Origin of the sequence: Bifidobacterium sp. M0353, assembly GCF_016100645.1 — a bacterium.
Classification (GTDB): domain Bacteria; phylum Actinomycetota; class Actinomycetes; order Actinomycetales; family Bifidobacteriaceae; genus Bombiscardovia; species Bombiscardovia choladohabitans.
Map to the genome: position 1 here is coordinate 345094 of NZ_JACFSB010000002.1, position 115343 is coordinate 460436.

The window sequence follows — 115343 nt, forward strand, 5'->3', positions numbered from 1 at the left end:
TCGCGGACCAGGCGGCTTAGCCCCTTGCCCTCGGAGCCCAGGACCACCACCAGCGGGTCGGTCTCGAAGCCTGTCTCGCCTACTGTGGTGGTGCCTGCGCCGTCCAGGCCGACCGCGTAGTAGCCGCGCTCCTTGAGCCCTTGGATGGCCTTGGTCAGATTGACCACACGGGCCACGGGCAGGTGGGCGGCGGCTCCGGCGGACACCTTCCAGGCTGCAGCTGTGACCGAGGCGCTGCGCCGCTCGGGCAGAACCACCCCCGAGGCCCCGAAGGCCGCTGCTGAACGGATCACGGCCCCGAGGTTCTGGGGGTCGGTGACCCCGTCCAGGGCGATGAACAGGGGGCGGGCGGCGACCTTGGTGGCCTGGTCGGCCCCATCCAGGGCGGCTGCGTGTTTTTCGGCCCTGTCGACCAGGCTCTGCAGGGAGGCGTACTGGTAGGGCTGCACCTTGAGGACCACGCCCTGATGATTGCTGGACCGGGCGATGCGGTTCATTTCCAGACGGTCGGCCTCCAGCAGGTTGAGCCCCTCCTGCCCGGCCAGCCGCACGATCTCCCTGGTCCTGTCGTCGTGTTCCATCCGGGCGGCCAGATAGAGCTGGCTGGCCGGGACTCCTACACGCAGGGCTTCCAGGACGGCGTTGCGGCCGATGACCAGTTCGTCGGAGTCGGAGGCGAATCGGTCGGCCCTGCGGCGGGCTGCCAGACGTGGGTCGGCCGCCTGCCTGCGCTGGGCCGCCTGCCGGGCCTTGTAGGCCTTGTGATAGACGCGATCCTCGGCCTTGGGGGTGGGTCCCCGGCCGCGCAGTTTGTTGCGGTGCTTGCCGCCCGAACCCTTGGTCGGGCCTTTCTTGTTAGCCATGTCTTCAGTGTAAAGGCAGGCGGGAACCGGTCAGACATCCGTCGGTCCTGTAACCAGGCCGTGCGAGTCAGCCCAGGGCGGCTACTTGGTCAGGATTCGGGAACTCCATCCATTCGACCGGGGACTGCCCGCTCGATGCCGGGGTGACGGCGATGTGGGCCATGGATGACCGGCCCGAGGCGCCATGCCAGTGTCTGACCCCTGCCGGGCAGAAGACCACGTCGCCGGGTTCCAGCTTGCGGGGCTGATGTCCCTCCTCCTGCTCCCACCCCTGCCCGGCGGTGACAATCAGGAGCTGGCCATGCGGGTGGGTGTGCCAACGGTTGACACACCCGGGTGCGAAGGTCACATTGCTGGCTGGGCATTCCGCGTCCGGATCGGTCAGGCGGTGCAGCCAGACATGGCCGGTGAAGTTGGGCCCGTCGGCCGAATCCCCCAAGGGGTAGGGCCCTGAATCCGGCTCAGTCCCGGCTTTGGATGGGGTTGCAGCGGTGTCCCGGCCCTCGCCGTAGACCTCCTTGGCCAGGTCGAAAGCCGACCATGCTTTGGGCCAGCCCGCATAGAAGGCCAGGTGGGTGATCAGCGCCACCATTTCAGTGCGGGTGACGCCATTGCCCTTGGCCATGGCCATATGGCTCTTCAACTGGGGGAAGAGCCCCATGCTCATCAGGCCTGCGCAGGTGATCATGCTGCGGTCCCGAGCCGAAAGCTCATCTTCGCGGGACCAGACCTGGCCGAAGAGCACATCATCGTTCAGGTGGGCGAATTGCGGTGCGAACCGACCGAGCCTGTCGTGGCCCGCCGTCTGTTTGATTGCCATGGGTTGGTCTCCTTGCCGTCATCTTGGCCGGGTCATTCCGGCAGGTTCAGCTATACCCCTTCGAGTGCGCTTGAAGTCAAGGTGCCCAGACTGTCCCGGATGATCAGCGAGGTAGGCAGGGCCAGGGCTCCGCGGTCCTCGGTAACAGGCGGGATGCCGGCTTTGCGTAGCTGAGCAATCAGGGCGGCTTGTTGGCGGGACTGCCCGGTCTCGGGCTTCCGACCCAGCAGAATATCCGCCGCGGCATGTCCTATGGCTCTGCGGGGGATGCGAATCGTAGCTACGGCCGGCTTGACGACAGGGGCGACCATGGTGTTGTCAAATCCGAGGACACCGACCCTATCAGGCACGGTGATTCCTTTGGATTGCAGTCCCAGAATGACTCCAGCGGCGATCAGGTCATTGTAAGCGACCACAGCATCGGGAGGTTGCCGCTCCAGAACGGCGGCAGCATGCCTACCGCCTTGGACAGTAGGATCCACCGGACCCATTCGTCGGCATTCCAGTCTCGTGACGCGGCTGAGTGCTTGCAGGCTCTCCCAGCGGGATCGGTCGGACCAGGCCCCCACCCGGCTGGCTATGTAGACTATAGACCGTCGTCCCTGCCGCCGTAGCAGTTCCAGGGCTTGGGCCAGGCCGGTGGAGGCGTCGGGCAGGACGGAGGGAAGGCCCTCCATGGGGCGGTTGAGAACCACAAGAGGCAGGTGTCGTCCCAGACGCCGGGCCGTCGGTGCTCGGACCTGATCAGTGGCCAGAATGATGCCGTGGGTACGGCCGACCAGTTGTTCCAGCAGGTCTTCCGTACGCCCCAGCTCGGCTCCGGCCTCGATGATGCCGACTGCACCTTGCTCAGGAAGTGCTTCCTGAGCGCCGGCAAGGATCTGGGAGGAGATGCCGTTGGAGGTGTCCTGGACCAGAAAGGTTATCATGACCGGCCCGGTCGCATCCCTGCTGGGAGGATGGTCGGGCAGGGGGTATCCCATGGATCGGGCCAGGGAGCGGATATGGTCGGCGGTCTGCGAGTTCAGCCGACCGGGATTGTTGAGCGCGCGGGAGACCGTGGACGGGGACACTCCGGCCCTTGCGGCCACGTCGATCATGCGCACGCGTCGGTGCCCTTTCCGCCCCTGTGTGGGCTCCGGGGATCTCCTGGACAAGCCTGATGCTCCGTTCCTTGCCTGATATGGCTGCACTGGCATTGTATACGGCCTGCCTGCAGGTCGGCGCTGATGCGTCCGAAGACCTCCTCGGTCAGCGGATAGCAGCGGATGAGCAGGACAGAGATGGTGAACATGGCAGCCGGCACCAGGCCTACAGCCAGCCTCATGTTGGCGCCCAGGGCCGGATCCTGGGCGACATTCATGCCCGGCCTGTAACCCAGGAAAGACAGGATGGCTGGCCCCGCCCATCCATTGATGGCTGCTCCGACCTGGCGGGTGATGCTGAGGGCGGCCATGGAGGCTCCGGCGGTGTTCCCATTGCCGGTTCGCCACTGCTCGTACTGGACCGAATCCGCCTGCATGGCCCAGATGCAGGGGGTGATGACCTGCACTCCGATGCCGTTCAAGGCTATGCAGGCGACGGCAGGCCAGGCGGATCGGACCAGGATGAAAGCCAGCGAGGATCCGATGACCATCAGCCCGCCCAAGGTCCAGGTGCCCCGCTTGCCCAGACGCTGCACCAGCCAGGGCGAGCAGGGGGCTACGACCACCCCGGCAAGGACGCCCACCAGCGTCAGGGCGAAGGTGATTCGTCCGGTCAGCCCGGGGTTGCCGACGGTCAGGACCTCCTTGGCGACGATCGGGGCCAGCGAGGCCACCGGGTTGGTCATGAACAGGGTGGCCAGACAGACCACCAGCAGGGGTCGATTGTCGGCCAGGAGCCGCAGATCCTCTTTCAGTGAGGTAGGAGGGGCTGCCGGAGGCAGGTAGCGCTCCCTGGTGGTCCGGGCCATGATCAGATAGCCCAGGGAGCCCAGCAGACAGCAGGCGGCGACCACCGGAAGAAAGAGTCGGGAGGGGTCCATGTCGTTGACCCGCGGAGCCAGGGTAAAGGTCAGGACGACTCCTGCCGCCGCTCCGCCGAAAGTACGGGAGGCCGCCAGGCGCTGACGGTCGTCGGGGTCCCGGGTCATGGCTCCCAGCAGGGCCCCATAGGGCACGCCCCCCAAGGCTCCAAGGAGCTGATAAAGCAGATAGGTGGCGATGGCCCAGCCGATGCGCACCGGCATAGGGGCGCCCGCCGGAATGGTGTACATCAGGGTGATGGAAATCATCATCGGCAGGCCGAAGACGACCACCAGCCGCCGCAGACCGCCCTCCCGGTCTTTGGCGCGTCCGTCGGTGATTCTTCCGGCGACCAGGTAGACCAGGGCCTGGAAGAGGTGGGCCCCCAGGAAGATGTCGGCCACCAGCATGGGGTCCATACCCAAGTAGAGGTAATAGGTGGTCAGGAAGAGGTTGGTCATCTGCCAGCCGACGTTGTTGGCGGCGTCGCCAAGGCCGTAGCCCAGAATGGCGGACCTGGGCAGGGACTCAGCGCTCATGGTCGCCCTCGGAGATGAGGCAGGGCAGGGAGGCTGGGGATTCCGGTCCGGCTCCTGCCGCGTTGATGGCGCTGACGCTGACCGTGTATTTGCCGGGCTCCAGATCGTTGAGGGCCAGGGTGGTCTGTTTCGGAGCCAACCGCAGTCTTGTGCTCTGTCCGCGGCCCATTTCGTGCACGGTGACCAGATAGGCCTGCAGAGGGATGCCCCCATCGTTCGGGGGTGACCAGGATGCCTGCATGGTTTTGTCGGAAGAGGTCAGCCTGGGCTTGCCCGGACGTCCGGGTGTATGCCCCAGGATTAGGGGATCGTCTTGGAATGAGGGGAGCGAGACCCGGCCATCCTCGGTGGTCAAGGCTGCCATGACCCGATAGATGCTTGGCGGAACCTGCCGGAAACTGTGGGTCTGCCTGTCGGCGGGCAGCCAGACGGTCGGCATGGGGTCATGTTCGTCGGCCGGTTTCAAGGTCAGTTCGCACCCTGAAAACCCCTGAGGGGCCTGGTCAATAGTCAGATGGACGGTCATGGTTGCCAGATCGATGCTGACCTGGGGGCTGCCGGGCCGGGGCAGCGTTGGATCAGTCCTTCCGGCTTCGGGAGGGCCCATGTGCAGCTCAAGCGGGTCTGCAGGTTCGCCGATGCCCGTGGAGTTGCACTCCTGCAGGATCATCCGCCAGGAGCCGAAGGGGATTCCGTCCAGGTCGGCCCATCCTTGAGACCGGTCCAGGTAGAAGGTCATGGACCTGCCTTTTCGGTCACGCAGAAGGACCTGGGCGGTGCGCGACGCGTCGGCCTGGTGTCGGATTGGTCCGTGCTGCCAATCCAGTCGCAGACAATGTCCGTGAGGCTGGGCGTCGATGCTCTTGGGAGCTGCAGGTATGGCTGGCAGATGATGGCGAGAGAAGGCCATGATCTGGCTCAGCTGCAGGGCGTACCGTCCTCCCTGATAAGGGTTGGCGCGCAGCCGGGTTGCCTCGATTCTGATGAACCTGATATTGCTCATTGGGGCGAAGTCGAAGGCCTGTGGCCGACCGTCCACCGGCAGCGGATAGCTGTGGCGACTGCAGACCCGAGTCCAGCTGCGGCCGTCTGACGAGAGGCTGATGGAGAAGTCCAGCGGAAAGCCCTGACCCTGGTTGGGGTCGGTCGATCTGTTGCCGGCTGCGTACTCCACCACGCCGAAGGAATCGGTGCCTGACCGCTGGCTGGACTGGTCCGCGCCTCCGGACGGATCGCGGCCCCTGGGCGCCAGAACCACCTGGGACAGGGTGGCCGCCTGCCGCATCTCCAGAAGAACCCACTCCGGGTGGTTCCGGTTGCCGACGGAGCTGGACCAGCCGAATCGGTCGTAAGCGGCTCCGAGACGGCCGTCGATCAAAGCGGCCCTGGTCCATCCCGGCAGATCAGCCTGGGAGGAGACCTGAACCCGGGCTCCTGCGGCAAGATCGGCCCGGGCCTGTCGGGGAGGCCGCCGCCCGGCGGTGAAGGTGACCGTCACCGTGGTGGTCTCCTGCAGTTCCCCTCGGAAGCGCACGCGGGCCCGGTAGCGATGCCCGGGTTCCAAGCCAGAAGGATTGACGGTGTAGTAGATATCTTGCTCGTGGCGCAGGTTCCCGTTCATGTTTTCCAAGCTGAAGGCGCCCTCGGCATCCTCCAGGACCTGGGCGCTCCAGCGCTCGCTCATTGCGCCGCCCTCCTGACGCAGATGGATGCAGTGCTTGACTTCCCGTGATATCCATTCCACCCGGCCCAGGTCGATCCGGGGGCGTGCTGTCCCCAGCCGAGGCGGAGCAGCATGCTCGATCCACCCCAGAAAATTCTCCTCCCGGAAGACCTGTCGCCCCTGCTTGCGCACGCACAGGACCAGAAGGAGTCGGGCCCCCCGGCTGGCCTGATCTCTGGGCACGGTGATGGTCACGGGCACGGTCCGCCAGGAGGCGTATGGGACCTGCACCCGTCGGTGACCCCGCTCGACAACTATCCGTCTGCCCCCTGGGCCACGCTGCCAGGCCACTTGCCAGACCAGCTCAAGGTCGGTTCCCCGACGCTCCTCGTCATTGTGGACGATGATGGTGCGTCGGCTGGTCATTGCGTGCGGGTAGATCCTGCGGGGCCGGCCCAGGCGAGATTCACGGTCGAATTCCTTGTCGTAGGCGGCGACATCCGCGAAGGAGGCGGCTATATATCCAAAGGCCGGCCCCTCCTGCCAGGGTTCATCCTCTCCGCGCCAGGGATCGAACTGGGGGCGCAGCAGCCTTTTAGGGTTAAGCCCCCTGCGGATTCTGCGCCGGTCCGGTTCCAGGCAGGCCTCGATGTTGTCGTAGATGAAGGTGGATATGCAGAAGGGCTTCCAGTCGACCACTCGCGTGGTTCGTATGCCCCTGGTCACCCGTCCGACCTCCCGGCCGAAGTCCGCCCGGGAGATGGTGTCCGGATCGCCGTTGAGCCGGCCGTGGTAGATGTCGGCAATCCGTCCCTGCCCGTCGTAGCGGGGGATTCCTGCGGTGGAGACCGAGAATTCCTCACCGGCGGCCAAGGGCAGGGGCGAATCGATGTCGTATAGGGCATAGATGTCTGGGGTCGAGGTCATACCCGAGGGGTACCCGCCGTAATAGTGGCGGGAATCCTCGTCGGTAATGGGGGCATTGAAGCCGTCATTGACCACTGGCCGGGTGCCATCCTGCTCATGCACGGCCGCCTGCAGGGCTGGGATGAGCAGGTCGCCGTCCCTGGGGTTCCATGCCTCGTTGGTGGTGGACCAGAGGACGATGCTGGGGTGGTTCCGGTAGGCCCGCACCCACCGCTGCGTCCACTCGACATAGTGGCCGATGGCTTCGGGCCCGTAGCTCATGTGGAAGGGCGGATTCAACTGAACATTGGCTGGAGAGCCCGGATTCCAGAAGGCCGTCTCCTCCTCAAGGAGCATGCCGGTCTCGTCGGCGTGGTCGGCCAGGGCTTGCGAGGGGACTGAGCGGATGTGGTTGCGCAGGATGTTGAAGTTGGCATGTCGATAGGCATCCACCCAGGCCTTGGTCATGTCCCGGCCGGATTGGTTGTCGTCGAGGATCAGTCCATAGGCATCGCCGACCTCGTTGATCAGGTCGCGGCTGCCCTGGTTGAGCAGGCAGAGGGAATCGCCGCGCAGCCGGATGGGGATGCCGTTGAGCAGGTACCGGTCTCCCTGACGCTGGAATTGCCGGAAGCCGAATCGTTCCTGGGAACGGTCGACCGCATGGCCATCGACGTCGAGAACAGCCTGCATGACATACAGGAAGGGATCGGTCCTGGACCAGTAGTGGGCGTCCGGCCAGGCGATCTGCAGACGGACGACCTTGGAGGAGTGGGGATTAAGAGAGCAGGACACCGGGTTGAAGGTAAAGACGGTCCGGCCCCTGCGCATTGAAGGTTTCCACGGGCGTACCTTGGCCCTGAACCGCAGATCGCATGGGCGCTCGCTGGTGTTGATCAGCGTTGCATTGAGCTCCAGCCGGTCGTTGGAGGGATCGGCGTCGCCGCCCAGATCGGGGATGATCTGCAGATCTTCGATGCGGATCTTGGGCCTGCTGTTGAGCCAGACGTCGCCGCCCAGCCCCAGCCGCCCAACGAGGTTCTCAGTGCCGAAGGGGAAGAGCAGCCGACCGGGGCCCTCTGTAGAAGTCAGGGCATCGGCGGGGAGGGATTTGACGCTCCAGATTTCGATCCTTATCTGGTTGCGTCCGGCATGAACCGCCCTGGTGACATCCAGATCATAAGGGAGCAGCGTCATCAGATAACCCTTGGTGGATGACGGCCCCACTGGGATAGCGTTGATCGACACCTTGCCCAGGGTGGCAAGGGCATCCAGGTGCAGGATCATGTCCTCGTTCGGGTCGAGGGCGCCTAGGAAGAATTCCTTGAGGTAGACGCCATGGTGGAGGTCCCGGCTCCAGGAGTCCGGATAACCGGTGGTCTCCGGCAGGCTGTCCCACCAGGTGGGCACCATGACGGGGTATCCCCGGTCTGCGTCGTCGGGGTGGAAGTCCCAGATGCCGTTGAGATTGAGTTTCACGCCGCCTCGCCTCGCTGCCTGCTGCTGTGTCGGTTCCCGACCGGCCGTCATGGCCTCTCAACAGGCAGGGTACATCGTATTGAGGCGTTGCCATTTATTGCCAAGCCGGACCCGGGTACCGGGGATGACCAAGGCTTGTTTCAGGCCTGAGCATTACGGGCTGGTCGGCGAATGTGCAGGCACAAGCATGCAGATGCTGGGCCTTATGGGCCAGGCCTGGATCTGATCAGTCTGAGACGTCGGCCTTGTAGAAGTTGACGTAGGAGCGGGAAGGAGTTGGTCCGCGCTGGCCCTGGTAATGGGAGCCGTTGTGCTTGGCGCCGTAAGGGTACTGGGCGGGCGAGGAGAGCTGGAAGAAGCACATCTGACCGATCTTCATGCCAGGCCAGAGTTTGACCGGCAGGGTGCTCACGTTGGACAGCTCCAGGGTGATGTGCCCTTCAAAGCCGGGGTCGACGAACCCGGCGGTGGAGTGGGTCAGAATGCCCAAGCGTCCCAGGGAGCTCTTGCCCTCCAGCCGGGCGGCCAGGGTGGAGTCCAGCTTGACGTACTCCCAGGTGGATCCCAGCACGAACTCGCCGGGGTGCAGGATCCAGGGCTCGTCCTTGGGCACCTCGAACTGCTCGGTCAGTGCACCCTGGTCTTCTGCAGGATCCACGTAGGTGTACTGATGGTTGTTGAAGACCCGGAAGTAGCGGTCCAGGCGCACGTCCACGCTGGAGGGCTGAACCATGGCGGGCGTCCACGGGTCCAGATTCAGGTGCCCTGCCTCGTGGGCATCCAGGATGTCATGGTCGCTGAGCAGCATGCCTAGGTATCTCCTTTGGGTTTATTGGTCGAGGGTCTCTCCTCGGGCGGGAAACCATCCGAAATCCAGTCTAACCGGCCCTATGCCCGCTTGTTGGTCTGGCAGGATTCACAGAGAATTTTCAGATAACACTATCGTCACCATCAGGTAGCAGTTCTTTACTATAAATGTCGGCACAAAAACCGAACGGGCGGTTGACCTCCGTCCGACAACTGATTTCCCTTTCTTCTCTCTCGCCCGGCGGTGTGCACGCACCGCCGGGTTCTCTTCATTCTGGGGTATGTATCAGTGCGTTGACGTTTCACGTGAAACCACATGGCCGATGGCTCGATTGAGTTCGTTCAGGTCTGTTACGGGATGGTCAGGCGGTTGCAAACACATGAGCGTTTGCAAATCCATGAGTAGTCTGATGCTTGTCTGTGCCGGTCATCTGTTTTCGGACTTCTGGCTTCCTTGGATTTAAGACTCATGGTCGGCTGATACCGAAGACAGGATCAAAAGTTCCACGCAGCCGCATTCTCGCATTCCCCTTCTCTGGCATCTGTATAAGTTGTGTTTTATAGGCAAAGTGTTGAAAGCAGGCACAGAAGATATGGAAGAACCCCCGTCAGTTATGGCTATGACGGGGGTTCTCCACCAGGGGGAGGGGCGGCGATCTTCTTGCCTTCGGCGGCTGAGGGAAGAGGGGGACTATCACATTGCCGAAAGCAGTCCGAACTCCGCTCCCTCCCCGGTTCGAGCGGCCGGGTGCCGGTGCCGGGCCCGACTCATTCCCGAGGCCAGGAAGAGTGGACCAAGCAGTGCGGCTATCCGACCAAGTATGTGTGGGTCACACCAGCCTCACTCCTGGGGAGCCTTGGCTGACATGGCCTTGTGGAAGATGGCCACGATGATCAGGGCCAGCAGGGAGGCCAGCGCCATGACCCAGAACATGTTGGCCACCTGGGCCTGGATGCCGGTCTTGACGCCCGCCAGAGCAAGCGACCCGAATCGGGGATTGGCCATGAGCCCGCTGTAGACAGCCATGCCGATGGAGGCCGAGGTGTTCATCATCAGATCCCCGATGCCGATGCCGCGTCCGTTCTGGTCCACCGGCAGAGTGGCCGAGAAGGAGTCGTAGAGGGGCGTGTAGGACATGGTGATGCCGGCGATGAAGACCGAGGCCAGCGCGGTCAGGACCCAGAAGCCCGAGGTGAGCATCAGGGCCGAACCGGCGGCTCCGGCGATCATGAGCAGGGCGGACAGGATCAGCATGGGCAGGCGTCCCATGGCGTTCATGATGACTCCGGACAGGCAGCCCACCAGGGTGGCCACGATGTAGACGATGGTCAGGCAGAGGGAGACCTGGCTCAGGGAGATCCCGTAGATTCGGTCGCCGATCACGTTGTAGATGGGCACGCAGGCGAAGTTGAAGAAGTAGAAGACGAAGAGGGCCAGCAGGACAGCCATGTAGGCGCCGTTGGTCACGAACCCGCGGCTCAGGAAGGGGTTGGCGCCCTTCCAGACGTAGCCGGCGAAGATCAGGATCAGAACGGCCAGCACCCCAAGCATCCAGGTGGCCGGGAAGGAGAAGTAGACGGCCACGAATCCGGCGATCAGCGCGAACAGGGCGATGCCGAAGGCGTCAATGCGCTCGCCCTTGATGCCGGTGTCGGGCGTGTACTTGAGCACCGGGGGGATCAGCAGGATGGAGACCAGCGGCACCAGGAAGAGGTAGCGCCAGTCGATGGAGGTGATCAGACCGCCGGCGAAGATGCCCACAGCCGAGGATGCGTAGTAGACGGCGTTGAAGATGCCCAGGTAGAAGGCGCGCTCCTCGTCGCTCAGGTACTTCATGGCCATGACCAGGAAGACCGAGCCCGCCACCTGGCCGCCCGCGGTCTGGATCATGCGGGCCAGGACCACAGCCCAGAAGTTCGATGCGCCGAAGAAGCCCAGAAGGCTGCCGATAATCAGGGCGCCCACGCCGAACAGGGTCATCTTCCTTGGGGAGATGTAGTCGCAGAGGGTTCCGTAGAGCATGCAGACCACGCCCAGGACGATGCCGGGCAGGGTGCTGATCAGCGAGGCGTTGGCGGACATCCCCAGGGAGTCGCCCACGTTCTGGAAGACCAGGTTGAAGGCCTGGATCATCAGGGTGCCCAGCAGGAAGATGGCCAGCAGGGCCGGCAGGGCCCGCTTGGTGCTGCGGCGGTTCTCGTCCACGGTCGCTTCGGTAGCCGTTGTGGTGATTGATTCGCTCATGACTGCCGTCCTTCTATTGTTCGCTCTCGGTCTTGCGCACCAGGGTCAGGAGCCTGTCCATGAAGCGCCGGGTGAATCGCTCGGTGTCGACCGACAGGGCCACCTTGGTGTTCTTGACCGTGTCCAGAAGCCTGTTGGGGTCGCCGATGGTACGGGCCCGCTGCGGTCCCTCGGTCTCGACCATCAGGTTGGTGGCGAAGGTGGTGACCAGGCTGGGGTCGATGGCCACGGCGGCGGCCAGGGGGTCGTGCAGGTTGCAGCCGCCCAGGTAGGCCCCGCTCTCCTTTTCGCTGATGTCGATGTAGTAGTCGGTCATGTCCGCCAGGAAGCGTCCGGCGCTGGTGCCTGTGGCGCGCAGGGCTTCGGTGTCCTCGCGGCTCATCAGGGCCTGGGTGGTTACGTCCAGGCCGACCATGGTGATGTCTGCGGTGGTGGCGAAGACCCGGTTGGCAGCCTCGGGATCCTGGTTGATGTTGGCTTCCGCGAAGGGTCCCACGTTGCCCGGCTGGGTCAGGGTGCCGCCCATCATGACGATGCTGATGCGGTCGACGATGTCGGGGGCCTTTTCCAGGGCGGCGGCGATGGTGGTCAGGGCGCCGGTGGGCACCACGACCAGCTCGCCCTTGGGATAACGGCGGACCGCGTCGATGATGAAGTCCACAGAGCTCTGCTGGCTGGCCTGCCGGTCGGTCTGTGCGGGGATTTCGATGTTGCCGGTGCCGTTGGCCCCATGGAAGATCTCGGAGTCCGGCGGAACGCTGAAGGAGTCGGCCGTGCTGGGGTGATCGATCCCCTTGAAGACCGGAATGTCCTCCCTGCCATACATGGCCAGCAGCCGCAGATCGTTGTCGACGCCTTGGTCGAGCACAACGTTGCCGTAGGTGCCGGTGATTCCGATCAGTTCGGCGTCCGGGGAGCCCAGAACGTAGGACAGGGCCAGCGTGTCGTCGATGCCAGTGTCCAGATCCAGGATGATCTTGCGGACGGTTCCCTTGCTTGCTGACACGTTGGTCTCCTTCCCAGAAGGATGGGCGGCCCCAACCTTCTGCTTACCTATATCGTGCCTTCCCTAGGCTGATTCGTTACTGCCGTGAAACAAACAACCTGTTTGATGTAACGTTTCATCAAACTGTACGGAGCTAAACTACCTGTGGCTTGGAGGCTTGTCAAAACGCGTCGTGGGGTGTTCGCCATAAGGGCAGAGACCTGCAAATCCATCGGTGATGTCCGCAGCTGCGGGTGGTCGGCCGCTTTTCCTCGCAACCGACGATAATGAGGGTATGACTTTAGCGACTCCTGAACGGTATGTGGCGATGCTCGATGCGGCCAGACGGGGGTCCTACGCCTTTCCCGCCATCAATGTGACCAGCACCCAGACCCTGAACGCGGCTCTGCAGGGGCTGGACGAGGCCCAGTCCGACGGGATTATCCAGGTCTCCGTGGGAGGTGCCGCCTACCTGTCCGGACAGCGCCTGGCCGACCGGGTGGCTGGTTCCATCGCCTTTGCCAAGTTCGCCCACGAGGTGATCGCCTGCTATCCGAGCATCACCGTGGCCCTGCATACGGACCACTGCGCCCCGCAATACCTGGACGGGTGGGTGCGTCCCCTGCTGGCCTACGAGAAGGATCAGGTGGCCCACGGTCAGGATCCACTCTTCCAGTCGCATATGTGGGACGGTTCCGGTCTGCCCCTGCGGGAAAATCTGGCTACGGCGGCGGAGCTGCTGGAGTTGTCCCGGGCTGCCCACACCGTTCTCGAAATCGAGGTAGGCGTTGTCGGCGGCGAGGAGGACGGTCACTCGGCTGCTATCGATAAGCGGCTCTATTCCTCGCCCGAGGACGGCCCCAGGGTGGTTGATGCCCTGGGTCTGGGCGAGCGCGGCCGCTACATGGTGGCCTTCACCTTCGGCAACGTGCACGGATCCTACAAGCCCGGTGTGGTCAAGTTGAGGCCCGACCTGCTGGGGCAGATCCAGGACAGGACCGCCAGAGCCATATCTAATGGGGAGGTCGGCGGCATCCCCGCCCCGGACGCCCCTGCCGACAAGCCCTTCCTCCTGGTCTTCCACGGGGGCTCCGGCTCGCAGCCGGAGGAGATCGCCTCGGCCGTCGCTCATGGCGTGGTCAAGATGAATGTGGACACCGACACCCAGTACGCATTCACCAGGGCCGTGGCCGGGCACATGTTCGCCAACTACGACAAGGTCCTCAAGGTGGACGGGGAGGTCGGCGAAAAGAGTGAATACGACCCCCGTTCCTGGGGGCGTCAGGCCGAGGATGGGATGGCGGCGCGCGTCGTCCAGGCTTGCCAGCAGCTGGGCAGTGCGGGACGGGCCATGAGATGACTGGAAATCCCCCGTCCGAATAGGGTCCTGCGGGCGGGGGAGCCGCGATCGGCTGTTGAGCCTGTCCAGGCCTTCTGATGCCTGGGTCGGTGCCTGGGTCGGTTCGCCTTCCGCTCCATACGTAGGGTTAGGCTCGTCTATGGATGGTCTGCCGTTGTTTCCTTGGATGGCGACCAGTGGATAAGGAGCATCGTATGCCTGGAATCGTGATCGTCGGGGCCCAGTGGGGCGACGAGGGCAAGGGCAAGGCAACGGATCTGATCGGCGAGCACATGGACTACGTCGCCAGGTTCAACGGGGGCAACAATGCCGGCCATACCGTGGTTGTGGGTGACCAGGAGTACGCCCTCCACCTTCTGCCCTCGGGGATTATTCACCCGGCCATCACCCCGGTCATCGGCAACGGCGTCGTGGTCGACCCGGCTGCCCTCTTCGAGGAGATCGATGGGCTCCAGTCCCGCGGCGTGGATTGCAGCCGGTTGAGGATCAGCGAGTCCGCGCACATCATCGCCCCCTACCATCGGACGCTGGACAAGGTGACCGAGCGTTTCCTGGGCAAGCATAAGATCGGCACGACCGGCCGCGGGATCGGTCCGGCCTATGCCGACAAGATCAACCGCGTAGGTATTCGCGTGCACGACCTGTTCAATGTCGACCACCTGCGCGACAAGGTGGAGGCCAGCCTGCACCAGAAGAACCAGATGCTGGTCAAGCTCTACAACCGCAGGGCCATCGAGGTGGAGGCTACCGTTGAAGAGCTGGCGGGATACGCCGAGCGGCTCAAGCCCTACGTGGCCAATACCTCACTGATGCTCAACCAAGCCCTGGAACGGGGCAAGAACGTGCTTTTCGAGGGCGGACAGGCCACCATGCTGGACGTGGACCACGGCACCTACCCCTTCGTCACCTCATCCAACTGCACGGCCGGGGGTGCCTGCACCGGCACCGGCGTGGGACCGACCAAGATAGACCGGGTGGTCGGTGTGGCCAAGGCCTATGTGACCCGCGTTGGCGAAGGGCCCTTCCCCACCGAGCTGGACAACGAGCAGGGCGAATGGCTGCGCCGTCAGGGCCACGAGTACGGGGTGACCACCGGCCGCTCCCGCCGCTGCGGCTGGTTCGACGCGCTGGTCAGCCGCTATGCGGTGCAGATCAACGGCCTGACCGACATCGTGCTGACCAAGCTGGATGTTCTCTCCGGTCTGGAGACCATCCCGGTCTGCGTGGGCTACGACATCACCCGGTCCGATGGCTCCCGTGTCAGGGTGGATCAGATGCCCGTGGACCAGGCCGAGTTCCAATCCGCCCAGCCGGTATACGAGGAGCTGCCGGGCTGGCGCGAGGACATCTCCGGCGCCAAGAGCTTCGAGGAGTTCCCGACCAAGGCCAAGGACTACATCCACCGCCTGGAGGACCTGTCCGGCTGCCGCATTTCGGCTGTGGGCTCGGGCCCGGGCCGTGACCAGATTGTGCAGATCCACTCCCTGATCGGCTGAGGAATCTCCATGGGTCTGCCCTGCCTGGCCGCCTTCCCCGGGGCGGTCGGTACGGGAATCATCATCTCCACGGACGAGCCTCTGGGAGAACGGCTTCACGGCGCCATCGCCGATCTGATCGAGGGTTACGAGCGTGCCCTGTCACGGTTCAGGCAGGATGCCATACCTGCGCAAATGGCCCGGGCTACTCATGGGGGCAGGTTCGTCTTTCCCGACTATTGTCAGGGGCTCTTTGATCTGTATGACAGGCTGTATTGCGCCACCGAAGGGGCCCTGGACCCCATGGTGGGCGAGGACCTGACTCGTCTGGGCTACGGCAGGCAGCCCACTTTCCGGCTGCAGGCCGACGCCGCCGGGCATCTGGGACGGATTCATGGGCGACCGACCTGGGGTGATGACCTCAGACGTCAGGGTGCTGTCCTTATGACTGCCGGACCGGTCAGCCTTGATTTCGGGGCGGTCGGCAAGGGCTATCTGGTGGATCTGATTGCCGACCTGCTCGAGCCTCGGTTCGAAGAGTATCTGATCGATGCCGGTGGCGACATGCGTATGCGGACCTCTCACCCGGTCTCCATCGCCATGGAGGATCCCGCTGACCTGTCTGCAGGCGTGGGCCGGGTCGGGCTGTCCCATGGGTCCCTGTGCGCCTCGGCGCCCAGTCGCCGCCATTGGGCCGACCGGTCCGAGGAGGCTGCGGCGGCCGGACTGACAGCCCTTCATCACATCCTGGATGCCATCAACGGCCGTCCGGTCGACCGCGTGCTGGCCTCCTGGGTAGTGACTGACGAGAAGAACAACGAACACCCCACGGGTCTGGCCGACGGTCTGGCCACCGCCCTCTTCCTGACGCCGCCGGATGCGCTGGCCACCCGGTTCTCCTTCTCCTGCGCACTGATGTATGCCGACCGCCAGGCCGTGATCTCCGACGAATTCCCAGGTCGGTTCTTCAGTGACTCCAATATCCATCCGTCCACATAGTGGACCTGTCTCGTTGGACAAGCCGGTGCCAGGCCTATGGTCGGCACCAATGCGGATGTGCAGAGAACGCATCCGATTCGTGAATGATGAAGGGAGGTTCGCCGTGATGACCAGCTTGACAGACACCCGCCGATTCGGCACCGTGTCCGCACGAATTATTAGCCCGTCCTCACCGGCGGACTGACTCGACAATCTTCATTGTTCGACCCCGTCGGAAGGCGGGGCTGGACGCATAGGCTTCATCGCATCAGACCCTGCCGACAGCGGGGTTTTTCTATAAGGAGATGAGATGAAGTGACGGCAAACGACGTCAGTGTTGCTTCCCCGGCCTCGGCAGCCTCCGCGTCCGGCAGCACCCGTGTGACCCGCAGCTCGGTCCGCACAGTCATCGGGGCCTCCATGGTCGGCACGGCCATCGAGTTCTACGATTTCTACGCTTACGGGACGGCTTCGGCCAACTATTTCCCCAAGCTCTTCTTCCCCAAGACCGATCCGACCGTGGCCCTGTTGGCATCCCTGCTGACCTTCGCCATCGCTTTCATCGCGCGGCCCTTGGGATCCTTGATCTTCGGACACTTCGGGGACCGTCAGGGACGCAAGACCACACTGGTGGTTTCCCTGCTGACCATGGGCTGCTCCACGGTCCTGATCGGCGTCCTGCCCACCTATGCCACCTGGGGGCTCTGGGCCGTTGTGGTCCTCTGCCTGTGCCGGTTCGTACAAGGAATAGGTCTGGGCGGCGAGTGGTCCGGCGCGGCCCTGGTGGCCACCGAGAACGCCCCGGAAGGCAAGAGGGCCCTCTACGGCTCCTTCCCTGAGCTGGGCGCTCCCATCGGCTTCTTCCTGGCCAACGGCACCTACTTCCTGCTGGAGATGTTCTGCACTCCCGAGCAGATGCTGAGCTGGGGATGGCGTGTGCCCTTCCTGCTCTCCGCCATTCTGGTGGTCGTGGGGCTGGCTGTGCGCGTCTCCATGCAGGAGACCCCCATCTTCCAGATGGCCCTGGATCAGCAGAAGGTCGTCAAGACCCCGCTGTTGGAGGTCTTCCGCAAGAGCTGGCGCCAGGTGCTTCAGGCCACCTTCCTGGTCGCGGTCACCTACACCCTCTTCTACACCCTGGCCACCTGGTCACTGGCTTACGGCACCAAGCCCAAGTCCCAGGGCGGCGGCGGACTGGGCTTCACCAACCAGGAGTACCTGCTCATGCTTATGGTCTCCATCCTGGTCTTCGCCCTCTTCATCGTGCTGGCCTGCGTCTATGCGGACCGCATCGGCCGTCGCCGGGTGCTGATCGGCAGCTCCGTTATGCTGGTGGTCTTCAGCCTGGTCTTCCCCTACCTGCTCATGGCCCACCACAACACCTTCCAGGTCATGGTCTTCCTCTGCGTCGGATTCGCCCTGATGGGCATCGCCTTCGGGCCCATCGGCGCCTTCCTGCCGGAGCTCTTCGATGCCAACGTGCGCTACTCGGGTTCCGGCATCGGCTACAACTTGGCGGCCATCGTGGGCGCGGCCTTCGTGCCTACCATCGCCACCTGGCTCTCCTCCCACTGGGGAGTGCGCTCGGTCGGGCTCTACCTGGCCGTCATGGCGGTCTGCTGCCTGGTGGCAGTGCTGACCTGCCACGAAACCAAGGATGTGGACTTCACCAAGTAAGCCCTGGATACATCCCGCCGGCCGGTTCCTCGAATCGCGTCGGTGTCCGAACAACGAATTGCGGACAGTCCATCCGGCCATATCACGAGTATGGTTGGAGGCATACCGTATCCACAGGGTACGGATCGGGGTCAAGGACAAAATCCGTCGCCCCGGTCGAAAGAGCATCGTCCGCCTGGAACAACAACAGGAATTCACAGTATTTTGCGTTCCCCGGCCTGGAAGAGCCGGTCCGGTTGGACCGCACATAAAGGAGTGTAGATAATGGCAGCACAGATCTGGTATGAGAAGGATGGGGACCTTTCGGTTCTGGATGGCAAGAAGGTGGCCATCATCGGCTACGGTTCCCAGGGACATGCTCATGCACTGAACCTGCGTGATTCCGGTGTGGACGTTGTGGTCGGCCTGCGCGCCAACTCCAAGTCGGTGCCCTTCGCCAAGGAGCAGGGCCTGGAGGTCAAGACCGTGCCCGAGGCCACCAAGGAGGCCGACATCGTCATGATTCTGGCCCCCGACCAGTACCAGCGCAACATCTGGCGGGACGACATCGAGCCCAACATCAAGGAGGGTGCGGCTGTCGCCTTCGCCCACGGGTTCAACATCCATTACGGCTACATCAAGCCCAGTGCCGACCATCCGGTCTTCATGGTGGCCCCCAAGGGCCCGGGCCATATCGTCCGTCGTGAGTATGTGGCTGGCCGTGGCGTGCCCGTGGTCGTGGCCGTGGAGCAGGATCCACGCGGCGACGCCTGGGACATCACCCTGGCCTATGCCAAGGCTCTGGGCGCTCTGCGCGCCGGCGCCATCAAGACCACCTTCAAGGAAGAGACCGAGACCGACCTCTTCGGCGAGCAGGATGTGCTCATGGGCGGCGTCAACCACCTGGTCGAGGCTGGCTTCGAGGTGCTGACCGAGGCTGGCTACCAGCCGGAGATCGCCTACTTCGAGGTCTGCCACGAGCTCAAGATGCTGGTCGACCTGATGAACGAGGGCGGCCTGAACAAGGCTCGCTGGTCCTGCTCCGACACCGCTCAGTACGGTGATTTCACCTCCACCGTGGTTGACGAGTCCACCAAGGACAGGATGCGTCACCAGCTGCAGCGCATTCAGGACGGCTCCTTTGCCAAGGAGTTCATTGACGACCAGGATGCCGGCGCCCCCAAGTTCAAGGAGCTCCAGGAGAAGTACTCCCACGAGAAGATCGAGGAGGTCGGCCCCAAGCTGCGCGCCATGTTCTCTTGGAACAAGGACGTCAAGGATGCCGACGAGGCCCAGTCCTTCACCGGCAAGATTGCCCGTTCCCAGGTGCAGTGACCTCTAGGGTCTGTCGGGAGGACCCTGCATAGTCAGACTGACCATTCAGCAAATGGCCGTTCCCTCATCCGGATGCAATGCCGATGAGGGAACGGCCATTTTGTTATCGTGACCTGACATCCACGTTTCAATCATGCTGTCAGAATGTTTCACTGAACGGATCTGTCATGTGGATGTGTGAAATTTTCAAATGCCGGAGGGCATATATGGCAGTGCACCCATTCAGATGATCAATTCCATTTGGGTGGGGGCACTTCTTGTTATAGAGGACTGGGTTATAGAGGACTGGCCCTTCTGCAAGGGTGTCCGCTGTACCTGCTGCCTCATTGGGCGGATTCGGCGCCGGACACGTCCATGTCCTTGAGGCGCACGATCTTGGTGTGGTTGACGAACTTGAAGCCCAGGTAGAGGACCAGGACCAGCACCACGCTGAAGTAGGTCATGGCCATGTGTGGCCAGTTCAGGCTGAGCAAGGAGGGGATGTCCTGTCCGGCGATGACGATGACGCAGAGCACCATGGCCAGGACCGGGCCGAACGGATAGAGCTTGGAATGGTACTTGAGTTCGCTCAGGTCGTGCCCCTGGAGTTTGAAGGCCCTCCGGAAGCGGAAGTGGCTCAGGGCGATGCCGATCCAGGCGATGAACCCGGTCAGTCCGGTGGCGGTCACCAGCCACATGTAGAAGGACTGGCCGAAGATGCTGGAGGCGAAGGTGGCCAGGGACATGCAGACCGTGGCCACCAGGGCCGCCAGGGGGATGCCCCTCTTGGTGGTCCTGGCGAAGATGGCCGGGGCATAGTGGTCCTTGGCCAATCCGTAGAGCATGCGGCTGGAGGCGTAGGCCCCGGTGTTGACGGCCGAGAGGATGGATGTCAGCACCACCGCATTCATGACGCTGGCTGCCGAGGCCAGGCCGGCCCGCTGGAATACCAGGGTGAAGGGCGACATGGCGATGTTCCCGTCAGAGGCTCCCAGGAGGTTGGGGCTGGTGTAGGGGATCAGGGCGGCGATGACGAAGATGGAGAGCACATAGAAGAGCAGGATCCGCCAGAAGACGTCGTTGATGGCCTTGGGGACCGCCTTGCCGGGGTTTTCGGACTCGCCGGCGGTCACGCCCACCACCTCGGTGCCTTGGAAGGAGTAGCCGGCGATCAGAAAGACGCTCATGATGGCCGGGAAACCTCCCACGAAGGGGGCGTCCTTGTAGGTGAAGTTCTTCAGGCCGACCGCCGGCTGGAACATGATTCCGCAGATCATGGCCATGCCGATGACCAGGAAGACGATGATGGTGGCCACCTTGATCAGGGAGAGCCAGAACTCGGTCTCTCCGAATGCGGAGACCGTCAGGGCGTTGATCAGGAAGACGATGACCAGGACCAGCAGGCTCCAGATCCATCCTGGGGTATGGGGCAGCCAGTACTGGATCAGCAGTGCGGCGGTGGAGATGTCCACGGCACCCGAGATGGTCCAGTTCAGCCAGTAGTCCCAGCCCATGGCGAATCCCAGGGCCGGATCCACGTAGCGGGCGCTGTAGGCGGCGAAGGATCCCGACACCGGTAGGTGGGTGGCCAGCTCGCCCAGACTGGTCATCAGAAAGTAGACCATGACGCCCATGGCTATGTAGGCCAGAAGTCCGCCGCCGGGGCCGGCTGTGGAAATGGTGGAGCCGGAGGTCATGAACAGGCCCGTGCCGATGCAGCCGCCCAGGGCGATCATGGAGATGTGGCGGGTCTTGAGGTTGCGCTTGACGCTGCCGTAGCCATGATGCTCTTGCCCGGCCCGGTCGGATTGATTGGTGTTCGACGCTGCATTGCTGGTGTTCCGCGTCATGATCCTCCTCCTTTTGGCTGGGCGACGCACCGGGGAGTCCGGGGTCGTACTGAAATTGCGATTCCTGATATGCCGGCTGGATGCCGGAACAGATTCATATGGCCGGGTCCTTGAGCCGGTCCTCGAACGCTTAGGGAGTCTATGCCATTGGTGTGGCTTTCCAGCTCCCATGGTCATAATGTGTCATGCTAGTTGACAAATCTTTCATAGCGATTCCGGATCCCCGCTCAAATCCATCTCATTCAGGGGAACGATACGGGTATGGTAGCGGATTTTGTAGCCCAGATAGAGCGCAAGTACCAGGGGCACGCTGATGTAGGTGACGCCGATCTCCTGCCAGTTCCAGTTGACGAAGGCCTCGAAGTTCTGCCCGCCGATGACGATGACGCATAGGACCAGAGCCAGGATGGGCCCCAGGGGGAAGAGCTTGGCATGGTAGCGCAGCTCCTCAACCCGGTGGCCCTGGACCACCCAGGCGCGGCGGAAGCGATAGTGGCTGAGGGCGATGCCGATCCAGACGATGAATCCGGTCAGCCCCGAGGCGGCCACCAGCCACATGTAGATGCGCTGGCCGAAGATGCTGGCGGCGAAGGTGGCCAGGGAGACCACCAGAGTGGCGACCAGCGAGGCCATGGGGATGCCGTGACGGGTGGTGTGTCCGAAGAAGGCCGGGGCGTAATGGTCCTTGGCAAGGGCGTAGAGCATCCGGGTTGAGGCGTATACCCCCGAGTTGGCGGACGAGAGGACCGAGGTCAGGATGATGGCGTTCATGACGCTGGCTGCCGAGGCCAGGCCCGCCCGTTGGAATACCAGGGTGAAGGGCGACATGGCTATGTCCCCCTGGGCGGAGCTGAGCAGGTTGGGGCTGGTGTAGGGGATCAGCGCGGCGATGACGAAGATGGACAGAATATAGAAGAGCAGGATCCGCCAGAAGACGTCGTTGATGGCCTTGGGAACGGCCTTGCCCGGGTTTTCGGACTCGCCGGCCGTGACGCCGATCAGCTCGGTGCCCTGGAAGGAGAAGCCTGCTATCAGAAAGACGTTGAGAATGGCGGGGAATCCGCCCACAAATGGGGCATCCTTGTAGGTGAAGTTGCCCAGGCCCACGGCCGGGCGGAACATGATTCCGCAGATCATGGCCAGACCGATGACCAGGAAGACGATCACCGTCACCACCTTGATCAGGGAGAGCCAGAACTCGGTCTCGCCAAAGGTGGACACGGTCAGGGCATTGATGAGGAAGATGACCACCAGGACCAGCAGGCTCCAGACCCAGCCTGGGGTGTGGGGCAGCCAGTACTGGATCAGCAGGGCTGCGGTGGAGATGTCCACAGCCACGGTGATGGCCCAGTTCAGCCAGTAGTTCCAACCCATGGCAAATCCCAGGGCCGGATCCACATAGCGGGCGTTGTAGGCGGCAAAGGAGCCGGAGGTGGGCAGGTGGGTGGCCAGCTCGCCCAGGCTGGTCATCAGGAAATAGACCATGAGGCCCATGGCCGCGTAGGCCACCAACGCGCCTCCCGGTCCGGCCTTGGCGATGGTGGAGCCGGAGGTCATGAACAGTCCGGTGCCGATGCAGCCGCCCAGGGCGATCATGGTGACGTGGCGGGTCTTGAGGTTGCGTTGGACCCGGTCGGTGGATGCGGAGGGAATGGCTTTTCCGCCCTGCCTGGTCGCCATGACTGCTCTTCTCCTCGAACTGACCTGAGAGCCCTATGACGATGGTTCCGGCCAGTTCCGCTCAGGCGGAATCCAGACGCATTGCCTGTCCGTACACTGCACATAGCGCTCCGCAACATCGGGTTGCGACAGTCCCGGACCTGTTCGACCCGGGCCCAACGGGACGGATGGGCGGATCCGCGCCGTTTCGGCCGGACCTCCTTTCGCCGGGAATGGACGACACCGCACTGTCTGCTCCCGGTTACTGATAGGTTCGGCGACCTCTTCAGTGGTTTTGCAATTACGGGCCAGCATAGAGGGATTCTCAGACAAGGCTCAAACCGCTCACTTGTCCTCGATGACCGATAGGCAAATCCGCAATGTCTCTGGCTGCGCTGGGCGGTCCTGGTTGCGCCGCTTGACTGCCTTAGGATAAGTATGAATTCGTTAGGAAAGAAGGCAACCACTGATGAAGGTCGACGACATCAAGGTAATCGGCAATATCGGAGCGGGAACCATGGGGCATGCCACGGCGCTCCAGTTTGCCATGCGAGGGTATCCGGTCCGGCTGGTGGACTCCAGCCGCCAGGCCCTGGACCGTGGGAGGGGATTGATCGAGCATGATCTGGATACCTTTATCGGTGCCGGGCTGATTCCCCAGGATCAGAGGGAGAGCGTGCTGGATCGGATTCAGGAGGACACTGATTACGGCATTCTGGCTGATGCCGACTTTGTCATCGAATCCGTCTTGGAAGACATGAATGTCAAGCACCAGGTTTGGCAGCAGGTGGAGACCATAGTTGGCGAACAGACCATTCTGGCTACCAATACCTCGGGACTAGGGCCCACTGAGATCGCCTCGGTGCTGCAACATCCCCAGCGGTTCCTGGTGGCCCACTTCTGGAATCCCGCCCAGCTCATGCCCCTGGTCGAGGTGGTGCCTGCTGCGGGCACCGACCAGGGCGTGGTGGACACCACGGTCGAGCTCATGAACCGCATCGGCAAGCATGCCGTGGCGCTGTCCACGGAATCGCTCGGATTCGTGGGCAATCGCATCCAGGCGGCTGTTATTCGGGAGTGCCTGAATATCGTGGAACAGGGCATCGCCACTCCGCAGGCCGTCGACGAGATCGTAACCTACAGCCTTGGGCGGCGGTGGAGCATCCTTGGACCCATCGCCAGTGCTGACCTGGGAGGATTGGATGTCTTCGACAATATCTCCAAGTACCTCTACGACGATTTGGACAACCGTCCCGGTGAGGACCCGATCTTGAAGGCCAAGGTTCAAGCGGGAGAGCTAGGCGCCAAGAGCGGCCAGGGGTTCTATTCCTGGCAGGGGGCCGAGAGCCAGGCCATGATCGCCGACCGCGACCGGCGGCTGCTGGAGGCGCTGGTCGCGGACCGCAAGAAGGAGGAGGGCCGCTGAGTTCTCCCGCTTGTATCGCTACTGCGCTCGCCGCTGGGTCAGTTGGTAGGCCACCAGGAGGACGATCAGCCAGATGGGCCCGGCGATGACGGCCACCCGATAGCTGGACGAGAAGCACATGAGCACCACGATCATGGCCAGGAAGGCCAGGACCGCCCAAGGGGTCACCCGGGCAAAGGGCAGCTTGAAGTGCAGGGCGTTCAGAGCGTTTTCGCCGGTCTTGCCCGCCAGGTCGCCGGGTCCCTCGCCGCGAGCAACGGCTCGCCGGAAGAGCATCTCGGTCACCATGATCATGGACCAGTTGATGATTGCCGAGATTGTGGCGATGCTCATCAGATAGTTGAAGGCGAACTGCGGCCAGAGGAAGACCACGACCACGGCCAGGGCGATGATGCAGGCCGAGGTCAGCACTCCTGCGTAGGGCACCCCTCCCTTGGACAGCTTCCCCAGATACTTGGGGGCATTGCCCTGCCGGGCCAGGGAGAAGAGCATGCGGGAGTTGGAGTAGAGGGCCGAGTTGTAGACGCTCATGACTGCGGTCAGGCAGACGAAGTTGAGGATGCCTGCGGCCGCGTGGACTCCAACCGAGTCGAAGATCTGGACGAAGGGGCTGACGACCATACCCTGAGCATTGGGCTTGCCGATGGCGTTCCAGGGAACCACGGCCATGATCACCCCAAGTGTCAGGATGTAGAAGACCAGGATCCTCCAGATGATGGCGTTGGTGGCCTTGGGGATGGTCCGACGGGGATCGGAGGCCTCCCCGGCGGTGATGCCGATGAGTTCCGTGCCGCCGAAGCTGAACATGACCACCGCTAGCGACATAAGCAGACCGGTCCACTGGCCATTGGCCCCGTGACGCATGAGTCCGTTGGGCAGGAACCCGCCGCCCACGGTGAACCAGTTGGCGAAGGAGGCCCGCAGTCCGTTGGCCGTGGGCAGGGCCATGACCACGACGGCCAAGCCGCCGATGATCATGGCGACGATGGCTGCGATCTTGATGATGGCGAACCAGAACTCGAACTCGCCGAACTTGCTGACTCCCATCAGATTGGCTGCCGTAATGACCACCAGGAAGAAGGCCGCGGAGACCCAGGCGGGGATTGCCGGGAACCAGAAGTTGACGAAGGTGCCCACCACGGACAGTTCGACCATGGATACCAGCACATAGTTCATCCAGTAGTTCCACCCCGAAACGAACCCTGCCCGCTTGGACCAGTAGCGGGTGGCGTAGTAGCTGAAAGCGCCGGACTTGGGGTCTTCCACGCTCATTTCGCTCATGGCCCTGACGATCATGAAGATGGCCAGACCGCCTATCAGATAGGCGATGATGATGGCCGGCCCAGCCAATGAGATGGATTCCCCGGACCCGTAGAAGAGTCCCGTTCCGATGGCGCCGCCCAGCGAGATGAGCTGGATATGCCTGTTCTTCAGGGTCTTGCGCAGGTTCTTGCCCTGCGACTCCTTGGGTTGATCCATGGGGATGTCATTCCTTAGGTGGTGGTAGTGGCCAGCTGAATGTTGCCGGCCGACAGGGCCAACACTATAGGAGCCGACCCGAGCCGGATGACCATGCCTTTACATTGTGGAATAAAGGCGTCCGCCATGTGAGACGGTAAATTCACCGAATGATGACCGCCGGGCCCTACCATGGGCGTCGGTGCCTGCCGTCCGCTCCCGGTTATCGACACCTTTGTGGTATTGCTGACCTACCGGCCTCGATGGGCATCCCTTCCTGGGCGGCGATGATTAATGGGTTGTGAAGACAAGGAGGTGCAGTCGCATGAACCGTATGGGCAATGGCCCTTTGGCGCAGCAGAATCAAGGTGACGGCACCTCGGCAGGCGACGGCATGGAACGCGGTCTGAGCAATCGTCATGTGCAGTTCATCGCCATCGGCGGCACCATCGGCACCGGGCTTTTCCTGGGGTCGGGCAAGTCCATTGCCCTGACCGGACCCTCCATCATCCTGGTCTACATCGGCGTCGGCGTGATCATGTACCTGCTCATGCGGGCCATTGGCGAGCTCATGTATCGCAGCCCCGTCCAGCACACCTTCATCGCTTTCATCAGCCGCTACCTGGGCCAGGGGTGGGGGTCTTTCGCCGGTTGGTCCTACTGGATCGTGCTCATCCTGATCGGCATGTCCGAGCTGACCGCCGTGGGCACCTACTTCGTCACCTTCTTCGGCACCTTCGGCATCGATCTGAGCGCCTGGCGGGGTCTGATCGAGCTCTGCTTCCTGACGGCCATGGTGTGCATCAACCTGATTGCCGTGAGGGTCTTCGGGGAGACCGAGTTCTGGTTCTCCATGATCAAGATCACCCTGATCCTGGCCATGATCGTCACGGCTGTGGTCATGGTCATCACGGGCTTCCACTATCCGGCCGTCCGTATGCCCGGACAGGATCGGATCAGCCCGGCCGGGCATGCCGGTCTGGACAACATCACCACCGGTCTGAGTCTGGCGCCCAACGGGTGGATGGCCTTCTTCATGAGCTTCCAGATGGTCTTCTTCGCCTACGAGATGATCGAATTCGTAGGGGTGACCGTCTCCGAGACCCAGAATCCCCGCAAGGTCCTGCCCAAGGCCATCAACCAGATCATCCTGAGGGTGCTGATCTTCTACGTGGGCGCCCTGGTCGCCATCATGCTGATCGTGCCCTGGCGCTCCTTCCGGCCCAACGCCGACGGCAGCTTCACCTCGCCCTTCGTCATGGTCTTCCGTTACGCCGGGGTGGATTGGGCGGCTGCGCTGGTCTTCTTCGTGGTCATCACGGCAGCCAGCTCCTCGCTGAACTCCCTGCTCTACTCCGCTGGCCGCAACCTCTTCCAACTGGCCGCCGCCGGCCACTCTCCGGTGATGCGCAGCCTGCATACGATTTCGCGCCGCGGCAAGGTGCCCGCCCGGGCCATCGTCCTGTCCGGGGTGCTGATCCTCCTATCTCCGGTGTTGCATCTGCTGCCCGGGTTCGAGGACACCTTCGTCCTGTTCACCTCCTGCTCCAGCGCGGTCATCATCTTCATCTACATCCTGACCCTGCTTGCCCACCGCCGCTACCGGACCAGCAAGGACTTCATGCCCGATGGGTTCATCATGCCGGCCTACCGGGTGACAGGGGCCGTTGCCATCGCCTTCTTCGTCCTGATCTACCTCTCGCTCTTCCTGGCTCCTGACACCCGCTATCCAGCCATACTGGGATTGGTCTGGCTGCTGGTATTCGGCGGCATCTGCCTGTGGAAGCATAAGGGTGAGCCGTTGGCGGTCGACTGACCATCTGCGGGCGCGGGCGCATTATATGGCTTCAAAACGGTATAAACAAGTCTGTTTTTCCGCTTGTGCCTGAGCTAGATTGATTTTCGGTAATTGTCAAATCGGCCTTCGTTTCTCGCAGGTTCGATTACGAGGGACTGACGAAGGAGATCATCGCCCATGGTTGCACAGGTCGGCAGGACACGAGTGGCCAGGACCGCTGGCTCCCTGCTCTCATGCCTGCTGTTGGCCCTGATGTTCCTGGTCCTGCAGACCCCGCAGTCGGCCATGGCGGCGAGCGGAGCCACGGATTATGACAGCTGGACCCAGGTGGCTGGTTCCGTATCCCATCAGCTGGATCGAGGGTGTGAGGATTATGCCCGGGGGGATCGCGCCGGGGCGGCCTCGGAATTCATGGGGGCCTACAACGTGGGTTACGTGGGCTCCGGATTCGTTTCGGTGGTGGGGTCGACCCTGGGGCAGGACAGGCGCAACGCCCTGGACGGGCAGTTCCAGGCCCTGCAGAATCAGGCCTACGCCCCGGATGCCGGGCAGGCCCTGACCCAGGGCAGCGAAAAGCTCAAGGCCGATCTGTCCGCTGCGGCCACCCAGCTGGATGCCACCCAGGGGCTGGCCAATCCCCGCGCCTACGCCAAGGATCAGCGGGAGCAGATCAAGGCGGACCGTCGAAGGCTGGACGCGGCCAAGAAGCATCGGAACAACGGCAAGGGCGACCGGACCTGGACCCAGGTGGCCCACGAGATGACGCCCATCCTGGATCAGGCGCTCGCTCAGGCATCCAAGGGACAGGGCCAGGCGGGATCCGATCTGGTCAACAAGGCCTATTACCAGTATTACGAAAAGCTGGGCTTCGAGAAGAACGTCATGAACGCCATCAGCGGCAACAGGGTCTCGCAGGTCGAGTACCAGTTCAAGGAGACCCGGATGGCCATGGTGGCGGGCAAGCCGGCCAAGACCCTGGTGAACGATCTGAAGAGCATGCTGGTCGAGGACGCAGCCACTCTGGATGGGGGCGCCGCGGACCAGGTCAACGGATGGACGACCTTCCTGACCTCCGCCTTCGGCCAGGCCTTTGTGGTCCTGCTGAGGGAGGGACTGGAGGCCATCCTGGTGGTGGCGGCCATCATCGCCTACCTGGTCAAGTCTGGCCATAAGGACAAGGTTCGGCACATCTACTGGGGCATTGCGGCAGGTCTGGTGGCCAGCGGGCTGGTGGCCCTGCTCTTCACCCTGCTCTTCAACGGGAACGGCCCCCAGCAGGAGATCCTGGAGGGCGTGGTGGCCCTGGTGGCCATGCTCATGCTGCTCTACACCAGCAACTGGATGCTGTCCAAGTCCTCTGTGGAATCCTGGAACCACTACATTCAAAGCCGGACGGTGGCTGCCATCTCAAATGGCGGCGTGATCTCCCTGGCCCTGCTCTCCTTCCTGGCGGTCTTCCGGGAGGGTGCTGAGACGGTCATGTTCTACCAGGCCATCTTCGCCATGGCCCCTGGTGGCAGACGGGAGATCTGGACCGGTTTTGCGGCTGCCGCCGTGGTCCTAATCATCGTTTTCGTGCTCATCCGCTTCACCTCGGTCAAGATTCCCATCCGGCCCTTCTTCATCATCACCAGCCTGCTCATGGCGGTCATGGTGGTCATCTTCGCCGGGGGCGGCGTCCATGCCCTGATCGAGGGCGACCTGGTGCCGGCCACCTACCTGCCCGGTGTGCCCACCAGCGACTGGATCGGGCTGTATCCCTACACGCAGACCATCGGCGCCCAGATTCTGGCGGCCCTGGTCGTGGTCGTGCTGGCAATTGTGTCGACCCACCGCCTGCACAAGCAGGAGCGGTCACGGTCGAATCAGGACTCCGGCGGGTCGCCGTCGGCAACCGTCCATCGGACGGAAACCGAGCAGGCCGCCGAAGGGGCTGTGCCCTCTGAGGTCACGGCATCCATGCAAACACCAAAGAGCGAAGGACAATCATGAAGAAGAGACAATTGACCGCCCTGGTCGCGCTGGTGCTCTCAGGCACCCTGGCCCTGGCGGGGTGCGGCTCCGGCGGGTCAGGCACCCGTGAGGCCCAAGCGCCTGAGGCTTCCGACTCCTCCCAGTCCTCGGCGGGCAAGGGAGCCGGGTTCGAGGAGATCCCCATCCCGCCCGACGATCAGCAGAAGGGCCCCCTGAACATCGGCACAGTCTTCTTCCAGCCCATCGACATGGAGCCCGCATCCATGGGGTTGAAGGCGGCGGATGCCAGCCTGCACCTGGAGGCCGATATCCACGCCCTGCCCAACAACAACCTGGGCTATGCCAAGGGTGAGTTCGTTCCGGATCTGACCGTCAACTACACCATCGAGAACAAGGATGACCCCAATGACAAGCAGTCCGGCACCTTCATGCAGATGAACGCCTCGGATGGTCCGCATTACGGAGCCAACATCAAGATGGAGAAGGCCGGATCCTACAAGCTGACCTATTCCATCGACTCTCCCGAGAAGAAGGGTTGGATGCTGCACGTCGACCCGGAGACCGGCGTGAAGGGGCACTTCTGGACCGAGCCCATCGTGGTCAGCTGGGACTGGGACTACACGCCCCACCAGTGGTAAGCTGCTATGCACCATGCTTGAGCAATTTGTCACGGTCTTGCCGGGGACGCTGGCCCCGGCCCTCCTGGTCATGGTTTTCAGCGTGCTTCTGGGGGTGGGCGAGGGCCGCGATCGGCCCCGTTCCTCCTCCTGGCGACTGATTGGCCTGGGGGTCGGCGTGCTGGGGGCGTTGATCTTCGCCCTCCTGCGCGCCACCGTGATCATCAACCGCCGGACCATGGTCAACTACCCGACCCTGGTAGCCTGCGTTCTGACCGATCTGGCGGCCATCGTGGTGGTGCTGGCCGCCGACCGGCTGGTCTCGGACTGGCATCGCCGCCCCTGGGCCATGGATCTGGCCAACGCCCTGGCGGCCCTGGCCATAGCCCTGACCACCTTCCGTGCCCTACCCGACGTGATCCTGCAGCTTACGGCCTTTGTTGAACCGGGGGAGCCGGTGCTGACCTCGGCCATGCTTCTGCGGGCCCTTGGCTTCCTGCTGGGTCTGGCCGCCGCTGTGACGGTGGCCGCGATTCTGCGGACCATGCATACCTCCTGCCCTCGGATAGCCTTCCGCCTGGCCACCCTGCTCATGGTGGTCCTGCTGCTGGTCCGGCACGGCGTGGCCCTGGTGGCCCTGATGCAGACAACCGGCCTGGTTCTTCTGCACGGCTGGGCCTTCCGGGTCATGGCCCTGGGCTATAACGCCGACCTGATCCTGGTCCTTGCCCAGGTGCTGGTCTTCATCATTCCGGTCCTGGCCTGCCTGGTTGCAGGCTGGCGTATGCCGGTGACAGGAGCCTCCACAGCAGAAGACCGTAGCCACCGGGCCTTCCGCCGAAGGGCCCTGGCATCGGCGGTCTGGAGCCTGGTGGCCATGATCGGCGTCACCCTGGCCCTGACGGTGGGCACGGCCCAGGCCCACAAGGTTCCCGTGCTCTCACCTCCGGAGCGGTATTCCCTGACTGCCGATACGGCTACCATCCGTTTCTCCCAGGTGGAGGATGGCCACCTGCATCGATTCAGCTACCGGGCCAAGGACGGCACCGAGATGCGCTTTATCATCATCCGCAAGAACGGCGCGGCCTATGGTGTCGGGCTGGACGCCTGTGATAATTGCGGGGATGCGGGCTATTACGAAAAAGACGGCAAGATCATCTGCAAGAAGTGCGACGTAGCCATCAACCTGGCCACCATAGGGTTCAAGGGCGGCTGCAATCCCGTCCCTCTGCCCTATAAGACCGGTCGGGGCGCGATACTGATCAGCACCGCCGATCTGGATGCTCTGTCTTCGCACTTCAAGAGCTAAGAGAGGGAAGGAGCGGTTGGTATGTTCTTCATGCGAATGATGCTGCGGTCATTCAGCCGCCAGTTCGGGCGAAGAATGCTCATCGCCGTCACTGTCTGCCTGTCGGCCTGCGTGGCTACGGCCATGCTGGGGGTGGTCTTCGACGTGGGCGACAAGCTCAACGCGGAACTGTCCACCTACGGATCCAACATCACGGTCCAGGCCAAGGCTGATGCCGTGGTCTCCGACCTCTACGGCGACCAGGAGGGCAGCCCCTCAGGCGATGAGTCAACGCCAACCGCCTTCCTCAAGGAGTCCCAGGTGCCCAAGATCAAGACCATCTTCTGGGCCTACAACATCACCGACTTCGCTCCCCGCCTGGATCTTCGTGGCACTGTGGACCAGGTCGGTGCCCCCCTGGTAGGCACCTGGTTCGGCCGGACCATCAAGGTAGACAGCGGTGAGAGCAGCACTGCGGGTCTCAAAGGTCTTCGGCCCTGGTGGAAGGTTCAAGGGCGCTGGCCCAAGGACGAGGCTGGATCCGGTGGCCGAACCGAGGCCATGATGGGCAAGGAGCTGGCTGCACGACTGGGCGGCCGTCAGGTTGGTGACCAGGTCAAGGTCGGTCTGGGCGATCAGCTGCGGACCGTCACCATCGTGGGCATCTTCGACTCCGGTGATGCCGATGCGGCCTCCCTCTATCTGCCTACCAGGCCGTTGCAGGAGATGTCCGGTCTGACCGATCAGATTGACCAGGTGGAGGTCAAAGCCCTGACCACGCCCGAGAACGACCTGGCCCGCAAGGCCGCACGAAACCCTGCTGCCCTCTCCCAGGACGAATGGGAGACCTGGTACTGCACGGCTTATCCCTCCTCCATCGCCTACCAGATCGAGGAGGCCATCCCCGGGTCCATGGCCAAGCAGGTCAGACAGGTGGCTGCCCTGCAGGGCGATGTTCTGCAGAAGACCCAGGCGGTCATGATCCTGATGACCGTGCTCAGCCTGCTGGCGGCAGCCATCGCCGTGGCCAATCTGATGGCGTCCTCCATATCCGAGCGGTCCTCGGAGTTCGCCCTGCTCAAGGCCTTGGGCGCCACCGACGGGGCTGTATCCCGATTGGTGCTGGCCGAGACGGCCCTGATCGCCCTGGCCGGGGCTCTGGTCGGCGCCTTGCTGGGCTCCGGAGTGGCTCAGATCGTAGGCAGGGTGGTCTTCGGCTCGGGAATCACCATGCGGCCCATGGTCTTCGTGCTGGTCTTCGTGCTGCTGGCCCTGACCGTGCTGCTGGCGTCCATCTCGTCCATCAGATCGATTCTGCGGCTTCGGCCGGCGGAGGTGCTTCATGGCCGCTGATCGCCATAAGAGCCATATGACCAACACCCGCATGTTCCTGACCATGCTCTTCGGGGCCGTCTTCCGTCGTCGTGGCCGGGCACTGATGGCCGTGGTGGCCTCCCTGGTGGGGGCGGCCACCCTCTTCTGCCTGGCGGCGGTCTGTATCGAGGCTCCCAGGCAGATCAACCAAGAGATGCGTTCCTACGGGGCCAACCTGGTCGTTTCGCCCATCCAGGGGGACAACCGGTCCGCCGGCATCGAACAGGGCATGGTGGACCACACTACCCACATGGTGACCGCCAAGGCTCCGGCAAGGTACGCCACCTATCGATATGAGACGGTGCAGGTCAATGCCGGGGCCTGCGAGATGGCCGGCATCCACCCCGATCAGGTGCGTCAGCTCAACCGTCACTGGAGTGTGGAGGGTTCCTGGCCCCGGCCCGGTTCGGTCATGGTGGGGCGGGACCTGGCTGATTCGCTGGGGCTGACCACTGGCAAGCAGATGACCATCGGCTACCCGGCAAGCCAGGTCACCGGCACAGGCAAAGGCGGAGGCCAGGGGCGAGACTTTCGTGTGGGAGGCATCGTCGATACCGGAGGTCCCGAGGATCGGATAATCTACGCCGACCTGGCCGACCTGGAGCTCCTGACCGGGGCCAAGCGGGGCACCGATGTCATCGAATACTCGGTCAACACCATGACCTCGGGGCTGAAGACCATCGCTGCCAGCATCAACGACATGACCTCCATGGGGGTCAAGGCACGGCCGGTCACGAGGATTACGGCGGGCGACAGCCATACCATCGCCATGCTCCAGTCGCTCTTCTGGCTGGTTTCGGTGGTGGTTCTGGTCCTTACCTTTGTGGGCGTGGGGACCACCATGGCCTCCATCGTCTCCCAGCGGCGCAGCGAGATCGGCCTGCGCAAGGCCCTGGGCGCCTCCTCACGGGGGATAGCCATGGAGTTTCTGGCGGAGTCGGCCTGCTACGGATTGGCCGGAGGTCTGATCGGCACCGCCCTGGGCTATGGCTTCGCCCGGCTGCTCTGCCTGTCCGTCTTCCAGCGTCCGCTGGGCTTCAACTGGTGGCTGGCCCTGGGCACGGTCCTGCTGAGCGTGGCCATATCCATGATCGCATCCATCCGGCCGGTCCTCCGGGCTTCGCGTATCGACCCGGCCCTGGTTTTGAGGGAGGAATGACAATGACGCAGGCAAAGGCGAGCGAGTTCCAGTCGGGCGGCGGCATGCTGCTGGACCTGGACCATGTTTCCAAGATCTACGGCGATCTGCACGCCCTGGACGACCTGAATCTGAGCGTCCCGCAAGGTCAGTGGCTGGCCGTGGTGGGGTCCTCCGGCTCAGGCAAGACCACGCTGATGAACATTCTGGGTTGCATGGACACCCCCAGCCGGGGCTCGGTCCGACTGCAGGGGCGGCCGCTGGAGGATCTGAGCCAGTCCCAGCTGGCCGATGTGCGTAAGAACGTAATCGGTCTGGTTTTCCAGAAGTTCTATCTGGTCCCGCATCTGACCGCCCTGGAGAATGTCATGGTGGCCCAGTACTACCACTCGGTGGTGGACGAGGACCAGGCCATGAAGGCCCTGGACCGTGTGGGTCTGGCGGATCGGGCCCGCCATCTGCCCAGTCAGCTTTCGGGCGGCGAGCAGCAGCGGGTCTGCGTGGCCCGGGCGCTGATCAACGAGCCCAAGCTGATTCTGGCTGACGAGCCCACTGGCAACCTGGATGAGGCCAACGAGCGGATCGTGCTGGATCTCTTCCGGCAATTGCATGACCAGGGAACCTCCCTGATTGTGGTCACGCATGATGCCCTGGTGGCCTCCTGCGCCCAGCGGGAGATCATGCTCAACCACGGTGTGCTGGCCGGCGAGCAGTGGAATGATGAGGAGGCCAAGCGGGCCTACCTGGCAGCCGGAGGCCGTCCGGCCTTCAGCGGGGCTCCTGTCGATTCAGGGGACCAGGATATTCCGGTGGGCTTCCATGACCCCACCAAGACGGCCAAGACCGGCGGCTCCCTGCCGGGATCGGCCATTGATGGAGAAGGAGGGCGTTGAAATGGCCAAAAGCAAATCCCGGGGACTGGCCACGGCCTCGGCAACCCTGGCGACCCTGGTGGCGGTCGGCTCCCTCCTGGGCGGCTGCGGAAGCCAGGAGGCCAAGCCCATGGACGACGAGTTCGCCGGATCGGGCGCAGAGTCCAGCTCTGCACCAGAGTCGGGAGCCGGCTCTGCGGGCGAGGGCAAGCCTGCGGCCGTCTCCCGTGATGGACTGCCGACCGCTCCGGCTGACACGGGCAACTATCACGATGGTACCTACGCCCTGACGGGCAAATACGGGCATGACGGGGCTGACAGCATCGATGTGGACCTGGACCTGTCGGGAGGCCAGGTGACCAGGGTCCAGGTCCAGGGGCATTCGGATTCGCCCATCTCGCGCGGCCACATGGAACGTTTCGCCCGGGCTGTGCCTGGTGTAGTCCAGGGACGCCCGCTCAAGGACCTCAAGGTGGACAAGGTGGCTGGGGCCAGCTGGACCTCGGACGCCTTCAACAAGGCCCTGGATTTGGCCCGGCTGGAAGCTTCGGCGGACAGGTCGTCCTGAGAACCGGGCCGTAAGAGTAGCAGGCTTTACGGGTGGCGGAAACAAAAAAGGGGCGAGGATTTGACTCCCCGCCCCTTTTCGGGCCTTTAGGCTACCGGTCCCACCAGGGCCGCAGCGGATAGGTGTCCGTGCCGGTCTCGGGATCAGGCTTGATGCACTGGAACTGGTGTATCTGAATGTTGTCGAGTTCGAAGTTGAGCCGCGCGCCGGCCATGTACAGGCCCCAGAGCCGCGCCTTGGGCTCGCCCACCATGGGCTTGGCCTGGCTCCAATGCTCCTGGAGGTTCTCGGTCCAGTGCTTGAGGGTCAGCGCATAGTGCTGACGCAGGTTCTCCTGGGTGATGACCTCGAAGCCGGTGTCCTGGATGGCCAGTTCGATCTCGGCCGGGCTGGCCAGCTCGCCGTCGGGGAAGATGTAGCGGTCGATGAAGCCGCCGGCCCGCTTGTGGTCGTGAGAGTTGGTGCGGGTGATCTGGTGGTTGAGTAGGATGCCGCCCGGACGCAGCTTGTCCATCATCTCCTTGAAGTAGGAGGGGTACTGCTTGTAGCCGACATGCTCCATCATGCCGATGGAGCAGATTCCATCGAAGCCGGACTCGGGCACGTCGCGGTAGTCCATCAGCCTGACCTCGGCCAGATCCTGCAGGCCTTCCTGGCGGATCCAGTTCTGGGCCCACTCGACCTGCTCCTCCGCCAGGGTCACGCCGATGACATGGATGCCGCGGCGGGCGGCCGCGATCTCCATGGAACCCCAGCCGCAGCCCACGTCCAGCAGACGGTCGCCCTTGTTCAGGTGCATCTTGTCCAGGACCATGTTGAGCTTGTGCCACTGAGCGTCCTCCAGACTGTCGTCCTCCTTCTCGAAGACGGCGCAGGTGTAGGTCATGGAGGACCCCAGGAAGAGCCGGTAGAAGTCGTTGGACTGGTCGTAATGGTAGCTGACGGTGGCTGCGTCGCCCCGGCGAGTGTGGGGACGGATGCCTTCGGTCAGTCGCTTGGCCAGGGAGGGCCCTTCGATGGCCGGCGGCTCGGGCACGCGCACTCCGTGCGAGAAGACGGCTCCGGCCGCCCGGGCCAGCTCCATCTTGCTGGGGTGCTTGACGAAGTGCTTGAGGCCCATCAGTTCCTTGAGGACCTGGTAGGGGTTGCCTGGCAGCAGCTCGGGAGAATCCAGATCGCCCTGCAGGTAGGCGCGGGCCAGACCCAGGTCGTTGGGATTTTCCGTGATGTAGTACATGGCACGGGAATTCTTGACTTCCAGATGCAGCGGCGCTTGGTCCTGCCCGAAGACCGACCCATCGAAGGCGGTCACCTGCACAGGCGCGTCGGGGGTGAGGAAGAGCCCGATCATCTCGGCTACAGTCATCTTGCTTTTGGCCATGAAGCCCCCTTGTGTGACCCGGACATGACCGAACATGGCGGGTCTGGTAGTTAGTGGATACAAGTACTGTCTTCACCCTACCCCTGACACTGGTCCCTAACGGTGTCATGTTCGGTGAATTATTCCGCATGGGAAACCTTGCCTGGGTACAGACTCTTTGGTAAGGCAGAACATGGAGGCGAGCAGGGAATGAACAGCAGCGAATCAGCGTCGACCGGGGCGGATGAGGCCTGGACCCAGGGCACTCTTGCCAGGTTGGGGCATTCACGCTTCCGGGCCGGTTTCTCCCTGTCGGCCAAGGATCGCGCCTACGCCCGTGCCAAGGGTAGGGATACTATCGACCGCCACGCCCATGAGATGCTGGCCAAGCGTGTGGGGCCTGCCCACCCTTTGAAGGATGGCAAGCAGACCCCCTACCGCGGGCATCCGGTCTTCACGGCCCAGCATGCCACAGCCACCTGTTGCCGGGGGTGCATCGAGCGCTGGCATCATATACCTCGAGGCCGGGCTCTGACCGATGCGGAGGTTGATGCCCTGGCCAGGCTGGTCATGGCCTGGATCGAGCGGGATTTGGTGAATCACCCGGTCCGTTCGGCCTGACAGCGCCTGCTACTTCTTGTTCCTGGTGCCTGTGTGGGAAAGGCCCAGAAGCTTGCGTGTCTCGGCAGCCAGCTTTTTCGGTGTCTTGCGCACGCCACTCTCTTCGGCATCCTTGATGATGGTCTTCACATCCAGGTCGGGATTACGGTCCTGGGTGGCCACCAGGTCGCGTGCCTCCTGCCGGTTGAGCACGGTGGGCAGGGTGCCGGGCATGGGGCGCCGGGCGGTCTCCGCCAGGAAGAGCACGGTAATTAGACCGCAGGTGGAGGTGAACATGATCCAGTAGGCGGGTGCCAGGGACTTGCCGGTCGCTGTTACCAGACCCTCCATGATGACAGGTGCGGTACCGCCGAAGACGGCCACAGCCAGGTTGTATGACAGTCCCATGCCGCCGTAACGGGAGGCAGTCGGGAAGAGGGCCGGCAGGGTGGAGGCCAGGTTGGCCACGAAGAAGATGACCGGGATGGCCAGCAGGACCAGTCCGCCGAAGACGGCACCCGTGGTCTCATGCTCCAGCAGTCGGAAGGCCGGCAGGGACAGGCACAATCCGGTGAATGCTCCCATGAACAGCACCTTCTTGCGTCCGAAGCGGTCGGAGAGGGCTCCGGTAATGGGGATGCAGCAGGCCACCATAAGCAGGACCGGCAGGGAGAGCAGGTTGGCCTGGGCCGTGTTGTAGTGCAGGGTGCCTGACAGGTAGGTGGGCATGTAGGCGGTCAGCGTGTAGCTCAGGGTGTTGGCCGCAGCCACCAGGATGAAGGCCATGAGCAGCTCCCGCCAGTAGCCGCGGATCAGGTCCAGCAGGCTCTTGTGTTGGCTCTTGGTCTTTTCGGCGCTGGCATCCTGGGCTTGGCGGAAGGCAGGGGTGTCCTGGACCTTGGCCCGGAAGTAGACCGCGATGGCAGCCAGCGGCAGGGCGATGATGAAGGGGATACGCCAGCCCCAGGCCAGCATGGCTTCCGGGGAGATGGAGAACTCCAGCAAGGAGACCAAGGCTGCTCCGAAGGCGTAGCCGAGGTAGGATCCCACATCCAGCAGGGAGGCGAAGAAGCCGCGATGCCGGTCCGGGGAGTATTCAGTGACCATGGTCGAAGCGCCTGCGTACTCGCCGCCTGTGGAGAAGCCCTGAATCAGCTTGAGCAGGATAAGCAGGATGGGTGCCAGCGGGCCGACGGCCGCATAGCTGGGCAGAAGGCCGATCAGCAGGGTGGCTGCGGACATGCTCAGCAGGGTGAAGGCCAGAATGCGCTGGCGGCCGACCTTGTCGCCCAGCTGGCCCAGGACCACGCCGCCCAGCGGTCGGGCAACGAAAGTCACAGCGAAAACACCCAGGGAGAAGAGCCGCTGTACGGCATCGGATGCGTCGGACAGGAAGACGCGGCCAATGGTCACCGCCAGGTAGCCGTAGACCCCCACGTCGTACCATTCCATGAAGTTGCCGACCACGGTGCCTGCGATGGCCCGCTTGAGGGTGGACCTGTCCACCACGTTGATGTCGGTCAGATGCAGGCGCTCGCTCCAGCCCCGGTGCGGTCTGGGGTTCTGCTTGCGGGCCTTGCGTTTTGCTGCGGCCTGCTGCTTCTTGATTTGCTTGGCTGTCTGCCTATTGCGCCGTTCCTGCTCATGCTGGCCGCTGTCCGCGGCCGAAATTTCATCGTCCTCTGCCATTGTTCCTTCTCCGGCCACTAGGCCGTTGTTCGTCTTTTCCGCCTCTGTGATTTCCCTATCTGCCTCTTCCCTTAGCGGTTTTCACAAAAATGCCATAAATATACAGCTTACCACGCCCCCTGTTATGAGCCGTGAAAGGCCATGCTTCAGCCTCACGGCCCACTTAGCAGGATTCGATTCAAGCCTCGAGGAATCCGAGATTCCGGTAGCAGGAATCAGAAGAGTGGCAGAAGCTCTGATCGGGCTCTTCTCCAAGCTCGTCCAGGAGGGGGTTTGGTTTGAGGATTGTCGCCCTGCGTCGGCAGAGGATGCTGTAGATGGTCCGAGGGAGCCCTTGGATGCGCCCATAAGCGGCATCAGGATTGTGCCGACTGCGTAGTCAGACTTCAGACTGCGGTCCTATGCCGCTGGATGGGGACCATGCCAATCTGCCGGGCAAACGAAACAATTCGACTGTAGATGTTCGAATCCCGCTCGATTAGTGTCATGCTGTCAGCTATGTCCCGCAGCCAGATTCAGTTGGCGGAATGTATGTTTGGGAATTTACTGGGTCGGCCAGTGTCGGGTGCCCAAGTCGAAGCGCGGTTTGGAGATCGATTTCGATTGAGAATGCTGTGTGAAAAGCGGACCCGCCCATTGGGGGAGGTGCGTCACGACGCGGTCCCCTGCAATGGGCGGGCTCTATTGATAGAAAAGCTGTCCTGTCAGGCCTTCAGGAAGTCAGGATCAGCAAAGGCGGGGTTGGGATAGGTGTAGAACCCTTCTCCCGAATCCTTGCCGGTCTTGCCCTCATCCATCATCTTCTGGATCTTATCCATGAAGGGCTTGAAGTCAGGGTTGTCGCCCTGCTGCTCCTTGGTGATGTTGAAGGCCGTCCGCAGCCCCACAACGTCGAAGATGGCAAAGGGCCCCATCGGGGCGCCCGTGCCGATCATCCAAGTCTTGTCCACCGTCTCCGGGTCTGCGATGTCGTGTCCCCAGAGGTGGGCGGCGGCGTTGAGCAGGGGGATGAGAAGGGTGTTCAGGACGTATCCCGGCTGCTCCTTCTTCAGGACGATGGGGACCATGCCGATTTCCTTGGCATAGTCCACGATCTCGTTGAAGACCTTGGGGTCGGTCTGCTCGGAGCCCATGATCTCTGCGGTGTTGTTCAGCCAGACCTGGTTGGCGAAGTGCATGTTCAGGAACTTGTCCGGCCTGCCCGTGTCGGGTGCGAAGGTGCTGGGCACGTAGGTGGAGGAGTTGCTGGTGAAGATGGTGTCCTCGGGTGCCAGCTTGGCCAGGCTCTGGTAGAAGTCGTGCTTGATGGAGGGCTTCTCGGGGACAGCTTCGATGACCAGGTCAGCGTTCTTGACAGCCTCGGCCATATCGGCGGTAAAGGACATGTTGTTCAGTCCGGCATCGAACTGCTCATCAGTGGCGTTGATGTCGTGCTTGTAAGAATCGCGCAGGCTCTTGACACGCTCCTCTGCGGCCGCCACCGCCTGATCGTTGATGTCGTAGATCGTCACTTTCTTGCCTTTGAAGGCTGATTGATAGGCGATCTGGCTGCCAAGCACCCCACCGCCGGCAACCGTGACATTATGAATGTTCGTCATAGAAACCTCTTTCATTCGTGGTATCCATCCTTGGATACGCTCTTCCATAGTAGAGCCAGGTCTTGGACGGGACCTGACTCACAGATGTAGCAGACAGACGATCAGGCCTTGAGGAAGTCCTCATCCTTGTAACGCGGATTCGGATAATCATAGAATCCGTGGCCTGCGTCACTGCCGGTCTTCCCTTCGTCGAGCATCTTCTTGACCTTCTCCAGGAAGGGCTTGAAGTCAGGGTCGTCGCCTTTCTGTTCCTCGATGATGTTGTAGATGGTCCGCAGGCCGACCGCATCATAGGCGCCGAAGGGGCCGACGGGCGAGCCAGTGCCGATCATCCAGGTCTTGTCGATGGTTTCAGGGTCTGCTATGTCGTTGCCCCAGAGGTAGCCGGCATCCTCCAGGAAGGGGACCAGCAGGCTGTTGAGGATGTACCCGGGCTGTTCTTTGTGGAGCGGGATGGGGACCATGCCGATTTCCTTGGCGTAGTCCACGATCTCGTTAAAGATGTCGGGGTCGGTCTGGTCGGAACCCATAATCTCGGCGGTGTTCATGCGCCATACGTGATTGGCGAAGTGAAGGCAGAGGAACTTAGCCGGACGGCCGGTGTCTGCAGCATAGGTGCTGGGCACGTAGGTGGAGGAGTTGCTGGCAAAGATGGTCTTCTCAGGGGCTACCTTGGCCAGGCTCTGGTAGAAGTTGTGCTTGATGGAGGGCTTCTCGGGGACGGCTTCGATGACCAGGTCGGCGTCCTTGACGGCTTCGGCCAGGTCTGCGCTGTAGCTCAGGTTATTCAGGCCAGCATCGAACTGCTCGTCGGTAGCATTGATGTCATGCTTGTAGAGGTCGCGACGGTTCTTGATCCGCTGCTCCGCCGCTGCAATGGCCTCATCATTGATATCGTAGATTGTGACTTTCTTGCCTTTGAAGGCTGATTGGAAGGCGATCTGGCTGCCCAGCACCCCGCCGCCGGCCACCGTGACATGCTCAATGTTCGTCATGAGAAACTTCTTTCGTTATCGGGCGCCCCACATTGGACGCAATGCTCATTTTAGTGGAGAAATACGGGTCGGATGGAGAGGGGTTTTGTGCCAGGAACGGCTATTTTCCAAGACAAATCGGGTGGATTCAGTTCTTTGCCGGTTACAGATAAATGTGTCTCATTACTCACATGGGATTACCCGTATGGAGCGGTCCTGCCCGAGCGGATGGCGTTCAGAGAATCTGGCAGAACTCGATGGTCTCCTGGTTTGGTCCGATTACGTTGAAATAGCGGATTCCGCGCTGCCAGAAGGTGGGAATGGATTGGATCGAGTCCTCTCTGATGTTCAACCCCATCTCCAAGGCATGCTCGTAAGCAGCATCGATGTCCGGTGTGTCCAGCGCCCAGTGGTTGATGGCTCCGGTGCCCATGGGCGCAGGCTCGCCCTCCCAGGTTTCGATGGTCAGATGGCCCAGACGCAGAAAGGCGCAGCGATTCTCCCCGTTGGGGTAGATGCCGACCAGCTCGAACCCGAGTTTGTTGGTGTAGAAGTCGATGGTCTCGTCCAGATCGCGGGCGACCATGCCCGAGTGCTGCAGATCCTTGGCATAGTCCGACATTGGTCTCATGATGGCCGCTCCTTTGGTGCCCTTATGTTGCGATGCTTCCTTACATCTACTCTAGGCTGTGGTGCACCTGAAGATGGAGTGAGATAAAAAGAGCAACCAACTTCGTAGTTTGAATTTTCAGAAGCCTACATCGCTCTGCTTGGAGGTTCAACGGAACTGGGAACCGGTTGAATCATGTCTTGATTGAATAAGAAGTCGGGTCAGGACGAGCGGTCCTGACCCGATGCGAATGACGGATGTGTCAGAGTATGCCCAGCAGCTCGTGGTTCCTGCTGTCCCTGGCGAATACCGGCAGGGTATCCAACGGGGCTTCTGCAGTGATCGTCTGGCCTCCGTTGTACATGGCCCCGTCGCGAAGATCCTGCCACTGTGTAGTCGCATCCCCAGGCAGGTAGACCTGTCGAGATCTGGCTCCTTCCTCCACCACAGGGGCTACCAGCAGATCAGGTCCGAGCATATACTCGTCGGCGATGTCAGAGGCAGCGTCGTCATGGGGGAATTCGTAGAACAGCCCCCTGATGAGCGGCTGCCCATCTTCATGCGCTTGGGCAAATAGCTCACGCAGATAAGGGCGAAGATGCTCTCGGATCTTGATGAACTTGACATAGATGTCTTCGACGGACTTTCCGTAGCTCCATGGTTCATTGCTCGCTCCGGACGGTAGTCGCCGTTCGCCTTGCGCTGTAGTGATGGCGGTCTTGGTGGTCCCGTCGGGGTGATGCTGGCTACGGTCACCGTGATTGCGCATGACGGGCGAGAAGCAGGAGAATTGCGCCCATCTCAACAACAGTTCACGGAAGGTGGGATCGTCGATATCGCCATCGTGGAAGCCACCCAGGTCGGTGGTGAACCAAGGAATGCCGGCCATGCCCATATGGATAGCGCAGGTGATTTGTGCTCTGAACGCCTCGAAGGTGGATGCTACATCGCCCGACCATACAAGAGCCCCATATTGCTGGGAGCCGGCCCATGCGCATCTGGTGAGGTTAACGATCTGCCCCTGGCGTCCGTAGGCCAGCTGCCCCTCGTAGAACCCCTTGTTGTATTCCCGTGGATACAGATTGGCTGTCTGCTGAGCAGGTCCAGCCCAGTAGCGGTAATTGCTGAAATCGTAAGTGCCGTACTCTGGTTCGGCTTCATCCAGCCAGAAGGCATCGACGCCGACATCGGCGTAGTGCTCACGGCATTTCTCCCATACATATTGGCGGGCTCTAGGGTTGGTAGCGTCGTAGAACTGGCTGGGCCCCTCGAACATCATGCCGAGGTCTTCGCCGTGGTCTGCTCGCACCAGCAGATTCTTGGCCTTCATCTCTGGATAGTTTTCAGAAGTCAGTGCTATCTGCGGCCAGACTGACACCATGAGTCGGATCCCCATCTTGTGCAATTCGTTGCTCATGCTGACGGGATCTGGCCAGAATTCGTCCTCGAACCTGAAATCACCCATGTGAGGCCAATGGAAGAAGTCGATGACAATGAGGTCCAGAGGGATGTTGCGCTTTTTGAACTCTCTGGCAACCTCCAGCAATTGATCCTGGTTCCAATAGCGAAGCTTGCTCTGCCAAAATCCAAGACCCCATTCAGGCATCTGAGGAGCATGGCCGGTAGCGTCTGCGTAATGGGCCATGATAGAGCGGTAATCGGCACCGGCTGTAACCCAGTAATCAATCTGTCGAGTGCTGTCCGCCGACCATTGGGTCTTGTTTTTCCCAAAACTGACGGAACCGACGGCTGGATTGTTCCAGAGGAATCCGTATCCACAGCTGGAGACGACGAAGGGTATGGAGATTTGCGAGTTCCTATGGGCCAGTTCGAGCGTGCAGCCTTTCAGATTCATGATGTTCTGTTGATATTCACCCATGCCGTACAGACGTTCGTTTTCCGGAGGCACGAATGTCACCTTGACCTGGTGGTCGCCTCCCACGATGGGAGTGAAAGAACGCGCTCTTAAATTCAGGGAGCCGCCATCGCTCATCTCGCTGAAGAGCAGCTTGCCGTCGGTGCGCCAAAAGCTGAGCAGGCACTTGTCGGTATAACCGTTGCCTGTGTCAATGCCGCCCGAAGCCTGCGCCTTGACCATGAGAGATCCGTTGATTATGGTGGCTTGTCCCCGCTGGTCATCGATGCTTATGTTCACCGCATCGGCAGGCTCGTGGTGGTCTCGTAAAAGCGCCCAGTCCGGGTCTTCGGGTTCGTGCATCTGCGAGGATCGGACGCGTATCGAATCTGATCCCCAGGGCTCGATGCGAAGGTATTCACCGTTGCCTGTCCACTTCAGGGTTTGGCCGTCGGTGGTAAATGTTGAATGTTGCATTGATTCGGTACCCTTTCACTTGGTTGATTCACCTTTGAGATCAGTCCTTTATCGCACCTGCTGTAACTTCCGCAACGATACGTTTCTGTGCGGCCATGAGCAGTATTGCGGTTGGCACCGAAGTCAGAACAGTTGCAGCCATCAATGGCCCCATTCCGGATTCTGTGCCCTATGAAATTATAGGGACCATCGTGATGGGACGCATGCGGACCCGTCGGAATCCAGCGTTGACGAAATCATGAAGTCAGACCATGCCAAACAATGAGAACAGCGAGGTCGTCACGATGGTTGTGAATATATGCCAATGTGAAGCAGCGTAACGGCGAATGGTACAGCTGCTGTGGAATCCGCAGTGATTGGACCGGCGATGCACGCCAAAAGGCCGAGACGGGGCCATGACCGCAGACCTTGATGATTGGCACGGCAATCGGAGGACCTGGGGACGTTCGGCTTGAGCCAGAGCAAGGCCTAGGACAATCACAGCCTTCCTACCGGTCTCGTGCCTGGGCCGCTCAGTCGATCAGGCCTTCCAGCTGGCGGCGGTTGATCAGGGAGGGGATGACGCCTTCGTGGGCGACGCTGAAGCCCGCGGCCAGATTGGCGATGTGAGCGGCTTTGTCCAGGGGACATCCGCTGCACAGATAGGCGGCCAGGGCGCTGATGAAGGCATCGCTGGCACCGGTGTCATCGATTGCTCGAGTCTCGTGGGCCGGGAAGTCCTTGTGTCCGCTGGCGGTGACCAGGGTGCAGCCGTGCTCGCCCAGGGTGATGATGACCTTGCCCACCCCGCCGTTGATGAACCGTTTCGCCTTGTCTATCACGGATTCTGGTCCTGGTATCAGGGTGTTCAGCTCGTTGAGATTCGGGATCAGGATGTCGATCGAAGCCAGCAGGTCTTCAGGCAGGTGGTCGCAGGATGACGGTTTAACGATGGTGGCGGCCTGGTGGCGCTTGGCCGTTCTGCAGGCCTCGGCGACGGTGTCCATGGGGATTTCTGTCTGGATCAGGCAGTAGCCGGTGTTTCTGAAGATCTGGTCGCGCTGGGTGATGTCGTCCGGTGTCAGGGACTCGTTGGCGCCCGCCACCAGGGAGATCATCGATTCGCCCTTGCTGTCGACGAAGATATAGGCTTTGCCTGTGTCCGCTCCGGTGACCCTGCGCACGCCAGTGGCATCCACATGGGCTTGCCTCATCGTTTTGTAAATGTAGTCCGCGGCCGGATCGCTGCCGACATTGCCGATCAGGGAAACCTGATGTTGCAGCCTGGCCACGCCCACCGCCTGGTTGGTGGCCTTGCCCCCCGGCGTGGAGGCGAAGTTCCTGGTCGTGGTGGTCATACCCGCCTTGGGCAGGCTGGGGGCGGTCAGGTAGGTGTCCACGTTGATGCTGCCGACCACCACGATTTTCTTGCATTGCTGGTCCGGCGGCCGGCCGACGGTCTTCTCGCCGTCCAGGGTGAAGACGTGCTCGAAGGTCTCGCTTGGATCGGACTCATGCTCGATGGAGCGGATGATTCGTCGGCACAGGTAGGCGCCGAAATCGGCATTGCGCATCACGTAGGACGATATCTCCGGGCTGCCCGGGTAGCGCAGATGCACGTTGGTGTCGTTCATCAGGGAGACCAGGGAGAGGTCCTGGGGCAGGCGGTAATGCATGGATTCGGCGAATTGAAGGAATTCCAGGGCGTGGTGGTAGTGGGATGCCACGACTCCGGTGACCTGCCGGTTCTCCAGGACCCGGGTCAGGTCCTCACCGATGGTTTCCAGGACCATGTCGGTGTGGTACTGGAGGTTGTGGTCGAACAAGCAGCGTCGATAGCCATGCAGGAAGCTCTGGGTCCGTCTGCCCGGCGAGAGCAGGCAGGCGATGCTGGTGTGGTGGCGCTTGATCAGCTCTTCGGTGAGACTGTAAGCAGCCTCCTCGTAGGGCATGAGCGCGGTCCGGTCGTCTCCCAGGGGTCCAATGGTAAGTTCGGGGATCCCTCCTGCCTCGATCCTGCTTTTCAAGGCCAGGCTTGTCTGGTCGATCGGCTCCCAGACCATGCCATCCACCCGATGCTCCAGAGCGGCCAGGATGTTGCGCTCCTCCTGGTCATGATCGCCGTAGCTGTTGAAAACCAGGGTGCCGTACCCCGACTTCTGTGCCTGCTGGATGATCCCGTCCAAGGTGGAGTCCATGGAGATGGATGAACTGAGCAGGACCCCGATTCTCCAGGTGGTGGTGCTGGGCTTGGAGGATCCGTAGGGCGTGTAGTGGTACTTCCTGACCAGTTCGAGGACCCTGTCGCGCGTGGCGGCTGTGATGCTCGCGTCCTTGTGATTCACAATCTTGGAGACCGTCGATGTGGATACGCCGGCAAGCTGAGCAATGTCCTTGATGTTCATGGGGTTTCCTGTCCTCCTCATCTCTGAAGCTCCGGCGAACGGCTTTGTCGACCTGCTGGATCTAGCGAATCAAGCTTACCTGAGGGATCGTCGTCGGAGGTTTCGCATTTGACACCCCATGCGGCTGTTGATAGTCTCTGTCAATGAAAGTTGTTTACTAAAGTGGTTTCTCAAAGCGGTGATGCGGATCTGGCTGTGAGCGACGGTCATCTGCAGAAATCGACATTCAAGGACCAAAGGCGGTACGGATTATGAGCGCGCGATCGTTGTGGAGAGGGATCACTGCGCAGTTCTCGACAAAATCCTTGGTGCTGATACCCATCGCGGTGGGCATCAACCTCATCGGCGGGACCCTGAGCTCCACCCTCAAGTTGCCGCTCTTCCTGGATATGATCGGCACCACGGTCATCGCCTGCCTGTCCGGCCCCTGGGTGGCTGCCCTGTGCGGGCTGCTGACCAACGTCTTCCTCGCCCTGGTGGCCAATCCTGTCTATCTGCCCTATGCACTCTCCAGTGTTCTGTGTGGCCTGGTGATTGGGTACATGGTCAAGGCCGGGCTCTTCAAACGGATATGGGGAGTGGTCCTGGTCTGGCTGGCCTGCGCCCTGGTCAACACGGTCACTGCCTCTTTGATCACCGTGTTCGTCTACGGAGGTGCCACCGGAGTCAACGGCACCTCGGTCCTCACGGCTGCACTTGTGGTGGCTGTCAAGAACATCGTCATCTCGGTGCTGTCCTCCTCCATGCTGGAGAATCTGATTGACAAGGGAATCACCGTCCTGATCGCTTATGTGATCGTGCGACGAATCCCCAAACGCTTCCTGAGCCAGTACGCTCTGGATGGCAGCGAGGACCAGGCCGATCTGGACGATTTGGATGACCTGGATGAGGACGAAGACGAGGACGAACGCGAAGCGACTGGGGCGTCCAGTCGGGAGAGTTCGGCACGGTCAGGGAAGATCGACGGCGCGATGGAATCTGAGCGGGACCCATCTGCAGGCGACCCAGCGGACTCGGACTGTGAACGTACCCAAAGGTCTGAACGCTGATGCCTGGCCCTGCTTCGAACCGGATTCCTGATTCTCCACTGGCCCGCATGCATCCCATGGCCAAGATCGCCGGCGTGTGCTCCTTGGGCCTGGCGACCTTGGCCTGGCCGGACTTCACTCTGGGCCTGGGGATTATCGTCGCGCTTTTTATCGCAGCGGCCCTGGCTCGGGTGCTCAGGCCCTTTTCCGGGGTCATGCTTGGGTTTGGCATTCCCGTCACGCTCATGTTGCTGTTCATCCAGGGGTGCTACAGCCCGAGGAATACCAGGGTCATTCTTGATCTGGGATTCGCCCAAGTGGGCCTCGAAGGCAGCCTCTATGCGGCCAAAATCGTAGTGACACTTTTGGTCTTCCTGGGGTCTTTCTACCTGACCAATAAAACCACCTACATGGGTCGCCTGGTTGCGGCTCTGACACAGATCGGCGTTCCATCGAAGATAGGCTACCTGATCCTGGCCAGCCTGAATGTGGTCCCGCAGATGCAGCGCAGGATTGCGGTCATTGAGCAGTCCCAGCATGCACGTGGCCTGGAGACCGGCGGCAGCCTGATTTCCCGGGTGCGGGCCTTCCTGCCCTTGCTTGGGCCGGTTGTCCTTTCTTCCCTGACGGATTCGCAGGAGCGCGGGATGACCCTGGAGACCCGGGGATTCGGCATCCGGGGGGTGCGGCAGACCAGCTACCTTGAGGTGGTCTGGCGGCGCAGTGACACCGTGGTGACCATCCTGTTCACCGTGTTTTTGGTACTGGCCCTGGTGCTCGGTTGCCTCTCGCGCACTGGGCTGATCACCCTGGCAATCCAGTGGGGAGGTCGGGCATGACCGAGGTCATACGAGTGGACGACTTCTCCTTCAGATACCGTGACGCCGATCGGACCACCTTGAAGCGGGTGAGTTTCAGCGTTGAGCAGGGCAGCTTCTTCTGTATCGTCGGAGCCAACGGGTCGGGCAAATCGACCCTGTGCAACGCCCTGGTCGGTCTGATTCCGCACTATTTTGTAGGCAAATCCAAGGGAAGCGTCAGCATCGAAGACAAGGACGTAGCCGCTTCGACCATTGCCGATCTGTCCAGACAGGTGGGCCTGGTCTTTCAGAATCCCTTCAATCAGCTTTCCTATACGGCCGGGACCGTGGCCGAGGAACTGGCCTTCGGGCTGGGCAATCATGGGGTTTCACGTGAAACCATGCATGCCAAGGTGGCCCGGGTGGCTGCTCTTATGCATATCGAGGATTTGCTCGACAAGAACCCCCTGGAGCTTTCCGGCGGACAGGTGCAGCGGGTGGCCCTTGGCTCGACCTTGATCATGGAGCCGGACATCCTGGTCCTGGACGAATGCACGGCCCAGCTGGACCCGCTTGGCAGCGAGGAGATCTTCGACATTGTCAAGCGGCTCAACCAGGAGGGGATCACCGTAGTCATGGTCGATCACGATATGGAGCGGGTCGCCCGATGCGCCGACCAGGTCATGGTCCTGGGTGCAGGCCGGGTCCGCGCCCTGGGAACACCCGAGGAGGTCTTCACCGATCCCGATGCCGAGAAGTGGGGGATTGACATACCGGACTACGTCAAGCTCGGCAGAGGTCTGGATGACGCAGGATTCGACCTGTCGGATCTGCCCGTACGCGAGGACCAGGCGGTAGGCATGATTCGGGAGGCGCTGCGATGAGGATCGACCTGGAGCATCTGGAGTACGTCTACCCGCATGGCCATCGTGCCCTGGACGGAGTGGATCTGACCCTCGAAGGTGATCGGCCCGTGGCGCTGATTGGTCAGAACGGCGCTGGCAAGACCACCCTGGCCAAGCATCTGAACGGCATCCTCAGGCCGACCAACGGCCGGATCCTGATCGACGGCGTCGATCTGGCTACGGCGGACACGGCCCAGTGGGCCCGAAAGGTGGGGTACGTCTTCCAGAATCCCGACGATCAGCTCTTTCTGGACAGCGTGCGCAAGGAATTCGAGTTCGGTCCCCGGCAGCTGGGGTTCGATCAGGATTTGATAGGGCGACGTATAGAGCAGGTGGCTGGGTTGGTGGGCCTGGCGGACCGGCTGGACGATCATCCTTTCGACCTGAGCCCCACCGAGAAGAAGTTCTGTGCCATCGGTTCGGTCCTCATGATGGATACGGGTGCCGTGGTCTTCGACGAGCCCACATGCGGGCAGGACAAGGCCGGCAATGATCGGCTGGCTGCCATCATCGCCCGGCTGCGGGACCAAGGCAGGCTCTGCATCACGATTTCCCACGACATGAAGTTCGTCACCCGCAACTTCCCCAGGGTCGTGCTTATGCAACATGGCCGGGTCCTGCTGGATGGCAGCCGCGAGGAGGTCTTCTCCCGGGAGGATGTGCTCAAGCAGGCCTATGTGACGCCTCCGCCCATCACCCGGGTGGCCCGGCAGGTCGGGTTGGAGGGCCCGGTCTTCACCGTCTCTGCCTTTGTCGATGCGGCCCGGCGGGCCAAAGCGGGGGCAGGAATTTGAGTTTGGATACGACAAGAGCAAAAGGAGTGAAGCAATGACCAGACCACTGATCATCGACACGGACCCTGGCATCGATGATGCCGCGGCCATTACGATGCTGGTCGACGAGCCCGGCTTCGACATCAGGCTGATAGCCTCGGTGTCCGGCAATGTGGGCATCGGCCACACCACCAACAATGCCCTGAAGCTGCTGACCTTCCTGGGCCGGCGCATCCCCGTGGCCCGTGGCGCGGCGGCCCCGCTCATGCGTGACAACAGATTCGCCACCGAAGCCCACGGCAAGTCGGGGATGGGGTCATTCGTCTTTCCTGAGCCGGACACCAGCCTGCTGACCGAGAACAATGCGGTCCTGGAGGAGCGGCGGGTGCTTCTGGAGAGCGATGAGCCAGTCACCATCCTGACCTTGGGCCCTCTGACCAATATCGCCCTGCTGCTGGCCACCTTCCCGGAGGTCAAGGACCACATCGACCGGATCGTCATGATGGGAGGCTCCACCGGACGCGGCAACATCGGGGTCTATGGCGAGTTCAACATCTCCGTCGATCCTGAGGCTGCCAGGATGGTCTTCCGTAGCGGGCTGCCTGTGACCATGGTTGGCCTGGACATCGGTCGCAAGGCCCATCTGGTCGCCGGCGATCTGGACGACCTGGACGCAGCCGGCGAAGTGGGCGGCATGGTCGCCTCCCTCTTCCGGTCCTACGACGGCGGACATATCGAGGAGGGAATCAAGATGTATGACCCCTCCGCCGCCATGGTCCTGCTTCAGCCCGACTTGTTCACCATGCGCGAGGCCTTTGTGGATGTCGAGATCTCCAGCCCGCTCACCTTGGGCGCCACGGTGGTCGATTACGACGGCATCCTCGGCGGCAAGGCCAACGCCAGCGTCTGCGTGGACGTGGATGTGGACGGATTCCGCTCCGCCTTTGTCGACAGGGTCGGCCGGGTCCGCCGCCAGTAGCTTCCGCATTGAGAAGAACCGAAAGGAAACTAAGGAAAAAATGAGTGAGTCAACTGTCTCCGAGGAGCAGAAGAACGGCATACCCGTTCCCGAGGAGGGGACTCCCGAGTTCGCGAAAATGAACAAGATGGCCCGCGTGGCCATCCCGGTGGTCCTGATCATCTTCACCCTGGGCGTGCTCCAGCAGCAGGCCTTCGGCATGATCTACGTGAACATCGGCAAGCAGCTCAACCAGGCCAATCTGGCTCCGCTGATCACCTCGCTGCCCGGCATCATCCTGGGAATCGTCTGCGTCATCTACGGCTCCCTGGGCGATTTCGTCTCCCTGAAGAAGATGATGATCCTGGGCACGATTGTCTTCGTGCTGGGATCGATTCTGGGATGCTTCGGCACCTTCAGCATCTGGATCGTCATCGCCGCCCGCGTGGTGCAGTCGGCCGGCTGGCAGGTTTCCGGATCCATCTTCCTGGTTCTGGTCTCCAAGTATGTGGAGAAAAAGAAGCGCGTGCTCTGGTACGGTGTCTTCGTCGCGGTCTTCCGCTTCGCCGCCGCCCTGGGAGTCTTCCTGGCCGGCTACATGACCCTGCTCGACTGGCGCTGGCTCTTCGGCGTGGGCATCCTGGCCGTCTTCTTCATTCCCGTCCTGGCCAAGAACCTGCCCGACCAGCATGCCGCTGGCGTCAAGATCGACGGAATCGGCTTCACGCTGATCGGACTGTTCGCCGCTTCGGTGACCATGTTCTTCACCGACATCAACTGGGGCTGGGGCATTGCCTGCATCGTGACCCTGGTGGCCTTCCTGGTCTATGTCAACAAGGCCAGCAACCCCTTCATCACTCCGGAGATGCTGACCAACCCGGCCTTCGCCATGACCATGACCGTCATCTTCGTCGGCTACTTCTTCAGCTACACCCTGAACGCGGGCGTCAACGCCATTGGTCTGAACGTGTACGGCATCGACTCCTCCAAGGTCTCCAACCTGCTGGTCTGGTCCATCATCCTGGCCGGCATCATGGGATTCGCTGCCGGGCCCATCATTCAGAAGATCGGGCGCAAGGCTTCGGTCATCCTGGCTCTGGCCTGCATGGGCGGCGGCCTGATCGCCATCGCCTTCCTGATTCCCGCCGGCAAGATCTGGGCCCTGGCTGTGGCGCCCTGCATCTACTACTTCGGCACCTCCTTCTTCTACCAGCCCATCGTTGACACCGCGACCCTGACCGTGGCTCCTGAGGAGTCCGGCCGTGTGCTCGGCTTCAACGACCTCCTGCAGGCCATCACCGGCTCTGTCGGCGTCGCCCTCTTCGGGCAGCTCATGGCCAACGGATCCATGGGTTCGGGCAGCCTGGCCGGCACCGCGCAGGGCCTGGCTTCGACCTACGCCAATGTCTTCATGATCGGTGGCGTCATCATCCTGCTGGGCCTGGTGCTCTTCATCTGCTCCATGAAGATGATCTACAGCCACTCCCGCGTGGCTGAGGATGAGGACTGATCTTCCGAGCTACTCATTGAGAGAACCGGGTCTGGGATTTATTCCTGGGCCCGGTTCTTCTCTATAAGGGTGTGGACAGAATTCCGTTGGGCATGATGGGCATATCTTCCGCAACGCCGTTGGCGGGTGAACATCTTTCGGTCTAAAAATGTCCGGATTATGGATGCCGGTTGGGCGGTTGCATCCTGGTGCTCTAGCATCGTGGCCATGGAGAAAACGACATCACTGCAGCCCTGGTTGCCCAAGGGTGTCTTCTTCTATGTCGATGCCCGATGGCGTTGATGTTTTAGCCGGTTCTTCTTCTGATTCCTATATTTGCCTCGGTGTTTGAGGTTGTTCTTTTATTATCTGCGGACATGCTGCCATAGGAAACTCATATCCATGGCGCGCTGAAACGGCATCAGGTGAGGTATCGCTGCCGCTCCAAACCGCAGTATTCGACTTAGGAAGTGCCCTAATGACTATCAACGTAACCATGGAATCTAGCCGGTTCTCCAGTGACCTCGATGCCCTGGCCATCTACAAGCGGCTGTGCACCAGGTATCGGGAGGATCAGCTTTTCCTTCTGGAGTCTCTAAGTGGCCCAGATAAAGACCGGAATCGCTCAGCCATCGGGTTCGAGCCAATGCTGACCCTGAGCGTGACGGACCATGTCATGACCATCGACTCTTTGGGCAATGCTCAGCTGACAGGAATCCTGGAGAAATTCGGCCGAATTGAGCATGGGGTGGTCCACCATCCGGTCCCCGACATCCAGGAGGTCTTTGCAGTGCTGAGGAGGCTGGAATCCTCCTTCGCCATCAGCGGCGACCACGAAGGCCCCTTCGGGATGGGCTGGTTCGGCTACTTCGGGTATGACACCATCTTCATGATCGAGGATCTGGAGGAGCACATACCAAGGGATGCAGCCTTGCCGGTCATCTCCTTGACCCTGTATCGGGGAATCATCACCCTGGATTTGAAAACCAATGTTTGCAGCGCCACCTTGATCCTTGTCAATGAGAACCTTGCTGGGTGTAACAGTCCCGAGGGCAAGGAAAATTCGCAAGAGCGCAGATCTTGCGCGCAGTCTGATCCACAGGTTCAGCATGGGGCAATTGAGAACGGCAGGCCCGGGCATGGATTCGCGTCGCTGGAAGAGGTGCTGGGGCTGCTCCAATTCGACGCATCGCTGGGGCAATCTCCTGAATCCCAGGGTGGCATTGGGCCGGACTATCCATACAAGGCCCATGACACAATCGATCGGGACCGTTTCTATCGGTGGTTTGCCAAGGGCAAGGAGCACATAGCCCAGGGCGATGTGTACCAGCTCCAGCTCGGACATGAGATCCAGGTGGATTCCCGCATTCCACCCTTCCAGGTCTACCGGCGGCTGCGTCTGCAGGATCCGTCCCCCTATATGTACTACTTCGTGACTCCCCAAGGGGTGCATGTCATCGGAGCCAGTCCTGAGCTTTTCATTGGGCTGACCCCTGATGGCGATATAACCCTGCGGCCCATCGCCGGGACGGTCGGCAATCCCGGAGATGAGGAGGCCCGCCAGTCGGCCATCAGGCAGCTGACCGGCGACCCCAAGGAGCGGGCCGAGCACCTGATGCTGGTGGACCTGGGTCGCAACGATGTAGCCAGGTGCTGTACTCCCGAATCCTTGGAGGTGGACCGGCTGATGACCACCGAGGTCTACTCCCACGTCATTCACATGGTCTCGGATGTGATCGGCCGGATCCGGCCTGGCCTGGACAAGTACGACGTCTTCTCGGCCGCCTTCCCCGCCGGTACCATGACAGGAACCCCCAAGGTACGTGCCGTGGAAATCATTGAGGAGACCGAGGTCAGCTCGCGCGGGGTGTACGCCGGGGCAGTGGGTTTCCTCGGATTCGACGGTATGGTCCTGACTGCACTGTGCATACGGACGGCCTCCTACCATTCCGGCAGCTATCACCTGCGCGCATCGGCCGGGATCGTTGAGGACTCCCAGCCGGAGAGCGAGTGGCAGGAGACCACGAAGAAGATGAGTTCGGCCTACCTGGCCATCACCGGAAAGGAGCTGGCCCATGAAAGTCTTGCTCGTTGATGCCTTTGACAGTTTCGTCTATGTGGTCAAGAACTACGTGGACCTGCTGGGCGCTGATACGACCATTGTCCGGGTGAACCGCCTTGCGCAGGTGGATCCGCTCGCCTTCGACGCGGTCATTCTGGGCCCCGGACCGGGTCGTCCGGAGGACTGCGGCTACCTGGAGTTTCTTGATCAGGTGGCAGGAAGGAAGCCGGTCTTCGGCATCTGCTTGGGCATGCAGGCCATCGCGGTAAATGCCGGAGCCCGGGTGGTCAGGGCCTCTAGTCGTCAGCACGGCAAGGTGAGCCGGATAAGAAACGACGGGAAGGGCTGCTTCGAGGGCCTGCCTGATACTTTCGACGTGGCCAGATACCATTCTCTGGTTGCCGATGAGACCTCGGTCAATCAAGTCGCCGATCTGGAGATCAGCGCGCGCTCGCTTTTGGACGGCTATGTGATGGGTCTGAGGCGTGGCCGCTTGCTCATGGAGGGCGTCCAGTTCCACCCCGAGAGCATCGGTAGCCAGTATGGTCACCAGGTAATCGCCAATTTCTTCCAGGAGTACTGCGGCTGATTCGACGAGGAATGACTCATTGGGGCCGAACAGGGTTTCTTTCCATGCAATCCGCGGTATAGCAAGCAGGCCTGTAGTTTCTCCCTATCGGTTCTGCGGTCCTGCAAGATGCTGTGGCGAGGTTCAACTCGGCAACCCATGGTCTGATATTCACATAGTCAGAAGGGTTCGTGTGATCACTCTCTGATTCGTAGGTCAAGAAAGACTGGAGTGGGTTGTCCGCACATGGCAGGTCGCCCGCTCACTGGGTCGGAGGGTCAGGACATCTCACTGCGTCCCTGACGCCAATATCCCATGAAAGAGACGCTACGCCGGTCCATTCCTCGGTCTCTGACCAACATGCGCCTCAGCTCGCGGACGGTGGCTGCCTCTCCGGCGATCCAGGCGTACAGGTCGTCGGCACGAATGGAGGCATCGGCTTGGGCGGCATCGGCAGTCTCCCAGAGCAGTTCTTTGTCGATATCAATCTCTGAGAATTCCTTGGAAGATTCAGCGGCTGCGGCCGTAGGCGAATGGATCGGCAGGTCCTCCAACAGGTTACGCATGGCTTCGATGAGGGCGCGCCCATGTCCGGATTCGTCGCAGGTCGTCCAGATGACGCGGATTCCTTCGAGTTCGGGCAGTGGAAGACGATCCTCTTCGATAGGTACTTCAATCAATGCCACCCCGTCGCCCTGCCAGTGGTCGCGGATCAGACTGTCCATTATGGCGGCGATGGCTGGCACCGCTGTCTCATCGCCCACCAGGAGAAGATGTCTGGACTGACCCGGGTGAAAGTCCATCCCAGCGACCGGTCCTCCGGCCTGCGCATTAGGACCGATAATGATGGCCTGGTCGCCAGGTTTTGCAGCCTCTGCAAAGGCTCCAGCAGGTCCGGCATGATCGTGGATGACGAAGTCCACATCTATTTGCTCGCTCTCGGGCCTGACCTTGCGAACCGTATAGGTGCGCATGGGATTGCGACTCTCTGCGGGCAGGGTCCTCCACTTTTGATACCAGGCGAGCGGATCCTCAGGGGTCGCCTCAAAGAAGGAAGGGGGCGGCACGGATCCGTCGGGAAGGGGCAAAAGGATTTTGATTCGCTCATCATACCCTGCGTCTGCAAAAATCTTCAGATCCGGTCCCTGGAAGACGATCCGCTTGAAGTGGGGCGAGAGCGTTTCCGCTCTGGCTACGGAGACACGGAAGGGGATCAAGGGTACAGGATGATTGTTGGCTTGGTGTTCCATGGCGGGCTCTCTTTCTGTTGAGGTTTATGGGTCGATCTTGGTGTCGGGTTGTCGTCGTTCAGGTTGTGGCAGTTTGTGACTTTGTGGCTTGAGACCTCGCGGTTCAGGACGTCGGGGTAAGCGATGTGGGGAGCAGGACGAGAGGTTTTACATCATTAGGTTGTTTGGTGTCATCCTGCCGAGTCATCCCAGTGTACGTGTACATTACGAGCCCCGCTAGAGTGTGCTTCGAGACTATGGAGGGGCGCCGGGGTCATTAAAGGGGCGCCGGTGGTCCCATCGGTCACCACGGTGGATGCGATGTCGAATACCTCTCTGACCAGATTCTCGGTCATGACCTCGTCGGGAGCGCCCAAAGCGGCCCTCCTGCCATCCTTGATGGCCAGAATCCAATCCGAATATCTGGCGGCCATGTTCAGGTCGTGGAGAACCATGACCACCGTGACGCCCTCCTGCCTGTTCAGGGTGCTCAGCAGGTCAAGTACCTCAAGCTGGTAGGCGATGTCCAGGTAAGTGGTCGGCTCGTCAAGCAGGAGTATGTCGGTCTGCTGGGCCAGGGTCAAGGCGATCCAGGCGCGCTGGCGTTGGCCTCCGGACAAGCGGTCGATTGGACACCCCGCCATGTCGGTCAGTCCGGTCAGGGCAAGGGCCCGTTCCACCGCCTTTTCATCCTTGGTCGTCCACCGTTCGATGAAGTGGTGGTGGGGGTATCGGCCGCGAGCGACCAGATCGGCGATGGTGATGCCTGCGGGTGCTGACGGGTTCTGCGGCAGCAGCCCCAGAATCGTTGCAACCTTGCGGGTGGGCATGCTGGTGATGGGCTCTCCGTCCAGCATGACGGTCCCCGAGGCTGGTTTCAGTATCCTGGCCATGGCCTTGAGGAAGGTTGATTTTCCGCACCCGTTGGGTCCGATGATGGACCCCATCGTGTGTGGGGGTATATCCAGACTCAGGTCCTCGATGACCGTACGCCCCCTATAGGTGAGGCGAAGGTGCGAGGCGGTCAGCCTATGTGAGCTGCTCCAGGAGTCGCCTGCTGGGGGTGATGCCATGATGTTCAGAGCTCCTGTCTGCGGGTCATGAGGACCATGATCGCGATGAGGACGGGTCCGCCCACAATGCTGGTGACGATGCCGACCGGCACCTGGGTCGAGGGCAGATGCTGGGCGACGATGTCCGACCCAAGAACCAGGCAACCTCCCACCAGACCCGACTGGATAAGGGCTGATGCTCCCCGACCAACCAGGACTGCGGCGATGGGGCCAGAGAGGAACGAAACAAAGGAGATGGGACCGGTGGTCGCCGTTGCGACAGCCAGGAGCAGCACACCCACGATAATCACCTCGAACTGGACACGGCTTACCCTGACTCCCAGTCCGGCGGCCATCTCCGGTCCCAGCTGCAGGGTGCTGACATTCCTGTCGAGTGCCAACAAGAGCATGGCGCCGACCAGGGTTGTTGTTGCCAGTATGGGTAGATCGGACCACTGGGCATCGGCCAGGCTGCCCGTCAACCATCGGGTTGCTGCCTGGATGTCCCATTGGTTGCTGCGAACCATCAGCCAGGAACCCAGAGCATTGAACCCTGCGGCCACTCCGATTCCGATCAGTATCAGCCGGGTCGGGTCGAACGAACCGCGCCAGGCGAGGGCCATGACCAGGAGGGCTGTCAGGAGACCACCCATGACTGCCAGACTGGCCAGGGGCATACCCGACAGGCCGAATACGACAATGCCGAAGATGGCGGCCGTGTTGGCTCCGGCGGTGATGCCGATGATGTCCGGGCTGGCCATCATGTTGCGCAGGAGGTGTTGGAAGCCGATCCCGGCCATGCCGAACGCGATACCGGCGACACAACCAATCAGTGTCCGGGGCATGCGCAGTTGGAGAATGACGAACCTGGTTCCTTCGTCTGACTGCCCCCAAACCGCTCCAAGCAGGTCGCTCATGGAGTAGACGCGGTGTCCCAGGGCCAGATCGGCCAATGCGAGAGCGATCAGGAGTATCACAAGCAGGATGGTGACTATCAGCGAACGAATGGCATGGGCCCGTCGTATCCGTTGCAGGTCGGTCATGGCATCGGGTTTACCCGAATCATGCAGGAGACAAGCATCCATGCCTATACCTCCGCGGCTCTTCTGCGCCCGGCCAGAATTACGAATATGGGAGCCCCAATCAGTGCCGTGACGATGCCGACCTCCACATCGGATGGACGGGTGATTATCCTGCCCACCACGTCGGCGCCAACCACCAGGAGGGGGCCGATGAGGATGCTCAGGGCCATGATTCGCCTGTAGTCGGGTCCTATGAGCAGTCGTGCCACATGGGGGACCACCAATCCGACGAAGCCAATCGGACCCGCCAGTGCCGTACAGGAGGCGCAGAGGAGTATTGCCGCAAGCCAGGCCAGGCTGCGGACACGTCCGACATGCATGCCCAGTCCCTCAGCCATCTGGTCCCCCAGGGCCAAGGCGTTGATTCCGGGCGTCAGGCAGAAGGCGAGTATCAGTCCGAGAGCAAGAAGAGGCAGGACCGGCATCATGAGGTCGAACCGGGCGCCGGAGATTCCGCCCACCTGCCAGAAGCGATAAGAGCTGATGACATTGACGCGCGGCAGAAGGATGGCGGAGGTAAGAGACCCCAGTACCGAACTGATCACGACACCGGCCAGGGTCAGCCGTAGCGGAGATGGACCGGATGGCCCCAGGGAGCCTATGGCCCAGACGACCAGTGCGGTCGTCGCACTGCCCAGCAGTCCCACCCAGACATACTGGGCCGGGGTCGATAGGGAGAAGAAGGCTATGGAGCAGACGATCGCCAGGGCCGCCCCCGTATTGAAACCCAGAATCGACGGGTCCGCCAGTGGATTGCGTGATATGCCCTGCATCAGGGTCCCAGCCACCCCGAGCCCGGCACCGACCAGGAGGCCGAGGACGGTGCGGGGAATTCTCAGGCGGATGGCCGAGACCGCAATGTCATCCGAGGAGGCGGACAGGGCGTTGTGGATGTCGGAAGGGCTGACGGAACGGGATCCGAAAACCAGGGACAGGGCGCAGACCATGACCAGGCAGACCGCCAGAATCAGCCCTGACAAGACCATGGGTCCGATTCCCTTGCGATGCATGACGACCTGTTGGGTATCAGGGCGCGGTGTCATTCCCGACTGCATATCGACACCCCATATCTCTTTTTCATCCCCTCATCTGTGGCCTGAATCAGGCCTTGGCGGCAGCCTCGCCCAGAAGCCTGGCGTAAGTGTCGGTCGTCTTCTGGATGGACAGGGCCGAGGGGTCGAGGGCATTGGCCATCTCGCTGTCATTGTCGATGACCACGACGGACCCGCGCTCAACTGCGGGAATCTTGGAGAGGAGGGGGTCCTTGCGCATCGCTTCAAGCAAGTCGGGGGTGCCGTAGGTGACGATGATGTCGACGTCCTTGTACCTGTCGGCATGCTCGGAGGAGATCTCCTTGTAGAAGTTCTTGGTGCTCTTGGAGTCCTCCTTGATGGACTCCGGAGTCTCCAGACCGAGGTCGTTCAGGAATTGTGGCCGGGCGTCGGCGGTGGTGTAGACGCTGAATTTGGAGAGCTTGGAGGCATCAAAGTACATGACCGCCCCGGTCTTCCCCTTGATGGCCGGGTGGGCCTCGGCGGCCTTTGCTATGCGCTCCTCCAGGTCGGCTATCAGCTGCTTGCCCTTTTCGGGTTCTCCGATGGCCTGGGCTGTGGCCGTGATGACCTTGCGCCAGGGGTCGCCCCAGGCCACCTCTTGATAGGCGATTGTCGGCGCAATCTTGCTCAAGGTGTCGTACTGCTTCTTGGTCATACCGGAGAGCAGGCCGATGATCAGATCGGGCTTGGATGCGGCGATGGCCTCGACATCGATGCCGTCGGATTCGTCATGCAGCTTGGGCATGTCTGACTTATCCACATGCATGGTATCCAGGGCATCCTTGGTCCAGGTCAGGTATCCGCCATCGACGGTCTTGCCGAAGGCATTCTTCTGGATGCTGACCGGCACGACTCCCAGAGCCAGGAGGTTGTCAGGGGAGGCCCATCCGACGGTGGCGATGCGCTTGGGCTTGGAGGGTATGGAGGTGGTGCCGTAGACGTGATCGATCTTGACCGGGAAGGACCCTTGCCCGTCCGAAGCCTTTGACTGGCTGGACTGGTCTGCCTGCGAGCCCGATCCGCAAGCGCCAAGGAAGAAGAGGGCGCTTGCCAGCACCAGGATGACTGCGATAATGCGCTTGAATCGAGTGAGGGAAAGGAATGGTCGAATGTGCATGTGGTTCCTTTGATCGTGCTGTCGAATTGGCATGGTGCACCAGAGCCAGGTACCAGATTTAGCATCGGCGCGACGGGAAGAAAAGAGTTGATTTCCTCGGTTGCATGTGTTAGACGGCACACTACGAAAACAAGGAGAAGACAAGGAGAAATCGAGGGTTGGGTCTGATTGGTCTCTCATGACCTTCGGCGAAACTATCTAGTAAAGCCCTTGCTCTGCTGGTCTCTTGCTGTGCCGGCTTGCTCTACGGATCCTGTCGGATATTAAGGTTCGGCAAATGCAGAATTTTGACTGTTCCAGGTCTCTCAGGCCTTAGCCTTTCACGATGTCTTCCTTGGCAGCAGGAGGGCCCAGTTCCTCCCTTTATCTTTCTTTATTTTCGGTCTTTAGTCTGGCTCCTGCCACACTGAAACGAATAGGAGCTGACCATGCGTTACATATTGCGGACCGAGGGGCTGACCAAGGTTTTCGGCCACGGACAGCGGGCCGTCGACCAGGTGTCCCTGCATGTCCCCGAGGGCGGAGTCTACGGGCTCCTGGGCCCAAACGGGGCCGGCAAATCCACCACCCTGAAGATGGTCACAGGAATGCTGCACCCCACTGGCGGATCCATGATTCTGGATGGACATCCCTGGTCGCGCCGGGACCTCTACGACATCGGCGCCCTGATCGAGCAGCCGCCCGTCTACCCCAATCTGACGGCCCGTCAGAACCTCAAGGTGCGCACAACCCTCTTCGGCCTCCCCGATGAGCGGATCGACCAGGCTCTCTCCATTGCCGGGCTGAGCGATACGGGCTCCAAGAAGGCTGGGCAGTTCTCCCTGGGGATGAAACAGCGCCTGGGGATTGCCAACGCCATCCTGACCAAACCTCGTCTGCTGATCCTGGACGAGCCTACCAACGGGCTGGACCCGCTGGGCATCGAGGAGCTGAGGGGGATGATTCGCAGCTTCCCGCAGCAGGGGATGAGTGTAATCGTCTCCAGCCATATTCTCTCCGAGGTGTCTGTCCTGGCGGATCACATCGGCATCATCGCCGACGGTCGCCTGGCCTACGAGAATGAACTGCATGCCGGGGAGGACCTGGAGGGGCTGTTCATGGACGTGCTCAGGAGGTCGCGATGAGCAAGAGGAATACTGACGAACTCATTCAGCAGGACACGGCTGAAAGGGTCGGAACCAGGGGCAATGGCATCCCCTTCGGCAGGGTTCTGGCAGCGGAGATCATGAAAGGCCGGTCGGCCGCACCCAGGCGGATGGCCTTGGCCTTCCCCCTGGTGCTCATTGTCATCGTGGCTTGCTTCGCGTTCGGGCTGCATGTCTGGATGCCCTCCTGGGTCAACTACTGGTATGTCCTGCTCCTTCCGGCCATGACTGCCCTGATAAGCGTCGCCGTGGCCAACATCGACGGAAAGCAACGGTGGAGGACCACTCTGGCCCTGCCCGCCGCGCCCGTTCTGGTCTGGTGGGCCAAGATTGTATATTGTCTGCTTCTGATCGGCATTGCCACCCTGCTGGCTCTGGGCCTTTCGGCACTCATGGTCGCCGTCTCCGGGGTTCAGGGCCCCTCCCTAGTCGACTTCGTAGTCAGTGCCCTGATGCTGGTCCTGGCCTGCTCCTGGATGATACCGGTGGGACTGGCACTGACCACCCGGTTCGGTGTTCTGATTGGATTTGGCCTGCCTTACATGGTGGACCTGCTGGCCTCGATCACCTTCTGGGGAAGCCAACGACTATGGCCCTTCCTGCCGCCCGCCGCCATGATCAACCTGCCGGTGCCCTTCATGAAGGTCATGCCTGATGGCGTGCCCCTGGAGACCGAAGACAATAGCCCGATCAAGGCTGCCTTGTCTGTCTTCGGCGGGCAGAGCCTTACGGCCTTGGTGGTCTGTCTGGTCTGGTTCCTGCTCCTGTCCGTCCTGACGGGAATCTGGTTCTCGCGGAAGGAGACCGACTGACATGACTGGGATGACAGTCGGCCGGGTCGTGGCCTCGGAAATCGTGCGATTGCACGGATCTGTGCTTATCGCCATCCATGTCATCTGCGGGCTGGCGGCCGGACTCGTCTGCGGTGCCTACTTCGCTGCAGCCCCTTATGATCCTGGTTTGGAGACCGACGCCTTCTTCCAGGTCCTGGGCGCTTTCATGCCCCTGATGGCCTCCATCGTCGTTGCCATAAACATCGAAACTGAGCGTGAGGCCGGCGATATGGCCAACCTTTTGGGGATTCCCAGCCGCTGCCTGGGTCTGGCGGCCAAGGTCCTGGTGCTCTGGCTTCTGGGTCTGCTGGCTCTGGCTCTGGCGGCTCTGGCTTTCTGCCTGCCTATGGCTCTGGCCGGCGGACTGGGCGTGTCGATCTCGGCTGTCACGCTCGCCACCCTGGGCATGGCCGGTGGCTCCCTCTGCCTCTACCTTTTCTCCATCGCCCTGGCTCTGCGCTTCGGCCGGAACATGGCCATCGCCATTGGGGTCCTCGGCACCGGGATATCCATCAGTTCCCTCGGCGGCCTCTTCAATGGCCTGTACGGCGGTACCCTGTCCGGCGCCACCAGCACTCCTGGGATCAGCCGGTGGATACCCTTCACCTGGCCTACCAGGTTCGGCTCCCTGGGAATCGAACAGGCCCTGGCCTTGACCATGCCGGGAGGGGAGGGTCTACGTGCTGCAATCGGCGTGACGGCTCTCGACAATCTGGTTCCCTGCCTGGTCTTCACCCTGACCTTGGGCCTTGCCCTCCTGCTCTGGATCGGCAGGTTCGAGGATCGGCGCAAGGTCAGCGATTAGACTGGGCCGCAGGGCGCCCGGTTAGCAAGAATCCGTCCTGCAAGAAATTAGGCTTGCAAGAATTCCGGTCCACAAGGCGTTCATTCTCAAACGTGGCTGGGCCGAATCGGCAAGCGCAGAAAAGGAGCCAATCGTGTCTGACGTGCACGCCGAAGGTTCCCCCGGGGACAATCGGCATCGGGCTTCCATCCTGGTGGTGGACGACGATCCAAGGATTACCACCCTGCTGATGGCTGCCCTGTCCAAGGATGGCTATGCCGTGACTGTGGTCAACGAGTCGCGGAAAGTCGTAAGCATGGACCTGTCCTCGGTCGACCTGATCCTGTGCGATGTCATGATGCCCCACATGGACGGTTTCGCCCTCTTGACCTCCATCAGGGAACGGGTGTCTTGTCCGATCATCTTCCTGACGGCCAAGACCGACGAGGACAGTGCGGTCCTGGCCTATGGTCTGGGGGCCGACGACTATATACGCAAGCCTTTCGGTATTGCCGAACTCCGAGCCAAGGTCAGAGCGAGACTATCTCAGGGCAGTCGGCGTGGGCGTCCCCTCCTGCATTTCGGCCCCTTGGACATGGACCTTCAGGCGCGGCAGATCAGGGTGGACGGGCGCAACGCCAATCTGACGGATGCGGAATACCGCATATGCGCCCTGCTGGCAGAGCATCCCGGTCGGGCCTACGCGCCCATGCAGATATGGGAGGCCTGCCTGGCTGCAGAGGATGATCCGGCCGCCGATGATACGGACAGCGATGCCACGGCTGCGGTCAGAGTGCATCTGAGCAATGCAAGGCGCAAACTCAAGGCCCTGGGGGTGGACCCCATCAGGACCATCTGGTCGGTGGGTTACCAATGGGTGGCCTGACCGACGGCGTGCCCGAGACGCCGAGCGAGCAGAGCCCCGACGGCAGGGGCCGGCTAAGGCGTAAGGGAATGCCCATCGTTTTGCTGATCATCAGGTACTTTCTCTACGTGCTGCTGATTTTGGCTCTGCTGTTTGCCGGCATGTATATGGTCTGGATAAACCTGGGGGCCAGGGGTGACTTCTTCTGGGCCGACTATGGCGAACAGCATCTGGAGGAGGTTGGGCGCTCCATCAGCCATTCGACCACTGTTGACGAATCTGTGATTCCCGCTGCCTACTGGTATCGGACCTATGACCATCAGGGGCATCCCACTGGGGGAGATATGAAGGGCGGCATGGCCAGCGAGGCCGATCAGCTGGCAGCTGACCATCGAGCGCACAGAGCATCTAAGCCATCGGAAGAGCAGATAAAGAAGGCGGGACGGCCTCTCGTCACTCGTGCGAAGTCGGATGCGACCTATGCCGTCTATGCCACGGCTGATGGACGGCCATGCGTCCTGGCCTATCGGGTTCAGCCGCAGTGGGCATCGAGGCAGACCCGGGACAGCCATCCCAATCCCCAGAGCCTTCTGCTCGCGTCTTACGGAATCGCTTTGCTGCTCACCCTCTTGTTGGTCGGGTTGCGGGCGGCCCATGTAATATCGTCCAAGCTCAAGGTCTTCAACCAGGTGGCTGACGATATAGGGCATCAGGATTTGGACGCCTCACTGCCTCGCAGCAATGTCCTGGAGATCAACCGTGTGTTGGGGTCCTTCGACAGGATGCGCGTGACGCTGAAGGAATCTCTGGAGAAGACCTGGGCGGCCCAGGAGTCCCAGCGTCGGCAGGTGGCGGCCCTGGCACACGACCTGAAGACGCCACTGACCATCATGCGAGGCAACGCGGACCTGCTGGGGGAGACCAGACTAAGCCAGGAGCAGCAGTCCTACCTGGATTCCATCGAGGATGCCATTCGTGAGATGGCCGACTATGCCCAGGCCATCAGCCAGGGTTCCGTAGGCGCTGCAGAAGGAGGATCCGGGGTCACGACGGTTGCCTTGAGGGATATGGTCGACAGCCAGGCCCAGGGCTACCTGAATGCCCGGGGTCTTCGGCTCGAGAAGGATGACCGTCTGGGTTCCGATGTAGGTCAGGTTTCCGGTAATGCCGCTGACCTTGCCAGGGCGATCATGAATATCGTCGCCAATGCGGCTGACTACTCGCCGGACCATGGTCTGGTGACGCTGACCTGGGAGCTGGAGGATAGCCAAGAGGGCGGCCGTGCCTTGGTGGTGACCGTGCGTGACCAGGGTCCAGGATTCAGCAGCCGGGCTCTGGCTCATGCCACGGAATGGCTCTATCAGGCCGATAGCAGTCGGCACGGTTCTGGCGGTCACCATGGCATAGGCCTGGCTGCGGCTCGGTCAACTGTCGAGAGTGCAGGAGGTCGTCTGACTCTGGTCAATGCAGCCGATGGCGATGGCGCAGTAGTCACTGTATCTTTGCCAGTGCAGTGAATTCAGCGGAGTTGATGTCAGTCACGGCAAACTCCGTGTCCGACCAAGAACTGCACAGTGCTAAAAATCAGGGAAAGTGCTAATCGTGGGCCAATATTTATAAAATATATCAATTTTTTAGTAATCATTTTAGCAATGGATTACTAAAGTTTGTCATTATTTAGTATTGCTCTGTGACCTTGCCTACCAGGTCTAGCTTGCAGAAGATTCTGTCAAGAATCAGGTTGAGAGGCTTAATGCACGTAGGTTACTAGGTTAGAGGAAGAGTAGACCAATTTAAGGACGGATCGCCGCGTCCATCAACTGTGGGAGCGGAGTTTCCTCGAATTGAGCTGTCAAGAGTAGATTGTGTCGACAAATATCGGGAGTCGCTACAGCAGCTCATGCCCATCGCTATGAAAAAATCTTGCTGGAAAGTCTTGCTGGTTCGCCCTAGAACAAAGTCCTTGACGATGTCGGCTATGTTTATGTATATTATGAATCCAACTTGGTAAACATCCACGCAGCGTTTTGGCCTGGCCGCCTCCGATTTCTTTCAACAGGCCCCCGAAGCGTTGACTACTCCGTGGCATAAGCAGGAGAGTGGCATGACTGGGTTGACCAGCGACTCCAAGCATGAACAATCAACAGATACGGGCATGATTCCGGCTGCAGGGCAGGACTCTGAGCAGAGGCTTGCTGCGAATGACCCCGTCCTCAAGGACCCTTCTACAGTAGATGTCGATAAGGTTGCCTTTGCCCTGAACGTGGATCCCAACCAGGGTCTGGCCGAGGCCGAAGCAGCTCGTCGACTGAAACTACTCGGCCCCAACGAGCTTGCTGGGGCGCCTCCCGTTCCCGCGTGGAGGAAGTTCCTCCAACAATTCAAGGATCCCCTGGTCTATCTGCTCTTGGTAGCCACAGCCATTTCGCTGGTGGCATGGGTGGTGGAGCGCTCGCACCCGGCATCGGGAGGTGGCGAACCCCTGCCTTTCGACGCCATCGTCATCATAACCATCCTCATCCTTAACGCCGCTCTGGGATATGCCCAGGAAGCCAAGGCCGAGCGGGCGGTTGACGCCCTGGCGAGTATGACTGCACCGCGTGCCTCGGTTCTGCGCGACGGTCGGGTGGTCAGCCTGGAGACCAGCAGAATCGTCCCCGGTGACGTAGTGGTTCTAGCCGAGGGCGATTCGGTCGGCGCCGATGGAAGACTGTTCCAGGCTGCGGGCCTGCGTGTGGCTGAGGCATCGCTGACTGGCGAATCATTGCCGGTGGGCAAACGGCCCAGTCGGCTTGACCAGCCCAAGGCTCTGGGCGACAGGACCAACATGGTCTTCAATGGCACTGCGGTGACCCAGGGCACCGGTCGCATGATCGTCACCTCCACCGGAATGGATACTCAGGTCGGGAAAATCGCCGGCATGCTGGCTGATACCCAGGAGGAGCCTACGCCCCTGCAGAAGGAGATGGCTAGGGTCTCCAAGCTCCTTGGTTTGGCCGTTTGTCTGATAGCCGTCCTGGTTCTGGCTGCTCTGGCTCTTATGGAAGGCTTCCAGACAACCCAGGACCTGATTGACTCCCTGCTCATGGCCGTCTCCCTGGCCGTGGCCGCCGTACCGGAGGGGCTGACGGCCATCCTGACCGTGGTCCTTGCCCTGGGCGTGCAGCGTATGGCCAAGCATCACGCCATTGTCAAGAAGCTCAGCTCAGTTGAGACGCTGGGGTCGGCATCGGTCATCTGCTCCGACAAGACGGGAACGCTGACTCGCAATGAGATGACCGTTGAGCGGGTGATTGTCCCCTCGGGACAGGTCCGACTCACTGGCACCGGGTACGCTCCTGAGGGAGCCATGCAGCCGGTCGAGGCCAGTGGGTCAGATGACCAACAGCTGACGGACGCCATCGGCTCGTCATTGGCTGAGGCGGTTGAAAAGACCCTGATGGTTGGGGCCATCGCCAACGACGGAGACCTTCACTGGCAGGTGGACCAGGCCGAACCGGGTTCCCAGTCCCAGTCTGGATCGGGACAGGGTCACTGGCAGATCGTCGGTGATCCCACCGAGGTCTCGCTGATTGTTGCCGCTCGCAAAGTCGGTGCCGATGCCAAGGCTGATGGCTACCGTCGTCTGGCCGAGATTCCCTTTACGTCCGAGCGCAAACTCATGTCGGTCCTGGCTGTCTCAAATGACGGCGACGAAGGGCAATCGCGCCTCTTCTGCAAGGGCGCTCCTGACGTGTTGCTTGGCCGATGCGACCGGATTCTCGATGGCTGCCAGGCCAGGCTTATGACTAGTGCCGATCGGGAAAGGATACTTGCCCAGGTCAGCAGTCTCTCGGCGGATGCCTACAGGACTCTGGGACAGGCGTTCCGTCCTATATCCGACCACGAATTGTCATCGCTGACCGAAGCCGACGAGGGGGAGGAGCCGTCAAGGACTATTGGGACAGACCAGGTGGACCAGTTGTCTCAGATATCTCAGCATGCCCCGGCGGTCCGTCTGTCTGCCGACAAGGTGATTCAGGAAAGCACTCAACTGGAGAGCAATCTGATCTGGACGGGCATGGTCGGAATCATTGATCCGCCCCGCACCGAGGTCCGTCATGCAGTGGATCAGGCCCACAAGGCCGGTATCAGAACGATCATGATCACTGGCGACCATCCGCTCACTGCGGCCAGAATTGCAGGGGACCTGGGCATCATCAAGCCCGGCCAGCCCGCCTGTACCGGTGAGCAGCTGGATGCCATGGACTCGGATCAGCTTCGGGAGACCACCTCCAAGGTCTCCGTCTACGCCCGTGTGGCTCCGGAGCACAAACTGAAGATCGTTGAATCGCTTCAGGACCAGGGAAATGTTGTGGCCATGACCGGCGACGGCGTCAATGATGCCCCTGCTGTCAAGACCGCGGACATCGGCGTGGCCATGGGCATCACCGGAACCGAGGTCACCAAGGAATCGGCCAAGATGATCCTGGCGGACGACAATTTCGCCACCATCGTCCGAGCCGTGCGGGAGGGCCGGGGCATATTCGACAACATCCGCAAGTTCCTGCGCTACCTGCTCAGCTCCAACATGGGCGAGGTCTTCACGGTCTTCGGCGGCGTGGTCTTCGCGGGGCTTCTGGGCATATCGCAACCCGGCATGGCAGGCGTCACCGTGCCGCTACTGGCCACCCAGCTGCTCTGGATCAACCTCCTGACCGATGCGGCCCCCGCGCTGGCCATGGGTGTGGACCCGCAGACCGACGATCTGATGGATCGCCCGCCCCGTTCCGTCAACGACCGGGTGATCGACCGGGACATGTGGGTTGACATCATCTACATAGGCCTGATCATGGCCTTGGTCACCCTGATCGGCATGGACATGCATCTGAGCGGCGGCCTCTTCACCGACAGGTCCGTCCAGGCGATCGGTCACGAGGCGCAGATCAGGGAGGCGCGGACCATGGGCTTCACCATCCTGGTCTTCGCCCAGCTCTTCAACGCGCTGGCCTCCCGCTCCTCCCGCAAGTCGGCCTTCCAGGGGCTCTTCAGCAACCTCTGGCTCTGGGGTGCCATAGGAATCTCCATACTGCTCCAGCTTCTGGTGATCTATGTGCCCTTCCTGGGCGAGGCCTTCGGCACCGTCCCCCTCCAGCCCCAGGCCTGGCTGGAGTGCATCGCGCTGGCTTCCCTGGTCCTGATCGCTTCGGAGCTGCGAAAACTACTCAACTGGGCGGTCAGACGGATACGGGCATGAATGCTTATTCCGATGCGGTGATTGGACTGGACAATGCCGCATCGGGATTGTCTCCTATGGCCTCATCCGTGGCTCGAACCTGTTCCTGCACCTGTCCCCGCTTATCCGCATACTGGCAAATATGGGGAACGATGAGCAACAGCATGCAATGGATGTTTTGTCATATTGGTGCGCGGTTGAACTGTTCTCGCCACAAAATTGGAGGGATGACCAGCTCATTGCTTTATCCTCCTCCCGCAACGACGACCACAGGGTAAGCGTTTCTGAGCAGGAGCGACTTCCATGGGATGGCATTCATGCTGATCTTCTCATCGGGCCGGTTGATAATGAGCGTCGTTCGTATACAAACCTCTATAACGACCTGCAGAGCAGGAAAATATACCGGCTGCAGACAGACATGTACGCTCGGCTGACCAAACCTTTCTCGTTTGCGGAGGATACCGAGAATTGGCTGCGGGCGCAGGCGGTCAGATCAGGACTCGACGAACGGACTATAACCGGTCTGCTTGGGGAGACGAACCGGTTATGGCTAGAGGTGGCTAAGCAGCCCGGCCCTCTGCCGGCAGGTACTGAGCTGACGGATTCCATGGTTTCGCGCCTGCTGCAGGTGGTGGAAAAGCTGTCAGCAAAGGCCAATCGACCTGGCTCAGCCTGTGCCGTTTATCGCAAGGACTATGACCGTCGATTCGCACGTCGCCCCGTCCATCAGGCAGTGAAACCTGACGAGGATTCGGAGCAGCAAGAAGCGGTGGGACGACAAAATCGATGGCTTAGGCATGAACGTTTTCGAATAGCAGTCGGGCTCTCCCAGCGTGTAGTCACGAATGCGCTGTTGAAGGCCGCCAAGCTTGTTCGAGAGCTCTCGCCAGCCGAGGAGACTGCTCAGGACGAGGTGTTGCAGGAGTTAGCGCATCGGCAGAACAGGCGCGCCGGCGGTCCTTCTACCGTGGCTTCCCTTATGGAGTTCTGCGTAGGGGATGATGGCTGTCTGGCCCCAAGATCGTTGACGCTCTCTCAATATGCCAAGGCGGTTTCCTGCCTGTTCAATCATGAAGGCTGGCCTGATTGCCCGGCTGGGTGGCCGCATATCGAAGTATTTGACGAGACGGAAAGGAAACTCAAATCCGAATTCAATCGTCTGGCTGGGGAAGACTCTGAAGACGGAGCAGATCCGGTCGGCAGATATGAGATCGAAAGCCTCATTGAACATGTAGCGGATCGGATGGGACTGGATGACCGCGCGGTGAGTAGATCTCCTCTTTTCGCTCGCGCTGACGGCTCACCACTGATCAGGGATTATGTCAATTGCCATCTGGAAGCCAGCTCAGAATCATTGAATGGCGAAATGATGGATTCCTTCTTCCTAGAAGATCTTGAGGGCCTTTACCAAAATGGACCTGACATATTTTCTGAGCCGGTCAGACGGTATCTGTCGACTGGTCATCCTCGACGGTTCGATCTGCAGAAGGACCCTGAAGGGCACCTGGTCGGCGATTTTACGGAACCTGCCAGCATGCCGTTCGGGCGATGGCCGAGTGCTTCCAATCAATTCCAGTCAACAGGTCAGCAACTGGCGATCAATCAAATACGGGCGGCCCTGGAGGGATATGGCAGCTCATCGCTTCTAGGTGTCAATGGCCCTCCTGGAACAGGCAAGACCACCCTGCTCAAGGATGTGGTAGCCGAGATTATTGTGGCCAGGGCTCGTCGGTTGGCAGGATTCTCCCGTCCTCAGGATATTTTCACATCCCGGAGGCTGGCCAGAGCAACTTCGGAAGAGGGCAAGGACTACGTCTACTGGACGCTTGATCCGTCGGTGACCGGCTTTGAGATTGTCGTTGCTTCCAGCAACAACAAGGCTGTTGAAAACGTCAGCCAGGATCTGCCCAGTGCCGATGCTATAGACGCCGAGTGGGAAACCTATATTGACAGTGAATTCAAACAGGTTCCCTGTGGATTCGCTTTTCGAGACTTTGCCGGGCAAATTACCGATCGCAGGAGCCAGGATAATGAGAGCGGTTCTTCAAATGCCTCATCCGCTTGGGCTCTTATATCGGCGGTCTTGGGGAATATGAGCAATAAAAACCGATTCCTGTGGCCCTTCAAAAATGAGTTTATCTATAAATCATTGAGATATAGGCCAGATGAAAGGGCCAGTAGGACCAATTGGACAAAGGCCAGGAACGACTTTAATGCTGCTCTGGAGAAGGAAGAGAGCATTCGCGCCAGGAAAATTGCCCAGTATAAACTTTTGCGTTCTTATTCAGACCTGTGCAATCAGCGATCCGATCTGTCAGCCGAGCTGAAAACCCTCAATGAACAACTTCATGGCATGAAAGCAAGCCGCTCAAGGTATGTCGGACAGGTTCAATCGATGGAACGGCAGATGTCGGATGCTGGCCAGGCTGCCAATAATGCGCAAGCTGCTTGGGAACAGGCTGATAGCATTTGTCAGGTTCACTTGTCTTACTGGAAGGCGCATCCACTAAGGTCGTTTTTCCACAGCCGCGAAAGGCAGCAGGACGAGCTTAAGGTACGTACTGATCTGGAGCAGGCACGTCGTGCAAAGCAGCATTTCGATGAGCAGGCCAGCACGGTCCATCAGCGGTTGCAGTCCTTCTATGGAGGGTTGGAAGTCGGTGATCAGAAGTTAGGGGAATGCCAAAAACAGATTGCGACCTTGACCAGGCAACTTACTGCTCTTGAACAGCAAATTGCTGAAGCCGAACAGATTCAGTGGCCCATGCCCGACATTGGCGATGATCATGTTGCGTGGATGGACCGGGAATGGAGCAAGGCGCGGACGGAGGTCTACATCAAGGCGTTGGCTCTTCATCAGCAGGCCGTTATGGATGATGCCCACCAGTTCATGTGCAATCTTTCCCTGGCTTGCGCTGTGATGCAGTCGAATGGCTTTACGGATGACGAGAGGCTGGTGGCTTGGCAGACCTTCTTCCTGGTAATTCCAGTCGTATCCTCGTCCTTTGCTTCAATATCCAGAATGTTTTCTGGGATAGGCAAGGAGGCGCTCGGCTGGGCGATTGTGGATGAGGCCGGACAGGCCCTGCCCCAGGCTGCTACTGGTCTGTTGCAGCGTGTGAAGCATGGGGTTGCAGTTGGAGACCCTATGCAGCTCCAGCCTGTGGATACCATGCCCAAGCCGATGCGTGAACTCCTGGCGAGCACCCATCACCTCCAGCGCCTGGGACTGGAATCCGAAAACATGCAGGCTTTGGTTGATTACCAGACGCCTTGCGGTCTGCTGGACGAGACGGATGACCACTGGCTGGGGATGCCTCTGGTGGTCCATCGGCGCTGTGATGAACCCATGTTTTCCATATGCAACGATATGGCCTACTCCGGCAGGATGGTGCGTGTAGGGCCGGAGCATCAGCCCTGTGCCTATCTATCCGGTCCTCATGCGGGAGATGAGCTGCCGGTTTCCTGTTGGTACGATGTGCCGCCGAATTCCGGCGAAACCGGGAGAACGCAATGGAGGCCGCAGGAGGGCTATGAACTCCACAAGCGTCTGTGCGGGCTCTTCAAGGGAGGGATTGACCCCACCAATATTCTGGTCATCGCTCCGTTCAGGGCTGTGGCCAACCAGGTGCGTGACGCCTTCGCGGATGCCTTGCGGCAATGCACTGGTTGCAGCAGCAGCGAAGCGAACCGGCTGGCATCAAGTCAGGCCGGAACCGTACACACCTCCCAGGGGCGGGAAGCCGATGTGGTCTTCATCGTTCTTGGCAGCAGAGCTGGTAGGCGTGGAGAAGGCTCTCGTTCATGGGTTAATGGGTCGCCCAATCTGCTCAACGTCGCCGTGTCGCGAGCCAAGCGCCGTGTCTACGTGGTCGGCAATCTCGCTGATTGGAAGAATGGAACCTATACGTTCAGGATCGCCAAGAGCCTACCGGTGGAGGCTAATGCGGAAGTTTGAGCGATATGGGATTCAGTTGTACTTAATCGTGAGGCACTCCCTCTTAATTGTAGGGCGGATACCTGTCTGTCATTTTGATGCTCAAATGGTGCTGAAAAGAGACTCGTCTTGAGAATAGAGAAGGAGTTACCTTGTGATGGTTTATGGATTAATTATCAAGGGCATCTATCTGTATCTCATAACTGATTCAATGAATATTTATATCTGTGATTAGTTGCTCGATTTTAATACAGCGACGCAGCCCAATGGTGTCTTATCGGCAGCGATTTCTTTAGTTCTGGGAAGTACAGCCTAAACAATAGTCAGATAGGCTCTGCCGTTTCAATGGAAGTCTAAAAGTTGCTTCTTTGAGTCAGTAACATTCTGAATTGCATTAACAATGGGATTTCCTGTTTGTATTAATCTGGGAATATGAGTCAACATTCAGATCTGTATCTCTCGTTTCTTCAGGATGAGCCTATCGGGTCTGCTGCAGACGATAAGTATAATCGTAGCACGTACGTACGGAACCTTGCATTAAGTTTGAGCCGGTTCCCGGGGTCGGAATCTCTTGTTGTCGGCATTCAGGGACCGTGGGGGTCAGGCAAAACTTCGTTGAAGAACATGCTTGTTGAGCAGCTTGCCTCGACTTCTTCTAAAAAAGGAAAAGGGAAAAAGCAAGAAGAAAAGGTCATAGTTGTAGAATTTGAGCCTTGGATATACTCAGGTAGCGGTCGCCTGGTGACTCTGTTGTTCAATCAGATTTCCCTGACGTTGTTAGGGAAGTTGGGCACCGCGAGGCATAACATTGCGAATGTTCTCAAGCGTGCGGCAAATAAAGCGGCACCTATTTCTGGTTTAGCTCCTGCTCAAGTGCAGATGATTGCTAAAGCGTTCGGGAACCTTGGGGAAGCCTTGGAGCCTGACAATCAAGACATCGATAGACTTTCGGAACGACGAAAGGATCTGAAGGAAAAACTGGAAGAATCAGCGACTAGAATTGTCGTGTTTATTGATGATCTGGACCGTCTGATGGATGACGAGGTCACGGATGTGATGCGAGCTGTCAAGGCTGTAGGCGATCTGCCCTATATGACGTATGTGTTACTGTATGACAGGGATTCCGTTACCAAGTCGCTGGATAAGAGCTGCCATGGCAAGGGCGACGAATACCTGAAGAAAATAATCCAGGTCCCAATTGGAATGCCGGAGCTTCCCCAGGAGGTTGTATACGACCGATTGGAAGATGGATTGACAGGCATCATCGGCGAGAAGAGAGCCGAACAAATCTACGAGAAAGTCCAAAATGCTCAGTTCGGTGACAGCTCGCTGCCTATCTATGACGCTTGTGTAAAGCCGTTCGTCCGCACCATGAGGGACGCCAACCGTCTGATAAATGAGTTCATGCTGTGCTATCAGGTACTGAGAGATGATGTGGAGCCGATGGATCTGCTTGGCATTACCAGTCTGGAGGTGTTTAATCCCGATCTGCACCGTTGGATCATGGCGAGCAAAGACTATCTTTGTGATTCCGACTTACCCATCACAGGACGTTTAATGTTAGATCACAAAGTTGAGGTCAAAGCACATTTGTCGACTCTGCCAACATATGGCACTGACGCTAAAGACAGGGATTTGCGTGCTGTTGAGTCCCTGTTCCCTTTTGTCGCCTATTGCGTGGACAGTTTATATACGCGCCCGGATGAGGTGGGGCGAGCTATACACCGTCCGGAGCATTTCAATACTTACTTCCGGCTTTCTATAGGAAATAATCTCATTCATGAAGCAGAGTATAGGAAGTTATTGGTCGATGACTCACTGGGTGAAGAAGACCTGGATGATGAGCATTGGCTCATTGTCTCCAGCAAGGGATTTAGTGACAAGCCGGCGAAATACCTAAGCGTGGCGGATGCAGGTAGATGCGCGTTAGTTGTCGGTTTCTGCCTGGAACTGGAAGCGAGGCACCGCGTTGTTTATCCAAGTTGCATATCCCACGATGTGGCAACAGCCATCATGAAGAAAGACTATACCGGAGAACGAAGCGAAGCCATTGTGCAGGCGATTGCAGACTCGAATTCTCCAGTGTCGATGATCGTTGCCGCTTGCATGGCCTATGAGATCCGTCGCGCAATCCATAGAGCAAAAAGTCCAGAAAAAGATACACAAGAACAAGTGGAATCCAAACCTACCATTGGCCTCATGAACAATGTGGCAATGTTCGACAGCCTACCATTCTGCCAAGATTCTGAGGATATTGAGGATAGTGGATTGGAACGGGGTCTCATGTCGTTGTGTAAAAAGCTCAAATGTACAAATTGCAGGCATCCACAGACGCCTCTGAGCGGAAGGCTTCTGCAGTGGTATGCCTCAGCAATCCCTCTTATATTTACTAAGACCGATGATAGGTACAGGGCATTTAGCGCTTTTCAAGATCTAGTGGACGATACCAAGTTTGTTGATTATGCGCTTTATGCGCTGATTCAAGAACAGGGGGGTGGATTCATTGTGGATGCACCGCTGTTGAAACGCTTCATTACCTGTGAAAGAATCCAGACGTCTCTAAAGTTATGGGATAACGATCCTAATTCCATAGAAGATATCAAACTTCTTGCCGCGTATGATGTGGCATACAAAAGCAACAATCATGCTAAATTCGTAAACAATGGGGAAGTGGATTTTCTTGTTGAAAATTGGAAACATGAACGACATAGCGATTCTGGTTTCGATCATCCTTTATCTTAAATGATTCCGGGTAACGTGGAAATCTTGCTAAGGCATCGCGCGCGAGGGCTCCCTTGACTCCAGCTTGCATGGCAGCGCGTCAGAAGGTTGGGTTAGTGTTGCCACCTTTTTCTATGAAGCAGGTGAAACAGCTTATGCTAACCGGTGGAGAAAACAATGGGCTAAAAGAGACAGTCAGGGAGGTTAACTATCAGAACAGTGTTTATTCAGTGTGTCTGGAAGTTAGTTGTTTGATCAAGTGCGGAGTAGCGAAATGATACTGTGCTGTAATTTGCCACTATCGTAACGCGTCCGCTATGTTCATTGCTGGTTGCCTTCTAGAGGTTAGGTGGTTTCAGGCGAAAATAGCTCAGTTAATGATACTGGCGTCAAATGCAGGTTAATAACAGTTGGGCCGTATCGCTAATGCCCTTGGTCTAGGTATGACCACAGCCTTCAAGACGTTTATGGTTAGATCATTCGGGATCGGAGGTTGTCGCTTGGGCCTAAGGCGAAGAAAGTACGTAAAGGCCCAAACTACCCGGCTGTGGGGGCAGGCATCAAGGATCGCAGGACAGGGAAGGTCTTGGTGGACTTAGACTAGTAGCTGGTGATGGCTTTAATGAGGTTTGCTCTGGTTTCTGCTGGTATATCTATGAAATGTTAGAGGGAACATAGTTCACAGATATGTCCTGTTAGTCGTTCGAAGATTTGTCTGATTTGATAACCAAAAACTCTGAAAAGCTGATATGCGCTTTAAAGGCGCATAATAGTGTGTATGTCCTGCAAAGTATGCAGTGATTAGTACAAATAGGTATCTGAAAGTCTGTTGCAGATCTAGCATATAGAGGGTATATAGCCTATGTGTTGCAATTGGATTTTTTCAATCGGGAGCAGAAGGAGCGCGCAGCGAGTACCCAGCTTTGGCGCTACATACTAAGGCTGAATATGAGTATCTCACCTGACATGTATAGACAGGTGAGATACCCATGAGTTAAGTTACTTCTGTGACAGCTTGGCAATGAGACGCCTATTCTTTTCGTTTTCTACGATGCGGTAGGTTGCTTGCCAAAGAGTTTTGGATTTGCCTACGGACTGGGGGTTAGTGTCCGTGTCAAAGACTGTCTGGACAAGTGTGACACCTATAGCCTGCCAGATTTGGATTGGGTCGAATTCCCAATCGAGATCTCCGTTGCCCTTGGTGTGGAGAAGAGCGCGGAATGCACCGTAGATCGGCATGATGAATCCGGAAGAGATGTTGTAGTCTTTCTTCCGTTGCAAAAATTCAGTACGGTCCTTATTGGTGTTTTCGATGCCACGAATGCTGCCGAATTTGGCTCCTGAACCATTCATTTTCTTATAGTCTCTGTACTTTTCTGCCATTTCCAGCTCGATGGTCTCGTACAGATTCACGAGGCTTGGAACAAGAGGCAGCAGCCTGCGGTAAATGTTGTCCGCGGTGGGTTGGTTGCCGGAAGAGTGTTTGTCCCATTCGTTCTTATAGTCCTTGAAAACGTTGGCTTTGCCCGAGTATGCAGCTACAGGCACAGAAGTATCGTCTGGGAAACGAGAGATGTTGAACGCGTACATCAGCCTAAGCAGGTCAGCAATCGGGATCCGCTTGTCCTCATTGTCCTTGTATGCGATGTCCTGCCCATACGGCTCGTTGGCTATTCCTTCCTTGATGAAGTCGAATCGGTCTTCGAGGTTGAACAGCGCGATATCGCTGACCTGCACAGAGGTGTTTCGAGCATCCGAGAGTGCTGCGACATCTAGGTCGGCTCCGACGAAGATTTCGAGTTTGACGTACTTATCTATATCTTCGGGAATCTGATCCCTCCTTTCTTTGATGGCCTCATAGGTGTGGCCGCCGTCAAGGACGCCGTATCTATCCTCATCGTGGTCGAAATCAATGGTGATGAGGGAATTCGAGGCATCGAATTTGACTTCATTGGCCAACAGGACCATTCCACGGTTGTGGATATCGAAGTACGGATCAGTCCCTGAGACAGCTTCCAGCAGCTTTTTCGCCGTTGTAGTGCGCATATTCACTTCGCGTGGATTAACCTTGGTGGGCATGTCTGCAGGGAGGTCCCTCATGTTTGTCCAAGCAAAATATGTTGTAACAGTGGGGTCTGACGGCGATTTGACGGCCCGTAATGCCTTAATGGGGAATGTCATTTTCATTATATGCTCCTTTGTTCTCATGAGCCGGCCTGTTTGACTGGTTGCTTCGTCTTCGTTCATCGAAGACAATTTAATAAAAGCATTAAGAAGCTTAAAAAGCAATAAGAACTATGGTGGTGTTTTTGTACCATGGTTCCTCTATAATAGAGTTATGACAGTAAGAAATCGTAATAATGCCCGCAATTCCATTGATAGGCCGGTCATGGTCAGGATCGGTGAAATAATCAAACAGCTTAGGAAGAGTTTGACTGATGTAAATCCACCTACCCGGGAGGGCTTTATTGATGCTGGCTCAGATCTCGGGTTGCCAGCTGATTGGATCACGGAGAAATCACTGGCGAATATCGAGAATGGATTGAACATGCCTTCGCTCAGGACTCTCTATAATCTGTCGATCGCTCTACAGACAGATACTACGGAACTGTTTATCAAAATATCTCAGGCTTTTCTTAACGATGATGAGCGCAAACCATTGAGTAGGCAGTGGGTAGAGTAGCTAGACGGGCATTTTACCCTACAAAGTCTGCGGCGGTCTTAATATATGTACCCATTACTCCCCGGAATTACTGCGTTGATGATAGGAGGTGTTGTCTTAACACGTATTGAATATGGCCTGTATTGGCCGAATTGAAATACGGACCTGCGGTGGGCTCAATTGTATTGCCTGCAGGTAATAAATAATTAATGATAGCTTTTATGCGAGTAGTCATTTGCATATGTTTCTACATTATTGAATAACTAATCCAAAGTGCCCCCCGTGGGACTCGAACCCACAACCCACGACTTAAAAGGACGCTGCTCTAACCATTGAGCCAGAGGGGCAACATGGCACAGTATACCTCATACTTGGCCGACGGCACATCGCGGCGGCCTGTCCACTGGATGGCCACATAGGGCCGGGTACCGCCGGCCGACCCTTCCGATTGCCAGACTCGTCGCTGTCTGATGTTCGGCCCGTCCCTTTGCTAATGTCGTGCAGGAGTACACCGCGTTGAATGAACATCACGGGATTTCGGGGAAAGAGTGAAGCCTCTGCCGACGGAGCGCGAGACAAGAGACAAGAAAGACAGGCACCACGCTTACGCATCACCCATCCATATTCGCTCCTCTTTACGGGATTTGGACCATGACAGCCCCTTGGACCCCTTCGGCACCCAAATACTGGTCCATCAGAAGGCCATCGCTGGCAACGTCAAGATCTCCCGGGGCATGCGCTCCCACCTGACTCCGGGTGACTTCTATGACATCAGCTACGGCGGCGTGGTCAACGGTCATCGTTCGGATGGGACACATTCCTGGCTGATTTCCAGTGACCGCCGGGAGGACATTGAGGACTGGCGCTGGGACTGTCAGCTACAACCGGCACAGGTCATCCGATTCGGGGTGGAGTACATGCGCTCGCTGGAGCCGTTGAATGCCGGCACCCTGGTCTGACAGCTCAGTGACGAATGGCGGGTGATCTCCTGGGCGGCGGTGGACTATAACGGGCATCGCAGGCCCCTCTGCTTCGCCCTCGCGCGATTTCTTCGCTCTTCGCCTAGTCTCCATTCAGTCCGAGGTCTCAAAGGCCTACCGGGCTGAGTACAGTTGGGTTGGCATGCCTGTCATCACCGACCAGCTGGCCTTGGTCTTGGTCAACGATACCCGTCGGGCCTGGGAGGGTCAGTGGGGGTGGAGCGCCGCCGCTTGGATGGAACCGTTCTGGCCACTCAAATCACCCGGGTCACTGATCGGCAGGGGAGCAGGCCCAGGTGGTTCTGGAGGCCGCAGTGGTCGCCTTCTGTGGCCCCACCCAGGAGATTCTGGTGTTCAGCCCCGATCGGCCAGGTTTTGCTAGGGTCATTTACAATCCGGCCGGGGTCGTCGCCGGGCCCTCCGGCAAGACCCTCTTGAAGCCTCTATTGAGGCCGAGGACTGCGGCCATCGATTGACCTTGACTGCTGGGGCGTATGCCCCCGACGTCTTCTGCATGGTGGACAAGGCGGACCCTGCCGCCTCAACCGACGGCGGCATGGCCACCATCCTGCCCGGGCCAGGTGGTCGGTGTCTGTCTGTACGGCACTTTCCACCTTCCTTCTGGCTGCCGATCTGGCAGTCCTCACTCATGTCTCATGCGTGTCAATTCCCTTCGTGGTAATTGTGAGGTAAGTTAATTAATTAGGTCTCGGCTGCCCGCTGGTGTATGAGCAGATTCGGACAAAGAAGTGCAAAGACCCGCCAGAAGACCGCAGACCCAGGCAAACCCACCGACAAGACGAATTCCAAGGAAGGATTTCGATGAATCTGGATTATCTCGCCAATATCAAGCCATCCCACCGTCAGCTCGATTGGCAGCGCATGGAAATGTATGCTTTCATGCACTTTGGCATGAACACGATGACCGGCCGCGAATGGGGCCTGGGCCACGAGGATCCTGCCCTCTTCAACCCGGCGGACCTGGACTGCGACCAGTGGATGGAGACCTTTAAAGCCGCTGGCATGACGGGGGTGATCCTCACCTGCAAGCATCACGACGGATTCTGCCTCTGGCCCAGTGCCTACACCGATCACAGCGTGGCCAGCTCTCCCTGGAAGGGAGGAAAGGGCGATGTGGTCCGCGAGGTCTCCCAGGCCGCCCACCGTCACGGCCTCAAGTTCGGTGTCTACCTGTCTCCCTGGGACAGGACCGAGGCCACTTACGGGCAGGGCAAGGCCTATGACGACTACTATGTCAACCAGCTGATAGAGCTTCTTACCCACTACGGACCCGTCTTCAGTGTTTGGATGGACGGAGCCAATGGTGAGGGACCCAACGGTAAGATCCAGGCCTATGACTGGCAACGCTATTTCAACGTGATTAGGGCCCTTCAGCCGGAAGCGGTCATCAGTATCTGCGGACCTGATGTCCGTTGGTGCGGCAACGAGGCCGGCAAGGCACGCGAAAACGAGTGGAGCGTGGTTCCAGCATCCCTCAGCCATGCAGAGTGGAAGATGGGCAAGGGGGAACTGGACCATCTCGCCAACCCCGATTGGGTTGTGCGTTCTGAAGATGAGGATCTGGGCAGTCGCAAGGTTCTTGAACAGTACGGCGGCCCCCTGGTCTGGTACCCGGCTGAGGTCGACACCTCCATCCGGCCCGGCTGGTTCCACCATGCCAGCGAGGACGACAAGGTGCGCACGGCTAACGAACTTTTCGACATCTGGTCCACCACTGTCGGCGGGAACGCCAATCTTGTGCTCAATGTGCCGTCGAACGCCCAGGGGAAGATCAGCCAGCCCGATGTGGATTCCCTGACCGGTCTGGGTCGCAGGATCCGTGAATTCTGGCACGGGGCCGTCACCGAGGGTGCCAAGGTGTCCGTCTCCTCCAACGCCTGCGGGAGTGACCCACAGGCCCTCCTGTCCACTGGTGTGGACTCCGGCTGGTGGCTGGCCGCTGCGGATGATGAGCATCCCACCGTTACCATTGATTTCGACCGTCCCCGACAGGTGGATGGGCTCATCCTTCGTGAGCACATCGAGGTCGGCCAGCGGGTGGAACAGGTCGTCATCAGTGCCGAGCTTGATGGTGAACTCCGCCAGGTGGCAGAGGTGGGGGCCATTGGGTATCAGCACTTTGCACAGGTCGGTCCACTGACCACCAGCCACCTGGAGGTCAGCGTGACCAGGTCGCGTGGCCCCGTGGCCTTGGACACCTGCCTGGTCCGCGAGGGTGGTGCCAGGACCGAGTAAGACAAACACGGGGCTAAGGCAGGCTGCCACCATCGTGTGGCTGGCCGCTGTGACTGGATAGACGGGATATTGAACAATCTGCCGGGGCTTCTGCCTGGAAGAGATTCCGAGGCGCTTCTGCGTACGGGCGGCAACATCGGCTATTCAGTTCGTCCGGATTGTCGCGGGCGGGGCTATGCCGGGCTGATGCTGGGTCTTAAGGCAACATTGTTACGTTACCTGGTGGTGGGAAAGCTCAAAGAGCAACCGCTCACTACAACTGCCCCGTCGGTAAAACGTACAAGTATAAAGCATGGGTAGATGTTGATTTATTGCACTACGCAGATCCGGCTGCATTAGGCTGATCGAAAGAAATCTCCGTAATCTGCAAACGCTAGTCGTATGTTATCGAATCCGCTATCCGGCTTCTTTCACAGCATTGTTAATATCCTGAATGGCGGATTCGATTAAATCTTCTCTTGTGGTTTCCGGAGCGAAAATCTCATTGATCAATTCGATCAGACGTGCATTGAATTGTTCCATCTTGTGCTTGGGAACTGCAAGCTGCGTTCTTCCTATGGTTGCGTCATGTAAGTAGTCCCTGAGAAATAGGGGAACGTTCTCATATTTGACTTCGTAGTCACTCGTATTTTCCTGTCTAGAAAAGCGGGCCGTTACTCCGTACTGCAAAGTAACCGAGAAATCCTCAATGCCGTTCCGCTCGATACTGTTCCCTGTCAAAATGCGCTCCCTCCAATATTATTCAAAGCTCTATCTCATCATGCGAAGAACTGGAATGTTGCCTAGAACATCCAACGTTGTTTAGCGGTTGACACATTCACAGCGATGACAAGAGCACAGGTATTCATCTGCCAAGTCTACGCAATTATTGGGTTCGGTTGTCCGGCATGAGTGAGTAATTGGACGGACTCGTACGCACATTTACTATGCTTGCTACCTATTTTTCGTTCCACACCGAACGTTTGTTTTGTGGATAGCAAGCGTAGCTTTGGGGGGCAAGGCTCATTCCTGTTTTGCCGGACTGTGGGATATCCGAACCCAGTAAGATCTGCTAAGGCGGCTCTAGAACCATTCGCCGGCTTTCCATGCGTCGATGATGTTCACACCCCGATAAGCTTCATAGACACGATCAACAGCCTTCTTGAAACTTTGTTTAAAACTTCTCGTAACGTTCGATGAACCGAATTGTTGGTAGAGCAGTTGCCAGGACACGAGTCTAAGCTCTCGAGTTAAGGATATGTCCTACCAGAGACCTGCACCGCGCCATTCACGCAGTGGCCGATGGGAATGCAGTGCTCACCCCCCTCCCCGTATCACAGCAGAGCTCATCAACCGCGACAGAGCTTATGTCCGGCATAAGCTCAGTAATCCGCCGGCCAGGCAGCAGCTGGACAAACTGACCTCCAGGGAGTACAAGATAGCCGGGCTCATCGCTCGATGATTCTCTAATCAGGAAATAGCCCAGTGCCTCACTCTCGAAATCACCTCCGTCAGACGCTACGTAAGTCGCATACTTGACAAGACCGGCCTGCGGGACCGCACGCAAATTGTCATTACATGGTTTCAGGCGGGAATGTCTGACTGACGATCCTTGACCGGTTGTTCCGGGCATCGTAAGGCGAAAAGCAGAAAGGACGATGAATTCCAGAGCGAGGCTTTTGCTGATCTGATGAAGCTGAAGCTGGAGCTAGAGCTTCGAACGTAAGTTTGGGAGAACCTTTATTGAACATTGTGATTCTTGCTGTATTGAGTTCCGACTACTCACCCATGTGCGCGATGTTCCTGTGGCGCTTGTCTTCTTTGGAAACTCGAGTTCCGTTGAATGCTGCTCAGGTAAGCTGAAGCACAAAGGGGTGGCCAAGTACTCGGCAGAAGAGGTGGACCATGGGAATCCGTCTGGTGAGGCTGGACCGGCCGGGAGCAGTGGGTGCCGAAGCGATTTGGGAATATCTGCAGGTCTGTCGTGCTCGAACTGAGGATGAAGCGGCTGGGCTCGGCCCCTTGGAGGGCTGCCACAGCCTGGATGAGGTTCGTCGGTTTGGTCTGCCGGAGGTGGCTCGTCAGGCGCGTGGTGATGATCTGCCGCCGGGGTTTGTGCCCGCCCTGCAGTTCGCCGCCATGGACCCCAGCGGCAAACTGGTGGGGATGATTCAACTGAGGTTGCAGCTTACGCAGGCGCTTCTGCGAGTGGGCGGCAACATCGGCTATTCAGTTCGTCCGGATTGTCGCCGGCGGGGTTATGCCGGGCTGATGTTGGATGATTGCCTGCGACGGGCGGCCGGTCTGGGCATGAGTCGGGTCCTGATCACCTGCTCCCCGTCGAATCTGGCCAGTCGCCGTACCATCCTCTCTCGAGGCGGGCAATTGGAGAATGTGCTTTCTAGCGGTTCTGGTCAGTCAGTAGAACGATATTGGATTGATTTGTCTACCGAGTAAAAAGGCCAAAGAACGCGTCAGCATGAACCAGTGTGAAAGAGACCGATAGATTCATCGTGTCTTAGCGCGTCTGTGGGGTTCTTCTGAGAGAATGGCAGGTATGGTCTGGATGATTGTCCTGGTATGGGTGCTGGTGGTGGTGGCATTCATCGTATTTGTCATGCGCTTGGCGCTTGGCGAGTCCCAGGACCGTGCTTTTTCCCAGTCTCTGGATGAGCGTGTGCGTAAGGCCGCCCGCCGTCAGCAGGAGCGAGAGAATAAGCTGCCGCGGATTGCAGGAGGGCACCTGTCGTTCGCCCCCGGCTCGGGCGAGGATGCGCCAACAGCTGAGGACCTTGCACATTCCTATCCGGTCTATGTCAACTCCTCCTCCGTGGTGGAGGTTCGAGGCATGCTGGCCTCCGATTCCACGGACGAGATAAATCTGCCCAGGCCGCCCAGCACTGATTCTGCATCGTCGGCTAGCCCGAGGCAACGGAGGAATGCCGTGCCATCGGTTTCTGCGGCCTCCGGTCCTCCAGCCCCCAGGAACTCTACCTTGCGATCGTCCAGCCCTGAGCCTTCGCATCCGCAGCGGCGGGAGCCTCAGCCCATCACCTCCGACGTCATGCCTTCAGTCAAGAGCGGTTCGCAGACGGAAACGAGTCACCCGAGCGGAAAGTGACCGCTCATGATGACCATCCGTGTCCCTTTTCGCCTTTAGGCTGGTACCTATGACAACACAGCAGCTCCTTATTCTTATCGCGGTGTTGATCGTCCTGGTGCTGGCAGTGGCCGGCATTCTGGTGGCGGTCCGTAAGCGCCGGTCCCAGGGGGATTCCACGCGCCCAGGCAGGGTGCAAGAGTCTGATGATGGCCGCTCTTCTCTGTCCCCGGAGTCTGCGACGGCCGCAGCAAAGGGTCGAGCTGAAGGCCAACCTGGTGCCTCCCCAGCAGCTTCATCGGCTGACCAAAGTGTCCAATCTGCCTCTCCTGCATCGGGCGCATCCCACAATCCGGACGCTTCTACGGGTTCAGCGGGTTCAGCGGGTTCAGCGGGCTCAGTCGATTCAAGGGCGTCCAGTCAGTCGTCTGCGGTCGGGCAAGTGGCATCGTCGGCGCAGGAGGAGCTAGCTCATCCGGAGACCTCCGCATCCCGCATGACCAGGCTCAAGGCCAGGCTGGCCAAGAGCCCCAACCCCTTCGGCAAGGCTCTCTTTGCCATTCTGACCAAGGACCATCTGAGCGAGTCCGACTGGGAGGATGTGGAAGACACCCTGCTCATGGCGGATGTGGGTGCCGATGCCAGTGAACAGCTGGTGAAGCAGCTGCGCGACGATGCTCGGATCACAGGGCAGAAGGACCCCGCAGCAGTGCGTCGTGGCCTTCGTCAGCGCCTGATCGATCTGGTCGACCCCGATATGGACCGGACTCTGGCGGCTGCCCGACCTCAGGCCAACAGGCCGTCGGTCATCATCATGGTGGGCGTCAACGGCACAGGCAAGACCACCACGGCGGGCAAGCTGGCCAGGCTCTTCGTGGCCGATGGCAAGTCGGTGGTCATGGGGGCCGCCGACACCTTCCGTGCCGCCGCCGCTGACCAGCTGGAGACCTGGGGTGGCAAGGTGGGCGTGCCCGTGGTCCGCAGCGACCGCGACGGTGCCGATCCGGCCTCGGTGGCCTTCGAAGCTGCGGAACGGGCCAAAAACGATCAGGCAGATGTCCTCATTGTGGACACAGCCGGACGTCTGCAGAACAAGGCCAACCTCATGGATCAGCTGGGCAAGATCCGGCGGGTGATCGAGAAGAACCTGCCCGTGGACGAGGTTCTGCTGGTCCTGGATGCCACCACCGGGCAGAACGGGATGATCCAGGCCCAGGTCTTCGCCCAGGCCATCGGGGTCACGGGCATCGTCCTGACCAAGCTGGACGGCTCGGCCAAGGGCGGCATTGTCATATCTGTTCAGCGGGAGCTGGGCGTGCCCGTCAAGCTGGTCGGGCTGGGCGAGGGGCCCGACGATCTGGCCGTTTTCGATCCGGAGTCCTTTGTCGACGGCATCCTGGGAGACGAGTAGTCCTGCCGGTGGTTGGTCATAAGGTGGTCATCCAATAGTCACCCGGAGGTAATGCGGCGGTGACCTGACCGACATCCTCGTCCTGTTTGATGAATCGGGAAGTGGAAGAGAATCTGACGTAGGCTGTCCGGAGGGAAGCACTCGTTATCGGGGCTGCCCGCCCGGATGGGGAAAAGAGAGGTGTAGGCATGGATTCTGGAAATGCTGCCTGGATGCTGGTAGCGGCATCCATGGTTTTCCTGATGACTCCAGCGGTGGCTTTCTTCTATGGGGGTATGGTCCGAGCCAAGGCTGTACTCAACATGATGATGATGTCCACCCTGGCCATTGCCGTGACTGGGGTTATCTGGGCCTTCTGGGGCTGGTCGATTTCCTTTGCAGGCAAGGACATCGGAGGCGTCTTCGGCGACCCCATCACCGGCTTCCTGCTCAAGGACACGGTCACAGCCAAGAATGGGGTCTTCACCTCGCTTGATTCCGCAAACGCCGCCTACCCGCACACGGTGGACATCGCCTTCCAGGCCGCCTTCGCCATGATCTGCGTGGCCCTGATCTCGGGAGCCCTGGCAGAGCGAGTCAGAATCAGCACCTGGATGATCTTCGTGGCCCTCTGGGTCACCTTGGATTACGCACCCATGGCCCACATGGTCTGGAATCACGGACTGCTGGCTGCCGATGGACCCATCTCCAACGCCATCGGGGCTCAGGCGCACGACTTCGCAGGCGGTACGGTCATCCACATCAACGCGGCAGTAGCAGCCCTGGTCATTGTGCTCATCATCGGCAGGCGAATCGGCTTCCCCAAGGAGTCCATACGTCCCCACAATGTGCCCATGGTCATGCTGGGTGCCTTCCTGCTCTGGTTCGGCTGGTTCGGCTTCAATGCCGGTTCCGCCTTCGCCGCCAACGGCACGGCTGGATATGCCTGGGTTTCCACGACCATAGCCGCCAGCGGCGCCACCCTGGGCTGGCTCTTTACTGAGCGGGTCCGCACCGGGCATTACACCGCCATGGGTGCTGCATCCGGCATGGTCGCCGGCCTGGTGGCCATCACGCCAGCGGCCGACGTGGTTTCCCCGCTATGGGCCATGGTCATCGGCCTCCTGGCTGGTTTCGTCTGCTGCCTGGCCTGCGGGCTCAAGTTCCGCTTCGCCTATGACGACTCCTTGGATGTGGTAGGCATCCACGGTGTGGGTGGTTTATTGGGCACGCTGTTGATAGGCTTCTTTGGTACCGGCACGGGCTTCCTGGCCGGCGGCGATTTCCGGCAGCTGCTGGTTCAGTTCCTGGTGGCGCTGATTGCGATCATCTACGCAGCTGCAGTAACCGGTGTGATCGCCTTTGCGCTGGAGAAGACCATTGGTTGGCGGGTCAGTAAGGATCAGGAGGTCATCGGCGTCGATCAGAGCGATCAGGGTGAGAGCGCCTACGACTTCGGATCCATTCTGAACTGATCGGAAAGGAAGGCAGCATGAAACTCATTACCGCCATCATTCAGCCCGGGCGGCTGGATCAGATTAAACAGGCCCTGACCGAGGTCGGCGTGCACGGTATGACCGTCTCGTCAGCCCAGGGCTATGGTCGGCAGGGAGGCCATAAGGAGGTCTACCGGGGCAGCACTGTCAAGGTGGACCTGGTTCCCAAGGTGCGCCTGGAGGTGCTGACCGAGGATCGCCGGGTCGACGAGCTGGTCGACACTATCGTCCAGGCCGCCGCCACCAACACCGTGGGCGACGGCAAGGTCTGGGTGCAGACCCTGGACTCGGTGGTCAGGGTCCGCACCGGGGAGACGGGTGTAGACGCCATCTGAGGCAGCCGCCTGCTGCCATCTGCATGTCGTCTTCCTCCTACTGACTAGTTTCGCAGGATCCCGTCGCTGTGGCTCATTTCATGGCCGAGCGGTCGGAGTCCTGCTTTTTCTATGTCTTTTCAGGCTTCCTTGGCTTGGCTGATCGTCCCCATCCAGACGTCGGTGCGCGTTCTCAAGCCATTGCAGATGGCCCTGACGCCGATGAAGAGGACATTGAGTACGGCCCAGAGCATGGCTATCCGCCAGGTGGGCGTCCAGTTCATGGCCAGAGCCGTCATGCCCAGCAGGCCGATCAGGTAGATCACAGCCGTCAGGGAGCAGGTGGCCGCCAGGTAGCGATAGTCCCCGGCCCCGATCAGAATCCCGTCCAGGGCCCACATCCATCCCGCGACGGGCATGAAGACTCCCTGGACGATCATGCCCACGGTGATCAGCGACCTGATGGCCGGCGTGGGGCTGAACAGTGGGGCGGCGAAGAGGCCCAGGGCGATCATGACCAGTCCGACCAGCACTCCCATGGCCATGCCGGCCTTGGCCGACAGGTCGGTCATGACCCGTGCCCGTGACCGCTGTCCGGCGCCCAGTTCGGTGGCTACCAGTGACTGACCGGCGATGCCTACGGCATCCAGCATGTTCAGTCCGAAGTTCCAGGCCGAGTTGACCCCCTGATAGGCCGCCAGCACCTGCTCGCCCAGGTGGGCCGCAGCCACCACGGTCATAAAGAGGCAGACCCGCAGGGCCAGGGTCCGCAGGAAGAGCGGGAAACCGTCGCCCATGCTGGCCGCCATGCCTGAGAGCCGGGGCCGCAGTTGGGCGCCTTCCCGGCGGGCCCATACCAAGGCGGGGATGGTCAGGAAGAGCCCCATGGCCCACTCGGCGATCAGGGTGGCCAGGCCCGAGCCCAGAATGTCCATGTGCAGGCCGAAGACCAGCAGAATCTCAAGGGCGGTGTTGAGGATGGCGCCTGACACGGCGGCCACCAGGGTGATCTTTACCTTTTGAAGTCCGCGGAAGATGCCGTTGGCTGCGTAGACCAGGAGCATGGCCGGAAGGCCGAAGACCAGGGCATTCAGGTAGGTCTGCGCCGCCTGCAGGACCGGCCCGCGGGCTCCCATCAGGCTGCAGATGGGCCGGCTCAAAGCCAGGAGAACGGCGCAGACCACCAGACCGATGACGAAGGCCAGCCACATGCCGTCCACACCGGCCTGCATCCCCTCCCGGCGGCGACCGGCGCCCATGAGTCGGGCCACCTGGGAGGTGGTCCCGTAGGCCAGAAAGATGCACAGGCCCACGGTGGTCAACACCACGGTGGATCCGATGGAGAGCCCGGCTAGGGCCGAGTCGCTGATGTGGCCCACGATGGCGGTGTCGATCATGACGAAGAGCGGGGAAGCAATCAGCTGGCCGAAGGTGGGTATGGCCAGTCCAGCGATGGTCCGGTAGGTCGCCCGCCGCTCTTCCGGCGTGATTGATCCGGTCTTGGTTTCGGGGATGTTCCTGTGGCTGCGCATGGACGCCATGCTAATGCTCTGGACTGAAGACACAACCCCTGAAAGCCAGTCCGTGGACGTCCTGTCGTGGATGCCGTATCACCAAACAGCCCTGAGTGCAAGCTGGATTGATGATGTGGAAGACTGTCCCCAAGTTTTGCACAGAGTTGTACCCATGAGGTGGATAAGTTGCGCACATGTCCTCTAGGACACGCCTTGAATGTGGATAACTTATTTTTCTGTACACATACAGGGCGACCCGTGTCCGTCCAGTACGGTCGGCGCGTCCCGGTGAATGCCTTGGGTGAAATCCGTCTCTTGGGGCTGCCAAGGACGGTCCTCTTCGTAGAATCGTGGCTATGGCTTCCGACGACTACACCGACTACACCCATCCCGAACAGCGTCCCACCGATCATGCCCAGACCGGCCGTGACATGCTCTTCGATCGGGTGCCCCCGCATGATGACGATGCGGAGATGGCCGTGCTGGGCGGCATGCTCATGAGCAAGGATGCCATCGGCGAGGTCAGCCAGATGATAGACATATCCGACTTCTACCAGCCCAAGCACCAGACCATCTACGAGGCCATCGTCACACTCTTTTCGGCCTCCCAGCCGGTGGATGCGGTCCTGGTGGCCAACGAGCTGCTCAAGTCTGGCGACCTGGAGAAGGTGGGCGGCACCGACTATCTGCACTCCCTGGTGGCCTCGGTCCCGACAGCCGCCAACGCCACCTACTATGCCGAGATCGTCCACCAGCGGGCCATCCTGCGCAATGTGATCGCGGCCGGCACCAAGATCGCCCAGCTGGGCTACTCGGCCGAGGGCTCCCAGGCCGAGGACATCGTCAACCTGGCCCAGGCCGAGGTCTACGAGATGAGCGTGGGCAGGGTCCGTCAGGATTACGAGGCCATCGGGCCGGTCGTCCATGACACCCTGGACCAGCTGGACAAGCTGCAGAACGGCGACATGGAGCGGGGCGTGCCCACCGGCTTCAGGAGCATCGACGACGTGACCCAGGGCCTGCAGCCCGGGCAGATGATCGTGGTGGCCGGCCGCCCCGCCATGGGCAAGTCCACCCTGGGCATCGATTTCGCCCGCGCCGCGGCCCTCCACAACAACATGACCACGGTGGTCTTCTCCCTGGAGATGAGCAAGACCGAGCTGGCCCAGCGCATCATCTCGGCCGAGACCGACATCCCCCTGGTGGCCCTGCGCCGGGCGGATGACATCACCCCCGAGCGCTGGAACACCCTGAACACCTTCTGGAGCAGGCTCCAGGATGCCCCGCTCTTCCTGGACGATTCGCCCAACATGAGCCTGATGGAGATCCGTGCCAAGTGCCGTCGGCTCAAGCAGACCAACGACCTGAAACTGGTGGTCATCGACTACCTGCAGCTGATGACCTCGGGCAAGAGGGTCGAATCCCGCCAGCAGGAGGTCTCCGACTTCTCGCGCGCCCTGAAGCTGCTGGCCAAGGAGCTGGAGGTTCCGGTGGTGGCGTTGAGCCAGCTCAACCGCGGTCCCGAGATGCGCAACGACAAGAAGCCCATGCTCTCCGACCTGCGCGAGTCGGGATCCATCGAGCAGGACGCCGACGTGGTCTTCCTGGTCCACCGACCGGACTTCTACGACAAGGAGGACCGCCCGGGCGAGGCCGACATCATTCTGGCCAAGCACCGCAACGGCCCCACCGACACCTTCAAGCTGGCCTTCCTTGGCGAGAAGTCCAAGTTCAAGGACATGCCCCAGGACTACCAGCAGGGAGGGGTCTGATCATGCGGTCCAGGACTTCCACGGCGCAGCCTGCCGATCAGCCCGGTCGTCCCGGTCGGCGCTGGCGTTCGCTCCTGACCCTTCTGGTCGGCAAGGCGGTACGTCTCGTTTCGCGTCTGTCCCATCATGGCGGTTCGGCCCTGCCTGGCAAGGTGGTCGAGCGGATTGACCCGGGCTTCCTGGCCAGGACTCTGTCGGAGCTGCCCCGTGGCGTGGTTCTGGTCTCGGGGACCAATGGCAAGACCACCACCACCCGGATGGTGGCCTCCATACTGGAGTCCCTGGGGCTCAAGGTCTTCACCAACCCGACCGGGTCCAACTTCACCCGTGGCGTGGTCTCGGCCTTGGTCTCTACATTGGGGCTGTCCGGCCGGCTGCGTGCCGATATTGCCGTCCTGGAGCTGGACGAGGCCTATGCGGTTCACTTTGTGCGACAGGTCAAGCCCCGCTACGCCCTTCTGCTCAATGTCATGCGTGACCAGCTGGACCGGTTTGGGGAAATCGATACTACTGCCCGGCTGCTGGGTCAGGTGGCCCAGGCCACCACGGGCACGGTGGTCCTCAACCGTGAGGATCCACGCATCGCCAGGTTGGCCGCCCAGACGCCGGCCCGGACCGGTGTGGCCTACTTCGGTCTGTCAGACGATCTGCTGAGCTATTTCCCCACCGATGACGACATGCATGCCTCGGATCGGGATGCCCATGGTGCCGGTGCGGACAGTGCTCCCCGCCCGGTCCGCCCCGGTCACCGGCTGCCAGCCGAAGTGACCCTGGAACGGGTCATGGACCACCGGGCCGCCTTCCGCCTGGACGGTCGGCTTCTGGAGACCGATCTGCGTCTGGAGGGCGTCTACAACCTCTACAATGCGGCCGCTGCCCTGACGCTGGTGAGGGTTGTTCTGGAGGACAGGGAGCCTGATGATGCAGCCCTCATGGATGCCCTGTCCAAGGTGACGCCCGCCTTCGGCCGTGGGGAGGTCATTACCTACCAGGGCGCGCCGGTTGAGCTGGTCCTGGTCAAGAACCCCATGGGCTTCCGTCTGGCCCTGTCCTCCTTCGACCCTGCCGGCCAGGACACCATGATCGCCATCCGTGACGAGTATGCGGACGGGCGTGACATGAGCTGGCTCTGGGATGTGGACTTCACCTCGCTCAGGGATACCGGCGTGGCCATGGTCTCCGGCACCCGGGCCTATGACATGGCCCTGCGCCTGGCCTATGACCAGGTGCCCACGGAGGAGATCGAGGCCGACCTGGATCGGGCGCTGACAGCCTTCCTTGAGGTGCACCCAGGCCGACCCAAGCGAATCTACTGCACTTACACCTCCATGCTCCGGCTCCGGTCAGCCCTCGGCAGGATCACGAGCGTGGACGATGCCGGGGTGGGCGCATGAGCGAGCGAACCAAAAGGAGCGCAGGAATGCCGCAGACACGGGATCAGTCCAAGGCCGTGGCAGACCATCCGCCACTGCGGATCATCTCCCTCTATCACCGTGATATGAACATCTACGGGGATTCAGGGAACATACTCAGCGTGACCCGCAGGGCCGAGGTGTACGGGTTCCGTCCCATGGTCCGCTATTACGATCCCGGCGATGCCTGGCCGGAGCGGATCGATATGGTTCTGGGCGGCGGCGGCCAGGACCATGGCCAGGAACGGATCATCGACGACCTGCGGGAGCGGGGCGGTCTTCTGCACGATCTGGCCGACCAGGATGTGCCCATGCTGATGATCTGCGGGCTCTATCAGCTCTTCGGCCATTATTTCGAGACCTCCGACCATGAGCGCCTGGAGGGGGTCGGCATTCTTGACGTGCACACCATTGCCAAGCCCGAGCGGATGATCGGCAACCTGGTGGAGCAGGCAGAGGACTTCGGCAGGGTGGTCGGCTACGAGAACCATTCGGGCCTGACCTACCTGGGTGAGGGGGCCCGTCCCCTGGGCACGGTGACCGAGGATGGCCGCGGCAACAACGGCAAGGACCACACCGAGGGGGCCCGATGGAAGAAAGTCATCGGCACCTATATGCACGGGTCGCTGCTGCCGAAGAACCCGGCCATCACGGACTTCCTTATCGAGGGGGCAGCCGAAAGGCGGTACGGCCAGGGCACCTTCGCCCAGATGAAGACTGCCATGGACCAGAAGAGCCGGAGCGAGCTGGAGCGCCTGGACTCCCTGGCAGATCAGGCCAGCCGTATCGCAGCCTCCAGGCCCAGATGAAGAGTCCCGCACTGATTCTGATCAGCGGACGAAGGCAGTGCCGGGGGAAAGGCGTTGCGGTCCCTCTTGCCATGGTGTCGAATCGGATCGGTCAATGATAACCAGCTAGACTGTAAAGAGAGACGGCCGCTCGTCTCTTGGCGGTCAAAAGAGCCCGGTACTTCAAGGGCGTATGAATGCTGGGAGGCATATCATGTCGGATTTGCATATCGGTGACGGATTGCACAAGGTGCTTCTGGCTGGCATCGGAGCCTTGGCCACAGGCGTGGAGAAGGGCCAGGAGGTCATTGACAACCTGGTCAAGAAGGGCGAACTGACGGTCGAGCAGGGCAAGATTCTCAATACTGAGCTCAAGCGGAACAGACAGAACCCCCCTGCTCCTGCACCTGCCCCTGCTGACAGCGCACCTGCACCGGCTGCTGGCGCGCCCAGGCCTGCGACTCATGTTGCTCCTGATTCCCGCCGTCCCGACCACGAGCCCCTGGCGCCAATGCCGAATCGTCGATCCGGGTCCATCCCCATCACATCCAATGATCCCATTGCGGGTCAGCAGGGCTGAAGGCGGTCGATTACTGTCAGCGTCGGTCGTCTGCGCCGGAATGTCTGCCGCTGGTCGGCCATGCGGATAAAGGACGCAGGTGAGTGGTGAGTATGGATGCCATGAACGGGCATGATGCCCCTGTGCAGACCATCGGCCTCTTCGGGGTCGGTACGGGAGAGCGGCAGGGGGCGGCAGTAAGGATCCGGCACAGGCGTGGCAGGGCCCGTCGACTGGCCGAGATGATCCGCATTGCCAACCGGTTCGACATCATCCATGGTCTGACCCCGGTCACCATGCGTCGATTGTTCGAGGCGCTCGGGCCCACTTTCGTCAAGGTGGGCCAGATTCTTTCCATGCGTTCGGAGATTCTGCCGGAGGCCTTCTGCCGTGAGCTCTCCAAGTTGCGCGCCGACGCGGATCCCATCCCGTATTCCGTGGTGATCAGCACACTGGCCACCGAGTACGGCCGTCCGCTTGACCAGATCTTCTCCTCCATAGATCCTGTTCCCCTGGGGTCGGCTTCCCTGGCGCAGGTGCATCGGGCCCGCCTGATCAGCGGGGAGGACGTGGCTGTCAAGGTCCAGCGCCCAGGGATTCAAGAGACCATGGCCCAGGACATCGACATTCTGCGCAGCATGGTCAAGTGGGCCTCCCGGTTCGTCCGCAGTACCCAGGTGATTGACATCCGTGGGGTTGTCGAGGAGCTCTGGGAGACCTTCCAGTCCGAGGTCGACTTCCAGCAGGAGGCCGCCAATCTGGCTGAATTCAAGGATTTCTGTGGCCCTTACGCTTACATCGACTGTCCGAAGCCCTATCCCGAGCTTTGCACCAGGCATGTGGTGGTGATGGAGTACATCGACGGGATATCCCTCTCACGGCCCGCCCAGCTGGTGGCCCGGGGTTATGACCTGAAGGAGATCGGCACCAAGCTGGTCGACAACTATGCCACCCAGATCATGGACCGGGGCTTCTTCCACGCCGATCCGCACCCCGGCAACATCATCATCCGCGATGGCTGCATAGTGCTGATAGACCTTGGGATGGTCGGCCGCCTGGACAAGGTGACCAAATCGGCCTTGAAGGACATGATTTTTGCGGTGGGCCGCGAGGATTCGCCAGCCCTGGCCCAGGGGTTGCTCCGCTTCGCCGGCACGGGAGAGGCCAGGGCCGAGGACTACCCCTATCTTTTGGCCGACCTGGATGCGGTCGTCCAGCGGTTCGGCAAGCTGGATCTGGCTGATCTGGACATCGCCGAATACGTCAATGCCGTTATGAAGCTGGCCGCGCGGCATGGCATCAAAGTGCCGGGGTCGGTCACCATGGTGGCGCGGTGCCTGGTCACCCTTGAAGGACTCCTGGATGAGTTCCTGCCTGAGGCCAACATCGTGCAGATCATCACCGATCATGTCGCCTACAGTCAGGGCACTGGATCCATCCTCAAGGAGGAGACCCGGAAGCTGGGCATCCAGGGCGACCTGGCCCTGCATGGGCTTTTGGGCGCCCTGGCTGAGTCCCAGACCGCGGCCAAGATGCTTACCCGTGGCCAGCTGCGCGCCAATGTGCAGCTTGTAGGCTCCGAGGAACCCCTGCAGCAGCTGTCCGACATGGTCAACAGGCTGACCATGGCCCTGATTGTCGTCGGCCTCTATGTGGGCTCCTCAATCGTCTACTTCGCCCGCATCAAGCCGGTGGTCTTCGGCATCCCGGTGGTCAGCATGCTGGGATACGTGGTGGCCTTCATTCTTTCGGTCTGGATAGTCCTGGACATCCTGATCAAGCATCGGGCCCTCAAGCGTCGGCGACGCAACGGCGAAGCCTAGGCTGAGAGCCCGTTCAGCCCATATGGGTATAGACACTGTCTGATGCCGAATCAGCCGGCGAAGTCCTCCACGGTTTCAGGGTCCTCATGGTTCATGAAGGCGGATTTGCCGGTGTCCATGGCCCGCAGCCGGTCCATCTCCTGGTCGCTGAGCTGGAAGTCCCAGATGTCGAGGTTCTCGCGCATGCGCTCGCGGTGGGTGGTCTTGGGGATGATGATGACCCCGTCCTGGACCAGGAAGCGCAGGGCCACCTGGGCTGCGGTCCGGCCGTGCGCCTGCCCGATCTCGGTCAGGGTCGGATTGGTGAACATCCCCTGGCGGCCTTCGGCGAAGGGTCCCCAGGACTCGATCCGGGTGCCGTACATGTCCATGTAGGTGCGTTCCTGGGGGCGCTGGTGGAAGACGTGGGTCTCCAGCTGGTTGACGGCCGGGACGATTCTGTTGAACTTGACCAGGTCCACATAGCGGTCGGCATAGAAGTTCGAGACTCCGATGGCCCGCAGAACACCCTGGTCATAGAGATCCTCAAGGGCGTGCCAGGCTGCGTAGTAGTCGTTGAAGGGCTGGTGAAGGAGGACCAGGTCCAGGTGGTCAGTCCCCAGCTTCTTCAAGGACTCCTCGATCGAGGCCTTGGTCTTGTCGTACCCGTAGTTGGTGATCCAGACCTTGGTGGTCAGGAAGACCTGGTCGCGGTCGAGGCCGCTCTGGGCCAGGGCATCTCCGACGGCCTGCTCGTTTCCATAGGCCTGGGCCGTGTCGATGGCCCGGTACCCGGTTTCCAGAGCATCCAGAACCGAGCGGCGGCACTCGTCCAGGTCGGCGATCTGGTAGACGCCGAAGCCCTCCATGGGCATGAGGACGCCGTTGTTGAGCTTGACGGACGGGACGGCAGTGGATGAATCGTTCTGCATGGTATTGTGCTTCTTTCTTGGCAGATTGCTTGACGGAGTTGGTTAAAGGCGGGGCATGCCTCTCTAATCTGCTTGTTCAAGGATAAGGCCTTGAAGCAGCTTGAAGTCAAGCCGGCAAAGCGCGTCCGGCCTCCTGCGATGCTAGCGTGGGTAGTGAAGTAGCTGATGGCTGGAGGCGATGATGGGGTCCAAAGCACGATTGGCCGGCAAGGTCGCACTGGGTCTGGGATTCGGGGTTTTTGGAGCCTGGTGCTGGGCCCTGGCTCCTGGCCTTTCGGTGGTTGCGGGCCGAAGAAAGCCTGTCGGCCTATCCTCGCATCCCTATGCCCACAGGGGTCTGCACGATGCTGGCTCGGGGATGGAGACGACCAATCCCGACGCTGAACAGACCGCCTACTTGCACCGTATTCATGATTGCCTGAAGGTTGCGTCTGTTAAACCCCTAGGTAGGCACGCTTCGGCTCCGGCCAATCCCCATCGGGTGGTGGCGCCCGAAAATTCGCTGGCTGCCTTCGAAGCGGCCTGCAGGGCCGGCTACGGGATTGAGTTGGATGTCCATCTCAGCCGTGATGGCCAGGTGGTGGTCATCCACGATGGAGATCTGCGGCGGGTGGCTGGTGTCAATCGAGCAGTTGCGGACCTGACCTACGATCAGCTGCGGAGGATTCCCCTGTGCCCAAGCCCAGCCCAGGCTTTTGAGTCCGTGGAAGAGATTCCGGGTTCTGCCGACCACGATGGCGGTCCCGAAACGGAGGGAGAGGACGAGAGTCTCGACGATTCTGAAGTGCAGCATGTGCCTCTTCTGTCTGATGTGCTCGCTCTGGTGGATGGCCGGGTGCCCCTGGTCGTCGAGATCAAGATGGACCGGGGCTTGGATCGGGAGCTTATGCACCGCACCGATGCCCTCCTGTCTCAATACCAGGGTCCTTATGTGATTGAGTCCTTCAATGTCCTGGCCCTTGCCTGGTATCGGGTTCACCACCCAGGCGTCACTAGGGGACAACTGGTCGCCCCCTACCACGGTCGCGTAGACACATGTTCCTCGGCTGTGCGCTGGATGGCCGGGTCCCTCCTCTTCAATTGGCTGGGGCGGCCGGACTTCGTGGCCTGCGAGTGGCACAGCGGGCACTCAATGCCCATGCGGCTCTATCGATTCCTGGGTGGGACGCCCATCGCCTGGACCGTCCGTTCCGAGCGCGCGCAGGAGGCGGCCAGCCCGGACTTCGACGGCATCATCTTCGAATCGTATCTGCCCGAGAGCTGAACCAGCTGTACAGGCCTGAGGCCGCAGCAGCCAGGCCTATCGCCCAGAGGGCCATGGTCAGGAAGTAGCCGTAGGGGAGAGGCACGACGCTCATGTCTATCTGGCCGGACAACTGGTGGAAGATGACGGCCAGCACCCCCGCCATGGCCAGGGCTGAAAGCAGGATGGCCGAAAGAGCATCGATTACTGACTCCCAAACCGAGGAGCAGACCAATGTTCCACGTGAAACACCGGCAGCCTGCATTCTCCGATTCTCCTGGCGACGCTCATTGACTGCGATGGCGCATGCCTGGATCAGGAATATGGCCGTCAGGACGATGGCCCCGTTCGCTATCTGGGGCATGGCCCGCTGCACCTTCTGTGACCTTTGGATGTCGGAACGAATGTACTCCTTCTTGGTGCAAGCCTTGATGCCCTTGCTGTCCCATGAAGCGTTGAGCTTACTGATCAAATCGTTTGTCTGGACTCGGGGAGCGGTCCTGACTAAGGTAGTCAACCCACGGTCGTCGGGAGCCAGTTGTGACAGGCTGTCATCCATGATCAGGTACTCGCCTGTCTGCCCTGTCGGTGTCATGTCAACAATGGCGGTGATGGTCAGCGTGTGACGCTTTTCGTTTTTGTCGATTAAGGTCAGCGTGCGTCCGAGGGGATTCTTTTCCTGACTGTGGCCTTTCGATATGGCGACCTTACCTGCTCCCAGGTCTGCAGCCGAGCCTGTGATGAAAGCAGGACTGATCGTGTCAAGCGCCTTGCCGCTTTTGTTGATGTGCATGGCACTGATGAAAGGTGCATCGCTTTTGCTGTCTGTGTTGCCCGCTCTTCTCCAAGATTCTTTGCTGTAGGTGACGGCGGATCCTACATCTGCGGACGAGCGAAGTTGCCGGTCCAAATCCCTGGTGTCTTTGGTATCTGTTGTGACCATGACTTCGGCAGCGACCGGCTTATACCGGCTTATGGCTTCTTGCGCCCAGCTGGACCGTCCCAGGGCTATAAATCCGGTTACGATGACCAGCATCAGTATGATCGGCACTGCTACGGCGGTGGAGCTCCGGTTCTCCTTTCGCGCCCTTTGGCGCGCCAGAAGACCGGCGCCTCGGAAGGCCAGTTGGAAGGGGATGCCGATCAGGTTGGCGCAGGCCGGAACCAGGACAGGAGCCAGGGCGCCGATGATGACCAGCAAACATCCGGTCGAGGCCAGAATCTGGATTTCAATGTCCATGCCATTGAAGCGGTGATAGACCATGGCCAGTCCTCCAGCCAGGCCGGCCAGGGCGATTATCAGGCGAAGAGGACCAATTGACTTGGTCCCCGATCGGTTCTCGGAGTCCTGCAGGGCCTCGATGGGAGAGATCGCGGTAATCCTCCTGGCGGCGAACCAGGTTCCTAAGAGGCCTGCCAGGAGTATCCCAGCGAAAGCGAAGATAATTCCCATGGGGTGTGGATGCGCGCTCATTTCCAGCGCTTCGAGGCCTGAGTTGATCAGGGACTTGGCGAATGCTGGCACCAGCAGGCATCCCGCCAGACTGCCCAGGAGGGCGGCCAAACCTACCGGAATCATGAATTCCAGTAGGGAGATGAATCTCACGGTCCTGGGAGAGGCGCCTGAAAGCCGCATCATGGCATACTCGCGACGACGGCGCTCGATCAGGAACCCCACAGAAGTGATGACGAGGAAGATGGAGACGAACCCACATATGCAGGCGTACCCTATGGATATTTGTGAAGCGCCGTCTTGTAAGGACAGGGTCATAGCGCGATCGTAGGAATTCATTGCGCGTGTATCCGGCATTCCGTCGCCCTTCCGAGCGGCAATGGCTACCTGGACCCAGGCGCTGGTAAGGACCGAAGCGGCCATGACCGCCAGGACCATGACCGTGTAGGAGGACCGATGCTCATGCAGAAAGGATCGCACCAGGGAGGCCAGGCCAGGAGTGCGTACCCTGGTCCGACCTGCGGTTTGCGAGCCGCCCCCACCCATCGGTCCTGAGGCACCGGTTCCTGTGATTGATCTACCTAGGGAAAGGGACTTGCCCTCCATGGTGTGCTCCTTTCTCACCCTTGAATGCTGCTGTTCCTATTGCAACACCGGGCGAAGGCCCACTCAGGGTGTTTTCAGGGTCAGACCAGGGGAGAACCAGGGTGGCAATCAGCGATTAGGCATTCTCGTGCGAAAGGTGAGTGTAAGAGGCAAGAGGATGGAGGGCGGGAGGATTATAGATGTGATGACTGGTTCGCTAAGCTCCATGGCATTGCAGAGTCGGCAGTTTCTATAGCGACGATTTCATACCCGAGCCTATCCTTGCAGACGAGGTAGGAGAGTGAAGCCTGCCTATCTTAGGCAGCATCCGCCGGAAAGGACATTGAACACCGTTGAAAAAAGGACCCGAATCGTGCAGGATTCGGGTCCTTGTCAGGTATGGGGTCCGTGCTCCGTCAGTTCGTCAGGTCAGTCGATGACGCCGTAAAGACGGTCGCCGGCATCGCCCAGGCCGGGCACGATGTAGGCGTGCTCGTTCAGTTTCTGATCGACTGCGCAGACCACCACCTTGAGGTTGATGGAGGGGTCCATCTCCTCCTTGAGGCGGTTTAGGCCCTCAGGAGCGGCCAGAATGTTGATGGAGGTCACGTCCTTGGCCCCGCGCTCGGCCAGGTATTTGGTGGCGGCGATCAGGGTACCGCCGGTGGCCAGCATGGGATCCAGCAGGAAGCACTGACGACCGGAGAGGTCCTCTGGCAGGCGGTTGGCGTAGGTGATGATGTCCAGGGTGTTCTCGTCGCGCTTGAGACCGAGGAATCCGACCTCAGCGGTAGGCAGCAGTCGGGTCATGCCGTCAAGCATGCCCAGTCCGGCGCGCAGGATGGGAACCACCATGGGGCGCGGGGAGCAGAGCTTCTTGCCCACCATGGGAGCGACCGGGGTCTCGATGGGGTGGTCCTCGATGTCCAGATTGCGTGTGGCCTCGTAGGCCTCAAGCATGACCAGTTCGCTGATCAGCTCGCGGAAGGTGTTGGAAGGGGTGTTTTTGTCCCGCAATACGGTCAGCTTGTGCTCGATCAGCGGGTGTTCCAGTACGTGAAGTTCCATACCTCTCAGCGTAGCTCAGCGGGTCGGCTTCTGGTAGCGACCGGCAAGCCATGCTGCCTTCGATTTGGGAATGAAAATGAAAACGCCGAACCATGCAAGCGCCTGTCGGCGCAAACGCCGCTCGCAGCGGCAACAAACGGAGCCCGGGGCTTAGCCATGGTCCGACGCAGTCCCCATTGTAGGGCATGCCGGGGTCTGATCTGTGTTCACGGCGCGCTTACGCTTCCGGCATGAAAGGGTGGCGGATTCTACTCCAGCCGTCCCCGCCGCCAGAGCGATGCGCCCCGCATGAAGTCACGGGCCGTCTGGTTGAGGGAGTTGACAGTGCGTTGTGCCGCGTCGACCTCCTTGGCCTCCTGACCGTCCAGCTGCCGGCTCTGGGCGTCCCGGATCGTGGCTTTGATGCCGCGGGCGATCACGTCACAGAAGGCTCCGGCCCGTTCCAGGGCTACGGCGAAGTCGCCGGTGAAGGCTCCGGAGAGGATGGAGTCGGCGGTTCGGATGATGTCGTCGGCCTCCGGGGCCTGATCCACCCCGGCTATAGCTGATGCGGCAGTGTCGGTGGGTTCGCCCAGCCTCCACAGACGACTGATTCCATCAGCGTCCTTACGCATCCAGCTGCGAAGCATGTAGAGTCGCCAAAGAATGCCGGGCAGAGAGTCGGGGTCGCTGTCGCTCCAGAGCTCGGCTACGACATCCACGCCCTCACGGTCTACCAGGGTCAGAACCCGTTTGACGATGGCTGGATCGGTGCTGTGGTGGACCCGGTCCAAGAGGGAGGCCGCCGAAACATGGCTCATTTCGCTGATCTGCTGGGGGTCCATGCCTCCGGAGAGCTGATCGGCGATGGCCGGGTCCAGCTGGCCTGGGCGTGAGGGCCGGGATGCTCCGGTGCCGGAGGCCACGAATCCTGTGCGGGAGGAGCGGATTGAGGATGAGCCGATTCTGGAGTTGCTGTCAGTAGACAATGGGAGTCACCTTCTGTATGTCGATGATGGTCGGATGATTGGGATTGCCGGTCAGACTGAGGACGATGGCGTTGCCGGTGGGCATGAAGGGGGAGTCGTCGGGCAGCCGTTTGGACAGCGATCCGCTGGAGCAGAGCCCGCGCAGCTTTTCGAAGATACCTCCCAGGACCGGGCGATGCATGCAGATCATGGTGGTCCGGTTGCCTGTCAGCAGGTCGGCCATCTGCCTGTCCAGCCAGCTGTGGGCCTGGTCCGGGCGTCGGTGGTAGGAGGTCTCCGTCAGGCAGGCCACCATCTCCATGGGCAAGCCTACTTCGTCGGCGTAGGGTCGCAATGTCTGCACACAGCGGATCCAGGGGGAGGACAGGAGGCGGTCGGGCGCGAAGCAGGCCAGTTCCCGAGCCAGGGCGTAGGAGGTGCCAGCGCCCTTGGGGGTCAGAGGACGATTTGCATCCTTGCCTGTCCAATCCTTCCGGGCAACTGCCTTGCCGTGGCGGACAATGATCAGCTGACGAGCCCGGATGCCGCCCTGCTCCACCCGGTCCACGAAGGCGTCCAGTATGGTTCTGTCGCTGGGGTGGGTCAACAGTTTGCGGGCTTCGGAGGCTCCGACCCATCGTATCTGGTCGACTTCCCTGGAATCAGGCCGGTGGATGGGCCCCAGCAATGCGCTCTGACCGGCGGCATATTCCGGGTCGGTCGGTGTGGCCATCCAGTAGCAGATATGTTTGAGCCTGCCGCCTTTGCCGCCCCTGCGCCGGCCCTCGTTGTTCAGCGGATATTCGGCATCCTCCAGGTAGGGCCCAAGCCGGACAAGACAGCCCGTCTCCTCACCGACCTCGCGTACGGCCGCCCGCATGTGGGTCTCACGATTTTCCAGTTTGCCCTTTGGCCAGCTCCAGTCGTCGTACTTAGGACGATGGACCAGGCAGAGCTCCAGCTCATCAAGGTCGGATCGGGGACTGGCTCCAGGGGCTGCCCGGCCGTCGTCGCTGAATTTCATCCATCCCTGGAAGTTTGTGCGCCACCGGTAGAGGATGGCTCCGGCTGCCTCGACCGTCCTGCTCATGGCCGGGTGCCATTCCGATTGTCCGCCTTGGCGGCGGACCTGCCGGCCTGGAGGCGCATCATCATCGCCTGGCCCTGGGTGTTCGGGCGTGACGGTCGATCAGATACTCCTGCGAATCGACCAGAGGCCGACCCTGATCATCCCGGCTGTGTCGTACGTAGGTGCCGTCAGGCTGCATGTGCCAGGAGCTTGTGCTGTCGGCCATCTGCAGATCCACGTAGTCGATCAGTCCCTGCACCTGCTCGGGCGCAGTGATGCGGACCAGCGCCTCTACACGGCGGTCCAGGTTGCGGTGCATCAGGTCGGCAGAACCTATCCAGACCTCCGGCCCGGCCAGGGGGCCCTCGCCGATCTGGGGACCCTGGGAGTTGGCGAAGGCGAAGATACGGCTGTGCTCCAGGAACCGTCCCAGGATGGAGTGGACTCGGATATTCTCGCTCAGCCCGGGCACACCTGGCTTCAGGGCGCAGATGCCCCGCTCCACGATGTCGATGCGGACCCCCGCCTGGCTGGCCCGGTAAAGGGCGTCGATGATCTTTTCATCCACCAGGGAGTTGACCTTGATCCGTATCCACGCAGGCTTGCCGCTCAGAGCGGTCTCTTCCTCACGGGCGATTCGCTGCAGCAGCCCCGAGCGTACCGTGCGTGGAGCTACCAGCAGACGGTGGAAGGAGGACTTGGGCGCATAGCCTGACAGCTGGTTGAAGAGCCGGGTCAGGTCCTGCCCCACCACCGGGTCGCAGGTGAGCAGGCCCAGGTCGGTGTACTGGCGGGCGGTCTTTGGGTTGTAGTTGCCGGTGCCCACGTGGCAGTAACGACGCAGGCCGTCCTGCTCCTGACGGACCACCAGGGAGAGCTTGCAGTGGGTCTTGAGCCCCACGATTCCATAGACCACATGGACGCCGGCCCGTTCCAGCTGACGGGCCCAGGCGATATTGGCCTCCTCATCGAACCGGGCCTTGATCTCGACCAGGGCCAGGACCTGCTTGCCGGCGTGCGCGGCATCCACCAGGGCATTGATGATGGGCGAGTTGCCCGAGGTCCGGTAGAGGGTCTGCTTGATGGCCAGCACTCGCGGATCGGCCGCCGCCTGCTCCAGGAAGGCCTGGACCGAGGTGGAGAAGGAGTCATAGGGGTGGTGAAGGAGGATGTCATGCTCGCGGATGGCCGCGAAGATGTCCTGGGCCTGGCTGGATTCCACCTCGGCTATCTGTCGGTTGGTGGTGGGAATGAAGGGGCGGAACTTGAGGTCGGCTCGGTCGATGGACTGCAGCTCGAACAGGACCGTGCAGTCCAAGGGGGCTGGAAGCCGATAGACCTCTTCCTGGTTGACCCGGAGCTTGCTGGCCAGCAGCTGGGAGAGGAAGGGAGAAGCGGAGTCGGAAATCTCCAGGCGGATGGGCGGTCCGAACCGCCGCTGCAGCAGTTCCTTCTCCATGGCGTTGAGCAGGTTTTCGGCGTCGTCCTCCTCCACATCAATGTCTTCGTTGCGGGTGACGCGGAAGGAGCGGGCCTCCTTGATGATCATGCCTGGGAAGAGGTATTCCAAGTGGGCGATGATCAGGTTCTCCATGGTGATGAATCCGTAGCGTTCTTCCCGGCCCTCCTCATCGGTCAGATCGTCCACAGGAACCAGACGGGAGAGGTTGTCGGGAATCTTGACGCGGGCGAAGTGGGTCTTGCCCGAGGTCGGGTTCTCCACCAGGACCGCCAGGTTCAGGGAGTTGCCTGAGATATAGGGGAAGGGATGGGCCGGGTCGACAGCCAGCGGGGTCAGCACCGGAAAGACCTGGTTGCGGAAGAAGTTGGTGAGCCGTTCCTGCTCCTGGCTGCTCAGTTGTGTCCAGCTCAGCAGGATGATGCTTTCGGTGGCCAGATCCGGCAGGATGTGGTCGATGACATAGTGGGCATGCTCGTCCTGAAGCTTGTGCGCCTGCTCGGAGATGGCCCTCAGTTGCTGGCGAGGGCTCATTCCGCTGGCTGCCGTCACAGCGATGCCGGTGTCCACGCGACGCTTCAGACCCGCCACGCGGACCATGAAGAACTCATCGAGATTGCTGGCGAAGATGGCGGCGAAGTTGGCACGCTCCAACAGTGGCACGCTCTCGTCTTCGGCCAGTTCAAGCACGCGTTTGTTGAACTTGAGCCAGCTCAGCTCCCGGTCGAAATAGCGGTCCTCAGGCAAGGGCGAGACCGGGTGATCCGAGTGCCTGGATACATGTCGTGCCTGGCCGTCGGTCTCGGCAATATGCTCCGCGATCTGGCTGCGTAGCAAGGCCTTGGAGGGTGCGTCAAATTTCTGAACCATACCATAGCACTCTATTCGCAGGTGCCGTCCTCTGCAATCGTTGATAAAGCCTGTGGATAAATAGGAACGGCCCCCCGCAGGAGGCCGTTCCCACAAGGTCGGTCCAGATGGAATCTCTGCACAACATCATCGTTGCAACGGTCAAGTCTTATACACCCGTCCAACGTATCGGTCCTAGTGGCCATACACTTTGTGGGCTTCCGTGCTCTCGAACCGTCCTTGTATAAGCTATTATGCCAGGTTCGAGGCCGATGGCAAGCATATTCATCTCGTTGGAGCGCAGAAGGCTACCGGCTTGGTCTTTTGTGCGATTGCGTGCATTGAGGCAGGTCGAATACGCCGATTTTGGAGGAATCTGTCGCTTCCATGTGAGCATCTGTAGCCTTTCATGGATATGGTCTCAAAAATGCTGCAATTGGAGGCGTGTTGCGGTGTTGATGCATTTGTGCACAGAGAGGGCGAAACAATGTGGAAGCATAGGGTCGTTCGACCACATCAGCTCCGGGGGCTGGTGCTGATGCCATGGGGCGGTTGTACTGGTAGCCATGACTGGAACGAGCATAGACAGACCGCCGACGATGATAAAAGGCCGCATGAAAGGGCGGGAACCTGAATGGACTCCTCGCTCTTTTAATGCAGTCGGGTTGACTCCTGAACACCGACCAGGAAGGGTGGCGGGCGGAGATGCCGGCATTGGGCGGAGTGACTCAGAAGCCGAATATGGGTCCGCTGTGACAGGGCTGGTCTTTCTCTCGGCCTCGGGAGGCGTTGGGCTGACGACCATGACGGCCTTGATGGCCAAACAGCTTCGGAACATGGCCCTGTCATGCGCCCTGGTGGATCTGGACCTGGATGGCGGAGGGATGGATGTCCTGGTCGGCATCGAGGGGGCGCCTGGCATGCGGCTGGGGCGGATTCGCGCTCCCCTGGGCCGGGTGGATCCTCAGGCCCTCCGTGAAGAGCTGCCAGTCTGGGATGGCATCCCGCTGCTTAGCAACGATCCCTGGAGTGCTCCGCCACAGGGCTGGTGGGATGTGGACGCAGCCGTCAGCGCGGTGGCTGGATTTGCTGATCTCCTGCTGATTGATGCCGGGCGGGGCCAGGGCCTGGGTAATCTGCGCTCGCTGAAGGGGCAGCCCTCGCTGTTGATGGTGGATATGACCGTGCTGGGCCTTGCGCGGGCGAAGACGCTTCTCCATGCTCTGAACGGCCGCAGAGGTGCTGATGATCGAGCCCAGGACAGTCCATTGGTCTCCTGTAGACCTCCTATGGCTCTGATTGGAATGATGCCCACCCAGCACCGGGTCAGTCATGGCGTCGAACCGGAGCAGGCGGAGGAGTTTCTGGGCCGATCGGTGGATGTGGTCCTCAAACCACAGCCGAAGCTGTCGGCATCCGTTCTGGATGGTCGTGGCCTGGAACGGGTCCCTCGTGCTTACGCCCGGGCCCTTCAACCACTGGTGGAGCGGATCGCAGGGATGATCGTCGTCGGCGAAAGAAAGGAAGAGCCGGTCTCCTCTGGCGGATTGACTCGGTCTGAGGCTGTCAAATGAGCAGGGGAGGTGGGGAAAGCCTTGAAGGTTCATTCCCCGATGACGATTCGGTTCAGCCGCCTACGTTCGGCTACTTGGATGGGCTGGTGAGCGATCCTGCGGTGACTGATATCGCGGTGACCGGGCAGGGCGATGTCTGGATTGACCGGGGCTCGGGCATGGAGGAGGTTCTGCTTCGGCCCGGGTTTACAGGACCTCGAGCTGTAAGGGACTTTGCTGTGCAGTTATGTGCTCAGCTGGGGCGTCGCCTGGATGATGCTCGTCCCATGGCTGATGCTTCCAGCAGGGAGGGGATCAGAGTCCACGCCGTGCTGGCCCCGCTTGTCCCCGAGGGCGCCGCCATTTCCATCAGACTGCCCAACAGACACCCGCCCGGCCTGGAGGAGCTGGCTGCTGCCGGACTGTGTCCCGCCAGCTGGCTCTTCATCCTTCGGGCGCTGGTGGTCAATCGGGCCAGCATTCTGGTGACCGGTGGCACGGGTGCCGGCAAGACCACGCTCCTGCGGGCCTTGCTGGGCATGTGTCCACAGGAGCAGCGGCTGGTTGTTGTGGAGGAAGTCCGTGAGCTTGGTCGTATCGCCGGCCACAGGAATACGGTTTCCCTGGCTGTAAGAGAGTCCAACGTTGAAGGTGCAGGGGGCGTGGGGCTGGTCGACCTGGTCAAGGCCACACTGCGCATGCGGCCCGATCGGATAATCCTGGGTGAGTGCCGGGGTGAGGAGATAGCTGATTTGTTGCGGGCTTTCAATTCTGGTCATCGGGGCGGCATGGCGACTCTTCATGCCGACAGTGTGGAACGCGTTCCCGCGAGACTGGCAACCCTGGGGTTGCTAGCGGGGCTGCAGCCGAGGGCGTTGGCGGCCCTGGCGCAGGGAGCGTTTGACGCTGTTATCCATCTGGAGCGTTCCGGCGGCCATAGGCATATCGCTCAGATTGGCCGACTGACAACGGCCGCCGACGGTCGGCTTCTTGGGGAGGCTGTCTGTACCTGGACGGGCCGAGGGACCGCTACTTATGGAACGGCTTGGTCGAGGTTTGCCAGGCGGTGGGGCATTGTGACCAGCGCCTCGGCGAGCGATCCCTAGTTGAGGTGGATTATGAATGACGAGATTGCAGCCTGGCTGGCTGCGATGATGACGACTGTTGCCTGTCTGGCCCTGCTTGCGCATAGCGGCGATGCAGCTACAAGACTGAAGGCCATGTCTGTCAGGCCCTCCGCACAGTCGGACCGGCCCGGTATGGCGGTGCTGATCACTTCCCTGCTTGCCTATGTCGACAATGGAGGAGGTCTGGTAGAGGCTTTCGAGGAGGCATCCGGGCGACGTTTCGCCACCCGGGAGGTCACGCCGGAACGTGTCATGGCCATGTTGGAGAACCGATGCCTGCCCCAGGAACGGGGGCTGACTCTGACGATTATGGCCCAGGCTCTGATGGCCTGCTATGGGCTCAGCGCCATCCTGGGTTGCCGGGCTTCGGATGGGCTGCGGACCGTGGCAGCCATGCAGAGGCGGCGGGCGGCACTGGATGAGGCCCGGGAAAAAGCCTTTGCTGTGCCCAAGGCCACGATTCGTCTCCTGTCGACTCTGCCAGCGTTGACAATCATCATGGGAGAGTTCATGGGTGCGCGACCACTGGCCTTCCTATGCCGCCCAGGTCCGGGAACTCTCTGCCTGATCCTTGGAGCGGCCTTCTATGTTCTTGGTCTGGTTTGGATGCATCTGCTGATGAACGAGCTGGGCAGGGAGGATCTATGGATCTGAAACCGCTGATTGTTGCTCTGTCGACCATAATGGCCCTTCTGCTTATGGAATTCGACGGCTCGAGTGAGCGATTAGTCGATGAGCAGGTCTCCCCGCCGCCCTTGAGCCTGGTGCTGGCCCTGCTGGGAGTCGCTGTTCGTCAGGGGGCCTCCCTGCCCAGGGCCCTGGGTGTGGTTGGCGGGCTGCTGCCAGGTCCTTATGGGCATCGATTGGTTCGCGTGGCTCACCTGCTCGGGCATGGCAACGGATGGGATCTGTCCTGGTCGGGAGCGACTGGCGATCCTGACTACGGGCAGTCCATGCAGGTCCTGGCTGACTGTCTGGAGCCGTCCTGGCGTTTGGGATCATCGCCTTTAACACGTATCGAGACGACCATGCGCCAGCTGGATCACCGTGCCCGCAGCGTGCTGGCCCGGGCCACGGCGACGATCACCGTCAGGCTTCTGGTGCCGACAGGGCTGTGCATTCTGCCGGCCTTCGTGCTGATCGGAGTCATTCCCTGTATTGCGGCTTTTGCGGGTGGGATGTCCTGAGGGTATGGAGCTCTTGCGGGCACAGTTGTCCACAGGCTGGCGGTCAAAGCTCCGCTCGTCCACATGTATCTGACAAGTCGACCGAAGCGGACAGGAACGGGCACAGTGAAAGGTACCGGATGCCGATTCCCTGAGGAACGGCCATTCGCCGGGGCGGGGAAGACAAGGAAAGGCAAAGGTGAGAACGATGACATATTCACAGGAGGTTGCGACGGTCTTCCATCTGCAGAACAGGCAGGCAGGAGGTCAGTTGGTGCCGGCTGCGACATGGCCTGCTGCAGGTGCCGGATCCGGGTTGTTGCAAAGAATAAGGCAGCGTTCCAACCGGTACATGACGGCTTTGTACGTTCGCATCAGCCAGGCTGTGGATTCTGGAGTGCGCGCCCTGCATGCGCGGCTGAGCGTGGTGCTGGCCAGGCCTGAATCGGGGGCTATCACTGCTGAATATGCCGTGATCATGGTGGTGGCCGCCACGCTGGCCGGTGTACTGTTGGCCATCGTCAAATCCTCTTCCACACGCACTTTGCTGATGGGACTGGTGAAGAAGGCACTCAGTGCCGTCGGCTGAAAGACGGTCCGAGCGGAGACGATGGTGGCGATCCGATAACGGTACGGTGACAGCCGAGTTCGCCATCGTTCTTCCCGCTGTCATGGTTCTGGCTCTCATACTGCTGACGCTGACCCAGACAATCAGGGTCGGCATGGTCTGTCAGGATGCAGCCAACGCGGCTGCCAGAGACCTGATCGTCACCCAGGGCAAGGGCGATTCCCAGGAGCTGGTGAACAGGATGGCCGGGCCACATGCCCAGGTGAGGTTGAGTCCATCAGCCGGACAGACGGCAGTCAGGGTGTCATGCCCAGTGGTTTCCGGCCCCATGGGCGTGCTGCCTGCACAGGTCCATGGCGACGCCGTAGCCATATTGGAGGAATGAGTCATGCCCGAATATGCCAGAAAGACGCGCGTCGAGCGTGCTGGTTCATGGATTAGGGGTTCGGATCCGGGCTCCGGCACGGTTCTGGGCATCATGCTGATGGCCCTGGTTGGCCTGGGTCTGGTTCTGGCGGCGCTGCTGGGCAATCTCATGATCTGTCGGACGCGTGCACGCACCGGCGCCGATGTTTCGGCTCTGGCTGCAGCTTCTGCCTTGGATGAAGGACAGACGAAGCCCTGTACTCAGGCTTCCCGGGTCGCCCATCTCAACCGTGGGGTCATGACGGACTGTCAGGTGGATGGCGGCGATGTGAGGGTCTCGGTGAGCGTAGACACCGGAGTCCCGATGATACCCCGTCTGGTCCAGTCTGCCCGGGCAGGCCCCGAGCCCTGCGGATGAGAGGAGGAAGCGGGGCGAAAGCCCTAGGAAGGAAAGTGAACGTGTCTAAAGAAATGGATAGCCTTGAACCATGGCACTAGCACTCTATCGGCGGTATCGGCCTGACACTTTTGACGGAATCATCGGTCAGAAGCAGGTCACGGTGCCCCTTACCCGAGCTCTGGATGAGAACCGGCTGACCCATGCCTACCTCTTCTCCGGCCCCAGGGGATGCGGCAAGACCAGCAGTGCCAGGATTTTTGCCCGCTGCGTCAACTGCGCCAAGGGGCCGACCAGCCATCCCTGCGGCGTATGCGACAGCTGCAGGGATCTGGCCACAGGAGGCCCTGGTTCCATCGATGTGGTGGAGATTGACGCCGCCAGCCACAATGGAGTTGACGATGCTAGGGAACTCAGGGAGCGAGCAGGCTTCGCCCCCGTGCGTGACCGCTACAAGATCTTCATTCTGGACGAGGCTCATATGGTCACCCAGCAAGGATTCAACGCCCTGCTGAAGATCGTCGAGGAGCCGCCGGAACATGTCATGTTCATCTTCGCCACCACAGAGCCGGAAAAGGTGATTGGCACCATCCGCTCCCGCACCCACCATTACCCCTTCCGTCTGGTGCCCCAGGAAGTCATGGGGCCCTACCTGGAGGGGATTTGCGACAAGGAGGGCATTAAGGCCGAGCCTGGTGTGCTCAAGCTGGCCATGCGGGCCGGAGGCGGATCGGTGCGTGACACCCTTTCCGTGCTGGACCAGCTCATGGTAGGCGCTGACGAGCACACCATCACCTATGATGCGGCCGTAGCTCTGCTGGGGTTCACTCCTGCCGAGCTGATCGGCGAAGCTGTGGACGCGCTGATCGCCCACGATGGGGCTGGCCTCTACGGGGTCATTCAAAAGGTGGTCGTCGGCGGGTTCGAGCCCCAGCGCTTCGTTGAGGATCTGCTGGCCCATGTCCGCGACCTGCTGGTTCTCAAACTGGCTGGAGAACGGGCTGAAAGCGTGCTTAGCGAGGATGCTGACGACGACCAGGTGGCCGATCTACATCGTCAGGCGAATGCTTTGGATCTGCAGGTCCTGACCAGAATGGCCGACATCATCAATGATGCGCTGGCGGGAATGAACGGGGCCACCTCGCCCAGGATGCGCTTGGAGCTGCTGGCCGCCAGGCTGCTGGCAATTGGCTGCGAACCTATGGAGCAGGCACCGGCCGAAGCGGCAGCTTCCAGCGCTGGTGCAGCCCCGTCGCCCGCCCGCGGCGGGTTCATTGGCGCCAGCAGGTCTCAGCAGAATGGTCGGCCGTCCAGAGCATCCCAATCTGGTCGTACTGACGGGGCTGAACGCCCCGAACAGCCTGACAGGGCAGGCTCGCCGTCTGCTGCAGCACCCGCTACATTTGCCGGGCCGCAGAACATGGCCGGTTCCCATTCCGATTCCTCTGCTCAAGGACAGCAAGAGGGCGAAGGACGGCCCACCCATTCCGGCTCAGGGTCTGCCCAATCCGAGCACAAGGAAGTCCCCTCCTCGGCGACTCGACAGCCGACGGGGCAGACCGGATCACCCAATCCTGTCCAGCCCGCCCGGTCTGTTGAACAGCCTCGGTCAGCCCAACGGGAGGCTACGCAAGGGCAGACAAACGAGGTGCCGACCGGTACGGAACTGGATAAGCGTTGGGATGCCCTGGTGGCTGCCCTGCCGGATGAGGTACGCCAGTATGTGGTGCGGGATCGGGTGCCTACTGTGGCCATGCAAGCAGACCCTTCCGGTCGCAAGCGACTGTCTATGACCTTCGACCGTCCACTCAGCCAGCATGCCTTCGCCATGGCCGTGGCTGCGCAGTCGGTTGACGGGGAGACCAAAGTTCCGCGTATCGTCATGGTCCGCGCTCGACAGGAGTTTGGACAGAACACCATGATCGCCCCATCGGGGACGGCTGCCAACGGCGAGACGGTAGAATCCGTCAACAGGATGTCTCCGCAGCGTCGGGCAGAGGTCAAGAAGGAGGTGGCTCTGGCGCGGGCCGGCTTGGCCACCATGAACCTTGGAGCGGCGGTCATGCCTCATGCAGCCACGGAGCAGGGGCATGCCCCTAGGGAGATGACGGCCTCGGCTAGTCATCAGGGTGAGACCGGAACATCGGCATCAGCGTCGGAGGGAAGGTCCACCCCTGGGGAAGCGGCAGGCGACGGGAACTCCGACGACGCCCACCACCCGGTCGGCGGTCCGGTCCAATCGTCTCCGGAACCGCTGCCGGCGGCAGGCTTTGGCTCAACGGCTTCTACGGTGTTGCCTGACGATGATCCCTGGGCCCACCCCATGCCAGCGACTCATGCGCCGCAAAAGACTTGGCAGCCCGGTGAGGGCAACGACGGATCCGATGGGCGGAAAGACCATGAGCCCAAAAAGGTAGCTCTGCCGGACATGAGCGATGACACGGATCCTTGGGCTGTGCCTGATTCCGGGACCAGTGCCGCAGCCTCTGCAGAGTCCTCCAACAGTCAGGACCGTGAAGCTTCGGATCAGGGGCTTGAAGTTTCGAAGTCGGTTGATTCATCCGGTCAGGGAAGCGCCTCGGGTGTAGCCTCGGCTCCGGTATTGGGGACCGAATCGGTTTCCGATGAAGGGGCCATGGCGACTGGCGTATCAATTTCGTCGGACCTGCAGAGCGACGAGCACAGTTCCGATGCAGTCGGTGGCCCGGATGGTCCTCAGGCAATGGCAGATACATCCGGATCTGATGACAGGAAGATGCCAGTAGGCTTCGCTAGTTCAGCCTCTGGCGGTTCTGGCCAGGATGGAGCGTCGTCTGCCTCAATCTCCTCCCAGATCTCGAGGCCTTCCGTGGATCCCGAGGACGATGTCTATTCCATGGACGATGCCAGGCTCGGGGCGGACAATGCCATGAACCAGGATGAGCTGACCAAATTGTTTGATGTGACCAAGGTGGAGGATTTTGCCGCTGACGACCCACAGAATCCGATCAATGTCCAAAAGCGCCGGCAGGAACAGGCGCAGCGACAGGGAGGTGAATGATGGCTGCTACCTATGATGGAGCCATTCAAGAGCTGATCGATGCCTTTGCCCAACTGCCGGGCATTGGTCCCAAGGGGGCACAGCGCATCGCCTTCTACATTCTGGGAGCCGATCGGCGCAGCGCTCAGGATCTGGCCGATGCCATCGTCGCGGCCAAGGAGAAGGTTCGGTTTTGCGAGATTTGCGGCAATGTTTGCGAGACCAGCCCATGCCCCATCTGTCAGGATCCGCGACGTGACCGTAGCATTATTTGCGTAGTCGAGGAGCCCAAGGACGTCATGAGCATTGAACGTACCGGAGAATACCGGGGCCTATATCATGTGCTGGGCGGGGCCATCGACCCTATGTCCAACGTCGGGCCGGGCGATCTGCGCATTCCCGAGCTCTTGAAGCGGTTGGGCACCGACCAGGTCAAGGAGGTCATGCTGGCCCTGGATCCCAACATCGAAGGTGAGGCCACCACCACCTACCTGGGACGGCTGCTTGGTCCGCTGGATCTGCGGGTCACCAGGCTGGCCAGCGGTCTGCCTGTCGGCAGTGATCTGGAATATGCTGACGAGATCACCCTTGGCCGGGCGATTTCCGGCCGTCGCGATCTGTAAGGCCTGCAGTCATTGTTTCGCATGTTGGTGGAGAGGGTCTGATAAAACGGTGTCGTTCGTATAATCCATATAATCAACATGTTGCAGATGATGGTCTAGTGGCTTAACCGTCGCGGGATGGAACAGCAGTGGCACTTATCGTTCAGAAATATGGCGGGTCCTCAGTGGCGGACTCGGACTCCATCAAGCGTGTGGCCAAGCGCATCATTGATACCAAGCGCGCTGGTAATGACATCGCAGTGGTGGTTTCCGCCATGGGGGACACCACTGACGATCTGATCGATCAGGCCATGGATGTGGATTCCAATCCTCCGGCCCGCGAGATGGACATGCTCATGACGGCGGGGGAGCGCATCTCCATGAGCCTGCTGGCCATGAGCATCCATGCACAAGGCGAGCATGCTCATTCCTTCACCGGTTCGCAGGCGGGATTCATGACTGATGCACGCTACGGCGCAGCCCATATCCGCCATGTTCGACCCCAGCGGGTCATGAAGGCTTTGGACCGAGGCGAAGTGGGGATTGTGGCAGGCTTCCAGGGGGTCAACGCCGACGGCGATGCAACCACCCTGGGCCGTGGCGGCTCGGACACCTCGGCTGTGGCCCTGGCTG

Annotated in this window: 89 protein-coding genes, 1 tRNA gene, 1 pseudogene and 1 riboswitch (2 of these 92 only partly in view); of the genes and pseudogenes, 58 read left to right on the top strand and 33 right to left on the bottom strand. The window is 60.5% G+C overall.

The window, feature by feature from the left end; genetic code table 11:
- The 8 genes from rlmB to H3V04_RS07020 form a co-directional block, all read right to left on the bottom strand.
- Positions 1-863, bottom strand: partial view of a 23S rRNA (guanosine(2251)-2'-O)-methyltransferase RlmB gene (gene rlmB / locus H3V04_RS06985; protein WP_198187729.1) — the 5' portion only. The gene continues 130 nt to the left of window position 1, outside the view; 863 of the gene's 993 nt are visible here — the first part of the coding sequence; it begins with the start codon at positions 861-863; its stop codon lies off the left edge, out of view.
- A gap of 67 nt (positions 864-930) precedes the next feature.
- On the bottom strand, positions 931-1683 hold the full coding sequence (locus H3V04_RS06990; protein ID WP_198187731.1) for a carboxymuconolactone decarboxylase family protein: 753 nt from the start codon (positions 1681-1683) through the stop codon (positions 931-933).
- A gap of 50 nt (positions 1684-1733) precedes the next feature.
- Positions 1734-2783, bottom strand: coding sequence for a LacI family DNA-binding transcriptional regulator (locus H3V04_RS06995; RefSeq protein ID WP_232342644.1), 1050 nt, complete (start codon positions 2781-2783; stop codon positions 1734-1736).
- Positions 2780-4228, bottom strand: a complete 1449-nt coding sequence (locus H3V04_RS07000; protein WP_198187735.1) for an MFS transporter — start codon at positions 4226-4228, stop codon at positions 2780-2782. Before H3V04_RS07000 ends, H3V04_RS06995 begins: the two co-directional genes overlap by 4 nt.
- The gene (locus H3V04_RS07005) at positions 4218-8276 is read right to left on the bottom strand and encodes a fibronectin type III domain-containing protein (RefSeq protein WP_198187737.1); all 4059 of its coding nucleotides are present in this window, start codon (positions 8274-8276) and stop codon (positions 4218-4220) included. Before H3V04_RS07005 ends, H3V04_RS07000 begins: the two co-directional genes overlap by 11 nt.
- A 226-nt stretch (positions 8277-8502) precedes the next feature.
- A complete protein-coding gene (dcd, locus tag H3V04_RS07010; protein WP_198187739.1) occupies positions 8503-9084 on the bottom strand; it encodes a dCTP deaminase in 582 nt (193 codons plus the stop codon).
- A gap of 840 nt (positions 9085-9924) precedes the next feature.
- Positions 9925-11328 (bottom strand): MFS transporter, encoded by a 1404-nt coding sequence (locus H3V04_RS07015; RefSeq protein WP_198187741.1) that lies wholly within the window; start codon positions 11326-11328, stop codon positions 9925-9927.
- Positions 11329-11341: 13 nt separating this feature from the next.
- Positions 11342-12334: a nucleoside hydrolase gene (locus H3V04_RS07020; RefSeq protein WP_198178442.1), complete on the bottom strand. Its 993-nt coding sequence runs from the start codon at positions 12332-12334 to the stop codon at positions 11342-11344.
- Between the two features lie 274 nt (positions 12335-12608).
- On the opposite strand from H3V04_RS07020, the gene fbaA reads away from it, so the two are divergent.
- The 5 genes from fbaA (at position 12609) to ilvC (ending at position 19117) form a co-directional block, all read left to right on the top strand.
- Positions 12609-13673 carry a class II fructose-bisphosphate aldolase gene (gene fbaA, locus H3V04_RS07025; RefSeq protein ID WP_198187743.1) on the top strand — a complete coding sequence of 355 codons (1065 nt, stop codon included), beginning with the start codon at positions 12609-12611 and terminating at the stop codon, positions 13671-13673.
- A 194-nt stretch (positions 13674-13867) separates the two neighbouring features.
- On the top strand, positions 13868-15169 hold the full coding sequence (locus H3V04_RS07030; protein WP_198187745.1) for an adenylosuccinate synthase: 1302 nt from the start codon (positions 13868-13870) through the stop codon (positions 15167-15169).
- A 9-nt stretch (positions 15170-15178) separates the two neighbouring features.
- Positions 15179-16147: an FAD:protein FMN transferase gene (locus H3V04_RS07035; protein WP_198187747.1), complete on the top strand. Its 969-nt coding sequence runs from the start codon at positions 15179-15181 to the stop codon at positions 16145-16147.
- A gap of 399 nt (positions 16148-16546) precedes the next feature.
- Positions 16547-17803 (top strand): MFS transporter, encoded by a 1257-nt coding sequence (locus H3V04_RS07040; RefSeq protein ID WP_195760154.1) that lies wholly within the window; start codon positions 16547-16549, stop codon positions 17801-17803.
- Between the two features lie 264 nt (positions 17804-18067).
- The gene (ilvC, locus tag H3V04_RS07045; protein ID WP_015022635.1) at positions 18068-19117 is read left to right on the top strand and encodes a ketol-acid reductoisomerase; all 1050 of its coding nucleotides are present in this window, start codon (positions 18068-18070) and stop codon (positions 19115-19117) included.
- 323 nt (positions 19118-19440) lie between these two features.
- Here ilvC and H3V04_RS07050 read toward each other — a convergent pair whose 3' ends face one another.
- Both H3V04_RS07050 and H3V04_RS07055 read right to left on the bottom strand, forming a co-directional pair.
- Positions 19441-20946, bottom strand: coding sequence for an amino acid permease (locus H3V04_RS07050; RefSeq protein WP_198187749.1), 1506 nt, complete (start codon positions 20944-20946; stop codon positions 19441-19443).
- A 204-nt stretch (positions 20947-21150) separates the two neighbouring features.
- The gene (locus tag H3V04_RS07055) at positions 21151-22626 is read right to left on the bottom strand and encodes an amino acid permease (RefSeq protein WP_232342619.1); all 1476 of its coding nucleotides are present in this window, start codon (positions 22624-22626) and stop codon (positions 21151-21153) included.
- Between the two features lie 95 nt (positions 22627-22721).
- A riboswitch (Lysine riboswitch) is annotated at positions 22722-22900 on the bottom strand.
- Positions 22901-23074: 174 nt separating this feature from the next.
- On the opposite strand from H3V04_RS07055, the gene H3V04_RS07060 reads away from it, so the two are divergent.
- A complete protein-coding gene (locus H3V04_RS07060; protein ID WP_198187751.1) occupies positions 23075-24031 on the top strand; it encodes a 3-hydroxyacyl-CoA dehydrogenase family protein in 957 nt (318 codons plus the stop codon).
- An 18-nt stretch (positions 24032-24049) separates the two neighbouring features.
- On the opposite strand, the gene H3V04_RS07065 is transcribed toward H3V04_RS07060, so the two are convergent.
- Positions 24050-25510, bottom strand: a complete 1461-nt coding sequence (locus H3V04_RS07065) for an amino acid permease (RefSeq protein ID WP_198187752.1) — start codon at positions 25508-25510, stop codon at positions 24050-24052.
- A gap of 328 nt (positions 25511-25838) precedes the next feature.
- Between H3V04_RS07065 and H3V04_RS07070 the strand changes: the two genes are divergently transcribed.
- From H3V04_RS07070 to H3V04_RS07105, 8 genes are all read left to right on the top strand, one after another.
- Positions 25839-27305: an amino acid permease gene (locus H3V04_RS07070; protein ID WP_373564713.1), complete on the top strand. Its 1467-nt coding sequence runs from the start codon at positions 25839-25841 to the stop codon at positions 27303-27305.
- A gap of 159 nt (positions 27306-27464) precedes the next feature.
- Complete coding sequence (locus H3V04_RS07075; protein ID WP_198187754.1) at positions 27465-29279, top strand: FTR1 family protein; 1815 nt, start codon at positions 27465-27467, stop codon at positions 29277-29279.
- Positions 29276-29899: an iron transporter gene (locus H3V04_RS07080; protein WP_198187756.1), complete on the top strand. Its 624-nt coding sequence runs from the start codon at positions 29276-29278 to the stop codon at positions 29897-29899. Before H3V04_RS07075 ends, H3V04_RS07080 begins: the two co-directional genes overlap by 4 nt.
- Positions 29900-29912: 13 nt before the next feature.
- Complete coding sequence (locus tag H3V04_RS07085; protein WP_198187758.1) at positions 29913-31187, top strand: DUF2318 domain-containing protein; 1275 nt, start codon at positions 29913-29915, stop codon at positions 31185-31187.
- 21 nt (positions 31188-31208) lie between these two features.
- Complete coding sequence (locus H3V04_RS07090) at positions 31209-32519, top strand: ABC transporter permease (RefSeq protein WP_198187760.1); 1311 nt, start codon at positions 31209-31211, stop codon at positions 32517-32519.
- A gap of 16 nt (positions 32520-32535) precedes the next feature.
- Complete coding sequence (locus H3V04_RS07095) at positions 32536-33699, top strand: ABC transporter permease (RefSeq protein ID WP_198188019.1); 1164 nt, start codon at positions 32536-32538, stop codon at positions 33697-33699.
- Positions 33700-33743: 44 nt separating this feature from the next.
- A complete protein-coding gene (locus H3V04_RS07100) occupies positions 33744-34571 on the top strand; it encodes an ABC transporter ATP-binding protein (protein ID WP_198188021.1) in 828 nt (275 codons plus the stop codon).
- A 1-nt stretch (position 34572) separates the two neighbouring features.
- The gene (locus H3V04_RS07105; protein WP_198187761.1) at positions 34573-35118 is read left to right on the top strand and encodes an FMN-binding protein; all 546 of its coding nucleotides are present in this window, start codon (positions 34573-34575) and stop codon (positions 35116-35118) included.
- A 91-nt stretch (positions 35119-35209) separates the two neighbouring features.
- On the opposite strand, the gene H3V04_RS07110 is transcribed toward H3V04_RS07105, so the two are convergent.
- The gene (locus H3V04_RS07110; protein ID WP_198187763.1) at positions 35210-36499 is read right to left on the bottom strand and encodes a class I SAM-dependent methyltransferase; all 1290 of its coding nucleotides are present in this window, start codon (positions 36497-36499) and stop codon (positions 35210-35212) included.
- A gap of 189 nt (positions 36500-36688) precedes the next feature.
- Here H3V04_RS07110 and H3V04_RS07115 point away from each other — a divergent pair, with 189 nt between their 5' ends.
- A complete protein-coding gene (locus H3V04_RS07115) occupies positions 36689-37099 on the top strand; it encodes a DUF4186 domain-containing protein (protein WP_198187766.1) in 411 nt (136 codons plus the stop codon).
- Between the two features lie 9 nt (positions 37100-37108).
- Here the strand turns inward: H3V04_RS07115 and H3V04_RS07120 are convergent, their stop codons facing one another.
- Positions 37109-38767, bottom strand: a complete 1659-nt coding sequence (locus H3V04_RS07120) for an MFS transporter (RefSeq protein ID WP_198177127.1) — start codon at positions 38765-38767, stop codon at positions 37109-37111.
- A gap of 223 nt (positions 38768-38990) precedes the next feature.
- Between H3V04_RS07120 and H3V04_RS07125 the strand changes: the two genes are divergently transcribed.
- Positions 38991-39146, top strand: coding sequence for a hypothetical protein (locus H3V04_RS07125; RefSeq protein ID WP_198187767.1), 156 nt, complete (start codon positions 38991-38993; stop codon positions 39144-39146).
- A gap of 325 nt (positions 39147-39471) precedes the next feature.
- On the opposite strand, the gene H3V04_RS07130 is transcribed toward H3V04_RS07125, so the two are convergent.
- The 5 genes from H3V04_RS07130 to H3V04_RS07150 all read right to left on the bottom strand — a co-directional run bounded on the left by H3V04_RS07130 (position 39472) and on the right by H3V04_RS07150 (position 46665).
- Positions 39472-40365, bottom strand: a complete 894-nt coding sequence (locus H3V04_RS07130; RefSeq protein ID WP_198177128.1) for a 3-hydroxyacyl-CoA dehydrogenase — start codon at positions 40363-40365, stop codon at positions 39472-39474.
- A gap of 101 nt (positions 40366-40466) precedes the next feature.
- Positions 40467-41360 carry a 3-hydroxyacyl-CoA dehydrogenase gene (locus H3V04_RS07135; protein ID WP_198177129.1) on the bottom strand — a complete coding sequence of 298 codons (894 nt, stop codon included), beginning with the start codon at positions 41358-41360 and terminating at the stop codon, positions 40467-40469.
- Between the two features lie 214 nt (positions 41361-41574).
- A complete protein-coding gene (locus H3V04_RS07140) occupies positions 41575-41970 on the bottom strand; it encodes a VOC family protein (RefSeq protein ID WP_232342620.1) in 396 nt (131 codons plus the stop codon).
- A 241-nt stretch (positions 41971-42211) separates the two neighbouring features.
- Positions 42212-44281: a glycoside hydrolase family 31 protein gene (locus H3V04_RS07145; protein ID WP_198187768.1), complete on the bottom strand. Its 2070-nt coding sequence runs from the start codon at positions 44279-44281 to the stop codon at positions 42212-42214.
- Between the two features lie 512 nt (positions 44282-44793).
- Positions 44794-46665 carry a PfkB family carbohydrate kinase gene (locus H3V04_RS07150; RefSeq protein ID WP_198187769.1) on the bottom strand — a complete coding sequence of 624 codons (1872 nt, stop codon included), beginning with the start codon at positions 46663-46665 and terminating at the stop codon, positions 44794-44796.
- Between the two features lie 251 nt (positions 46666-46916).
- Here H3V04_RS07150 and H3V04_RS07155 point away from each other — a divergent pair.
- The 8 genes and pseudogenes from H3V04_RS07155 to H3V04_RS07190 all read left to right on the top strand — a co-directional run.
- Positions 46917-47567, top strand: a pseudogene (locus tag H3V04_RS07155) (ECF transporter S component); the annotation flags it as partial.
- Positions 47568-47713: 146 nt separating this feature from the next.
- Positions 47714-48532 carry an energy-coupling factor transporter transmembrane component T gene (locus H3V04_RS07160; protein WP_198187770.1) on the top strand — a complete coding sequence of 273 codons (819 nt, stop codon included), beginning with the start codon at positions 47714-47716 and terminating at the stop codon, positions 48530-48532.
- Positions 48529-49377: an energy-coupling factor ABC transporter ATP-binding protein gene (locus H3V04_RS07165; protein WP_198178421.1), complete on the top strand. Its 849-nt coding sequence runs from the start codon at positions 48529-48531 to the stop codon at positions 49375-49377. Before H3V04_RS07160 ends, H3V04_RS07165 begins: the two co-directional genes overlap by 4 nt.
- Positions 49374-50192, top strand: a complete 819-nt coding sequence (locus H3V04_RS07170) for an energy-coupling factor ABC transporter ATP-binding protein (RefSeq protein WP_198178420.1) — start codon at positions 49374-49376, stop codon at positions 50190-50192. The genes H3V04_RS07165 and H3V04_RS07170 overlap by 4 nt, the downstream gene beginning before the upstream one ends.
- Before the next feature lie 34 nt (positions 50193-50226).
- Positions 50227-51150 (top strand): nucleoside hydrolase, encoded by a 924-nt coding sequence (locus H3V04_RS07175; protein WP_045935907.1) that lies wholly within the window; start codon positions 50227-50229, stop codon positions 51148-51150.
- Between the two features lie 40 nt (positions 51151-51190).
- On the top strand, positions 51191-52639 hold the full coding sequence (locus H3V04_RS07180) for an MFS transporter (RefSeq protein WP_198178419.1): 1449 nt from the start codon (positions 51191-51193) through the stop codon (positions 52637-52639).
- A 457-nt stretch (positions 52640-53096) separates the two neighbouring features.
- Positions 53097-54713 carry an anthranilate synthase component I family protein gene (locus H3V04_RS07185; protein WP_198178418.1) on the top strand — a complete coding sequence of 539 codons (1617 nt, stop codon included), beginning with the start codon at positions 53097-53099 and terminating at the stop codon, positions 54711-54713.
- Positions 54694-55269 carry an aminodeoxychorismate/anthranilate synthase component II gene (locus H3V04_RS07190; RefSeq protein WP_198178417.1) on the top strand — a complete coding sequence of 192 codons (576 nt, stop codon included), beginning with the start codon at positions 54694-54696 and terminating at the stop codon, positions 55267-55269. The genes H3V04_RS07185 and H3V04_RS07190 overlap by 20 nt, the downstream gene beginning before the upstream one ends.
- 257 nt (positions 55270-55526) lie before the next feature.
- Here H3V04_RS07190 and H3V04_RS07195 read toward each other — a convergent pair whose 3' ends face one another.
- The 5 genes from H3V04_RS07195 to H3V04_RS07215 form a co-directional block, all read right to left on the bottom strand.
- Positions 55527-56498, bottom strand: coding sequence for a siderophore-interacting protein (locus H3V04_RS07195; RefSeq protein WP_198187771.1), 972 nt, complete (start codon positions 56496-56498; stop codon positions 55527-55529).
- A 170-nt stretch (positions 56499-56668) separates the two neighbouring features.
- Positions 56669-57550: an ABC transporter ATP-binding protein gene (locus H3V04_RS07200; RefSeq protein ID WP_198187772.1), complete on the bottom strand. Its 882-nt coding sequence runs from the start codon at positions 57548-57550 to the stop codon at positions 56669-56671.
- A gap of 5 nt (positions 57551-57555) precedes the next feature.
- Entirely contained in the window at positions 57556-58614 is a 1059-nt protein-coding gene (locus H3V04_RS07205) for an iron chelate uptake ABC transporter family permease subunit (RefSeq protein ID WP_052323185.1), read from the bottom strand.
- A gap of 2 nt (positions 58615-58616) precedes the next feature.
- The gene (locus H3V04_RS07210) at positions 58617-59597 is read right to left on the bottom strand and encodes an iron ABC transporter permease (protein ID WP_232342621.1); all 981 of its coding nucleotides are present in this window, start codon (positions 59595-59597) and stop codon (positions 58617-58619) included.
- A 115-nt stretch (positions 59598-59712) separates the two neighbouring features.
- Positions 59713-60783, bottom strand: a complete 1071-nt coding sequence (locus H3V04_RS07215) for an iron-siderophore ABC transporter substrate-binding protein (protein ID WP_198187776.1) — start codon at positions 60781-60783, stop codon at positions 59713-59715.
- A 428-nt stretch (positions 60784-61211) separates the two neighbouring features.
- On the opposite strand from H3V04_RS07215, the gene H3V04_RS07220 reads away from it, so the two are divergent.
- From H3V04_RS07220 to H3V04_RS07255, 8 genes are all read left to right on the top strand, one after another.
- Positions 61212-61907, top strand: coding sequence for a lantibiotic protection ABC transporter ATP-binding protein (locus H3V04_RS07220; RefSeq protein WP_198187778.1), 696 nt, complete (start codon positions 61212-61214; stop codon positions 61905-61907).
- Positions 61904-62740, top strand: coding sequence for a hypothetical protein (locus tag H3V04_RS07225; RefSeq protein WP_198187780.1), 837 nt, complete (start codon positions 61904-61906; stop codon positions 62738-62740). The genes H3V04_RS07220 and H3V04_RS07225 overlap by 4 nt, the downstream gene beginning before the upstream one ends.
- A gap of 1 nt (position 62741) precedes the next feature.
- Entirely contained in the window at positions 62742-63566 is an 825-nt protein-coding gene (locus H3V04_RS07230; protein WP_198187782.1) for an ABC transporter permease, read from the top strand.
- A 133-nt stretch (positions 63567-63699) separates the two neighbouring features.
- Entirely contained in the window at positions 63700-64431 is a 732-nt protein-coding gene (locus tag H3V04_RS07235; RefSeq protein ID WP_198187784.1) for a response regulator transcription factor, read from the top strand.
- A complete protein-coding gene (locus tag H3V04_RS07240) occupies positions 64419-65927 on the top strand; it encodes a sensor histidine kinase KdpD (RefSeq protein WP_198187786.1) in 1509 nt (502 codons plus the stop codon). Before H3V04_RS07235 ends, H3V04_RS07240 begins: the two co-directional genes overlap by 13 nt.
- A 638-nt stretch (positions 65928-66565) precedes the next feature.
- Positions 66566-69646 (top strand): cation-translocating P-type ATPase, encoded by a 3081-nt coding sequence (locus H3V04_RS07245; RefSeq protein WP_198188025.1) that lies wholly within the window; start codon positions 66566-66568, stop codon positions 69644-69646.
- A gap of 121 nt (positions 69647-69767) precedes the next feature.
- A complete protein-coding gene (locus H3V04_RS07250; protein ID WP_198187787.1) occupies positions 69768-73583 on the top strand; it encodes an AAA domain-containing protein in 3816 nt (1271 codons plus the stop codon).
- 411 nt (positions 73584-73994) lie between these two features.
- Positions 73995-76304: a P-loop NTPase fold protein gene (locus tag H3V04_RS07255; RefSeq protein WP_198187789.1), complete on the top strand. Its 2310-nt coding sequence runs from the start codon at positions 73995-73997 to the stop codon at positions 76302-76304.
- Between the two features lie 978 nt (positions 76305-77282).
- Here H3V04_RS07255 and H3V04_RS07260 read toward each other — a convergent pair.
- Positions 77283-78530, bottom strand: coding sequence for an AIPR family protein (locus H3V04_RS07260; RefSeq protein ID WP_198187790.1), 1248 nt, complete (start codon positions 78528-78530; stop codon positions 77283-77285).
- 91 nt (positions 78531-78621) lie between these two features.
- On the opposite strand from H3V04_RS07260, the gene H3V04_RS07265 reads away from it, so the two are divergent.
- A complete protein-coding gene (locus H3V04_RS07265; protein ID WP_198187792.1) occupies positions 78622-78966 on the top strand; it encodes a helix-turn-helix domain-containing protein in 345 nt (114 codons plus the stop codon).
- Between the two features lie 253 nt (positions 78967-79219).
- Here H3V04_RS07265 and H3V04_RS07270 read toward each other — a convergent pair.
- Positions 79220-79292: transfer RNA gene (locus H3V04_RS07270), tRNA-Lys, on the bottom strand.
- Between the two features lie 201 nt (positions 79293-79493).
- Between H3V04_RS07270 and H3V04_RS07275 the strand changes: the two genes are divergently transcribed.
- The 3 genes from H3V04_RS07275 to H3V04_RS07285 all read left to right on the top strand — a co-directional run bounded on the left by H3V04_RS07275 (position 79494) and on the right by H3V04_RS07285 (position 82181).
- Positions 79494-79904 (top strand): hypothetical protein, encoded by a 411-nt coding sequence (locus H3V04_RS07275; RefSeq protein WP_198187794.1) that lies wholly within the window; start codon positions 79494-79496, stop codon positions 79902-79904.
- A 317-nt stretch (positions 79905-80221) separates the two neighbouring features.
- Positions 80222-80401 (top strand): hypothetical protein, encoded by a 180-nt coding sequence (locus tag H3V04_RS07280; RefSeq protein ID WP_198187799.1) that lies wholly within the window; start codon positions 80222-80224, stop codon positions 80399-80401.
- A gap of 346 nt (positions 80402-80747) precedes the next feature.
- Positions 80748-82181: an alpha-L-fucosidase gene (locus H3V04_RS07285; RefSeq protein ID WP_198187800.1), complete on the top strand. Its 1434-nt coding sequence runs from the start codon at positions 80748-80750 to the stop codon at positions 82179-82181.
- 396 nt (positions 82182-82577) lie between these two features.
- Here the strand turns inward: H3V04_RS07285 and H3V04_RS07290 are convergent, their stop codons facing one another.
- The gene (locus H3V04_RS07290; protein ID WP_198187802.1) at positions 82578-82901 is read right to left on the bottom strand and encodes a hypothetical protein; all 324 of its coding nucleotides are present in this window, start codon (positions 82899-82901) and stop codon (positions 82578-82580) included.
- A gap of 760 nt (positions 82902-83661) precedes the next feature.
- Between H3V04_RS07290 and H3V04_RS10550 the strand changes: the two genes are divergently transcribed.
- The 6 genes from H3V04_RS10550 to H3V04_RS07315 all read left to right on the top strand — a co-directional run bounded on the left by H3V04_RS10550 (position 83662) and on the right by H3V04_RS07315 (position 88481).
- Positions 83662-83766, top strand: a complete 105-nt coding sequence (locus H3V04_RS10550) for a hypothetical protein (RefSeq protein WP_373564714.1) — start codon at positions 83662-83664, stop codon at positions 83764-83766.
- A gap of 299 nt (positions 83767-84065) precedes the next feature.
- Positions 84066-84617: a GNAT family N-acetyltransferase gene (locus tag H3V04_RS07295; RefSeq protein ID WP_198187803.1), complete on the top strand. Its 552-nt coding sequence runs from the start codon at positions 84066-84068 to the stop codon at positions 84615-84617.
- A gap of 100 nt (positions 84618-84717) precedes the next feature.
- Positions 84718-85281, top strand: a complete 564-nt coding sequence (locus tag H3V04_RS07300; RefSeq protein ID WP_198187805.1) for a hypothetical protein — start codon at positions 84718-84720, stop codon at positions 85279-85281.
- 202 nt (positions 85282-85483) lie between these two features.
- Positions 85484-86671, top strand: a complete 1188-nt coding sequence (gene ftsY, locus H3V04_RS07305; protein WP_373564715.1) for a signal recognition particle-docking protein FtsY — start codon at positions 85484-85486, stop codon at positions 86669-86671.
- Between the two features lie 188 nt (positions 86672-86859).
- A complete protein-coding gene (locus tag H3V04_RS07310; protein WP_198187810.1) occupies positions 86860-88125 on the top strand; it encodes an ammonium transporter in 1266 nt (421 codons plus the stop codon).
- Positions 88126-88142: 17 nt separating this feature from the next.
- On the top strand, positions 88143-88481 hold the full coding sequence (locus H3V04_RS07315; RefSeq protein WP_029678271.1) for a P-II family nitrogen regulator: 339 nt from the start codon (positions 88143-88145) through the stop codon (positions 88479-88481).
- A 119-nt stretch (positions 88482-88600) separates the two neighbouring features.
- Here the strand turns inward: H3V04_RS07315 and H3V04_RS07320 are convergent, their stop codons facing one another.
- Entirely contained in the window at positions 88601-89992 is a 1392-nt protein-coding gene (locus H3V04_RS07320) for an MATE family efflux transporter (protein WP_232342622.1), read from the bottom strand.
- A gap of 413 nt (positions 89993-90405) precedes the next feature.
- On the opposite strand from H3V04_RS07320, the gene dnaB reads away from it, so the two are divergent.
- From dnaB to H3V04_RS07345, 5 genes are all read left to right on the top strand, one after another.
- Complete coding sequence (gene dnaB / locus H3V04_RS07325; protein WP_198188027.1) at positions 90406-91746, top strand: replicative DNA helicase; 1341 nt, start codon at positions 90406-90408, stop codon at positions 91744-91746.
- Positions 91746-93140, top strand: coding sequence for a MurT ligase domain-containing protein (locus H3V04_RS07330; RefSeq protein ID WP_373564716.1), 1395 nt, complete (start codon positions 91746-91748; stop codon positions 93138-93140). Before dnaB ends, H3V04_RS07330 begins: the two co-directional genes overlap by 1 nt.
- Positions 93141-93166: 26 nt before the next feature.
- A complete protein-coding gene (locus tag H3V04_RS07335) occupies positions 93167-93967 on the top strand; it encodes a type 1 glutamine amidotransferase (RefSeq protein WP_198187813.1) in 801 nt (266 codons plus the stop codon).
- 193 nt (positions 93968-94160) lie between these two features.
- Complete coding sequence (locus tag H3V04_RS07340; protein ID WP_110417742.1) at positions 94161-94526, top strand: phasin family protein; 366 nt, start codon at positions 94161-94163, stop codon at positions 94524-94526.
- Between the two features lie 92 nt (positions 94527-94618).
- Positions 94619-96328, top strand: a complete 1710-nt coding sequence (locus tag H3V04_RS07345) for an AarF/ABC1/UbiB kinase family protein (protein ID WP_198188031.1) — start codon at positions 94619-94621, stop codon at positions 96326-96328.
- A gap of 50 nt (positions 96329-96378) precedes the next feature.
- Here the strand turns inward: H3V04_RS07345 and H3V04_RS07350 are convergent, their stop codons facing one another.
- Complete coding sequence (locus H3V04_RS07350; protein WP_198187815.1) at positions 96379-97239, bottom strand: aldo/keto reductase; 861 nt, start codon at positions 97237-97239, stop codon at positions 96379-96381.
- 178 nt (positions 97240-97417) lie between these two features.
- Between H3V04_RS07350 and H3V04_RS07355 the strand changes: the two genes are divergently transcribed.
- The gene (locus H3V04_RS07355) at positions 97418-98503 is read left to right on the top strand and encodes a glycerophosphodiester phosphodiesterase family protein (protein WP_198187817.1); all 1086 of its coding nucleotides are present in this window, start codon (positions 97418-97420) and stop codon (positions 98501-98503) included.
- On the opposite strand, the gene H3V04_RS07360 is transcribed toward H3V04_RS07355, so the two are convergent.
- From H3V04_RS07360 to H3V04_RS07380, 5 genes are all read right to left on the bottom strand, one after another.
- The gene (locus tag H3V04_RS07360; protein ID WP_198187819.1) at positions 98472-100559 is read right to left on the bottom strand and encodes an ABC transporter permease; all 2088 of its coding nucleotides are present in this window, start codon (positions 100557-100559) and stop codon (positions 98472-98474) included. The two genes, H3V04_RS07355 and H3V04_RS07360, sit on opposite strands and share 32 nt — an antisense overlap.
- Before the next feature lie 390 nt (positions 100560-100949).
- A complete protein-coding gene (gene upp, locus H3V04_RS07365) occupies positions 100950-101588 on the bottom strand; it encodes a uracil phosphoribosyltransferase (protein WP_015022561.1) in 639 nt (212 codons plus the stop codon).
- Between the two features lie 248 nt (positions 101589-101836).
- On the bottom strand, positions 101837-102532 hold the full coding sequence (locus H3V04_RS07370) for a thymidine phosphorylase (RefSeq protein WP_198177611.1): 696 nt from the start codon (positions 102530-102532) through the stop codon (positions 101837-101839).
- Positions 102533-102545: 13 nt separating this feature from the next.
- The gene (locus tag H3V04_RS07375; RefSeq protein WP_198187821.1) at positions 102546-103625 is read right to left on the bottom strand and encodes an NUDIX domain-containing protein; all 1080 of its coding nucleotides are present in this window, start codon (positions 103623-103625) and stop codon (positions 102546-102548) included.
- Positions 103626-103686: 61 nt separating this feature from the next.
- Positions 103687-105933, bottom strand: coding sequence for an RNA degradosome polyphosphate kinase (locus H3V04_RS07380; RefSeq protein ID WP_198177172.1), 2247 nt, complete (start codon positions 105931-105933; stop codon positions 103687-103689).
- A gap of 671 nt (positions 105934-106604) precedes the next feature.
- On the opposite strand from H3V04_RS07380, the gene H3V04_RS07385 reads away from it, so the two are divergent.
- The 10 genes from H3V04_RS07385 to H3V04_RS07430 form a co-directional block, all read left to right on the top strand.
- Complete coding sequence (locus H3V04_RS07385) at positions 106605-107486, top strand: ATPase (RefSeq protein ID WP_198187823.1); 882 nt, start codon at positions 106605-106607, stop codon at positions 107484-107486.
- Complete coding sequence (locus H3V04_RS07390) at positions 107483-108571, top strand: CpaF family protein (protein WP_198187825.1); 1089 nt, start codon at positions 107483-107485, stop codon at positions 108569-108571. Before H3V04_RS07385 ends, H3V04_RS07390 begins: the two co-directional genes overlap by 4 nt.
- A gap of 12 nt (positions 108572-108583) precedes the next feature.
- Positions 108584-109246 (top strand): pilus assembly protein, encoded by a 663-nt coding sequence (locus H3V04_RS07395; protein WP_198187827.1) that lies wholly within the window; start codon positions 108584-108586, stop codon positions 109244-109246.
- Entirely contained in the window at positions 109237-109779 is a 543-nt protein-coding gene (locus H3V04_RS07400; protein ID WP_198187829.1) for a type II secretion system F family protein, read from the top strand. The genes H3V04_RS07395 and H3V04_RS07400 overlap by 10 nt, the downstream gene beginning before the upstream one ends.
- 187 nt (positions 109780-109966) lie before the next feature.
- Positions 109967-110347 (top strand): DUF4244 domain-containing protein, encoded by a 381-nt coding sequence (locus H3V04_RS10180; protein ID WP_232342624.1) that lies wholly within the window; start codon positions 109967-109969, stop codon positions 110345-110347.
- A 46-nt stretch (positions 110348-110393) separates the two neighbouring features.
- Complete coding sequence (locus H3V04_RS07410; RefSeq protein ID WP_052690793.1) at positions 110394-110711, top strand: TadE family protein; 318 nt, start codon at positions 110394-110396, stop codon at positions 110709-110711.
- Positions 110712-110714: 3 nt separating this feature from the next.
- A complete protein-coding gene (locus H3V04_RS07415) occupies positions 110715-111110 on the top strand; it encodes an Rv3654c family TadE-like protein (protein ID WP_198187831.1) in 396 nt (131 codons plus the stop codon).
- A 70-nt stretch (positions 111111-111180) separates the two neighbouring features.
- A complete protein-coding gene (gene dnaX / locus H3V04_RS07420) occupies positions 111181-114129 on the top strand; it encodes a DNA polymerase III subunit gamma/tau (protein WP_198187833.1) in 2949 nt (982 codons plus the stop codon).
- Positions 114129-114731, top strand: a complete 603-nt coding sequence (gene recR, locus H3V04_RS07425) for a recombination mediator RecR (protein WP_015022549.1) — start codon at positions 114129-114131, stop codon at positions 114729-114731. The genes dnaX and recR overlap by 1 nt, the downstream gene beginning before the upstream one ends.
- A gap of 128 nt (positions 114732-114859) precedes the next feature.
- Positions 114860-115343: the 5' portion of an aspartate kinase gene (locus H3V04_RS07430; RefSeq protein WP_198177181.1), read on the top strand. It continues 350 nt past the right edge of the window; 484 of the gene's 834 nt are visible here — the first part of the coding sequence; it begins with the start codon at positions 114860-114862; its stop codon lies beyond the right edge, outside the window.

Excerpts from the sequence above, each read along its gene's own strand:
- H3V04_RS07200 (WP_198187772.1), bottom strand. The coding sequence starts at position 57,550 with ATGGCATCACCCCCAGCAGGCGACTCCTGGAGCAGCTCACATAGGCTG.
- H3V04_RS07095 (WP_198188019.1), top strand. The coding sequence starts at position 32,536 with ATGACCAACACCCGCATGTTCCTGACCATGCTCTTCGGGGCCGTCTTC.
- H3V04_RS07345 (WP_198188031.1), top strand. The coding sequence starts at position 94,619 with ATGGATGCCATGAACGGGCATGATGCCCCTGTGCAGACCATCGGCCTC.
- H3V04_RS07135 (WP_198177129.1), bottom strand. The coding sequence starts at position 41,360 with ATGACGAACATTGAGCATGTCACGGTGGCCGGCGGCGGGGTGCTGGGC.
- H3V04_RS06990 (WP_198187731.1), bottom strand. The coding sequence starts at position 1,683 with ATGGCAATCAAACAGACGGCGGGCCACGACAGGCTCGGTCGGTTCGCA.
- H3V04_RS07170 (WP_198178420.1), top strand. The coding sequence starts at position 49,374 with ATGAGGATCGACCTGGAGCATCTGGAGTACGTCTACCCGCATGGCCAT.
- H3V04_RS07175 (WP_045935907.1), top strand. The coding sequence starts at position 50,227 with ATGACCAGACCACTGATCATCGACACGGACCCTGGCATCGATGATGCC.
- H3V04_RS07310 (WP_198187810.1), top strand. The coding sequence starts at position 86,860 with ATGGATTCTGGAAATGCTGCCTGGATGCTGGTAGCGGCATCCATGGTT.
- dcd (WP_198187739.1), bottom strand. The coding sequence starts at position 9,084 with ATGCTGCTCAGCGACCATGACATCCTGGATGCCCACGAGGCAGGGCAC.
- H3V04_RS07220 (WP_198187778.1), top strand. The coding sequence starts at position 61,212 with ATGCGTTACATATTGCGGACCGAGGGGCTGACCAAGGTTTTCGGCCAC.
- H3V04_RS07210 (WP_232342621.1), bottom strand. The coding sequence starts at position 59,597 with ATGGTCTTGTCAGGGCTGATTCTGGCGGTCTGCCTGGTCATGGTCTGC.
- H3V04_RS07195 (WP_198187771.1), bottom strand. The coding sequence starts at position 56,498 with ATGGAACACCAAGCCAACAATCATCCTGTACCCTTGATCCCCTTCCGT.
- H3V04_RS07230 (WP_198187782.1), top strand. The coding sequence starts at position 62,742 with ATGACTGGGATGACAGTCGGCCGGGTCGTGGCCTCGGAAATCGTGCGA.
- H3V04_RS07240 (WP_198187786.1), top strand. The coding sequence starts at position 64,419 with ATGGGTGGCCTGACCGACGGCGTGCCCGAGACGCCGAGCGAGCAGAGC.
- upp (WP_015022561.1), bottom strand. The coding sequence starts at position 101,588 with ATGGAACTTCACGTACTGGAACACCCGCTGATCGAGCACAAGCTGACC.
- H3V04_RS07000 (WP_198187735.1), bottom strand. The coding sequence starts at position 4,228 with ATGAGCGCTGAGTCCCTGCCCAGGTCCGCCATTCTGGGCTACGGCCTT.
- H3V04_RS07295 (WP_198187803.1), top strand. The coding sequence starts at position 84,066 with ATGGGAATCCGTCTGGTGAGGCTGGACCGGCCGGGAGCAGTGGGTGCC.
- H3V04_RS07395 (WP_198187827.1), top strand. The coding sequence starts at position 108,584 with ATGAATGACGAGATTGCAGCCTGGCTGGCTGCGATGATGACGACTGTT.
- H3V04_RS07350 (WP_198187815.1), bottom strand. The coding sequence starts at position 97,239 with ATGCAGAACGATTCATCCACTGCCGTCCCGTCCGTCAAGCTCAACAAC.
- dnaX (WP_198187833.1), top strand. The coding sequence starts at position 111,181 with ATGGCACTAGCACTCTATCGGCGGTATCGGCCTGACACTTTTGACGGA.
- H3V04_RS07185 (WP_198178418.1), top strand. The coding sequence starts at position 53,097 with ATGACTATCAACGTAACCATGGAATCTAGCCGGTTCTCCAGTGACCTC.
- dnaB (WP_198188027.1), top strand. The coding sequence starts at position 90,406 with ATGCTCTTCGATCGGGTGCCCCCGCATGATGACGATGCGGAGATGGCC.
- H3V04_RS07245 (WP_198188025.1), top strand. The coding sequence starts at position 66,566 with ATGATTCCGGCTGCAGGGCAGGACTCTGAGCAGAGGCTTGCTGCGAAT.
- H3V04_RS07285 (WP_198187800.1), top strand. The coding sequence starts at position 80,748 with ATGAATCTGGATTATCTCGCCAATATCAAGCCATCCCACCGTCAGCTC.
- H3V04_RS07300 (WP_198187805.1), top strand. The coding sequence starts at position 84,718 with ATGGTCTGGATGATTGTCCTGGTATGGGTGCTGGTGGTGGTGGCATTC.
- H3V04_RS07190 (WP_198178417.1), top strand. The coding sequence starts at position 54,694 with ATGAAAGTCTTGCTCGTTGATGCCTTTGACAGTTTCGTCTATGTGGTC.
- H3V04_RS07140 (WP_232342620.1), bottom strand. The coding sequence starts at position 41,970 with ATGAGACCAATGTCGGACTATGCCAAGGATCTGCAGCACTCGGGCATG.
- H3V04_RS07115 (WP_198187766.1), top strand. The coding sequence starts at position 36,689 with ATGAACAGCAGCGAATCAGCGTCGACCGGGGCGGATGAGGCCTGGACC.
- H3V04_RS07040 (WP_195760154.1), top strand. The coding sequence starts at position 16,547 with ATGGTCGGCACGGCCATCGAGTTCTACGATTTCTACGCTTACGGGACG.
- H3V04_RS07265 (WP_198187792.1), top strand. The coding sequence starts at position 78,622 with ATGACAGTAAGAAATCGTAATAATGCCCGCAATTCCATTGATAGGCCG.
- H3V04_RS07085 (WP_198187758.1), top strand. The coding sequence starts at position 29,913 with ATGCTTGAGCAATTTGTCACGGTCTTGCCGGGGACGCTGGCCCCGGCC.
- H3V04_RS07355 (WP_198187817.1), top strand. The coding sequence starts at position 97,418 with ATGATGGGGTCCAAAGCACGATTGGCCGGCAAGGTCGCACTGGGTCTG.
- H3V04_RS07400 (WP_198187829.1), top strand. The coding sequence starts at position 109,237 with ATGGATCTGAAACCGCTGATTGTTGCTCTGTCGACCATAATGGCCCTT.
- H3V04_RS07415 (WP_198187831.1), top strand. The coding sequence starts at position 110,715 with ATGCCCGAATATGCCAGAAAGACGCGCGTCGAGCGTGCTGGTTCATGG.
- H3V04_RS07035 (WP_198187747.1), top strand. The coding sequence starts at position 15,179 with ATGGGTCTGCCCTGCCTGGCCGCCTTCCCCGGGGCGGTCGGTACGGGA.
- H3V04_RS07375 (WP_198187821.1), bottom strand. The coding sequence starts at position 103,625 with ATGAGCAGGACGGTCGAGGCAGCCGGAGCCATCCTCTACCGGTGGCGC.
- H3V04_RS07340 (WP_110417742.1), top strand. The coding sequence starts at position 94,161 with ATGTCGGATTTGCATATCGGTGACGGATTGCACAAGGTGCTTCTGGCT.
- H3V04_RS07110 (WP_198187763.1), bottom strand. The coding sequence starts at position 36,499 with ATGGCCAAAAGCAAGATGACTGTAGCCGAGATGATCGGGCTCTTCCTC.
- recR (WP_015022549.1), top strand. The coding sequence starts at position 114,129 with ATGGCTGCTACCTATGATGGAGCCATTCAAGAGCTGATCGATGCCTTT.
- H3V04_RS07180 (WP_198178419.1), top strand. The coding sequence starts at position 51,191 with ATGAGTGAGTCAACTGTCTCCGAGGAGCAGAAGAACGGCATACCCGTT.
- H3V04_RS06995 (WP_232342644.1), bottom strand. The coding sequence starts at position 2,783 with ATGATCGACGTGGCCGCAAGGGCCGGAGTGTCCCCGTCCACGGTCTCC.
- H3V04_RS07145 (WP_198187768.1), bottom strand. The coding sequence starts at position 44,281 with ATGCAACATTCAACATTTACCACCGACGGCCAAACCCTGAAGTGGACA.
- H3V04_RS07105 (WP_198187761.1), top strand. The coding sequence starts at position 34,573 with ATGGCCAAAAGCAAATCCCGGGGACTGGCCACGGCCTCGGCAACCCTG.
- H3V04_RS07015 (WP_198187741.1), bottom strand. The coding sequence starts at position 11,328 with ATGAGCGAATCAATCACCACAACGGCTACCGAAGCGACCGTGGACGAG.
- H3V04_RS07315 (WP_029678271.1), top strand. The coding sequence starts at position 88,143 with ATGAAACTCATTACCGCCATCATTCAGCCCGGGCGGCTGGATCAGATT.
- H3V04_RS07225 (WP_198187780.1), top strand. The coding sequence starts at position 61,904 with ATGAGCAAGAGGAATACTGACGAACTCATTCAGCAGGACACGGCTGAA.
- H3V04_RS07060 (WP_198187751.1), top strand. The coding sequence starts at position 23,075 with ATGAAGGTCGACGACATCAAGGTAATCGGCAATATCGGAGCGGGAACC.
- H3V04_RS07065 (WP_198187752.1), bottom strand. The coding sequence starts at position 25,510 with ATGGATCAACCCAAGGAGTCGCAGGGCAAGAACCTGCGCAAGACCCTG.
- H3V04_RS07120 (WP_198177127.1), bottom strand. The coding sequence starts at position 38,767 with ATGGCAGAGGACGATGAAATTTCGGCCGCGGACAGCGGCCAGCATGAG.
- H3V04_RS07160 (WP_198187770.1), top strand. The coding sequence starts at position 47,714 with ATGCCTGGCCCTGCTTCGAACCGGATTCCTGATTCTCCACTGGCCCGC.
- H3V04_RS07215 (WP_198187776.1), bottom strand. The coding sequence starts at position 60,783 with ATGCACATTCGACCATTCCTTTCCCTCACTCGATTCAAGCGCATTATC.
- ilvC (WP_015022635.1), top strand. The coding sequence starts at position 18,068 with ATGGCAGCACAGATCTGGTATGAGAAGGATGGGGACCTTTCGGTTCTG.
- H3V04_RS07320 (WP_232342622.1), bottom strand. The coding sequence starts at position 89,992 with ATGCGCAGCCACAGGAACATCCCCGAAACCAAGACCGGATCAATCACG.
- H3V04_RS07055 (WP_232342619.1), bottom strand. The coding sequence starts at position 22,626 with ATGGCGACCAGGCAGGGCGGAAAAGCCATTCCCTCCGCATCCACCGAC.
- H3V04_RS07130 (WP_198177128.1), bottom strand. The coding sequence starts at position 40,365 with ATGACGAACATTCATAATGTCACGGTTGCCGGCGGTGGGGTGCTTGGC.
- H3V04_RS07030 (WP_198187745.1), top strand. The coding sequence starts at position 13,868 with ATGCCTGGAATCGTGATCGTCGGGGCCCAGTGGGGCGACGAGGGCAAG.
- H3V04_RS07150 (WP_198187769.1), bottom strand. The coding sequence starts at position 46,665 with ATGAACATCAAGGACATTGCTCAGCTTGCCGGCGTATCCACATCGACG.
- H3V04_RS07100 (WP_198188021.1), top strand. The coding sequence starts at position 33,744 with ATGCTGCTGGACCTGGACCATGTTTCCAAGATCTACGGCGATCTGCAC.
- H3V04_RS10180 (WP_232342624.1), top strand. The coding sequence starts at position 109,967 with ATGACATATTCACAGGAGGTTGCGACGGTCTTCCATCTGCAGAACAGG.
- H3V04_RS07380 (WP_198177172.1), bottom strand. The coding sequence starts at position 105,933 with ATGGTTCAGAAATTTGACGCACCCTCCAAGGCCTTGCTACGCAGCCAG.
- H3V04_RS07165 (WP_198178421.1), top strand. The coding sequence starts at position 48,529 with ATGACCGAGGTCATACGAGTGGACGACTTCTCCTTCAGATACCGTGAC.
- H3V04_RS07390 (WP_198187825.1), top strand. The coding sequence starts at position 107,483 with ATGAGCAGGGGAGGTGGGGAAAGCCTTGAAGGTTCATTCCCCGATGAC.
- H3V04_RS07080 (WP_198187756.1), top strand. The coding sequence starts at position 29,276 with ATGAAGAAGAGACAATTGACCGCCCTGGTCGCGCTGGTGCTCTCAGGC.
- H3V04_RS07205 (WP_052323185.1), bottom strand. The coding sequence starts at position 58,614 with ATGGATGCTTGTCTCCTGCATGATTCGGGTAAACCCGATGCCATGACC.
- H3V04_RS07075 (WP_198187754.1), top strand. The coding sequence starts at position 27,465 with ATGGTTGCACAGGTCGGCAGGACACGAGTGGCCAGGACCGCTGGCTCC.
- H3V04_RS07255 (WP_198187789.1), top strand. The coding sequence starts at position 73,995 with ATGAGTCAACATTCAGATCTGTATCTCTCGTTTCTTCAGGATGAGCCT.
- H3V04_RS07260 (WP_198187790.1), bottom strand. The coding sequence starts at position 78,530 with ATGAACGAAGACGAAGCAACCAGTCAAACAGGCCGGCTCATGAGAACA.
- H3V04_RS07090 (WP_198187760.1), top strand. The coding sequence starts at position 31,209 with ATGTTCTTCATGCGAATGATGCTGCGGTCATTCAGCCGCCAGTTCGGG.
- H3V04_RS07250 (WP_198187787.1), top strand. The coding sequence starts at position 69,768 with ATGGGGAACGATGAGCAACAGCATGCAATGGATGTTTTGTCATATTGG.
- H3V04_RS07050 (WP_198187749.1), bottom strand. The coding sequence starts at position 20,946 with ATGACGCGGAACACCAGCAATGCAGCGTCGAACACCAATCAATCCGAC.
- H3V04_RS07335 (WP_198187813.1), top strand. The coding sequence starts at position 93,167 with ATGCCGCAGACACGGGATCAGTCCAAGGCCGTGGCAGACCATCCGCCA.
- fbaA (WP_198187743.1), top strand. The coding sequence starts at position 12,609 with ATGACTTTAGCGACTCCTGAACGGTATGTGGCGATGCTCGATGCGGCC.